Genomic DNA, 115,343 nt, shown 5'->3' on the forward strand with positions numbered 1-115,343 from the left:
GGGCACCTCCTGGTCGACGGTGAGTCCGACCCCGCCTGGCAGACCCGGGTGAAGGAACACCTCGCCGCGAGCTGCGCCCCGCTCGCGGAGATCAGGCGACACCTCCTCGCCGCCGCCGACCCCGCGTGGCTGCTCAAGGAGCGCATCGCCGAGGACCTGTTCGCCTACCTGGTGGTCGACCGCGCGCTGCTGCCCGACGGCTGGGTGAAGGAGCTCTCCGAGTGGGCGGACGGCCGTGGCTGGACGGTCTCCCTCCAGGGCCGAAAGATCTACGCCGTACCGCGTCCGCTGACCAAGTCCGCAGCGATGCGCGAGGTCGCCCGCCGCACCGGCGCGGCCCTGACCCTCGCGGCCGGCGACTCCCTCCTCGACGCGGACCTGCTGCTCTCCGCGGACCACGGCTGGCGTCCTGGCCACGGCGAGCTGGCGGACACCGGCTGGAACGCCCCGCACGTGGAGACGCTGACGGAGACGGGGGTGGCGGCGGGGGAGGAGATCCTGCGGCGGCTCACTCGCGCCGCTTCTCGTTTCGGGACCTGATCAGCCGTCTGATCACGAAAGCCACGAGCGCGAGCGCGACGACGCCCAGGACCAGCTTCGAATACGTGGCGACATGGCCGCTCACCTCTTTCCAGTTCTCGCCGAGCGCGTAACCGGCCATGATGAACGCGGTGTTCCAGATCGCGCTGCCGAGTGCGGTCAGGCCCACGAAGGTGGGCAGCGGCATTCTCTCCACGCCCGCGGGTACGGAGATGAGGCTGCGGAAGACGGGCACCATCCGGCCGAGGAAGACAGCCTTCCTGCCGTGCCGGCCGAACCAGTCCTCGGCCCTCTCCATGTCCCGCCTCTTCACCAGCGGAACCTTGGACGCGAGAGCGACTGTTCTGTCCCGGCCGAGCCACGCGCCCAGCCAGTACAGGACGAGCGCGCCCACGACCGAGCCCGCCGTCGTCCACAGCACCGCCGCGGCCAGATTCAGCTTTCCGGCGCCGGCCGAGAAGCCCGCCAGCGGCAGGATGACCTCACTGGGCAGCGGAGGGAACACACTCTCCAGGGCGATCGCCATTCCCGCGCCCGGGGCTCCGAGCGTGTCCATCAGGGTGTTGACCCACTGCTCGGGGCTGCTCGCGATCGTCACTCCCACGTCGGACGGCTCCTCGGGCACGCTGATCGAGGCGGCCTCGCCGGGCGGCGGCGGACCGCCTCAGCGCCTGGGCGCGGTTGGAGAGCTACGAGCAGCAGCCGCCACCGCAGCAGCCTCCGCCACCCGCGGAGGGGCCGGGTGCGGCGGCGGCCGGTGAGCCCTTCGCCGAGCCGCCCACCGCGACGGTGGACAGCAGCTTCACCGTGTCCTGGTGGCCGGCGGGGCAGGTGGCCGACGCTGATGACTCGGCCATGGGACGGCTGAGTTCGAACGTGGTGTCGCAAGGGCGGCAGCGGTACTCGTAGCGAGGCATGGGGCCAGGTTAGCCGGATGGCCGGTGCCCGCCCTGCCGGTGGGAAGTCACGGCACGGTGGGCGTGGACCGCGCGCTTCCCTGCGGCGTCCCGGGTGCGACGCTCGTGCTCGGCCTGGGTCGGATGGCGGGCCCGCCAGTAGGGATTGTCGTGCGGCAGGCTGCCGCTGACTCTCCCGAACATGCCGAAGAACATGAGCAGCACGCCCACCACAAAGCTGAACAGCACGTTCTGGATGCGGAAGGCGAGGGGGTTGAATCCGCTGTCGATCAGCGCGAGATTCACGAAGCCGCTGAGGATGAACAGCAAGCCGAGGATCATGTTCAGGGTCGATGCGAAGTTCTTCCCGATCAGCATGCCGACGAAGAGCAGGACGCCGACGCAGATGGACAGGACGCTCAGCGCACCGTTGGTGTTCAGACCGGCGGTGGTGTGGCTGCCGGTGCCGAAGACACCGATCTGGTTGACCAGCCCGAGGATTCCGAACACGAGCAGTACCAGACCGATCAGGCCCGCGCCTATCCGGTAGACCGTGCTCAGGCGGTGGTCGACGGGCAGATGTTCGTCGAGCCTGACCCGCCGTTTCCGCTGCCCTGTGGGCGGGCGGGAAAGGGTCCCGTGACCGGACATGTGCGGCCCCCTTCAGCCATGCGTGCCGGTGTCCCTGTGTATTTCAAGGATCGGCCCGGCGGGACGAGGGGACAAATCGGGCGGTTGTGGGGGTGGTGACTGGGCGGTCCCGCGTAGGAGCGGACCGGCGTGCGTACGACTGGACCGGCGTGCGTACGACCGGACCGGGGCGCCGCTCAGGCCCCCGCGCCCCGCTCGTCCCGGATCTCGCCGACGACACGGGATGCCGTGTTCCGTACCGCTTCCATCTCCGTCAGGAAGTGCCACCAGTCGGGATGCCGCCCCTCCAGCCCGGCCACCGCCCGGTCCAGCCGCACCACGGCGTCGTCCAGCGGGCGCGCGTGCCGGGGATCGGGCGTGTTGCGGCCGGCCATCGCGAGCCGCTGCGCGTCCCGTACGGCGAACCGCGTCCGGTCGATCTCCTGCTGCGGGTCCTTCGATACGGCGTTGAGCCGCTGCAGCCGGTCACCGGCGGCCGACACGGCCTCGTCAGTGGAGTTCAGCAGCGCCCGTACCGTGCTGAGCAGGGCCGTAGCGTCCGGCCACCGCTGCTCCTCGCGGGCCTTGGCGGCCTCCTTCAGCTTCTCCTCCGCCTGGTGCACGGAGGTCCCCGCCTGCTCGGGCACGGACTGGAGGTCCTGCCAGCAGGCGGCGCTGAACCGGCGCCTCAGCTCGCTCAGAACCGGCTCCACCGTGCCCGCGCGCGTCGTCAGGGCCTGTGCGCGCGTACGCAGCGACACCAGCCGCCGGTCGATCTCCGCCGCGCGCTCGGGCAGCTGCTCGGCCTCGGCCCGTACGGCCTCGGCGTCCCGCAGCACCCGGTCGGCGCGCTGAATGGTCTCGGCCACGCCGTGCCGGCCCGCGCCCTGGTTGAGCTTGGTCAGCTCCGGGCCGAGCGTGGCCAGCCGCGCCGCGAGATCGTCGGCGCGCAGACCGGAGCCGCGTACCGCGTCGAGAGCGTTGCTCGCCGCGAGCAGCGTCTGCCGCGCCCGCTCCACGGCGGGCGCCAGCCGCGCGAGCTGTGTCTCCGCCTTGTCGAGCAGCGGGCCGAGCCCGCGCTCGAAGCGGTCGAGTTCGCCCTTGACCCGTACGAGCTCGTCCTTGGCCTTGGTCAGTTCCGTACGGGCCGTCGACGCGACGGACGGTTCCAGGTCGTCCCGGTCCAGGTCGTGCGCGTCGACGGCGCTGATGTAGCCGCTGCTGGCCTCGTCGATCCGCCGTCCCAGCGCCGCGAACTCGTCCGCGACCCGGCGCGCACCCGGCGAGGTGTCCACCGCGGTGATCGTCTCTATCGAGATGCGCAGGTCACGCTGGGCGGTGTCCAGCTCGTAGAAAGCGGCGGCGGCGGCGTCCTTCGCGGCCTGCGCGCCGGCGCGCTGATTCTCGCCGCGCCCGCCGAACCAGCGTCGTGTCCCCCCGCCGGCGAAAGCCCCCGGCAGAGCCGCGACAAGCAGGGGCACCGGCAGCAGCATCAGGGTGAGGACATCACGGACGCCACCCGCCCTCGCTCGTGCGTGCGGCTGCGCCCGTGTCGTCGCCGTCACATCCCTCTCCCGTGCCGATTACGCCCTGCCCAATTCATTCTCCCACCAGGTAGGGACGAACACACGGGTCGGTTAGTTCGCGCTTCGGACTGTGACTTTGCCGTTGTCGCTGCGGGCCTTGACCATGTGGGAGCTGTTGTCGACCGTCGGTACGTCCACGTCGACGCGCCCGTTGTCGCTCTTGGCGCTCACGGCGTACGCGGTGCCGGACCCCGGCAGGTCGATGGTGACGGACCCGTTGTCACTGGAGGTGTCCACGGTGTCCGGTACGGAGGTGAGCTCAAGGCGCACCGCCCCGTTGTCCGACCGGGCGCGTACGGACTTGGACGAGACGCCCTCCGCCGTCACCTTGCCGTTGTCGCTGGACAGATCCAGCGTGCCGCTGGAGTTCCGTACCTCGACCGACCCGTTGTCGGAGCGGAGGTCGAGCTCGGTGCCGAACCCGTCGGCGCGGACCCGGCCGTTGTCGTTCCGCAGTTTCACGGCCATGCCGCGCGGCACCTTCACCGTGTGCCGGGACACGCAGTTGTTCACCACCGCCTCGCACTTCAGCTTGAGCGTGAGCGTGCCGTCCTCCAGCTTCCATACGGAGTCGGGCCCCGAACCGAGAAACACCCACCCGTCGACCTGCCGGGTCACCTCGATGTCCTTCACATCGGCCGGCACCAGATCGATCGACGAGTTGTCCGCCGCGATGGTCAGCGTCTTCCCGCTGTAGGCGAACGACCGCTTCTCGACGGGCGCTTCGTCGGCATCGGCGCTCCCGCACCCACCGACGACCACCACGGCGAGCACGGCGCCCCCGGCGACGACGAAGGTGCGGCCACGGCGGGCGGAGCGGGTACGGCGGGTGTCGGGCGTACGAGATGTGTCCACGGCGATCGGTCCCCCAAGACGTTCCTGCGAATGTCCCTCCACGGTACGAATCCCCCCGCCCCCACTCGATCCGGCCGGCCACCGTCTCGTTGGTGGGGGTATCCCCCCACCCGCGGCGGCCCGGCCTGCGAAGGCGTTGGGAGCGGGAGCGCTGCGCCATGTACGCTGTTGCCTCATCCAGGGTGCGTAGCTCAGGGGTAGAGCGCTGCTCTTACAAAGCAGATGTCGGCGGTTCGAAACCGTCCGCGCCCACCATGGCTGACCTGCACACGAGCCCACCGAGATCGGTGAGGGGCTCTTCAGTGATCATTCAGGAGAACTCGGTGGGCACGCCCGGACCTGACGAACGGGTCCGCGGTTCAGTCCGGTGAGCTCCGTCCGGTATCCAAGGTTCAGCGGGAATTCCTCACAGGCCGATCTTGTGTTGGTGGCCGGCGCCTAGGGCGTGTTTGAGAAGTCCCGTCTGGCCCACGACGCCTGGCACGCGCGCTCGCCGCGTTGTCGGAGTCATCCAAGTACGTCCAGTACGAGGCTGATCCTCCGCCTTGCGATCGCACGCACCAGACGCCGTGGGCCCCGCCCAGTGGGCGGACGACGCTACTTCTAAAACACGCCCTAGCGTCGATCCGCCAATCGCATCGAGGTGAGGGGTTTCTGATGACGGATCCGACGTTTACCCGGCGCCGGTTGCTGGGGGCGAGTGCCGCCGCCGCGGGGGGTTCGGCGCTGGGGCTGATGGCCCCCAACGTCGAGAAGGCGCTGGCGACTTCCAGACCCGGCAAGAAGCCGTCGGTCCGCGACATCGAGCACGTTGTGCTGCTCATGCAGGAGAACCGCAGTTTCGACCAGTACTTCGGAAGCATGTCCGGTGTGGCGGGTTTCTCGGATCCGCACGCCATTCAGCTGCCGACCGGGCGGAACGTATTCCACCAGCCCACCGACATCAACAGCGACGGTTATCTGCTGCCGTGGCACATGGACAGCCGTACGACATCGGCGGCGAGGATACCGAGTCCCGGCGACTACTCGTGGCAGGTCTCGCACGCCGCGTGGAACGGCGGAAAGATCGACTCGTGGATGTCGGCCAATTCCCGGTACGCGCAGACGGGTGCCGACATCTCACTCGTCATGGGTTACTACGAAGAGCAGGACATCCCGTTCCACCGGGCGCTCGCCGACGCGTTCACGATCTGCGACCGCTACCACTGCTCGATGCTCTCCTCGACCACGCCGAACCGCGTCATGTGGGAGAGCGGCACCATCGATCCCAATGGTGAGAACGGGGGTCCCGTTCTCATCAACAACATGAAGGAGAACACCTGGCCCACGTACGCCGAGATGCTCACCGAGGCGGATGTGAGCTGGAAGTTCTACTGGGTCGATGGCGGCATGCGCAGCCAGACCTCGTACTGGAAGGCGTTCCGGGAGGCCCCCACCTCCTCGCCGCTCTACATCAACTCGCAGAAAAGCCAGCTCGGTCAGTTCGAGTACGACGCGCTCCACGACCGGCTGCCGACCGTGAGCTGGCTCTTTCCCGGCCCCGGGCAGGACGAGCACCCCAACTCCAGCAGTCCGGCGGCCGGGGCGCAGTTCATCGCCGGTGCCATCGACGCGATCGCCGCGAACCCCGACGTGTGGGCCAAGACCGTGTTCATCCTGGTCTGGGACGAGCACGGCGGCGGTTTCGACCACGTGGTGCCGCCCGTACCGCCGGCCGGCACCCCCGACGAGTTCGTGACCAGGACATCGCCGGGCGGCGTCAACGGGGGCGGGCTGCCCATCGGCGCCGGGTTCCGTGTGCCCTGCATCATCGTCTCGCCGTGGACGGCGGGCGGCTGGGTGTGCAGTGAACCCTTCGATCACACGTCCAACCTCCGCTTCCTGGAGGCCGTGACCGGCGTCGAGTGCACGAACATCAGCGCCTGGCGCAGGCGGACCTTCGGCGACCTCACCTCGGCCTTCCGCTTCCACCACAGGCCTGCGGAGCCGCCGACGATGCCCGACACGACCGGTGCGTTGAACCTGGCCAAGTACGAGGTGGCGAACCTGCCCGCACCGACGGCACCCACGACGGGTCAGGTTCCGCCGAGGCAAGCCCCGGGCCGACGCCCCGCCACGCCCCGGCGGCCGCACCACTGAGCCCTGTCCGCGCCCGCCCTGTCCGCGCCCGCCCTGTCCGTGCCCGCCCTGCCGGCCGGTCCGCCCGGTCGGCGGTGCGGGCAGCGGATGGCAGGATGATGCGGGAATGGGGCGAGTTGGGCTGAAGTGCCGTGTTGTGCGGAGTTGATCCGCACCGGTGGTCGACCACCGGCCCCGACAGGCGACACGGGGAGTGCCACGCGTGCGGACAGACGTCAGGCCGGTCGTCGCTCATGCTCTTCCCCCGGACCCCGGCGGTGTCCGCGAGCGCGGTGGAGTCGGCGCGGTCTGTGCGGCGTTCGTGGTCGTCGCAGGAGTCCTCGTGCCCCTCGGGCTGCCGCTGGGGTGGGACGAGATCGTCTACGCCAGCAGATTCGGCCCGTACGGCCCCGGCGTCCCGTTCAGCGCGCCGCGTACGCGCGGAGTGCCCCTGCTGCTCGCGCCCGTCGCCTCGTGGACCGATTCCGTCGTCCTTCTACGGCTCTGGATGACCGCGCTCGCGGGCGGGGCGCTCTATCTCGGGTTCCGGCCGTGGGTGGGGGTGATGAGGGCACTGCGGCGGCCGGCGGGGGCAGCGGTGGCCGCGGCGCTGTACGGGAGCCTGTGGTTCGCGCTGTTCTACGCCAACTCCGCGATGCCCAACCACTACACGGCGATGGGCGCCCTCGCCGCCACCGGATGTTTTCTGCGGCGCGACCCCGGCCGTGCCGCGTACGCCGGGCTGGCCGCCGGGCTGGCCGTCGTCACGCTGATGCGGCCCAACGACGGTGCCGCCGTGGCCCTTCCGCTCTTCGCCGCCGCGCTGCTGGTGCCCGCCTGGCGCGGCCGGGGGCGGCTCGTGGCGGTGGCGGCGGGTGTCGCGGCGGGGGCGGTGCCGTGGGTCGTGGAGGCATGGCTGCGGTTCGGCGGTGTGGCGCGGCGGCTCAGCGAGGCCAGTGACACCCAGGGCGGTATGCGCCCCGTCCTCTCGCTGAAGGCCCATCTCACCGCCCTGGACGGCCCGTTGCTCTGCCGGCCCTGTACGGACGACACGATGGCCCCCGGCGCCGCCGCGTGGTGGCTGCTGCTCCCGCTGCTCGTCGCGCTCGGGCTGTGGACCACGCGCCGCGCCGGGCTCGCGACCGCACCGCTCCGGCTCGCGGTCGCGGTGGGGGCGTCGGCCGCGCTGCCGTACCTCTTCCTCGTCCCCTACGCGGCGCCCCGTTTCCTCCTGCCCGGCTACGCCCTGCTGGCGCTGCCGGCGGCCGTCGGTCTGCTCGCCGTCGCCGACCGGGCGCGCGCCTCCCGCCTGGTCAGGGTCGCGCTCGCCGTCGTACTGCTGGGGCACGCCGCCGTACAGATCGCGCAGGTACGCACACACGTGAGCGTCCAGGAACGGGCGCGCGCCGACTGGCAGCGGATCAGCGCCGTACTGCGCGAGGGCGGTGTACGGCCGCCGTGTCTGATCAAGGGGAACAGCCTGGCGATCCCCGTCGCCTACACCGCGGGCTGCGCGTCTGCCGCGATGGCCGACCCCGCTCCCGCCACGGCGGTGATCCTGCGGCGCGCCGATCCGCCGCACTGGGCCAGGGAGTGGCCGCGCCGGCCGGTGCCGGACACGTACAACCCTGGCTGGTCCGTAGCCGTACGGCCCGAAACGGCTGTACGCCGCGATGCCCGGCCCTGAGCGCGCCGCCGCGTGTCCTCGGACCGGTTCCTGCGGCTCCTACACTCGGCGCATGCGGTGGAACGAGATCGGTGAGGTCGACTGTTCGGTCGCGCGCGCCCTGTCGGTGGTGGGGGACCGCTGGACGCTGCTCGTGCTGCGCGACGCGTTCCTCGGCGTACGGCGGTTCGAGGACTTCCGCGCGAACACGGGCGCCTCGCGGCCCCTGCTGACCGAGCGGCTGGCCACGCTGGTGGAGCACGGGGTGCTGCGGCGGGTGCGGTACCAGGAGCGGCCCGAGCGGTACGAGTACCGGCTCACCGAGAAGGGTGTCGGCCTCTACCCCGTGATCGTCTCGCTCCTCGCCTGGGGCGACCGGTGGATGGCGGGCGACGACGGCCCGCCCGTACGGCTCCACCACGAGACGTGCGGCCACCGGATGACGCCCGAACTGGCCTGCCCCGACTGTGGCGGCACGATCGACCCTCGGGACGTACGCCCGACGCTCAGGGCCGAGCTCAACCCCTAAGCGGCTGGGCCTGCTTCGGGGCGCAGGATCATGCAGGTCGTCGTCGCGTGGGCGATCAGCTTGCCGCGTTCGTCCATGACCTTGCCCTCCGCCGTCGCCGTACGCCGGCCCACGTGGATCGTCGTGCCGACGGCCGTGAGCCGTCCCGCGTCCACGGCGACCGTACGGATGTAGTTCACCTTCAGCTCCAGCGTCGTGAAACCGACACCCGCCGGGAGCGTCGTGTGCACGGCGCAGCCCAGGGCCGAGTCGAGCAGCGTCGCCGCGATGCCGCCGTGCACCGTGCCCAGCGGGTTGGCGAAGTCGGGCTTGGTGCTGAGCGACAGGACGACGCGGCCCTCCTCCAGCTCGTCGAAGGTCATACCGAGGAGCCGTCCGATGGAGGGCAGGTCGGTGGGCTGCTTCGACGCCCAGCGGAGCAGTTCGAGGCCGGTCATCGAGGTGAAGTCGACAGTCGTCATGCGGGCGAAGCTATCAGTTCTGATTCTGAACCCACCACGGGCGGCGATCTGTCATACGGATCGGCGACACTGGACTTATGTGCCGCAGTATCAAGACTCTCCGTCCGCCCGTCATCCCCGAAGAGGCCACCGAGGAGGAGATCAGGGCCGCCGCCCTCCAGTACGTACGCAAGGTCTCCGGCTTCCGCGCGCCCGCCGCCCACAACCGCGAGGTGTTCGACCGGGCCGTCGACGAGATCACCGCCTCGACGATGCGGCTGCTCGACGGCATCGAGGTACGAGGCGCGGCGACCCGCAGGTAAGTCCCGTCCCGCAGGCGTCTCTAGGGCGTGTTTGAGAAGTCCCGTCTGGCCCACGACGCCTGGCACGCGCGCTCGCTGCGTTGTCGGAGTCATCCAAGTACGTCCGGTCCATCTACGGGGCTGATCCTCCGCCTTGCGATCGCACGCACCAGACGCCGTGGGCCCCGCCCGATGGGCGGACGACGCTACTTCTCAAACACGCCCTAGACGGCCGACGCCGGGACCCGCGCCCGCGCCGGGCGTCGCACGATGTACGCGGCCACTGTCCCCGCCGCGAACAGCGCCAGTACGGACACCGCGACCCCGAACCAGCTGGAGCCCAGCCACTGGCCGCCGAAGTAGCCGAGGCTCACGCTGTAGCCCGTCCATGCCACGGCCGCCAGCGCCGACCAGGGCAGGAACTCCTTCATCTTGCGGTGCGCGGCGCCCGCGCTCAGCGAGACGACCGAGCGGCCCGCCGGCACGAAGCGCGCGATCACGACGAGGATCCCGCCGCCGGTGAGGGACGCGCCGAGACGCTCCTGCGCGGTGGTCAGCCGGCGTGAGCGCGCGATCGCGCGGGCCAGCCGGTCGCCGCCGCGCCAGGCGAGTCGGTACATGACGAAGTCACCGATCACGGAGGCGACGGCCGCGCACACCATCAGTACGAGCAGTGAAGGCACTTCCTGCGGCACATGCGCCGCGTGCGACACCTTGCCGGCCGCGTCGACGACGGCCGACGAGCCCGCTGCCGCCGTGGCCGTCGTGATCACCAGCACGCCGCTGGGCAGCACGGGCAGGAACACATCCAGGAGCACGGAGAGCGCCACAACGGCGTAGATCCATGGGCTGCCGGTCAGCGCGCCCAGACTCTCCAGCACTTTTACATTCCCCGTTTCCGTAACGAGGCCGACATCTCCCGGACTCGTATTCCCCCTGACCCCCTGACGGCCGATTCCCTTGCGCCTGGGCGAAGTGGGAGTGGCTGTCAGCCGTACAGCGTACGCCTGCGTGGTGGACCACCTTCCCACGGGGCGGGTGTTGTCCACCTCCTGTTTGCCGGTTGACCGAGATCGGGAAATGGCCGAATGTCATGTGTCCGGTCGAGCCTGCCGGAGGCGAGAGCGCCCGGACCCCGTGGAAACGGGATCCGGGCGCCTGCGTCGCTGCCGAGCGGTCGAGCGGGTTGAGCGGTCGAGCTGTGCGGCTGTCGAGCGGTCGGGCCGTCCGTCAGGCCGGCACCGCCGTCCGCTGATCCCGGGGCTCCGGCTCGCGTGTGCCGCGCGTGCCGATGAACCGGTCCAGCGAGAGCGCGCCGGGGCCGACGAAGACGATCAGCAGGAAGGCCCAGCAGAAGATCGCCGCGGCCTCACCGCCGTTCTCCATGGGGAACAGCCCGTCGGGCTGGTGGACGTTGAAGTACGCGTACGCCATGGAACCGGAGGCCACGAACGCGGCGATCCGGGTTCCCAGGCCGAGGAGGACCAGGCTGCCTCCCACGAGCTGGATGACGGCGGCGTACCAGCCGGGCCAGGTGCCGGCGTCGACGGTGTCCTTGCCGAGGACGCCGAAGAGTGTCGCGGCGCCGTGGCAGGCGAAGAGCAGTCCGATCACCATTCGGAAGAGCCCGAGGGCGTACGGCTGCGCATGGTTGAGGCGTGTGGACATGGGGGGTGAAGCTCCTTCGGTTCGGGACGTAACCGACGAGAGCCTTCACGTTAGGCAGCCCTAAGGAATGCTTGCAAGTTCAACATTCGGCCGACGGGTGCATCTCGGCCCCGTGGCCGTTCTCCGTGGCGAATTCCAGTCGTACCCTCTGACCTGCGTCTTTGTGTGACCTTGTCGCGACTGCGACGGAGGTCCCATTAGGTATGGCATGAGCAGACCAATGATCGGTACGGCGGAACCGGGCTCATAGGCGCAGATGCGGGGAAAGGTGAGGAAAGCAGGGCGTAATTACGGCTCCGGGACCAGTTCCCGTTCGTCGACGGTGACGAGCCGCGCCACCGCGTCCGCTCCGTTCTCTCCGCCGTCCCGCGCCTGCGCCTGATCCAGGGTCAGACGCGCCGCGCGTCCCCGCAACGTGAGCGTCATGAGCTGATTACCGAACCAGGGACCGCCGGTCTTCCCCCAGGTGACGGACGGGGCGGCCACCCGGCCGTGCCGGGCGAACGCGCGGCCCAGACGCCGCCCGATCCCGCTCCAGCCGAACCGGAAACCGAGGCGGATCGAGAGCGGGATGGAGTTGTGCACGGGGGAGCAGGTGAGCTGGACGACCCGCGACCGCGGCTGCGACCGCCCCTCGCGCCAGGCCGGTTCGGCGACGTACGCGTGGTGCACGTCGCCCGACAGTACGCAGACGGTCGCCGGGGCCTCGGCGCCGCTGCCCACCTCGGCGATCAGCCGCGCCAGCTTCTCGAACGACGCCGGGAACGCCGCCCAGTGCTCCAGGTCCGCCATCCGCCGCACACTCTCGCCGAAGCGCGCCCACCGCTTTCCGCGCACGCCCCCGGCCAGCGCGGCGTTCCAGCCCTCCGCGTCATGGATCAGGGGCGGCAGGAGCCAGGGCAGGGACGTGCCGATGAGGAGATGGTCGCGGGCGCCGGGGTCGGTCAGTGCCTGGTCGCGCAGCCACTGGGCCTCGTCCACGTCGAGCATCTCCCGGTGTCCCTCCGCCAGGACGCGGGCCGCCCGGGAGTCGACCATCAGCAGCCTCGTACGGCCGAAGTCGCGGCGGTAACTCCAGCGCACACAGGCCGGATCGGCGTCGGCCTGGGCGGCGAACTCCCGTAGCCGGGCGGTGCCGTCGGCCTCCGCGCGTACCTCGGCGTACAGCTTGTCCGTGGCCAGTTCGGCGGGGGAGAGATTGCCGAGGTGCTGATAGACCCAGTACGACATCAGGCCGCTGAGGATGCGCTCCCGCCACCACGGCTTGGTACGCATCTCGGCCACCCACGACGCGCTGGTGTTCCAGTCGTCTATGACGTCGTGGTCGTCGAAGATCATGCAGCTCGGGACGGTGGAGAGCAGCCAGCGGACCTGGGGGTCGCTCCACGACTCGTCGTAGAGGCGGGTGTACTCCTCGTAGTCGGCGACCTCCGCGCCGGGCGGTTCGGCGAGATCGCGGCGCTCGGCGAGCCATCGGCGGGTGGCCTTCGACGTCTCGTCGGCGTACACCTGATCGCCGAGCAGGAGCAGTACGTCGGGGCGTACGGCTCCGGGATCGGCCGTCAGGCTCGCGGCGAGGGTGTGAAGGGCGTCCGGGCCGACGGGGTCCGGCTCACCGACGGGCGCGGAGGCCCAGCGGCAGGAGCCGAAGGAGACGCGGAGCTCGGACGGTCCGGCCGGTGCGGCGGGTCCTTCGGTGGCCGGGGAACGGATCACGCTCGGGGGGAACGTGGAGTTCTCGGGCGGCCACACCCGTACGTCGTCCAGCAGCACCTCGTACGCGACCTCGGTGCCGGGGGTCAGCCCGGTCACGGGGATGAGTGCGTAGTGGTGTCCTGCGATCAGGAACGTACGCGACGAGCCGTACGCGCCGCCGTCGCAGCGGACCTCCGCCGTGCACGGCCGGTCCGTCTCTACCCAGATCGTGGCTGTGCCGGCCGACTCCCCGTCGACATAGCGCAGCAGTGGTCCCAGGCGCAGCCCGGTCATGGTGCCTCCTCCGTCGCCCCGTACGGTACGGAACGTCGGAGGGGGCGGACCAGGTTCCGGCCTGTGAAAGGCGGCACGACCGGTCGCGCGGAGCGGTCGCGCGACCGGTCAGAGGTGGCTGTTCAGCAGCGGTTCGCTGGTCAGCAGCCGTTGAGGACGCTCTGCAGCTTGCTCTTCTCGGCAGAGTCGACGGACAGGCCGTAGGCGTGCTTCACGTCCACCCACATACGGGCGTACATGCAGTGGTACGCGGCGCGCGGCGGCATCCACTCGGCCGGGTCGCGGTCGCTCTTGGACTGGTTGACGTTGTCCGTGACCGCGATCAGCTGCGGATTGCCGAGGTCGTTGGCGAAGGCCTGCCGCTGCGCGGTCGACCAGCTGCTGGCGCCCGAGGTCCACGCCTCGGCGAGCGGCACCATGTGGTCGATGTCCACGTCACTGGCGGCGCTCCAGGTGGCGCCGTCGTACTCGGAGTACCAACTGCCGCTGGTCGCCGCGCAGCTGGAGTTCTGCTGCACGTTCGAACCGTCGCGCTTGAGGACGGTCTCGCGGGTGTCGCACGCGCCGGACTGGGTGATCCAGTGCGGGAACAGGTCACGGCTGTAGCCACTGGTGGAGCCCTCGGCACGGACGGTCAGCTGCCCGAGGTAGGTGCGGGCGGTGGAGGCGGCGATGGGGGTGGGCGGGGATGCCTGGGCGGGCGTGGGCGCGACGAGCAGCGCGGTGGCCGAGACCAGGGCGGCGGATGCGGCGATGACGGCTATTCGGCCGGCGGGACGGCCTTGACGCGCGTAGATACCTGACATGCGAACTCCCTTGTCGTGGGGGGAAACTGACCGCTCGGAACGAACTTGGGGGGTGGACCCGAGCGCCCATGCTGTCGGTGCCGGATTGCTGCGAGGTGGGCACCAGGTAACAGCGTGACGACATGGGCACGTCACATCAAGGGGCGCGGGGTGGCCTGTTGTCGGGGCGGGTGTGGGCGCCAACTCCGCGCGGGCGGGCGGTATCTGACGTACGGGGGGAAATGTCGGGGTCCGGGGGTGGCTTTCCCCCAACCCCACCCCTTCCCGAAACCGGGGGGCCTGCCCCCGGACCCCCTTGACGCCGGAGGGGGTTCCTTGCCGACGGTGCGTTCGGTGTTCAGCTTGCGGGGCGTCAGGAACGCGCGCCGCCGCGTATGTCCGGGGGACGTTGGGTGTGCGGGCGCGCCACCCGGGCCCGGGTGCAACTGGCTGGCCCCGGGCGCCAAGGGGGGCCGGGGGAGCTCCCCCGGTTTCGGGAAGGGGCGGGGTGGGGGAAAGTCAGACGCCCACCCGGATCCGGATCGTCCCGTCCGGCAGCCCCGTCACCCGTACATCCGTCAAGTCCAACGTATGCGCCGTCGGTGACAGCGGCACCGCCCTCGGCCCCACCCCCAGCACCCGCATCCCCGCCGCCCGCGCCGCCGCGATGCCCGCCTCGGAGTCCTCCAGTGCCAGGCAGTCCGCCGGGTCCACGCCCAACTCCGCCGCCGCCTTCAGGAAGCCCTCCGGGTCGGGCTTGCTCGCCGAGACCTGTTCCGCCGTGATCCGGAGCGCGGGCATCGGAAGGCCCGACGCCGTCATACGGGCCGTGGCGAGCGCCTCGTCCGCCGACGTCACCAACGCGTGCGGCAGCCCGGCGATGGCCGCCATGAACGCGGGCGCGCCCGCCACGGGGACCACCCCGTCCAGGTCCGCCGTCTCCTGCGCCAGCAGCACGCGGTTGTCCGCGTAGTTCTGCTCCATCGGCCGGTCCGGCAGCAGTACCGCCATCGTCAGATAGCCCTGGCGGCCGTGGACGACCTTCAGGGCCTCCTCCGGGTCCAGGCCGTGGTCGACCGCCCAGCCGCGCCAGCAGCGTTCCACGACGGCGTCGGAGTTGACGAGGGTCCCGTCCATGTCGAGCAGCAGTGCGCGGGCGGTCAGGACGGATGTCGTCGTGGTCGGGACGTTGGCCGGCATCGGCGGACTCCAGGCAGGGAGAGCGGAGGATGAGCACAGGCAAGAGCGGCTCCCGCCCGCCGGTCAGGGATACGGACGGGAACCGCTTTGTTCAACGACTATACAAAGTAACGGCGGGATCACGCCACCCCCACCTCTCCTGACCGGCCCCGTCACCATCCGTCAGTCCCGCCCCCAGCCCTCTCCCTGGCCCGGCCGACCGCCGCCGCCGCCATCACCGCCACCCTGCTCCCGGCCGTTCCCACTGGTCTCCGCCTCCAGCGCGCGCCGGGTGTTCTCGCCGTACACCCCGCTCGGGTCGCCCTCGATGCTCTTGTACGACTGGTAGATGCGGACCGCCCCCTCCACCCGTTCGCCGAACTGGCCGTCGTACCCGCCGTTGTAGAGCCAGACCTCCGACAGCCTGCGCTGAAGCTCCTCGACCTCCGCCCCGCTGTCCCCGCGCCGCAGAGCCGCCCCGGCACCCGAGTCCTGCGTTCCCGCGCCGCCCTGCTGTGGCGGATTCGCCGGGGCCCGGCCCGTGGCGGCGGGCTTCGTGCTCGGTGCCGGCGGCCCGCCCTCGGCGGACTCCGGCGCGCTCGCCGAAGCCGAAGCCGAGGCGGACGCCGAACCGGACGCCGACGACGACTTCGAAGCGGAGGCGGACGCGGACGCCGAGGCCGGCGCGGACTCCGACTCCGACGGATCCGGCCGCGCACTCGCCGTCGGCAGCCCCGAGTTCAGGTCGGACGTCGCTTCGTCGTTCCCGTCGTCCCCCGTGAAGAGCCCGCCGGCGAACGACGCCGTCCCGATCACCGCCACGGCCGCCGCCGTCAGCGCGACCATCGCGAACGTCCTGCGTCCGCCCTTCCGCTCCGGATCACCCGTCGGACGCGGCCCGGTCGTGCGCAGGCCCGGCAGCACCAGCCGCATCGTCTCGGCCGGGTCGTTGCCCTCCGACCGGTCGCCGAAGTCCGGCGGAGGCGGCGGCGGGATGGACGGTACGGCCCCGTCCGGTTCCCGCAGCGGTACGTACGGCCGTATCCGCAGCGGGTCGAAGTCCTCGGCCGCCGCTATCGCCGCCCGTTCGGAGCAGTCGCAGCCGGCGCCCGGTCGCCCGTACGCGTCCTGCGGCGTACCGCACTCGGGACAGAGCTGTCCGGTCAATGTGGATCCCCTCCCTTGCACTGTGAGCGATTATGCAGCCCGCCCCCGCGCCACCACCGGGCGACCGGCGACCGACCCGCCCGACCACCGCCTCCGTAGGGACATAACAGGCTATAAACGAGCAGAACGATCAGTATGGGCGCAGGTTCAGACCCGAGGAGATGCCGATGGCTCAGGAAGCGAGCACGCCGCCCACGACTCCCCAACCGGGAGAGGGCCAGAGCCGGCGGACCATTTTCGTGTCCATCGGCGCCCTGCTGCTCGGCCTGCTGCTCGCCGCGCTCGACCAGACCATTGTCTCCACCGCGCTGCCCACCATCGCCAGTGACCTCGGCGGCCTCGACCATCTCTCCTGGGTCGTCACCGCGTATCTGCTCGCCTCGACCGCCGCCACCCCCCTGTGGGGCAAGCTCGGTGACCAGTACGGCCGTAAACGGCTCTTCCAGACGGCGATCGTCATCTTCCTCATTGGCTCGGCCCTCTGCGGCGCCTCCCAGGACCTGCTCCAGCTCATCATCTTCCGCGCCCTCCAGGGCCTCGGCGGCGGCGGGCTCATCGTGCTGTCCATGGCGATCGTCGGCGACATCGTCTCGCCGCGTGAGCGAGGCAAGTACCAGGGCCTGTTCGGCGCCGTGTTCGGTGCCACGAGTGTTCTCGGGCCGCTGCTCGGCGGGGTGTTCACCCAGCACCTGAGCTGGCGCTGGGTCTTCTACATCAACCTGCCGATCGGCATCGTCGCGCTGGCCGTCATCGCCACCGTCCTGCACATCCCGGTGCGCTCCACCAAGCACACCATCGACTACCTCGGCACCTTCCTCATCGCCTCCGTCGCCACCTGCCTGGTCCTCGTCGCCTCGCTCGGCGGCACCACCTGGGCCTGGGGCTCGGGCCAGATCATCGGCCTCGCCGTACTCGCCGTGATCCTGCTGGTCTTCTTCATCCGGGTCGAGCGGCGGGCCGCGGAGCCCGTACTGCCCCTGCGTCTGTTCACCATCAGGACCTTCTCGCTCGTCTCCGTCATCAGCTTCGTCGTCGGCTTCGCCATGTTCGGCGCCATGACGTATCTGCCGACGTTCCTCCAGGTCGTGCAGGGCGTGTCCCCCACCCTGTCCGGTGTGCACATGCTGCCGATGGTGTTCGGGCTGCTGATCACCTCCACCGTGTCCGGGCAGATCGTCAGCCGTACGGGCCGCTGGCGGGTCTTCCCGATCGCCGGCACCGGCGTCACCGCGGTCGGACTGCTCCTGCTCCACCAGCTCGAAGTGAACAGCGGCACCTGGGAGATGAGCGCGTACTTCTTCGTCTTCGGCGCGGGTCTCGGCCTCGTCATGCAGGTGCTCGTGCTGGTCGTGCAGAACTCCGTCGGATACGAGGACCTGGGCGTCGCCACCTCCGGCGCGACCTTCTTCCGCTCCATCGGCGCGTCGTTCGGTGTCGCCATCTTCGGCACGATCTTCACCAACCTGCTGAACAACAAGCTCACCGACGCCCTCGCCGGACAGCGGCTCCCGCCCGGCGTGAGCCCGGGGGAACTCGCCGCCGACCCGCGCTCCGTGGGTACGCTGCCGCCCGCGATCCGCTCCGGGGTGCTCGACTCGTACTCGACGTCCATCACCGATGTCTTCCTCTTCGCCGTGCCCGTCGTCCTCCTGGCCTTCGTCGTGTCGTGGTTCCTGAAGGAGGACAAGCTGCGTGGCTCGGTGACCGCCCCCGAGGCCACCCAGACCCTGGCCTCCAACCCGGTCGAGCGCTCCTCGCACGAGGAGGTCGCCCGCGCGCTGTCGGTGCTCGGCAGCCGCGACGGGCGACGGCGGATCTACGAGGAGATCACCGAGCGGGCGGGTTACGACCTGCTCCCGGCGGCCAGTTGGATGGTGCTGCGGATTCGGCGGCACGGAGTGGTCGAGCCCGCGCGTCTCGCCGAGGCCACGCCCGTACCGCTGACGGTCATCAACGACGCGTCCCGGCAGATCGAGGAGCGCGGGCTGGCCCGCCGCGACGGCCCGGGGCTTGTGCTCACCGAGCACGGCGCGGAGGTGGCGGAGGTGCTGGCGAAGTCCCGGGAGGAGTCGCTGGCCAGGATGCTGGGCGACTGGTGGGGGCCGGACCGGCCGACCGATCTGGTGCAGCTGGTACGGGAGTTGAGCGACGAGTTGTGCGGATCGAGGTCGGAGCGGCCCAAGAGCCCGGAGCGGCGCGGGGATCACTCGGTCTGAGCGGCCGCGCTCGCCGAACGGCGCCGCACCCGCGTCGTACGCTCGGCGCATGGGACAGCCGACAGGACTGACGACATTTGCCGGGCCGATGCAGGCACTCGCCGAGCGGTGGCTGCGGGTACGGGGCGAGGGTGAACACGGGGGCGTGGACGGCGACTTCGTCTGTTCGCCCGCCGGGCTGTGGCTGGCGCTCGGTGCGGTGACCGCCGGGGCGCGGGGGCAGACGGCCGATGAGCTGGAGACGCTGCTGGGGCTCGGTGGTACGGGATCCGGCACGGCAGGGGCCGTGACCGACACCGCCCGCGCACTCGCCAGGACCGAGCAACTCGGCGTCGCCACCCGGGTCTGGAGCCGCGTCCCGGTCTACCGCGCGTACCGCGATGCGCTGCCCGACATCGGCTTCGGGCACATGGATCCCGCCGAGATCGACGCCTGGGTACGGGAGGCGACCGGCGGGCTGATCGAGAAGCTGCCGGCGGAAGTCAGTGAGAAGACGCTGCTCGCGCTCGTCAACGTCCTCGCGCTGAAGGCGCGTTGGCAGATGCCGTTCGAGGCGAGGGACACCGCGGACCTGCCCTTCACGGACGCCGCGGGGACGGTCCACGCCGTACCGACCATGCGGCAGCAGCTCGGAGCGGGCTCCGGGTGGACCGTGGACGGCACGCACGTGGTCGAACTGCGCTGCGAGGGCGGCGAGTCCGCGCTGCGGGTGCGGTTCGTACTCGGCGCGGAGGGGGCGAGGGCGGCGGACGTCCTGCCCGCCGCGTGGGCGCCCGAGTCGCGCCGCGCCCGGATCGACACCGAGCGGATCAACCTCTTCCTGCCACGGCTCGAACTCCGTACGACACTGGAGATCACACCCCAACTGCCCGCGCTCGGAGTGACGTACGCGACGACCGACCTCGCCGACTTCTCCGGGCTCTCGCCGGAACCCCTCAAGATCGAGAAGGTGGTGCAGGAAGCGGTGGTGAAGGTCGCCGAACTGGGCGTCGAGGCGGCGGCGGTAACGGCGATCATGATGCGAGCCGCGGGCATGGCCCGCCCGCCACGCGTGGTACCGATCGCCTTCGACCGCCCCTTCGGCGTGGTGGTCCTGGACGCCACGGCCGAGGTCCCGCTGTTCACCGGCTGGCAGGCAAGTGCCCCTCGGGGGCCGGAAGTCGGGGCCGGCGCCAGGCAGTAGGGGGAGAGGACCGCCCCGTTCACACCACCCGGCGGCGTACCCGGAGCACGGCCGCGCCCACCACCAGCAGTATCAGCACCACGAACAACGCGCCCACCGTCGCCAGCCACGCCGGGACGCCCGCGAACATGCGCAGTTCGTCGTCGTAGCGCACCTCCTGGTACGTCGCGTCCGACGCCGTCGCGCGCAACTCATGGTCCGCGTCTATGCGTTCGGGCTGGGGGAAATACTGGTCGATCGCCGTCAGGAACAGTGGCCTCTCGTCCGGCTCTCCGTCCGTCAGTTCCCCCAGCGCTGGTGCGTCCGCCGACGAGACCCGGCCCGCGAAGCGCACCTCCGGCGCGTCCCCGCCGATCGCGTCGCGTGGTTCCATGCGGTGGTCCGCCAGCACGTACAGGCCCAGCGACTGCGGCTCGTCCGCCAGCCGGGAGAGGCGCATCGGGTAGATCAGCCGGTCGCTCTCGAAGCTCAGCCGCAGCGGGTCGAGCGTCCCGCCCAGGGCCGCGCCCTTCTCCTCCGGGGCCAGCCGCACCGCGACGTACTCCCACTCCTGGTCCACGTACGGCTGGAGCCCCGACGCGAGGTCGGCCGGCAGATCGAAGCCGTTCGTGTCGAGCCAGTCCCGCAGCGCGTCCGGGTCCGTCGCCGTCAGGCGGGCCACGTCGAAGTCGCCGAGCCGCTCGCGGCCCACGACACCCACCTCGGGCGCACCGTCGACCGGGGGCGGCGCGCCGGCCGAGGCCCCCTCGCCACCCGAGGCGAACGGCCAGTCGCCGTCGCGGGGCCAGAAGTAGTACCGCGTACGTTCCACCGGCGCCGTGAGATCGTCCAGTTCGCCGAAGAGGTCCGGATCGCCCAGCTCCACATCCGCGCGGCTCGGCACCGGCATGATCCACGCGGCCTCCGGCGCGTCGCCGTTGACCGTGAAACGCATCACGATCTGTTCCGTGGTGCCGTCCCAACGGACCACCGACGTCTCCCTGTCGACGCCCATCGTGGACTGCCGGGCCGGCACCATCGCGCCGCAGCCGCAGGCGTACGCCGGTGCGATCAGCGACCCGAGCTGCGTCAGCAGCAGCGCGCACACGACGAGCAACACCCGTCGCGCCCGCCTGGGCTCCCGCCCCACCTGTATCCCCCGTATCGCACGCATCCCCCGTACCCCCGCCTCGTCGCGCCGTCCTCAGACCAGACGGCCCGGCCGCCCGTCCGGTTCCTGGCGGCCTCCTCCGGGCCTCTCCCGGGGCGTCTCCCCGGCGGTTCCGGCATTGCGATCGCCGACAGCGGCGTCATCAGTGCTTTCATCGGCATTTGGACAAAACAGGGATGACACTCAGGCGAAGAGGGGGTTGCCTGAGTCTCCACAGTGGGGGAATGCGAGGCTCATGACCCAGGGTCGAGGGTTGGAAACGGAGGGTCGGCGCGGCGTGGCGAATGCGGAGCAGGGTGTGCGAGGCAGTACGGCGGCAGGCAATGGATTCGGGACCGCGCGAGCGGTGCTGTGGGCACTCGCGGCCGGTCTCGCGGTACGGCAGACGGTGGCCGTCCTGCGACTGCCCCCCGGCGAGCGGCTGCTCGATCTGGAGACCTGGACCGGGGAGAACGGCGTACTGCATGTGTCGGGCTCGCTGTACGAGAGCGGGAAGTTCACCGGCACACCCTTCGCCGGACTGGTGCTCAAGCCACTCGGCCGCGCCGCCGAACAGGCCCTCGGTGTCGCCTGGACGCTCGGCACCCTGCTGCTCGTCGTGGCCCTCGGCCTCGTCGCGGCGCGCGCCCTGCCCGGCACCGTGTCGCGTCGTACGCGACTGCTCGCCGCGCCCGTCGCGATCAGCCTGCTCATGCTGTCCCTGCCCGTCCGCAACAGCTTCCATCTCGGCCAGACAAGCATAATCCCGGTCCTTCTGGTGCTGGTGGCCTTCTTCGTCGTACGAGGCGAACGGGGCGAACCCGGCCCCGGCATCCTCATCGGTCTCGGCGCCGCGCTCCAGCCCGCCGTGCTGCTGTTCGCCCCGCTGCTCTGGCTGACCGGCCGCAGACGCCAGGCGCTCACCACCGTCGGTACGTTCGCGGTCTGTACGGCACTGGCGTGGGCCGCGCTGCCGAGCGACACCTGGACGTATGCCACGCGCCATCTCGCGGGCGCGGGCCTCGGGGAGAACGCGGACAGCATCGCCAACCAGTCCCTGCACGGCGCGTTGCTGCGGCTCGGTCTCGAAGGGCCCCTGGAGATCGCGCTGTTCGTGGTGCTCGCCGCGGCCGTCTGCTTCTTCGGTCTGCGCCGCGCGGCACGTTACGCCCTGGACGGGCAACTGCTGCTGGCCGTCGCGATCACCGGCTGCGTCGTCATCGCCGTCTCGCCCACCGCCTGGCAGCACCAACTGCTCTGGCTGCTGCTCGCCCTCGTCGGCCGGGTCGGCCGGCGGGCGAGCGACCGGCCCGTGTGGGCGGCGGTCGTGGTGATAGTGATGACGCTGCCGGGCAAGATGATGCTGCCCAACATGACGGTCCTGCACCCCGTACGGGACAACGTGCTGCTGATCGCGGCCGTGGCCGCCGCCTGCTTCGTGCCCTTCCTCAGCCGTACGTCGCCGTACTTCGACCGGCCGATCCAGACCGTGTACGCGAGACCCGTCGCGGCGCGGTGGAGCCGAATCCCGCTCGCGCCGTTCTGGCGCCGGCTCGTCAGCCGGCCCAACCTGCTGCTCGAACTGCTCGCCATCCGCGTCGGCTACTCCGGCTACCAGCAGATCCGCGCCGCCGCCGACGGCGGGCGCCAGGCCGCCGAGTCGCACGCGGACCAGATCCTCTCCATCGAGCGGGCACTCGGCATCGACATCGAACGGTGGGCCAACCATGCCGTGGTGAAGGTGAGTTGGGCGGAGGACTTCCTCAACTTCTACTACACGTCCTTCCACTTCCTCGTACCGCTCAGCATCCTCGCCGTCCTGTACGTGCGCCGGCCCGCCGACTACCGCTGGGCGCGCGCCTCGCTCGCCTTCGCCACGCTCCTCGCGCTGCTGGGCTTCTGGTTCTACCCGCTGGCGCCGCCACGGCTCATGCCGGGCCTCGACTTCATCGACACGGTGCACGGCCCGCAGGACTTCGCGAATCCGGACTACGGCGCGCTGACGAGCGTCACCAATCAGTACGCCGCGATGCCGTCGCTGCACTTCGGCTGGTCGCTGTGGTGCGGGGTCGTGATCGTGATGCTCGCGCCCAAGATGTGGATGAAACTCCTGGGCCTGGTGCACCCGCTGATCACGGTCTCCGCGATCGTCGCCACGGCCAACCACTGGGTGCTGGACGCGGCGGGCGGGGCGCTGGTCGTGGGCACCGGCTTCGGGCTGACGTACGTCCTGTCGGGGCCGCGCCGGCTGCGCAGGGCGGACTCGATGCTGGAGCTGACCCCGGGGGTCGAGGTGGGGCGGAAACCGGTGGACACGAAGGGCTCGGGCGCCATGACCGCACCGGATGTGCGGGACGGGAACCCGAAGTCGGCCGCGCGGTAATTCACTTGATCCGGATTTCTATCGTTTTCGTATGACGACGACGCTCCGTCTGGAGAAGATCACGCCCGGCAATTTCGACGCCGCGATCGGTGTGCGGGTCCGCCCCGACCAGGAGCGCCTCGTCGCCCCGGTGGTGAAGTCCCTTGCCGAGGCATACGTCCACCCGGACACGGCCTGGCCCCGTCTCATCCTCGACGGGGACCGGGCCGTGGGCTTTCTGATGGCCTTCTTCGACGCCGACTTCGCGGATGACGGCAAGGGCGAGGACATCCGCTCGGGGCTGTGGCGCCTCAACATCGCGGCCGGTGAACAGGGGCGTGGTTACGGCCGCTTCGCGGTCCACGCCGTCGCGGCCGAGATCCGCCGCCGTGGCGGCACCCGTCTGACCGCCACCTGGCACCCCGGCGATGACGGGCCCGAACGCTTCTATCTCGGGCTCGGGTTCAGGCTGACGGGGGAGACGAGCGGGGACGAGACGGTGGGGGAACTGGAGTTGGCTCCTGGAAGGTGACGTCCGGGTCGAACGTGACATGGGGGTCGAACGTGACATCCGCGTCGAACGCGGCCCGCCGTGTCGCCCGGCGCAGCGCCTTGAGGACCGTGGCGCCGATCGTCAGTGTCAGTACGACGGTGAGCACCGCCCGTCCCAGGTCCCAGCCGAAGGACGTCGCCGCGCAGTACGCGAGGAAGCGCACCAGATTCTCGTGGACGGGGTCGCCCGGCCGGAACGAGATCCCGGACGAGAGCCCGCCGATGTACGTCCAGCCCTGGAGGTTCATGATCGTGCCGTACGCGAAGGCGGCGACGGCCCCGTACCCGGCGAGCATCAGCGACTCCCCGCGCCCGCGCAGCCGGTCCGGGCCCGGCAGCAGCCCCGCGCCCATCGTGAACCAGCCCATCGACAGCATCTGGAACGGCATCCACGGCCCGACGCCGCCGGTCAGCAGCGCGGACGCGAACATCGTGACCGAGCCCAGTACGAAGCCGAAGCCGGGCCCCAGCACCCGGCCGCTCAGCACCATCAGGAAGAACATCGGCTCCAGACCGGCCGTCCCCGCGCCCAGCGGACGCAGCGCGGCGCCGACGGCGGCGAGCACGCCGAGCATCGCGACCGCCTTGGCGTCGAGACCGGAGTCGGCGATCGTGGCGACGACGACGGCGACCAGGAGCGGGAGCAGAACGGCGAAGAGCCAGGGCGCGTCCTGGGAGTGGGCGAGCCCGGAGGCGGAGTCGGCGAGCAGCGGCCAGCCGAAGGCGATCACACCGATCGCGCTGACAAGGGTGAGGGCGGCGACGGAACGGGGGCCGAGGCGGACGGCACGGGCCTGGGGGGTGGGCCGGGTATCGGGCGGTGTGCCGCTCATGCCGGCTCCTCCGCCGCACCCGTCGCCAACGCGTGTCGGACCTGAGTGACCGTCAGCCACTCCTGGGGGGCCATGATCTTCGCGACCTGCGGCGCGAACGCCGGTGAGGAGACGACCACTTGGGGCGTCGGCCCGTCCGCGACGATCTCGCCGTCGGCCAGGATCACGACCCGGCGGGCGAGTTCGGCGGCGAGTTCCACGTCGTGGGTGGCCAGCACGATCGCGTGCCCCTCGGCGGCGAGCGCGCGCAGCACGTCCACGAGACGTGCCTTCGCCGCGTAGTCCAGACCGCGCGTCGGCTCGTCCAGGAGCAGCAGGGGCGGCCGGCCCGTCAGCACGATCGCCAGCGCCAGGGCCAGCCGCTGCCCTTCCGACAGGTCCCGCGGGTGCGTCGCGTCGGGCACGTGCGGGAGCAGCTCGTCCACCAGCGCGCGGCAACTGCCGGGCGCGGCGCCCGCGTCGTCGTCCGCCGCCACGCACTCGGCGGCGACCGTGTCCGCGTACAGCAGGTCGCGCGGCTCCTGCGGGACGAGCCCGACCTGGCGGATCAGCTCGCGCGGATGCGTGCGGTGCGGGGTGCGCCCGCCGACGGTGACGGAACCGGACGAGGGCTCGACCATGCCGACGAGGGCGGCCAGCAGGGTGGACTTGCCCGCGCCGTTACGGCCCATGAGCGCGATGGTCTCGCCGGATGTGACGGCGAGGTCGATACCGCGCAGTGCCTCGATCCGTCCGCGAAGGACGGACAGGTGGGTGACGGCCGTGACGTCGGTGGCCGGCGTGGGTTGTGGGCGGCGGTGCAGCAGGCGGGCGAGCGCGGTACGGGGAGTGGCGGGCCGGGGGGTCGGCGCGGCGGCTCGGGGCGCCGGGGCGTCGGCCAACGGGGGCACCGTTGTCGCGAGTTGGGCGCGCAGGTCGCTCGCGCGGCGGCGGGCGTCGCGTACGGACAGCGGCAGCGGGTCCCAGCCGGCGAGCCTGCCGAGCGCCACCACGGGCGGGAAGACGGGGGAGACGGCCATGATCCGTTCAGGCTCGCCGACGACGGGCCTCTCGCCCGGCCCGGGGAGGAGGACGACCTGGTCCGCGTAGTGCACGACCCGCTCCAGCCGGTGCTCGGCCATCAGCACCGTCGTGCCCAGGTCGTGCACGAGCCGTTGCAGTACGGCCAGCACCTCGTCGGCCGCCGCCGGGTCGAGCGCGGACGTCGGCTCGTCCAGGACCAGCACCTTGGGGTGGGGCGTGAGCACCGAACCGATCGCGACACGCTGCCGCTGGCCGCCGGAGAGGGTGGCGAGCGGGCGGTCGCGCAGCTCGGCCAGGCCGAGCAGGTCCAGGACCTCTTCGACGCGGCGCCGCATCACGTCGGATGGCAGGCCCAACGACTCCATTCCGTAGGCCAGTTCGTCCTCGACCGTGTCGGTGACGAAGTGGGCGAGGGGGTCCTGGCCCACCGTGCCGACGAGATCGGCGAGTTCGCGGGGCTTGTGGGTGCGGGTGTCGCGGCCGTCCACGGTGACCCGGCCGCGCAGTGTGCCGCCGGTGAAGTGCGGGACGAGCCCGGACACCGCGCCGAGGAGGGTGGACTTGCCGACCCCGGAGGGGCCGACGAGCAGCACCAACTCGCCCTCGGGGAAGGTGAGATCGACCCCCTGGAGAGCGGGGGCAGGGGCGTCGGCGTAGGTCACCGACACCTGCTCGAACCGGATCACCGGGTCTTCTCCTTGTCCGTGAGGGCCGGCCGGGGTGCGACGAAGGCGGGCAGTAGGCCGAGCAGGATGCCCGCGGCGGGCCAGAGCGGCAGACCGGGTGCCACGAGCGGTACGACGCCGGGGTGCAGGCCCTCCGGGTCGTACGCGCCCGCCCGGATCATCAGCAGGGCGACGGCCGCGCCGGACCCCGCGACCAGCCAGGCCCGGATGCCCCACAGGTCGGGGCGGTAGCGCGTACGGACCGAACGGCGCCCGCCGAGCCGCAGACCGGCGACTGCGGCGGCGACCCCGATGCCGAGGAGGGGGAGGCCGTAGGTGGCGCCTTCGGCGGCGAGGAGCCCGTACGTGCCGGCGCAGACGCCGAGCAGCCCGCCGAGGGTCAGGACGGTGGTGGTGTGGCGAACAGCCGGGGGTACGGCGGCCGTTCGGCCGTACCCCCGCGCGTCCATCGACGCGGCGACGGCGACGGACCGCTCCAACGCGCCCTCCAGGACGGGCAGTCCGATCTGGAGGACGGCCTTCACGCCGCCGGTTGACCGGCCGCGCAGTCTGCGGGCGGTACGCAGCCGCAGAACGTCGCCGACCATGTTCGGCGCGAAGGTCATGGCGACGACGACGGCGACACCAGCCTCGTACAGGGCGCCGGGGAGGGACTTGAGCAGTCTGGCCGGATTGGCGAGCGCGTTCGCCGCGCCGACGCAGATCAGGAGCGTGGCGAGCTTGGCACCGTCGTACAGCGCGAACACCAGCTGCTCGGCCGTCACCCGGCCACCGATCCGGATGCCCTTCGCCCAGCCGGGCAGGGGCAGTTCGGGCAGGGTGACGATCAGGTGCGAGCCGGGGACCGGCGAGCCGAGGAAGGCGGAGAAGGCGAGCCGGACGAGGATGACGGCGAGCCCGAGCTTGACGAAGGCCCCGTACGACCGCGCCCACGGCGCATCGGTCCGCCGCGCGGCGACGACGTACCCGGCGACCCCGACGAGCAGCCCGAGCAACAACGGATTACTGGTCCGCGAAGCCCCCACCCCCAGCCCCAGCGCCCATACCCACCACGCCCCGGCATGCAGGGCGTTGCTACGGCTGGCCTGTGGCGCGCGAAGGGTCGAGGCCGTACGGAACGGTGCCGCGCGCCCGCCCGCCCCGCCGCCTGCACGGTCGCCCCTGTCGCGGCCGGTGCGGTCGGTGTCCGCGCGTGTGCGGTCGGGGACGTCCCGCCCTGCGTTGGTCGAGTCGCCGCCCGTGCGGTCCTCCCCGGCTCGACGCGCGCCAGCAGGCGCCCCGCCCGCGAGGTTCGGGTCCCCGCTCGCACCGCCGTCCCCGCCCCGTCCCGCGCCGCACGGCGCCCCGCCTCCGGCGGGCGGGACGTCAGGCGCGGCGACGGTGGGCCTGCCAGGTGGCGGCTGCCGCTAGGGCGAGGACCGCTGCCGCTCCGGCCAGGATGCCGAGCGTCGGGGTGGGCTCGTCGGTGGCCTCCTTGGGGGAAGCCGTCGGGGTCGGGGATTTCGCCGCCGAAATCTGGTCGCCGCAGCCCGACTTGGGGTAGCCGGTGATTCCGCACAGCAGCGCCGCGCTGTTGTAGCGCAGCGGCTTCGCCACCGCCGCCAGCGCGTCCGCGCTCGTCGCGTCCTCGTCCACCCGCGCGCACTCGGCCAGCGGCGCCGGCGGCTTCTCGCCGTTCGGGGCGTCCGCCTCCGTGCCCGGGTCGACCACCACCGCGACGCGCTTGCCGCCGGGCTTCGCGGGCGCGGACCCGCACACCGCCGCGAAGTCCGGGGCCTCGCGGGGCCTCGCCGCGTCCTGGCTGTCCGCGCTGACCGCGAAGCGGAAACCGTTCACCGTGCCGTCCGCAGGGCGGGCCGTCGCCGGGCCCTGCGTGGCGTACGTCCACGCCGCGCCGTCGTTCTCCCAGAAGGACCAGTAGCGGTAACCCGCCGCGTGCGCCGTCCCCGTACCCGGCACCGCCAGCAGGACGGCGGCGAGCAAGAGGCCCCGTATCACGGGCGAGGCGGCACCTCTCATGACCGGCGCCGCTTCGCCCGTACGACGAACACCGCCCAGATCGCCAGCGCGGCGACCAGCCCGACGGCGATCGTCCACAGGTTCCCGGACATGCTGCTTCTCTCTTCCTTCTGGTCCGCCAGGACCTTCTGCTGCTCGGCCGTCGTCAACGGCTTGGGCCCGATCCACTTGGGCGCGGGCCCCGTCGCGTTGAGGGCCTTGACCAGGTCGGTGCCGCCGAACTCGCGCGGGTCGGTGCTCGTCGTATGCGCGGCGAAGATCAACTGGGCGTACGCGGCGGGGCCGTTCTCCTTCGCCCACGCCGCCGAGTTCTTCTCCAGCCACTTCATCGCGCCCGCTGCCTGCTTGCCGTACCCGGCGGTCGTCAGCGCGACGACGGCGTCCGCCGTGTTGCCGTGGTCCGGCAGCGGCGCCGAGTCCGCGGCGCCGGGCATCGGCGGCTGGTCCAGGTGCCCCGTCCTGGCGAGCGCTTTCGCCAGATACGCCGCGCCGTTGCGCGCCGCACGCTCCGGCGTGCGCGGGTGCAGGTCCTGGCAGACCGGCGCGGCCCCCGGCTCGACGCCCGTCGTGACCATCCGCTTCCCGACCCCGCCGAGCAGAGCGGCGGCGGTGGCATCGGCGTTGGGGAGAAGTGCGCCGGACTTGTCCGGCTGGTACGCGAACGCGCCCGCGCCCTCCTTCGCGTCGCAGGGGATCGCGAAGCTCAGCAGCGCCTGGTACGGGGACCTGCCCTCCGTCGACAGCCTCTTGCCCACCGGGGCGCCGCCCGCGGCCAGCGCTCCTATCACCAGCGCCGTGGAGTTGGCGTCGCTGGGGGCGCCCGCGCTGTAGCCCCAGCCGCCGTCCTTGTTCTGCGCCGAGGCGAGCCAGCTGATGCCGTTGTTCATCGCGTCCGGGTGCGTGGTGAGCGCGGCCAGCATCTGCACGGCGGCGGCGGTCGAGTTGGTGTCGACGACCGTCGTCGCGTCGCACGGCTTCGTGGGATCGGGGCGGTACGCCGGGAACGCGCCGCTGTCGCACTGCTGGCCGAGCAGCCAGCTGACGGCGGAGTCGGCGGGCATGACGTTCACGGCGCGCTGCGCCAGCATGGCGAGCGACTGCCGCCAGACGCCGTCGTACGTCGGGTCTCCCGTGCCGTACATCCCGGTGGGGAGCTTCACCGGCGGCGCGGCGGGCGCCCGCCCGCCGGCGGCCGAGGCGTCGTCGGCCGGGGCGCCGAAGGCCGTGGAGGGGACGGCGGCCACGCACAGGACGGCGGCTGCGGCGAACGCTGCCGCGCTGCGCGCCGCGCGGCGGCGAACGGTGTTCATGGCGGGTGGGGCCTCTCCTGCGGGAACGCGGATACACGGGTACGCGGGGTACGCGAGAACCGGGCAGGCGCACAGAGGCACCAGGCTCCGGCTCCGTATGCCTCGACGGTGCCGGCCACCGGGGGTTTCCGGTGGCACGAGCCGGTCACGACCGCGTCCGGGGTGTTCCGACTCGCCGCCGGTGAGGGCGGCTCACGGTTGCGGGTCAGCGCCGGATTCACACCGGCTTCCCCCCGTACGGGCATGATGACGACCCGCTCACTCTACCGGCCACCTTTCCGGACGGCCCGGACCCCGTCGCCGCCCCTCCCGCCCCGCCGGGGACTCTCCCGCCACCGCCCCGTCGCCGTTTTCGTCCCCAAATCGCCGTACGGGCCGGACGAATCCGCCCGACGACCGGTCCACGGAAGTCATCTGACGGACCGTCAGTGACTGGCTCGCCTTAGCCCGCCCCGGCCGCCCCACCCGCCCCGGTCGTGGTACGAATCACCCCTGGACGCCCCTCTTCACGGCGCCGCCTGCCGGTAGATTCGAGGCTCGCGATGCCCTTCCGTCCACCCGACGGGAACTTGTTCCGGATTGACGCGAGCGGTTACGCTCCGGCGAAAGTGAAGTGAGAAGTGAGGGCCGAGAGTGACCGCTGAGGCCGTAGAGGCGGGTGCCCCCGCAGGGCCCGCGGGCACCTCCGGCGCGGCGGACGGGGACCGGCCGCTGCGCATAGCGCTCCTCACCTACAAGGGCAACCCCTTCTGCGGCGGCCAGGGCGTCTACGTACGACACCTCTCACGCGAGCTGGCCCGTCTCGGTCACCATGTCGAGGTCATCGGCGCCCAGCCCTACCCCGTACTCGACGAGGGCGTCCCGCTCACCGAACTCGGCAGTCTCGACCTCTACCGGCAGCCCGACCCGTTCCGGACACCGGGGCGCGGCGAGTACCGCGACTGGATCGACGCCATCGAAGTCGCCACCATGTGGACAGGCGGCTTTCCCGAGCCGCTGACCTTCTCGCTGCGGGCCCGCCGCCATCTGGCCGCCCGCCGGGGCGAGTTCGACGTTGTGCACGACAACCAGACCCTCGGCTACGGGCTCCTCGGCGACCTCGGCGCACCCCTGGTCACCACCATCCACCACCCCATCACCGTCGACCGGCAGTTGGAGATCGACGCCGCCGCCGGGCGGCTCGCCCGCGCCTCCGTACGCCGCTGGTACGCCTTCACCCGCATGCAGAAGCGCGTCGCGCGCCGGCTGCCGTCGGTCGTCACCGTCTCCGGGAGCTCGAAGCAGGAGATCACCGACCATCTCGGGGTACGGCACGACCGGATCAAGGTCGTGCACATAGGCGCCGACACGCGCCTGTTCTCGCCGGACCCCGCCGTTCCCGAGATCCCGGGCCGGATCGTCACCACCTCCAGCGCCGACGTACCGCTCAAGGGCCTCGTCCATCTTGTCGAGGCGCTGGCCAAGCTCCGTACGGGGAATCCCGGGGCGCATCTCGTGGTCGTCGGCAAGCGCGCCGAGGACGGGCCCGTCCACCGGGCCATCGAGACACACGGGCTCGGCGACGCCGTCCAGTTCGTCAAGGGCATCTCCGACGCCGAGCTGGTCGACCTCGTACGCGGCGCGCAGATCGCCTGCGTGCCGTCCCTGTACGAGGGTTTCTCCCTGCCCGCCGCGGAGGCCATGGCCACCGGCACCCCGCTGGTCGCCACCACCGGCGGCGCGATCCCCGAGGTCTCGGGGGCCGACGGCGAGACCTGTCTGGCGGTGCCGCCCGGCGACGCGGACGCGCTCGCAGGCGCGCTCAACAGGCTGCTGAACGACCGGGAGTTGCGCGAGCGGCTCGGCGCCGCGGGGCGCGAGCGGGTGCTGCGCCGGTTCACCTGGGCGCGCGCCGCCGAGGGCACCGCCGAGCTGTACCGTGCGGCCGTCGCCGCCCGCGCTGGGGCAGCCCGCTGATCCCGCAACTCCCTCCACCCCCCATCCCCGACCCGCGAAAGCAGGAACTCGTGCTGACCGTGGACTTCTCCCGTTTCCCGCTCGCCGCCGGCGACCGGGTGCTCGATCTGGGGTGCGGCGCGGGCCGGCACGCCTTCGAGTGCTACCGGCGCGGCGCCCAGGTCGTGGCCCTCGACCGGAACGGTGCGGAGATCCGCGAGGTCGCCACCTGGTTCGCCGCGATGAAGGAGACCGGGGAGGCGCCGCCCGGCGCCACCGCCACCGCGATGGAGGGGGACGCGCTCAACCTCCCCTTCCCCGACGAGTCCTTCGACGTCGTGATCATCTCCGAGGTCATGGAGCACATCCCCGACGACAAGGGTGTGCTCGCCGAGATGGTCCGCGTTCTGCGGCCCGGCGGCCGGATCGCCGTGACCGTGCCGCGTTACGGCCCCGAGAAGGTCTGCTGGACGCTCTCCGACGCGTACCACGAGGTCGAGGGCGGCCATATCCGGATCTACAAGGCCGACGAACTCCTCGGCCGGATGCGGGAGGCCGGGCTCCGGCCGTACGGCACCCATCACGCGCACGCCCTGCACTCGCCCTACTGGTGGCTCAAATGCGCCTTCGGCGTGGACAACGACCAGGTGCTGCCCGTGCGCGCGTATCACAAGCTGCTCGTCTGGGACATCATGAAGAAGCCGTTCGCGACGCGCTTCGCCGAGCAACTGCTCAACCCGGTCGTCGGCAAGAGCTTCGTCGCCTACGCCACCAAGCCGCACCTGCCGACGGCGGCGGGCAAGTGACCTTGCCCGGTCGCGGCCCCGACAGCACCGAACACCTCGTCCTGCCGGGTGTCCTGACGGCGGATCAGGCGGCGGAGACCGTCGCCGGCATCCTCGCCGTCCAGCGCCCCGACGGTGCCATCCCATGGTTTCGCGGCCACCATCTCGACCCGTGGGACCACACCGAGGCCGCCATGGCGCTCGACGCGTCCGGCGAACACGAGGCGGCGGCGCGCGCGTACGAGTGGCTGGCCCGGCATCAGAACGAGGACGGGTCCTGGTACGCCGCCTACCACGACGGCGACTGGGCCCGGCCGACCGATTCGAGCCGCGAGACCAACTTCTGCGCCTATCCCGCCGTCGGGGTCTGGCACCACTATCTGGCCACCGGCGACGAAACGTTCCTCGACCGGATGTGGCCCGTGGTGCACTCCGCCGTCGAGTTCGTCCTCGAACTCCAGCGGCCCGGCGGGCAGATCGGCTGGAAGCGCGAGGCCGACGGCACCGCCGTCGACGACGCGCTGCTCACCGGCAGTTCGTCCGTGCACCAGGCGCTGCGGTGCGCGCTCGCCATCGCCGAGGAGCGTGAAGAGGCTCAGCCCGACTGGGAGTTGGCGGCCGGATCGCTCGCGCACGCGATCCGTGAGCACCCCGAAAGGTTCCTGGACAAGAGCCGCTACTCGATGGACTGGTACTACCCGGTCCTCGGTGGCGCGATGACCGGGACACAGGCGAAGGCCCGTATCGAGGAAGGCTGGGACCAGTTCGTCGTCCCCGGACTCGGGGTGCGCTGCGTGCTGCCCAACCCGTGGGTCACCGGCGGCGAGAGCTGTGAACTCGCCATGGCGCTCTGGGTGGTGGGCGAGTCCGACCGCGCGCTCGACGTACTCCAGTCCATCAGGCATCTGCGTGCGGACGACGGAATGTACTGGACGGGGTATGTCTTCGAGGGCAAGAAGGCTTTCTGGCCGGAGGAGTTGACCAGCTGGACGGCGGCATCACTGCTGCTGGCCGTGGCCGCGCTCGGGGGAGACGAGGCGACCACGGCGGTCTTCAGCGGTGAGAGGCTGCCGTCCGGGCTGGAGCCGGACTGCTGCGAACGGGTGGGCTGAGTCGGCCTTCTGACGCTGTGTCAGGGTGCGGACCGGCGTCAGATACGGCGCAGCCGGCCGGCCAGCCCGTGGCCGATGAGCAGGTACACCACGGCCGCGAGACCGTAACCGGACACCACCCGCGCCCATGCCTCGTCGAAGGTGAACAGGTCGTAGGACCAGCCGGCGAGCCAGCGCGCCGCGTCCTGGACGAAGTTCACCAGGTCGTTGGCGCGGTTGGCGTCCAGCAGGTACATCAGAATCCACAGGCCCAGGATGAAGGCCATGACATCCGCGATCACGATGAGGACCGTGGCTGCCGCACTGCTTCCACTGCGTTGACGTGTAGCCATGACGACCGTGTTGCCGCTCCGGGGCGGGTGAAACCTCGGAACAGCCGGTCCAAGGTATCTGCCACGGCAAGCCCGAGCAGATCACGCAGGCGTACCGCGAGGGCCGGGAGGACCAGCTCGGCGAGTCGGTGCGGCAGACAGAGCGTCGGCCCCGGGCCGGCCCGCGCATTCTCGCGACGTTCCTCCGCGATGAGTGTCGGGCACCCCCACCGCTCGGTCGACCGCCGCCTTCAGGGCGGAGCGGGCGATCGAATCGGCCTGACGGAACATCTCGGCGTTGGCACGTGCCCGTGCTCCGATCGCCGTGTTCCACTGGACACCCTCCACCGGGATGCCGAACGCGAACAGGTGCGGATGCGGTTGTCCCGTGGCGCTGCGCACCCGCAGATCAGATCCGGCCACATCAAGAGATCCCGTCGCCGTCGACGAGTCTCCCGAGCCCGCCATGTGCGGGCGGGCCAGGCCCGAGGCGACCAGTCCGCGCAGCAACGGGTCGGCGGTCAGGGCCAGATCGGATCCCGGCAGCCAGGCGTCCAGCAGGGCACGCGCCCGCGCCGGAGGGCCGTCCGTGGTCGGGGAGGTGGCCACGAAGAGGCCCGCCGCCGTGTCGACGGTGACGGTCGGCCGCGCCCCCACGAACTCGACGACGCCGGCCTCGTGCAGGGCGATCAGCTCGGCGATCCTGCCGGCGGGCGGGCCGCTGGAGACATGTGCCCCGAAGGACCGGAACCAGGACAGTTCGCGGTACGAGGGACCGGTCAGTACCCCCGCGGCGACGACCCGCCGTACCTGCCCCTTCACCGCCGCGACCGCCGCGGCGGCAGCTTTGAGCGGGCTGTGCCGCGGATCCCGGGCCGCTGCCAGGTCCTCGCGCAGCCGCTCCGCCAGCCACGCTCCGAACGCCGTCCGGTCGGTGAACCGCAGGTCGGCCAGCGGCCGGTCGAGGTCCAGCAGGTCGAAACGGTCGGCGGGATCGTACAGGCTCTCCGAGAGCAGTTCCGCCCACGCGTCGGATCCGTGGCCGACTGCCGCGTACCGCTCCAGGAAGACCTCGGCTGTCAGCCGCGTGGCATCGGGGCGGCTCTCCAGGAGCGTCCCGTACCAGGCCGCTCCCGCCTCCTTCGCGATCAGCGGCCACACCTCGGCCATGAAACCCACCGTGCCCGGCTCCCGCGCGGTCAGCCGCTGGACCGCCGTGTTGTCGAAGAAGCGGAGGCTGTGGCCCGTCGGCATACGGCCCGGCACGTGGTTTCGTGCCAGGTACGGAACGCCCCGGCCCGAGCCGGCGAGGAACAGAGGCTCGCGGCCGGACGGCCGATAGCGCAGCCGGCCGTCCGGGCCGTTCTGTTCGAAGCTGCCGCCGCGCCCGGAGGTGAGAACTGTCAACTGGTCGAAGAAGTTCAGCGCCAGGCCCCGAACGAGAACCGGTTCCTTCGGCGCCAGCAGGTCGAGCCGGGTTTCATGGGGGTGGCCGGGGGTGAGGTGCAGTAGCCCGAACCGCCGTGCGGCCGTGGTGAGTTCGCGCCCCTCGGGTGACGGCCGCTGATCGGTGTGACCGGTGGCGAGCACCACCGCGTCGACGAGCAGGACGGTACCGTCGTCGAGCCGCAGCCGCAGCCGGCCTCCCGAAACCTCGTCGAGTCCCACCGCGCGCGTCGCATGAGGGACGAACCGCACGGCTGGGGCCGCGGCCCGGGTGATCCGTTCATGGGACCAGGCCAGATAGCGGCCCATGAGCGCTCGGCTGGGATGCTCCCACTCCGCGAGGCCGCGCGCGTGGTCGCGCGCCCACTCCATGAGGGTGGGCCCGGTCGTCGCGGGGCCCTCCATCCGTACGGTGTCGTCGGGGAAGGCGGTGGCGTGCCCGGCGACGGTGTTCATCAGCAGCTGCTCAGGCTGTCCGGGATCCCAGACCCGGCCGGCGCCGGGCGTGAACGGTTCCACGACGTGCAGTTCTGCCGGAGTGCCCGCCCAGGGCCCTGTGGGACCGAGGTTCGCCGTGAGGCGTTCCAGTACGGCTGTGCCGCGCGGCCCGGCTCCGACGACCGCGACGCTCACCGGGTGCGGTGTCACGCTCGCGTGTCCCAGATTACCGAGAGGACCCGGTGCATATTGCCGCCGAGAACCTTGGTGATGTCCTGCGGGCTGTAGCCGCGGCCGACAAGAAGCTCGGTGATGAGGGGAAGGTCGGCAGGTGTACCGAGCCCCTCGGGGTGGATGCGGTCGAGGTCGAGGTCCTCGCCGACGATCGGGATCTCCGGGTAGAGCCGGCGGACGCGCGCCATGCCCTCGCGGGAGTACTTGCGCTCGTCGCCGACGTCCGTGCCGACGATGACATGGTCGATGCCCACCAACTCGACCAGATAGTCGATGTTGTCGGCGAACACCTCGGCGCCCGGACGCCGCGTCAGACCGTCGGGAGTGAGGAACCCGGACTTCGCCGCCAGGCCGAACACACCGCCGCGCGCGGCCAGTTCACGAACCACGACATCGCTCTTGTTGCGCGGGCTGTCGACGAAGTGCGTCAGGCCCGCGTGGGTGACGAGGACGGGCTTCTCGGAGACCTCGATCGTCTCAAGCGTGGAGCGCTCGCCGGTGTGCGACAGGTCGAGGGCGACGCCGAGGCGGTTGCTCTCCTTGACGAGGGCGCGGCCGAAGCGGCTCAGTCCGCCGTTGGCGCTCTCGCCGCTCCCGTCACCCGCGAAGTTCCGGTTCTGGTACGTCAGTCCCATGAAGCGCAGCCCCAACTGGTACAGCGCTTCCAGCCGCCACAGGTCCTCGCCGACCGGCTTGCTGTCCTCGAACCCGGCGAACCACGCGACACCGCCCGCGGCCTTGGCGCGGGCGACGTCATCGAGGCCGAAGGCCTGGAAGACCCGCCCGTCGGTCTCCGTCAGTCGCCGCTGCCAGCCGACGATGGCCGAGGCCGCCGCGTCGTAGCCCTGGGAGATGGAGACCGCGTGGTTGATCGCCGTGACCCCGGAGACGGCGAGCTTGCCGAGGTACGTCTCGTCCGCCCAGGAGAGCGGAGTGCAGTCGAGCGCGTTGAAGACGACGCTGTCTCGGTGCAGTGCGGTGGGGTCGAGGGGCTGCGCCGGAGTGACGGACACGGTGGATCTCCTTGGAACGGGGTGGGGCGGGTCGGACCGCTTGAAGGACCGGCCCTCTCAGCCGGACTAGCCGGATCGCAGTGTGCGGCGCAGGCCGAGGCCGCGCTCCACGAGGACGACGACAACGACGGAGAGCAGCACCAGAAGGACGGAGAGCGAGGCCACCGACGGGTCGCTGCGGTACTCGACGTACTGCAGGACGGCCACCGGCAGCGGGACGGTGTTCTGCCCGGAGACGAAGAGCGAGATGACGGTCTCGTCGAAGGACAGCAGGAAGGCGATGATGCCGCCGGAGAAGAGGCCGGGCCGGATGGTCGGCAGGGTGATCCGCCAGAAGGTCATGAGCCCGCTCGCGCCGAGCGTACGGGCGGCTTCCTCGGCGCTCGGGTCCGCGGACACCAAGGAGGCGGAGACCGTACGTACGACATAGGGCACGGTCACACCCAGATGCGCCAGGATCAGCCCCCAGTAGGTGTCGGTGAGCGGGATCGGCGCCAGGATCAGCAGCAGCGCGAGCCCGAGCACGATATGCGGCACCAGCAGCGGCGAGAGGAAGACCGCTTCGATGGCGCTCCGGCCCCGGAAGCGCAGTCTGGTCAGCGCGAGCGCCGCCGGAACACCCGTCACCATGGCCAGCAGCGCGGTCGCCGCGGCCGTGACGCCGCTGACCTGGAAGCCCGCGCGGAAGGATTCGTTGGCGAATACCTGCCGGTAGGCGTCGAGGCCGAAGCCCTCCGGCGGGAACCGCAGATAGGACGAGGTGTCGAAGGACTCCACGAGCACGATGAGGATGGGTGCGAGAAGGAACAGATACAGGCCGGTGAGGACGACGGCCCACACGGCCCGGGTCGGGGTCAGGCGGCGCGAGTTCATGAACGTGCCTCCTGCGGCCCGGTGAATCGGGCTTCGAGGACTCTCTGTGCCCACAGATAGAGCGTGATGACCACACCGAACACGGCGAGCAGCAGCACCGAGAGCACCGCGGCCACCGGCCAGTTGAGGCTGGTGATGGCCTGGTCGTAGATCTCGGTGGCCAGGACGAAGACGCGTCCGCCGCCGATGAGCCGGGGCGTGACATAGCCGCTGAGACTGAGGACGAACACCAGCAGCGCGGCGGTGAGTACGCCCGGCAGAGTCAACGGCAGCACGATCCGGCGGAACACCGTACGACGGGGCGCGCCCAGTGAGGCGGCGGCGTGCTCCAGCGCCGGATCGAGCCGCCCGAAGCCGCTGATCATCGCCAGGATGGCGAACGGCATGTAGATCTCTGTCGAGGCGATGACCACACCGGTGAGGTTGTTGGCCAGATGCAGTGGGCTGTCGATCAGTCCGAGACCGTTCAGGGTCTTGTTGATGACGCCTTGGCTGCCGAGGATCGCCATCCAGCCGAAAGTGCGCGCCACCGAGGAGATCAGCAGCGGTGTGACCGCGAGCGCGACGAGCAGGCTCCGCCACCGGCTGGTGGTACGGGCCAGAAACAGCGCCACCGGATAGGAGACGACGAGGGTGAAGAAGGTGACGAGGACACCGAGTTCGACCGTCTGCCCGATGACGTTCCAGTAGTGGCCGCTGCCGAGTACGTCGGCGAACGTGGCGAGGGAGACGGTCTGCAGGATGAGTCCACCTTCTCCCGCCTCGTTGAGCGACATGCGCAGCACCCACACCAGCGGTAGCGCGTACGTCAGCAGCAGGGCCAGCAGCCCCGGCAACAGCAGGGCCAGTGCCAGGCGTGCGGGACCGCGCCGGCGTGTGGGGGTCTTCCCGGATTCCGGGGGTGCCGGGGGCGCCTTCGCGGGTACGGAGTCCGCCGTCATGACCGGCGCTCCCCGCTTTCCTCTACCGCGGAGATCAGCCGTGGGGCCTCCGGGTCCCAGGAGAGCTCCACCTCGGCGCCGGGACCGAACGACTCCAGCGTCCCAGTGGGTCGTTCGACGTCCAGCACGGGGCCGTCAACGCCCACGCGCACCCGGTAGGCCACCGTCTCGCCGGCGTATCCCGCGGACAGCACCGTGCCACGGGCTCCGCCGCTGCCGGGAGCGGCGGAGCTGAGGGCGATCCGGTGCGGGCGCAGCATCACCGTGGCCGTGCGACCCCTGTCCACGCCGGCGCCCGCCGCGGAAACCCTTCCGAGGCCAGGCAGTTCGACCAGGGCCCGGTCCCCGTCCTGGTCGCCGACCGGGCCGTCGAGCAGGTTGGCACGGCCCACGAACCCCGCCACGAACGGGCGCGAGGGCCGTTCGTAGATGTCCTCAGGGGTGCCCACCTGCTCGATCAGGCCGTGGTTCATGACGGCGACACGGTCGGCCATGGACAGGGCTTCCTGCTGGTCGTGCGTGACGAAGACGGTGGTGACGCCGGTCTCGCGCTGGATCCGGCAGATCTCGTCGCGCATCGCGGAGCGCAGCTGGGCGTCCAGATTCGACAGAGGTTCGTCGAGGAGGAGTACGGCGGGTTCCACGACCAGCGCGCGGGCCAGCGCGACGCGCTGCTGCTGTCCGCCGGAGAGCTGCGAGATACGCCGGCCGGCGAGATGACCGAGCCGCACCAGACTCAGAGCGTCGTCCACGCGGCGCTTCACGTCCACCTTGGAAATCTTCCGCATCTCCAGGCCGAAGGCGATGTTGCGGGCCACGTCCAGGTGCGGGAAGAGCGCGTACGACTGGAAGACCACGCCCATGTCGCGGCGGTGCACCGGGGCGACCGTGATGTCGCGGCCGTCGACCCGTACGGTCCCCGCGGTGGGCGGGACCAGGCCGGCGATCATGCGTAGTGTGGTCGACTTCCCGCAGCCCGAGGGACCGAGGACGGCGAGCATCCGGCCGCGCTCCACGGAGAGGTCGATGCCGCGCACGGCGGCGCCGTCCTTGCCGGGATAGGTCTTGGCCAGACCTTCGAGCACCAGGTGCCCGGCGCCGCCGTCGTGGGACTTCGTGTCACCCACCGATGACCTCCTGCTTGATGCGGTCGACCCAGCCGGTGTAGCGGGTGGTGAGCCAGTTCCAGTCGACGGGGATCTGGTTCTTCTGCTGCTCGGGGGAGGCCTGGGTGCGGTTCTCGGTGTCGGCGGCGAGCTTGACGTCCTTGTTCACGGGTGCGTAGAAGGCCTCGTCGTCGAACGCTTTCTGCGCCTCGGCGCCGATCGCGTAGTTGATGAACTTCTGTGCCGCCGCGGTGTTCTGGGACTTGTTGACCAGGTTGATGGTGTTGACCTGGGTGACCGTGCCCTCCTTGGGGAGGACCGGCTGTACGACTCCGCCGGACGAGTCCTTGTAGTACTGGCCGCGCGCGTTCCAGCCGACGGCGATGTCCGCGTCGCCCGACTGGATCGCGGTGTAGACATCGGGCGAGGGCTGCCAGGTCTGGACGCCGGGGGACAACTGCTTGAGCTTGTCGATCGCCGGATCGATGTCCTGCTTGTAGTCGGCCTGCAGGATCTTCTCCAAAGCGACGATCAGGGCCACTCCCCGGGTGTCCGCGATGGGCATCGCCAGCTTGCCCTTGTACTCGGCGTTCCAGAGGTCGTTCCAGCTGGTCGGCGCCTTCTTGACGTTCTTGGTGTTGAAGAGGACGGAGAGGCTGTCGAACGTGACGGCCGGCCCGTGGCCGTCCTTGCTCTTCGCGGCGTCGACGAGCTGGGCGAGGTTGGGCACCTTCGACGTGTCGAGTGGGGCGAACAGCTTCTCCTTGTTGGCCGTCGGCGCCACGGAGCTGTCCATGAGGGCGACGTCGGCGACCGGGCGCGCGGTGCTCGCGCGCAGCTTGGCCAGCACCTCGGTGGAGTTCTGAATCGGTACGTACTTGACCGTGATGTTCGGGTTGGCCTTCTCGAAGGGCTTGATCACGGTCTTGGTGAAGGCGTCCTGGAACGTGCCGTAGAAGCCCATGAAGGTGACGGTCTGCTTGCCGCCGGAGTCGCCGGAGCCACCGGACGGCGAGGTGGCGGAGGACGAGCAGGCCGTCGCCAGCAGCGCGGTGCTGGTCAGTACGGCGGCGGTGAGCGCGGGACGCAGGGAAGTGCGCGAGGAAGTGCGGAGGGAAGGCATGACGGTCTCCGGTCGGACGGGGATCGGAAGGGAGCGGACCACGAGCGCGGGGCGACGCCGGGCCGGAGCCCACGGGGGGACGGCTATGCGTCGCCTGCCCGTGAGGCCCGGCCCGACGTCTGGCTACAGGACTCCCGTGCGTCGTTGCGCGGGATGCCGCTGCGCGGAATGTCAGAGTCCGGCTGCCGCACGGGGTGTGCGTCGCCGAGGACCAGCATCAGACGGTTGGCCCAGCCGAAGAGCGCTACGGCGTGCACCAGGTCCGTGAGTTCGGCCTCGTCCAGCCCGGCCGCCCGGAGCGCGTGCACATCCTCGGCGCTGCCACGGGGCGGTGTGCGGGTCTGGGCTTCCGCGAAGCGGGCGATGGCCCGGCCGCGGGCGTCGTCGGCGGCGAGCCCGTCGCCTCCGCCGCTGAGGACGCGCTGGGCGGCGGCCTGGTCGCGGGACAGTTGCGCGTACTTGCGGCCGTGTACGGAGGCGCAGTACACGCAGCCGTTGGCCCGGGACACCAGCAGGGTCGCCAGCTCGCGTTCGGCCCGCGGCAGACCGCCGCGGCCGTACATGACGGCGTTGTAGACATGGGTCCGGTGGTCGAGCGCGGCCGGGTCGTGGAGCAGCGTCCGGTAGTACGGCGAGGTGACCGACAGGGTGGTGTGCGCGTCGATCACGGCTTGCTGCTCGGCGGTGAGCGCAGCGGCGTCGACCGAGGATATTCGCGGGCGCCAGGTCAGCTCGTCCAGGGTGAGGCGCTCCGCCCCGGGCGCGTGCGGCGCAGCCGGAGGCGGAGCGGGTATGTAGGTGGTCTCGGCCGCCGGGTGTCCGGCCAGCACGGCGAGGCCGGAGACGACGCGGGCCTCGTACGAGACGAAGGCGCAGATCTGCGCGAGTGCGACGACGGCCGGTGCGTCCAGCCCCTGTTCGGTCAGGCCACGCAGGACGTCGGGACCGGCCAGGCCCGGTGCGAGAGTGACGCGGTCGGTGAAGTCGTGGACGGCCGCCGTCAGGGAGGGGGCCGGGTCCGGGGCGACGCGCGGTGCCGCGGGTGCCATGGCCCGGTACTCCGCGGCGAGCCGGGGCTGTCCCGCCAGTTCGGCGGCGCGGGCGGCGGCCGAGATCCGCAGCCGGGGCGTGAGGATCTCCACGGCCCCCGGGGATCGCGGAGTGAGCAGGACGCGACGGGAGGCGGCCGTGTGCTCGCTCAGCCCGGCGCGGTGCCGCGTGCCGTCGCTCATGGTCGTCCTCCTCACCATCGCGTGCCTGTCCAACGCGTGTCTGTCCACGGCCGCGTCCGGCTGGTAAGACGCGCCTGCCGGACAGAAGGTGAAAGTTAGCTCCGCACAGGGCCCTGTGCAAAGCCCCTGCCGCCTGGAACAGGGCTGCTCAGAGGGTCCGCGCGGCTCCATCGGCGGCCTGTGGGCGCCGGGCACTTGATGCAACAGGTCCCGCTTGGGCGTGGCACACTGCGTGGGAAAGTGGATTATCGGCCTCACCTGATGCACCAAGTACTCGGTGAGCCTTCCGGAAGATCCGTTTCGGGTGCTCTCCGGTGGGTCTGACCCCAGGGAAAACCTCTCACATATTGAGACGCGGCCCGGAAAGTGAGACACGATGGCCGTCGCCGCTTATCAGGTGGTCGCGGAAGACCTTCGGCGCCGTATCGAGGAGGGCGAGTTCACGCCCGGCGACCCGCTCCCGTCGCGCGCCGATCTCTCCCGCGCCTACGGCGTCGGCTCGAACGTCGCGGCTGCCGCGGTACGCGTCCTCGTCGCGGAGGGCCTGGTCAAAGGGCGTGCGGGGCTCGGCGTGTTCGTACGGGAGCAGCCCTCCTCCAGGACGATGGCCAGGTCGTGGACCCATGAACGCCTGCAGGGCAGGCTCGCGGTCACGGGGTACGGGCGCGATGTCACGGACGACGACGGCCGTTCGGTCCGTGGCACCCCTCGCTCCACCACGGGTGAGGCCCCGCGGGAGATCGCCCGGCGCCTCGGCGTCCCCGCCGCCGAAGCGGTGATCCGCAGCGAGTACCTGATCACCCGGGACGGCAGACCGGCCATGTTCTGCGTCAGCTGGGAGCCCCTCGGCATCACCGGGGGCACAGCCGTCTCCCTCCCCGGAGCGGGCCCCATGGCGGGCAGCAGCGTCGTGGCCCGTATGTCGTACATCGGCCTCCAGATCACACGCTCGACCGAGACCGTGACGGCCCGCACCGCCACCCGCGGGGAGGCGGACGTACTCGATCTGACTCCCGGCGCACCCGTCGCCGCCATCGAGCGCACGTACTACGCGGGGGAGCGCCCTCTGGAGACCGCGGACCTCGTCGTACCGGGCGAACGTTTCCGGCTCGCGTACGAGATCCCCGCCGAGCCCGCCGACGGCTGAGGAAGACCGGGCCTCAGGGCGGGGCGCGCCCCGGACGTACCATCTGCTTCTCCGATTCCGAGAGAGAAGCGAGCCCGGCGTGAGCGACCTGCCCTCAGCCCCGATATCCGCCGCCCCCCGGGACTTCCTCGAACTGTGCGCGGACACCGGCGGACACCGGCTCCTCCTCGGCGTCAGGCGATTCGGCGAGCCCTTCCTGCTGACCGCCGCCCTGTCCCACGGAGTGGGCTCCAGCGCTCTCGGACTCGACCGGGGCAAGGCGGGGAAGGTGAAGGTCGCGGAGTTCCGGCGGATCGCCGGCCGGGTCCTGCTGATCCTGCGCAACAAACACCATCTGGCCACCGGCGACACCGCGGCCGTCCGCGCGGGCGAGGAATCCTTCGCAGGCTCGGTGGTGTGGAGCGCCCCGGTGCTGCGCGAGCGGGACGGCGCCGTGATCGTCGATGGCACGGGACTGGCACTCACCGACTTCCACGGTGTCGCGGACGATCTGCGGGAGCGGGAGCAGGGCGCGTACGAGATCGACCCGACCGCGAGCTTCGCGCTCGTGGAAGAGGCACGGACCGGTCCAGGCGGCACCAGGCTGCCCGCTCTGCTCACGCTCCGGGCGCCGGCACCCGGCCCGGCCCTGCGGGCCGTGGTTCCCTCGCCGCGCTCCCTCACCGTGGTCCAGCAGCTCCATCTCGTCCCGCTGCCCGACCCGCCGCTGCCCGCCCGCCGGTACCACCCGGCCTCCGGCGGATACGGCATCGGCCACCACGACTACGGCGCCGCCACGAGGGCGGGCACCGGGACGAAGTTCCAGCCCCGCCACCGGCTCGAACCCGTCGATCCCACCTCCCCGGCCGGACCTGTGCGCGACCCGATCGTCTTCTACGTCGACCCCGCTGTCCCCGAACCCGTACGCACCGCCGTCGTCGAGGGCGGCAACTGGTGGCGGGACGCCTTCGAACGGGCCGGATTCCACGACGCCTACCGTGTCGAGGTGGCGTCCGAGCGGCTCGACGACAACGACCTCGGTGTCAACTCCGTCCGCTGGGTGCACCGGGACGGCCGCGGCTGGTCACACGGTCAGGGGCTCACCGACCCACGCACCGGGGAGATCATCTGCGGCCGGGTACGGCTCGGTTCCCAGCGCGTCGAGCAGATCACAGCGATCGCCGAGGCCCTGTACGCCCCTTACGGCAGGGCGGACGAGCGGGAGCGACTGGCCGCCGTCGAGCATCTGGTGCTGAGCAGGATGCGGCAGCTGGCGGCTCATGAGATCGGTCATGCCCTCGGCTTCATGCACAACTTCGCCAGTACGCACCATCCCCGCCCTTCGGTGATGGACTATCCGCACCCCCGTGTCACCGTCACGCCGGACGGCGGCCTCGACTCGTCGAACGCCTATGCCCAAGGGCTGGGCCCCTGGGACCACTTCCTGGTCGCCCACGCCTACGGACGCTTTCCCGGCGAGGACGAGGAGACCGCCCTGGCGCGACTGCGGCAGACTGCCGCCGACGAGGGGCTCGTGTACATCGCCGACGAGGACGCGCGCGGATCGGAGGCGGCGCACGCCGACGCGGTCGTCTGGGTCTCCCCGGTCCCGGACGCCTTCGCCGCACTGGACGAGGCGCTGGCCGTACGGCGAGTCGCGTTGGAGGGGTTCTCGCGCGCGGCGCTTCCGCCCGGACGGCAGACCGGGGAACTGGAGGAGCGTGCGGTCCTCCTCCAGCTCTACCACCGCTCCCAGCTCTCGGCCGTCGCCCGGTTGATCGGCGGCACGAGATACGGGTACGGGCTTGCCGGGGAGGAAGGCGCCGGCACCGTACCGGTCGCGGCGGACGTCCAGCGGCAGGCGCTTGCCCGGCTGGCGGACCTGCTGCGCGCCGAGCATCTCGCCCTGCCCGCACATGTCCTGGACGCGCTCACCCCACCGGCCATCCGCCACGGGCGGACCTCCGAGTACTTCGACACCCGGGCCGGTCGCGTCTTCGACCCCTTCAGCGCGGTGGAGGCGACAGCGGCGCTCGTCACCGAAGCGCTGCTGGATCCGGCACGCCTCAACCGGCTCGGCTGGCAGCACGCCGCCGATCCCGCCGTGCCCGGCCCCGGAGACGTCGTGGACACGCTGCTGGACACCGTCTGGCGTCGGCACGACCCTGTCCCCGCGGACCTCGTCGCCGGAGAGGCCGTCCAGGAGACCGCAGGCTGGGTGGTGCTTCGCGCGGTACTCGGCGTACTGAAGAGCGACCTTCCGCACGGCACCGTACGGGCCCGGATCAGCGGTCGGCTCAGGCGGCTCGCCGAAGAGCTGCGCGAAGGCGGCGACACGGAGCGCGAGGCGGCCGGGACCATCACCGCCTTCCTGGCCGGCGAGGACGCGGCGCTTCTCGGCCCCGTACCCCGTGTCCCACCGGGTGCCCCCATCTAAAGCGTGTTGCAGAACCGCGATCACGCTCAGATCCAGCCACCCGCGGCAAGATCGACTGCCATGCCGAAGGCTTCACCCAAGCGCTCAGCTCGGCCGCCGAACTGGGGCTGGTAGACGACCCGTACGCCGCCCGCGCGCCGCCGACCGCTTCCACGAGGCTTACCGGCCGAGCCCGGACGCCACCACCCCACGCCGCGCCCGCGGTTGGGCCGTGCTGCGCGCCCTCAGCCGCATCAGCAGCGGTCCACCAGTGACCAGGCATCCCGGCGGGAGGTGAAGAAACAAGCTCCCACCTGAGCCACATGCCGTGTCCGGTGGACGCTGACGGCCCCTCACCTGGAAGGGGGAGGGGCCGTCGGTGGTGCGGTGGTGCGTCGAAACGGGGTGCGCGGCGCTCAGCCGCGCTGGATGCCGGTCGTGTCCTGGAGCAGACCGCGACGCCCGTCCTGCGTCTGGGCGATCAGACCGGGACCGCGCTGCTCGACGGCCAAGTACCAGGTACCGGGCGCGAGTTCGGCGATCGGGGACGGCGAGCCGTCCTCGCCGTACAGGGGACGGGCCACCGGCACGGCGAACCAGAACGGCTCGAAGTTACCGGCGGGCGCGCCGCCCTGCTTCGGGCCCGGGGCCCCCGGCTGCCCGCCCTGCGAGGGCTGACCCGGACCGGGCTGCCCCGGCTGGGCACCGCCGAACGCGGGCTGCGGCTGACCCGGCTGGCCACCGTACGGCTGCTGCTGGGCGCCCGGGTAGCCGTAACCCTGGTTGGGCTGGCCCGGCTGGCCCGGCTGGCCCGGCTGGCCGTACGGCGACGCGACCTGCGGCGGCCTCGGGGCTCCGACGAGGGGCCCCTTGAGTGCGGGGACGAGCGGGGTGGCGACCGCGCCCGCGGCGAGCACGATCGTGGAGAGCAGGCCCAGGATCATGCCGGCGCCCGCGTTGTCCGCGTCGATGATGTTCCAGAACGCGGTCCACAGGGCGAAGACGGTAAGGGCTACACCGAACTGGCCGAGGTCCAGACCGGCCACCTTGCGGCCCGGCATGGCGCGTCCGACGACGATGAGAGCAGCGCCGATGATGCCGGCGATGAACATGCTCATCAGAAGGCCGAGTGCGTCCCAGGCGTTCGCACTGTCGAAGCCCGAACAGTCGATACCTTGCGGGCAGTCGATGCTGGACAGGTCGAGGAACGAGGCGATGAACAGCACCACCGCTGCTCCGATCACCACGCCATCGCCTCGTGTGAGGGAGCGGATGTTCACGTGAAAAGTCCTTCGTAGATCGTCTCGTCGGGGCGGTCGCCACCGGCGCGAGGGCGACGGTGCGGAGTGCGAAGCTCGGGGGCGGCTCCCTATCGTACGGATGAATCTATCGTCTGCCCGAGCGGGTCGTCTTCTTGGTTCCGGGCCACCTCATGAGGGGACCACAACAGGCCCTCCAACGGTTGCGGGAGAGCGCGGCGAAGAATGGACAGCGGTCTTTTCGTTGTGAATCCGTTGCCGTTTCCGGCTGTTCGGGCTGCGTTCCCCGACCTGTGACGCCTACTGTTCCTGGCGTACGGCTATCGCTTGAGGAAAGAGCTGATGCCGTCGGCCATTCCCTGCGCGGCCTTCTGGCGCCAGTTGGCGCTCGTCAGCAGGGCGATGTCCTTGGAGTCGCGCATGTTGCCGCACTCGATGAACACCTTCGGCACGGTGGAGAGATTCAGTCCGCCGAGGTCGTCGCGGACATCAAGTCCCGTGTCGTCACCGAGGTAATTGGAGGGGGCGCTTCCGGTCGTGCGTACGAAATTGCCCGCGACGCGTTCGCCGAGATCGCGCGAGGGGGCCACGATCTTTGTGGTGTCGGCTCCGCCCGACTTCACCAGTGCGGGGAGGATGACATGGAAGCCCCGGTTGCCGACGGCCGAGCCGTCCGCGTGGATGGAGATGACGGCATCGGCCTTGGCCTTGTTGCCGATTTCCGCGCGCTCGTCCACACACGGTCCCCACGGGCGGTCGTTGTCGTGAGTGAGTTTCACCGTCGCGCCCTCTTTACGGAGGAGAGTGCGGAGGCGCTGTGAAACATCGGCGGTGAATTCGGCTTCCGTGTAACCGGAGTTGCCCGAGGTGCCCGTGGTGTCGCATTCCTTGCGGTTGGTTCCGATGTCCACCAGCTTGTTGATCTCGGTGGTGTGCTTGAAGTTGCCCGGGTTGTGCCCGGGGTCGATGACGACGACGCGCCCCGCGAGCGGGCCCTCGCCGGGAGCGGGCCTGGCGTCGCCCGGAGCCCCGTCGTCGCCCCGCGCCGGCTTCGACGGCGCGGACGATCCCGGCGACTCGGAGAGGCCCGGCCTCGGCTCGGAGCCGGGCGAACCGGGGCTGTCGCCCGTGCCGTCGGCGGGGGACGAGGCGCTCGCGCTCCGCGCCGGACCCCCCTCGTCGGACCCGCCCGTGGCCTGCCAGATCAGCCACCCGGCGAAGGCGCCGGGCACCAGGGCCGCGAGCGCGACGGTCAGCGTGGTCCGCGAGGTCCGGCGGCGGGGGGCGGGGGAGTGGCTTTCGTCGTACGACACGCGGCGATGCTAGTGCGTGGAGGACGGAGCGTCAGGTTCCGGCGCCGGTACGTCGCAGAACGCGCAGCGAGTCGTACGTCCGGACCTCGGTGAAGGCGCCGGACGCCAGCGCCCGCAGCCAGACCCGGTACGGGGCCTGGCCGCCGTCCGCCGGGTCCGGGAACACATCGTGGACGACCAGCAGCCCGCCATCGGCCAGATGGGGCGCCCAGCCCTCGTAGTCGCCGTTCGCGTGCTCGTCGGTGTGACCGCCGTCGATGAACACCAGGCCCAGCGGGCCGCCCCAGACGGCGGCAACCTGCGGTGAACGGCCCACGATCGCCACGACATGCTCTTCGAGACCGGCCGCGTGGAGCGTGCGGCGGAACGACGGCAGGGTGTCCATCCGGCCGACCTCGGGGTCGACGACCGCCGGGTCGTGGTACTCCCAGCCGGGCTGCTGCTCCTCGCTGCCGCGGTGGTGGTCGACGGTGAGGGCCGTGACACCGGCGGCGCGGGCGGCGTCGGCGAGCAGGATCGTGGAACGGCCGCAGTACGTGCCGACCTCCAGCAGCGGCAGCCCGAGGGCGGCGGCCTCGATGGCGGCGGCGTACAGCGCGAGCCCCTCACCGGTCGGCATGAAGCCCTTGGCGCCCTCGAAGGCCGCGAGGACGCCGGGGGAGGGGGCGGGGGCTGGGACAGAGGCCGGGACACGGGCCGGGGTCGGGTCGTACGGGGCGGTCCCGGCGGTCATTGGTGTTCCTCCTGCGTTCTGTACGGACTGCGGTCGCCCATGCTGCCGTACGCCCTCCCGTACGCGCACACGCGCCCTGTGACCGGACACGAGCCCGGTGACCCGACGCGCGTTACGACCGGACCGCCGCCCGGGGCGCCAGGACCAGGTCGACATCCACCGGAAGCGCGCGGCCGTGATACGTCGCCGGGTGGGCGTGGGACGCGTACCCCGTCGCCGAACCCGCCAGCACGTACCGCCCGGCGGCCGGGGCCGCGAGCGCGTACCTGCCCTCGTCGTCCGCCGTGGTCAGGCCCGCCTGGCGGCCACGGGGGTCGATCAGCGTGACGTTCGCCCGTGCGACGGGCGCCCCGTCGGCGTCGAGCACCCGGCCGCGGAAGCCCGCGGCGGCGGGGGAACCACCGGCCGTCTCGGCGTCACCCTCGCTGCTGGCCCGCAACTCCGTGCGGGCCGAGGCCTTGTGGGACGGCAGGAGCATCGCCAGGGCCAGACCGACGAGCACGGCGGCGGTGGCGATCACGAACGAGATGCGGAAGCCGTGCAGGCTGGGTACCGCCGTGGGACCTGTACCGATCGCCGTACGCGCCAGGACCATGCCGATCACGGCGCTGGAGACGGACGTACCGATCGAACGCGCCAGCGTGTTCAGCCCGTTGGCCGCGCCGGTCTCCGACGGGTCGACGGCCCCCACGATCAGGGCGGGCAGCGACGAGTACGCGAGGCCGATGCCCGCGCCGAGGACCATCGAGATGACGACGGTCTGCCAGGCGGCGCTCATCATGAGCAGCCCGGCGCCGTAGCCGATCGCGATGACGGCCATGCCGGTCATCAGCGAGACCTTCGGACCGCGCCGCGCCGAGAGCCGGGCGTAGACCGGGGCCACGAGCATCATCGTCAGTCCGAGCGGGGCGACGCACAGGCCCGCGACGACCATGGACTGGCCGAGTCCGTAGCCGGTGGACGTCGGGAGCTGGAGCAGCTGCGGGAGGATCAGCGACACCGCGTAGAACGCGACGCCGACCATCACCGAGACGAGGTTGGTGACCAGCACCTCACGGCGCGCGCTGGTGCGGAGGTCGACGAGCGGGGCCTTGAGCCGCAGCTCCATGTAGCCCCACAGCCCGAGGACCACGACGGCGATGCCGAAGAGCCCGAGCGTCGTGCCCGAGGTCCAGCCCCAGGTACTGCCCTTGGTGACCGGCAGCAGCAGGGCGACGAGGCCCGCGGAGAGCCCGAGCGCGCCGAACCAGTCGAACGTGCCGCCGGCCCGCACGGAGCTTTCCGGGACGGTGAGGACGGTCAGCAGCATCGACAGCACGCCGAGGCCGGCCGCGCCGAAGAAGAGGGTGTGCCAGTCGGCGTGCTGGGCGACGAACGCGGCGCCGGGCAGGGCGAGACCGCCGCCCACCCCGATCGACGAACTCATCAGGGCCATCGCCGAGGGAAGCTTCTCGCGGGGCAGTTCGTCACGCATGATGCCGATGCCCAGGGGGATCGCGCCCATCGCGAAGCCCTGGAGGGCGCGGCCGACGATCATGACCGTCAGATCGTCGGTGAACGCGCAGATCAGCGAGCCGACGACCATGACGGCCAGACTCGCGAGCAGCATCCGGCGCTTGCCGTACAGATCGCCCAGCCGCCCCATGATCGGGGTGGACACGGCACCGGCGAGGAGGGTCGCGGTGATGACCCACGTCGCGTTGTCGGGCGAGGTACGGAGCAGGGTCGGCAGGTCCTTGATGATCGGGACGAGCAGGGTCTGCATGACGGCGACGGTGATGCCCGCGAAGGCGAGTACGGGGACGACGCCGCCGGTCCCGCGCTTACGCGAAGCGGCCCCGGGGAGGGGGCCGGAACCGGTGTGGTGGTCGGGCGTCGCTTGTGGCATAGGTGGAGCCTCCGGGCAGGCGAAGAGTGGATAAGGCCAGCAAAAAGGATGCTTGAGGCCACTAAGTGGCTGGAGGTTGAACGCTTCCCGGCCGCCCCCGTATTCCTGGCGCCGCCCTCGTATTCCTGGCCCCGACAGGATCCTCGCCGTGGCGGACAGGCCCTAGGGCCGGACGGCTGGGCCTTCCGCGCCTTCGAGTTCCTGTCGAGTCGGCCCATTTACAAGATCGAGGACGAGGCCGATGCCGGTGGCGTTCCCGGCGATCGAGGTGCCGCGGTCGGCCTCCTTCCGGGGCTCTGCACTCCCTGCGGCGCCTTGCCGAGAAGCACCGCGACCCTCGGGGCAGGTACATCAGCGCCGCCTACGTGGCGGCCGCCCCCGTCGGCACCACGGCCAAGGGCGGAGACCAGTAGCGCACCGGTTTCTCCGGGACCAGCACGATATCGACCGCCACGGCTGCCGGCTACGAGAAGGTCGGTACCTACTGCGTCGGTCAGCGGACGCAGCACGAACTCCAGCCGCCGCAGGCGCTCGAAGCTCATCGGACGCTCCCGCTGGTCTCACGGACCGAGTCCGCGATCGGGGACCTTCGAGGTCGAGGACCGTGACGGGGAACGCGCCGTCGGTGCCGGCATTGACACCGGGAGCAGCGGGGCGACGTACTCGTTGATGCCGAATTCGATTTCTAACCCGGCCGAGACGAGGCCGAAGATCGGGCCGAGCCTGGTCGTTCATGCGGTCGGACAATCGGATCCCGGGTCATTCAGCGGGTGCGTAGATCACGATCCAGTGGTCCCGTTCGGCGTCGTGGAGCATCTCGCTCTGGAAGGCCAGCTGTCCTCGGGTCGGGTGGCGCAGGTGTTTCACGGCGGACCGCCCTGCCATGACCTCGCCTTGCGCCCAGTGGCTTCGGAAGGTGGCGCTGGTGGCTGAGAGTTCCGTGAACAGGGACCGGAGGTACTGGTCGTTCGGGTATCGGCCCATCGCCGAGCGGAGCTCCGCCGTGGCCCACCGGGCGTACTGGTGGGCTCCCTCGTCTCCGAGGATGTGGCGGGCCGTGGCCGTGAAGCCCTGGTGCACGATGTTGCGCCGGTACCGACCCGCGCTGGACAGCGGCCCGAGGAGCTCGGCGGCGGCGGCGTTGCGCGCCATCACGTCCAGGCGCCCGTCGTGGACGGTGACGGGGACGGTGTCGTCGAGGCCACGCAGCAGTCGGAGTAGCCCTGGTCGGATTTCGCTGTCAGGGGCGAGCGGCTCGGGGGGCAGCTCGCCGGCGAGTCGGAACAGGTGATCCCGCTCGGCGGCCGTGAGGCCGAGGGTCCGTGCCAGCGCGGTGAGGATCTCCCGCGACGGACGCGGCGCCCGCCCCTGCTCGAGGCGGGTGTAGTACTCGACGGAGATCCCGGCGGCCTCGGCCAGCTCCTGTCGTCGCAGCCCCGGGACCCGTCGCCGTGGCGCCGGCCAGTCGGTTGGCTGCTTGGGAGGCGCCATCATGGCGCGCTGATGACGCAGGTACCTCCCGAAGTCCGCCCTGCTCGTCGTCGGCATGAACACCATTCTGCCACCGGCCATCCGTTGACTGGCCCTCCCAGTACCAGGCTTGAGGGGGTCTCCCGCGTCTGCCGGAGGTTCCGCATGGTTGTCGTAGAGCGCGACGTGTGCCGGGTGGCGCGAGCGCTCCTCCACCGCACCCGCATCAGACAAAGGAGGGTCCTCGTGCCCACGAACCGCATCGCTCTCGTCACCGGAGCCAACCAGGGCATGGGCAAGCAGGTCGCGAAAGAGCTGGCCTCCGACGGCGTCACCGTGTTCGTCGGGTCCCGCGACCTCGCCCGCGGCGAGGCGGCGGCCGCCGAGATCGGCGACGGCGCCACCGCGCTCCAGCTCGACGTGACCGACGCGGCGTCGATCGCCTCGGCCGCCGAGCGGATCCGTGAGGAGGCCGGCCGGCTCGACCTACTCGTCAACAACGCAGCCATCTCCACCACCCGCGCCGACATCCGCGACATGGCCGAGCTCCGCGCCATGTCGGAGACGAGCATCGTCCCGCTCGACGAGGTGCGGGCCGTCTGGGAGGTGAACGTCTTCGGCGCCCTGGCGGTGTACCAGGCCATGCTGCCACTGCTTCGCAAGTCGTCGGATGCGCGAATCGTGAACGTCACGAGCGCACTGGGTTCGCTGACGACGGCTGCCGACCCGACCTTCGCGTACCGCTCGACCTTCGAGCCGGTCTACTCCGCGTCGAAGACGGCGCTCAACGCCGTGACGCTGTCCATGATGATCGAGCTGGAAGCGACCGACATCAAGGTCAACCTCGTCTCGCCGGGGTTCGCGAACACCTCACTGGTCAACTTCGAGGGGACGGAGACGGTCGAGGACGCCGCCCGCGAGGTGGTGCGCGTCGCCCGCCTCGGGCCGAGCGGGCCGACCGGCACCTTCACCATGTGGGAGGGCGTGGACGTCCCGTGGTGACCGCTCCCGACAGAAGGTCAGCGCCTGGATGAACTGAGGTTCCCCCGTTGATCTGGACAGCTTGATGCTGGGACGGATGTGTCCCGGAGGAAGTAGTCCAGGTTGAGTGGCAAGAGCATGAGCAAGCGGTACACGGCGGAGTTCAAGCGGGATGCGGTGGCACTGGGCGGGTCGTGCGGCCGTAATCGCCAAGCACACCAAGCGGCTGGCATCGGTTCCCTCCGAGGTCGCCGGCTCGTGCCCTCGGCCATCACGCCTTGGCAGGAACGGTTGCGGCTTCAGGTTCGTGTTCGGAGCGAGCGCGGTCCAGTCCGCGGAGTCCGTGGAATGAGTCGGGCAGGAACACCAAGCAGGTGCAGCTCAGTATGGCCACTCCGAGTACGACGGCCGCAGCCCACCACACGCTTCCGGTGACCTCCGCAATCCGGTCGGCGGTGATCGGCGCCAGTGCGCCACCGATCAGGCCGCCCGCATTGGTCGTGAACGCGAGTGCGCTGAAGCGGACTTCGGACGGATAGATGTCGGCCAGGTAGGCCGCCTGCGGGGCGGCGTGCATGGCGAACAGAATCATGGCGACGCTGAAGCCGATGACGATCCACACCGGCTGCTCACTGCGCACCAGCATCAGCAGCGGGAACATCCACACCCCGCCGAGCAGGGCGCCGAGTATTACCAGGCCCCGGCGCGCCACCCGGTCCGAGAGTCAGCACCAGGCCAGGTTCGCTATCGCCTGCAGCAGCGCCGCGATCGTGGTGGCGGCGAGCATGGTGCTGCGCGAGACGCCGAGAGCGGTCCCGTGCGCGACTACGAAGGTCTGCACCGTGTAGTAGAAGACGTTGCCGAAGACCATCGCGCCCACCATGAGGAGCGTGGGCCGCGGCACGCGGCGGACGATCGTCCACAGTGGAACCCGCGAGGGCCGGCCCGCCGACTGGTAGACGGGGGTCTCCGGAACACTCAGGCGTACCCAGAGACCGAAGAGGACCAATACCGCACTGGCCAGGAAGGGCACCCGCCAGCCCCAGCTCATGAACTGCTCGTCGCTCAGAGAACTACTCAACGCGAAGAAGGTGCCGTTCGCCAGCAGAATGCCGATCGCCGAACCGGTGCCGGTGAAGCCCGAGAAGAGCCCACTGCGGCCCGCGGGGGCGTGCTCGATCGCCAGCAGCGACGATCCCGCGTTCTCCCCGGCAACAGCGAGTCCCTGCACCAACCGCAGGACGACCAGCAGGATCGGGGCCAGGGACCATGTGCTGTGTCCGGGCAACAGACCGATGAGGGTAGTCGCCGTCCCCATCATCACCAGGGAGAGGAGAAGCATCGGGCGTCTGCCGTAGCGGTCGCCGAAGTGTCCGAAAGCCAGCGCCCCGAAGGGCCGGGCGAGGAAGGCCACTCCGGTGGAAGCGAGGGACAGCAGCATCGCCGTGGCGGGCAGGAAGTCCGGGAACATGAGATCGGGAAACACTAGGACAGAGGCCACCGTGTAACTGAAAAACTCGAAGTACTCGAGCGTTGTCCCGACCAGGCTCGCCACGGCGACGCGGTTGGCTTGCACCTTGTCCGTCATCCCTGTCCCCTCACGCCCATGCGAGGCCGGGGACGCCCGCCTTCGGCGGTTCGGATGCTTCTACGACGGTCGGCGGGGCGGCCAGCACCTCGTGCATCTGCGGCACTAAGACCATGGTTGTGGCCTCGATTTCGGCCTTCGAGGGGTAGAGGCACGGTCCCCCGGCCCGGGCCAGGCAGTACCGGCAAACGTCGGAGTGCCACTCGATCAGTTCCTGTTGCAGCACCTGTGCCTCGTCCTTGCCCGTGACACAGAACGGGGCCACCGTTTCGAAGAGTAGGTTTGCGTAAAGCCGAATGGTCCGGAAGGTGGTGGCCACGCAGGTGTCCTGGTATCGAAGCCCGATGCGGTCCTGTAAGCGGCTCCAGGTGTTCCTTCTTCATCAGGTACCTCCTGCTCTTGTCGAGTGCGTTGACGTAGTCTTTGTCCACGAAGGTCAACCGACGGACGCCGCATTCGCGATAGTGCGCTGGCCACTTTGGTTGTTCGGCGATCGCCAGGTACGGCAGCAGATAGCAGAACGAGCAGCACGCGATGCCACAGCCCCGGCTGGTGTAATTGGGCACGCCGTGGCCGTACTTGTTGACCGGGGCCAGCTCGACATGGCGGTACGGCGCAGCCTCCCCTCCACGAGTGGCCCGGGCATCCACCACCGGATCCACCAGTAAGACGGCCGGGTTCCGCGAGGCGATTTCCTCGAACTGGTCGGCCCTGAGCCCGCGGTGTCGCAGGTCCTCGTACACAACCGCTCCTTTGTTACGAAAAAGTCCGATGTACAGGCAGTGCGTCAAGGCTTACGAGCAGTCGAGCAGGTAGTGCTTCAGGAAGCCGAAACGCTTGGGGCCGGTCGGCTAACAGGACGACCTCCTGGCGGGTTACCGGAAGGTCCCCACCGCACTGGTCAAAGCCATTGGGGCGTGTTTTTTGGTGTTGGCCGTTTACGCGGGCCCTCGCCGGAGACCGTGGCGAGGCGGGGGAGGCTGGGGGAGTGTTCGCCGGTTGCCGGCCGCGTCGGCTTGGCGTTCCTCCGGAAGGTCGGGGCAAGCGCTCCCGAGAAGATGACGGTGGCGAAACTGGTTCGTGTGTTTCCGCGCATGAGTCTTCCCATCGGTTCTCGTGCCTGGTCCTCGCGCCGTTAATGCTGTCCGCGCGGGTTCCCGATCCAGTCCCGCCCCCTTACCTCCGTCCTCCGGGCGTGTCACCGCGCACACCCCGCGTCCTCTGCCGCCGGGTCGACCGCGCCCGGACCTGAGCGGACGAGGGCTGTGTCCTGTGGTGAGCGGTATCGAAACCGGACGGGATCGGGAAGTCGCGCGGACACCATTGACGGCGCGGGGACAAGCCCCTGAACCGATGGGATGACTCATGCGCGCAAGCAAACGGAACAACTGGTCTCCGTCGTCACCCGGGCGTTGGTCGTAGAGCGGACCAGCAGCGGGTCGGCACCGGTCATGCGAGAAGAAGGCGCGGTGAAGCGTGTCGGCTGGCGGTTCCGCGTGCTCGCGTCCGCCCACGCCGCCTCCGCCTATGGCAACTACCTGAACCTGATCGCCCTGAGCCTGTTCTCCTACGAGGTCACCGGCACGGCGTTCGGTGTCGGCGCGGTGATGGCGCTGCGGCTGTTCTCCGGTTTTGTGGCGGGTCTCATGGCGGATACGCTGACGACCCGAATCACCGGAAAAGCCGTCATGATTTGCGCCGACATATCTCAGGGCGCCGTCATGGCCGTTCTGGCGGTCTGCACCGAGGGCAGACCGCTGTTGCTGCTCGCCGCGGCGGCGATGGCGCTGGGCGCGGGAAACACGCTCTTCACCGTGGCTCTGCGCAGCGCGGTTCCGGTCATGGTCGGCCAGGACGCCCGTGCCCAGGGGAACGGGCTGCTGGTCGTGGCACGGTCGCTGGCGATGCTGCTCGGATTCGCGTCGGCGGCTCCCCTCATCGGTCTCGGCGGGTACGCGCTCGCGTTCGCCGTCAACGCGGCGAGTTTCGTCGTGTCCGGCGCGGCTCTGCTGGCGCTCAACCTGCCGACGGAGGACGGGGTCGGGGCACGTACGCCCGACGATTCGGGTGAGGTCCACTCGGCGGGCACCAAAGGCGGGCGGCGGGCCGTGCCTACGCGCGACGGACGTCCGTGGCGTGTTGCACGGGCCCTCCCCTCCCTGTTGCTCGGCATGGTCCTGCTCAGAGCGGTGGACGCATTGGCCTCCTCCTCGCACAACGTCGCCCTGCCGGTGGTCGCACACGCCACCAGCGCGGCTCAACCCGAGGCGTACATGGCCCGGTTCTGGGCCGCGTGGGCGGCAGGCGCCGTCCTCGCCCATCTGGTGCTCGGCCGACGGCGAGGCGAAGGGGCCTGGAACGAGCGAGCGTTCGCCCTCGGTACCTGCGCCATGGCGCTCTCGTTCGTGGCGGCGTTTCTGGGACTGCCCGCGTTGGGGCTGGTCGCGGCGACCGCGGCGGCGGGGTTCGCGGACGGCTGGACCGAGATCGTCTACACATCACGCCTGCAGGCTGCCCAAGGCCCGCAGCGCGGACGGCTGTTCGGGCTGTCCGCCGCAGCGGAGCAGATCGGGTTCGCGCTGGGCACGGTGGCCGCCTCGGCCGCGCTCGAGACACTGCCCGCTCTGGCCGTCGTGGGTGCTTTCCACGGCGTGGCCTTGTGCGGGGCCCTGGCGTTCTTGCTGTTCACCTCCGGCCGGCGCGGCGCAGCGCGGCAGCGGCCGTCCACGAGTAGAAGAGAGGAAGAGGGCTCAAATGGAACCACAACTGGAGAAAGCGCTCTGTCGGGGCCCTGAGCCGGAGCGCACCGAGAGCGATCCACGCGACGCCGTGGAGGCGCTCCTGAGAGCCGCGCGGTCCGCTTCCGGTGGGGCTGTCGTGAGCGTCGCCGCGGATGGCACGTCAACTTCGCAGTCGTATGCCGAACTACTGGACAGCGCACGGAGGTTGCTCACCGGATTTCGGGCACATGGACTGCGCCCCGGCGACCCGGTGCTGCTGTGCGGGCTGCCTCTGGCTGAGTTCTTCCCGGCCTTCTGGGCCTGTGTGCTCGGCGGAGCGTGGCCGGCGGCCATCGGGGAGTCCCCGGTGCCGGGCTCACCGGCCCTCGAACGCCTATTGCACGCCCGCCAGTTGCTGGAGCGGCCCCTGGTGGTCAGCGACGCGGCCGGCGCGGCGGCGCTCGCCCAAGCCGCCCCCGATGTCCGCCTCGTGGTCGCCCGAGACTGCCTGGACGCGGAGCCGGCCGAAGACCTCGTCGAGGCGCGGGAGTCCGACACAGCCCTGCTGATGCTGTCCTCCGGCAGCACCGGTGTGCCCAAGGCCGCGCGGTTGACGCACGAGGGCCTGGCGGATTTCGCGGCGAGTTCCCGGCGCATCCTGGACGTGTGTCCTGAGGACACCACGGTCAACTGGCTGCCCCTCGACCACAGCGGTGCCTTTCTGCTGTTCCATCTGCTCGGAGTCTTCACCGGGGGTACCAACGTCCATATTCCGACCGAGGTGGTCCTGGCCGACCCCCTACGGTGGCTCGACCTTCTCCACGAGCACCAAGCGCGGTTCGGGTGGGCCCCGACCTTCGGGTACCAGCTCGTCGCGGATGCGCTCGCGGAGTCGGCGGACCCGGACCGGCTGTGGGACCTCGGGGGGCTGAAGGCTCTGCTCTGCGGAGGCGAGCGGGTAGCGCTGCCGACGCTGCGCCGTTTTCTCGACGCGACGGCTCCGTACGGTATCCGTGAGGGGCACATCGTCCCGGCGTGGGGTATGGCGGAGACCGTCACCGCCGTTGCTTACGGTCGGCTCGACCGGCCGGGCACCGTGCACCGTCTGCTCAAGAGCAGCCTGAGCGGCGAGTTGACACCGGCCGACGAGCAGACTCCGGACGATCGCTGCGTCACCTTCGTCGCCTCCGGCTCGCCCGCGCACGGTGTCACCCTGCGTGTCTTGGACGACAGCGGTGAAGTCGCGTCCGACGGCAGAATCGGCCGGCTCCAGGTTCACTCGCCCCCGCGCTTGACCCCCGGCTACGTCAACGACCCGGAGGCGGACGCCGCGGCATTCCCCGTCGGCCGGGAGTGGCTGGACACGGGCGATCTTGCGTTCCTCGACGGCGGACAGGTCGTCATCACCGGTCGCCGCAAGGACGTGCTCATTCTCAACGGGCACAACGTCTACTGTCACGAGGTCGAGGAGGCCGCCACCGCCGTACCCGGTGTGCGAGCGGGAGAGGTTGCCGCCTGTGGTGTCCCGCACCCGGACCGGGCCACAGAGGAACTGGCCGTGTTCTTCGTCAGCCGGGGCGCGGCCGAGGACGTACGGATCGCGCGAGAGGTGCGGGCCGCGCTGTTCAAGCGGCTCAGACTCACCGCCGCCCATGTCCTGCCTGTCGCTCACGAGCGGTTCCCGAGGACACCCGCGGGGAAGGTGCGCCGCGCCGAGCTGCGGGACCGTCTGACCGGCGCTCACCTCGACGCGGCCCCGGAGCCGGTTCCTGTCTCCGCCCCAGGTCCGGCTCCAGGCGCGCAGGTGGACCCTGACGCGGTGGCACGAGTGGTGCGGGAGGAACTCGACGCCGTACTGGGGCGCCCGGTGGACGCGGATTCCCCGTTTTATGAACTGGGCCTGACGTCCGTGCTGATCGTGCGACTGCGGGCCCGCCTGGAGAAGCGGCTCGGGGTCCGGATCGCCGGGAGCACGCTCTTCGAGTACCCGACGGCCACCGCGCTCGCCGCGCACTTGTCCGACGGCGCGACAGCGCCACCCGAACCGGAACCCGCTGACACCGTCCCGGTGGACAGAGCCGATCAACGCGTCGCGGTCATCGGACTGGCACTGCGCTTCCCGGGCGCCGACTCGGCGGACGGTTTCTGGGCCAATCTGCGCGACGGCGTGGACAGTCTCCGGGTCTTCGGCGAGGAGGAACTCGCGGACGCGGGTCTCACACCTCAGCAGCGACGTGCCTCCGATCTCGTACCCGTTGCCGGAGTCCTCAGCGGCGTCGAGGAGTTCGACGCGAACTTCTTCGGCATGAGCCCCAAAGAGGCCGAACTGACCCACCCCGCGCACCGGCTGTTCCTGGAATGCTGTCACCAGGCCCTGGAGGAGGGTGGGTACGCGGCCACCGCGGAGAACACCAGGATCGGGGTGTTCGCGGGGTCGGGCATGAATCTTTACGGCCACCAGCAGCCGTCGGTGACGGGGGTACCGTACGGGACGGACTCGGCGACCGGCATGCAGACGGCCATCGGCCGGCAGCCGGACTTCCTCGCCAGTCGGGTCGCCTACAAGCTGGGTCTCACGGGACCCGCCATCGGTGTGCAGACGGCCTGCTCCACCTCGCTGGTGGCCGTGCACCTCGCGGTCCAAGCGCTGCTCAGCGGCGAGACGGACCTGGCACTCGCGGGCGCCGCGGCCGTACACCTGCCTCAGCAGACCGGCTACCGCAGCCAACCCGGGTCGATCCTGTCGCCCACCGGACGTTGTCGCGCCTTCGACGCCGAGGCTGATGGCACCGTCGGGGGCAACGGAGTGGCCGCCGTCCTGCTCAAGCGGCTCGACCGGGCTCTGGCCGACGGCGACACCGTGCACGCGACCATCCTGGGCTCCGCGGTGAACAACGACGGTGCCGCCAAGGTGGGCTTCGGCGCCCCCGGGGTTCAGGGACAGGTCGACGTCGTACGCCAGGCCCTGCGCAGAGCGGATGTCCCCACGGAAACGGTCTCGTACGTGGAGGCGCACGGCACCGGCACTCCGCTCGGCGACCCGGTGGAACTGGAGGCGCTCGGCAGGGCGCTCGGTGAGGGCACCCGGCGCACCGGGTTCTGCGCGGTCGGTTCCGTGAAACCGAGCATCGGCCACCTCGACAGCTGTGCCGGCATGGCCGGGATGATCAAGGTGATCCTGATGCTGCGCCACCGAACCCTGGTGCCGACCGTGCACCTGACCCGTCCCAACCCGGAACTGCGCCTGGAAGGCGGTCCGCTGACACTCGCTACCGACCTGCGGCCGTGGACGGTGCCGAACGACCTGCCTCGCCGGGCCGGCGTCAGCGCGCTGGGCGTCGGCGGGACCAACGCCCACATCCTGCTTCAGGAAGCGCCGCCCGTGGTCCCCAAAGCCGACGGCGAACTTCCCGTTCTCGTACCGGTGTCGGCCCGCGATCCGCAGGCCCTGGACGAATTCGGCGCTCAGCTCGGCGCCCGGCTGCGGGACGCGCCGGACCTCTCAGCCGCGGATGTGGCCGCCACCCTGGCCCTCGGCAGGCCGCACCACACGGCACGCACAGCGGTGATCGGCCGCACCACCGAGGATCTCGCCCGTGCGCTGGACAACCCGCCGCCCGGACCGTCCGTTCCTCTCGGGCCGCTCGCCTTCGCCTTCCCCGGACAGGGAACCGCGCGCCGGGGCATGGCGAGCGGTCTGTACGCCGCCTCTTCCGCCGCCCGGCGCGTCCTCGACCGGTGCGAGGAGATCTACGCGGGTGAACTCGGTGACCGCTTGCTTCCGTTGCTGCTGGAGGGCGCCGACGCCGAGGACGAGGTCTGGCCCACCGAGACAGCCCAGGCGGCGCTGTTCGCCCATCAGGCCGCGCTCACGGAGGTGTGGCGCGCCGCCGGGGTCAGCCCCGCGCTTCTGCTGGGTCACAGCGTCGGCGAGTACGCGGCGCTGTACGCCGCCGGTGCGCTCACACTGGATGACGGACTGCGGCTCGCCGCATGGCGCGGGCGCCTCATGTTCACGGCCTGCCCGCCCGGCGGAATGCTGGCCGTCCGCGCCGACGTGGAGACCGTGCGGCGTATCGCCCGGAGCGCCGGTGCCGAAGTCGCCGCGGTCAACGGCCCGAGTTCCCAAGTGATCTCCGGGTCACCGGAGGCCATGGCGGAGGCGGGGCGGTCGCTCGACCAGAAGGGGCTGCGGTGGCGGGCGTTGCCTGTCGACCGTGCCTTCCACTCGGCGGCGGTCGAACCGGCGGTGCGTGAGTTCCGTGCCCTGGCGGAGAGGGTGTCCTACCGGCCGCTGCACACTCCGTTGGTCACGGCGGTCGACGGCGAAGTGCGCGGCGCCGGCTGGAGGATCGACGCGGACTACCTCTGCCGTCAGGCGCGGCAACCGGTCCGTTTCGACCTGGCCATGGGCGCCGCCGTCACGCAGGGGTGCGAGGACTTCGTGGAGATCGGTGCCGGGGGCACCCTCTCGGGCCTTGGCCGGCACTGCGTACCGGCGAGCCACTGGTTGGCCGGGCAGGGAACTGGCGGCGCGCCGGACACCCAGGTGCACGGGCTGCTCACCGCCCTGGGAACGCTGTATCGCAGGGGAGCCGACCTGGACTGGGGCGCGCTCACCCGTGGCGGCGGCCGGGTGTCGCTTCCGGGCCATCCCCTGCGGCGGCAGCGGGTGGCGTTCCCCGTCACACGAGTGCCCGAGCGGGCGGAGCACGGGCTCACCGCTACCGAGGACTCTGCCGCGCCCGGGGAACTGCTCGCGGCTGTACGAGAGTTGACAGCCGACAAGCTGGGCACGGAGGCGGAGCGGGTCGAACCCGACAGCTCGTTCTTCGAGCTGGGTGCGGACTCGCTCTCCCTGATGGGCATGACGACGGATCTGGAGCGGCGCTTCGGGGTCCGTGTTCCGGTCCGAGAACTCTTCGACTCGGCCGACACCCCGCGCAGGCTGGCCGAACGGCTGGCGCTGCTGCGGGGTGACTCGCCGACCGCAACGGAAACGCCGGAGGCCCCGGAAGCGGAGGAGACCCCCACGCCCGGGGCACCGATGACGCAACCGACTCGCCGAACGACCGCGGTTTCCCCCGATCTCCATGCCCTGTTCGGTCAGCAGCTCGGCCTCATGGGCCAACTGGCCGAACGGGTCGACGAGGTGATCACCAATCAGTTGCGGCTTCTCGGGTCCACCACCACCGAACCGCCGCACGCGGCCACCACGCCCGCGTCGCCGCCGGCAACCCTCCCCGTGCCGGCGCCGCCCCTCGCCCGCGCCTCCGTACACACATCGCTCGCACCCTCCACGAGCTGCGACTTCAGCCTGTACTTCTTCGGCGATTACCCCGACGACGCCGACCACGACAAGTACGCGCTGATCACAGAGGCGTCGGAGTTCGCCGACCGAAACGGGTTCCACGCCCTGTGGTTCCCCGAGCGCCACTTCAACTCCTTCGGCGCGCTCTTCCCCAACCCCTCTGTTCTCGCCGCCGCGCTCGCGGCGCGGACGAGCCGGATCCGGCTGCACGCGGGCTCCGTCGTCCTGCCGTTGCACCATCCGGTCCGAGTCGCCGAGGAGTGGTCTGTCGTCGACAACATCTCCCGCGGCCGGGCGGGCCTGTGCTTCGCGAGCGGCTGGCACGCCACCGACTTCGCACTCGCCCCGCAGCACTACGGCAGGCACCAGGAGGTGATGTACGAGCACCTGGCGACCGTGCGGCAGCTCTGGTCGGGCCGCCCGCTGGCCACGACGGCGGGCAACGGTGAACCCGTCGAGGTACGGCTGCATCCCAGCCCCGTACAACCTCAACTCCCCATGTACGTGGCCATTGTCAGCAACCCGGACAGCTATCGCCGGGCCGCCGCCGAGGACCTGGGGGTGGTCACCAACCTGATGACGCAGACCGTCGAGCAACTGGCGGAGAACATTGCGCTGTACCGGCGAACCCGCGCCGAGCACGGCCTCGATCCCGCGGCGGGGCGCGTCGTGGTGCTCGTGCACACCTACCTCGGCGAGGACGCGGAGCAGGCGCGGGCCGAGGCATTTCGGCCGTTCGTGTCCTACCTGCGCTCCTCGCTCTCCCTCTTCAACCAGGTCACCAACAGCCTCGGCTTCGAAGTAGATCTGGAGAACACCCCGGAGGAGGACGTCGAATTCCTCCTCGGGCGCGCCTACGAGCGCTACTGCGCCTCGCGCGCCTTGATCGGGGACGAGTACACGGCCGACGAGACGGTGCAGCGGCTCAAGGACGCGGGAGCGGACGAAATCGCCTGTTTCGTAGACTTCGGTGTGCCGAAGGAGAAGGTCCTGGCCGCGCTGCCGACGCTCGACCGGCTCCGGCGCCGTGGCCGGTCGCAGGAGGGGGAGGAAGCAGGGGGCAAGGTGTCGCTCGTACCTCAGCGGCTGCCGCTGACACCGGCACAGCGCCGCATCTGGTTCCTGGAGCAGCTGCATCCGGGTACCACCATGTACCACGAGCCCAAGGCCATTCGCCTTGACGGCCCTCTCGACGTGGGCGCGCTCCAGTGGGCGTTGCAGCGGGTCACCGACCGGCATCCGGCCCTGCGTACCGTGTTCGGCGACCTGGAGGGAGTGCCGTACCAGGTCGTACAGGAGCACGTACGACTCGACTGCCCGGTCGAGGACCACAGCACTGCCACGGAGGAAGAGGCCCTGCGTGCGGTGCTCGATGCTCACGAGCACCAGGTCCTCGACCTGACCGCCGGGCCGCTGGTCACGGCGAGGCTGCTCCGCCTGTCCGCGGAACAGCACCTGGTCTTCCTGCTGGCCCACCACATCGTTTTCGACTCGGCCTCCACAGCGGTGCTGGCCCGAGACCTCGCGGCCTACTATCGCGCCCGCACCCGTGCACCCGGCACCGCCGCCCTGCCGCCCCTGCCCGAACTGCCGCCGGCCCAGCGGCCGGACGACACGGAGCGCGCCGTCTCGGTCGACTTCTGGCGGCGGCAGCTGAAGGGCGCCCCCGACCTGATGCTGCCGACCGACCGGCCCCGCCCACCGGTCAGGTCCGGTGCGGGCGCGAGCCTCACCCACTCCCTGGACGCCGAACTCATCGACAGACTCAAGGCGTTCGCCACCAGCCACCGCGCCACTCTCTTCATGACACTGACCAGCGCCATCGGCGCGGTGCTCGGCCGGTTCAGTGGACAGCCGGACGTGGTGATCGGCACCGCGGTCGCCGCCCGCCCCGCCGGCGCCGAACACCATGTCGGCCTGTTCCTGGACACCGTGCCACTGCGCCTGGACCTCACCGGTGACCCGGACTTCCCCACGCTGCTACGCCGCGTACGCGACGGCAGCATGTCCGCGTACGAGCACCGCGGCGTCCCCTTCGACGAACTGGTCGGCGCACTGAACCCGCGGCGCGACCCGGGCCGGGGCCCGCTGTTCCAGGTGATGGTGGAGTACGAGAACGAGGGCGGAGTCGATTTCGATCCGCCACGGCTGACGGCCACCCTGCTCGATGTGCCCAGCGAGCGTGCCCCGTTCGACCTCGGCTTCTACCTGACGCACCACCCGGACGGCCTGCGGTTCATGGTCGAGTACGACACGGCACTCTTCGACGCGAGCAGCGTGCGTCGCCTTGTCGACTACGTCGATCGGGTGCTTCGCCGCGTCCTCGACGCCCCCGGCGCGCCACTCACCGAACTGACCGAGGTCACCGCCGCCGACCGGGCGGCCCTCACCCGGCTGGGCCACCTGGACGAGCCGCCGCCCGCCACCGGCGAGACCCTGCACGGTCTGTTCGAGGAGCAGGTGCGGCGGGCACCGGACGCCATCGCACTGATCGGGGCTGATCAGGAGATCTCCTACGGAGAACTGGACACGCGCGCCAACCGGCTCGCCCGGCGGCTGCGCGCGCAAGGCGCGGAGCGCGGCACACGCGTGGCGGTCCTGCTGCCGCGCGGCCCGCAACTGATCACCGCGCTGCTGGGCGTGCTCAAGAGCGGAGCCGCGTACCTGCCCATCGACCCCTCGGCGCCCACCGGCCAGCTCTCCGCGCTCCTCAATGACGGCACACCCGTCTTGCTGCTGACCTCCGGGACCGCCCTGGCGCGGCACCCGGAACTCACGTCACGTCCGCCCCTGCACCTGATGGACCAAGAGGCGGACGACACGCTGCCGCCGGAGCCCCTGGAGAACCGAGCCGGGCCCGAGGACCCCGCGTACTGCATTCATACCTCCGGTTCGACCGGTCGGCCCAAGGGTGTCGTCCTGCCGCACCGCGGCCCGGCCAACCTCGTTCGCCAACACCTCCAACGGCACGCCCCGCTGCGGACCCTGCAGTGGACCTCGCCCTCCTTCGACGTCAGCGTGCAGGAGATCTTCACCACGCTGGCTTCCGGTGCCGCGCTCGTCCTCATCGACGACGCGGTGCGGCACGACCCCGCGGCCGTGGCCGAGGCGGTGCGCCGCCACGAAGTGCAGCGGATGTTCATTCCCTGTACGCCGCTGAAGTACCTGATCGGGGCCGGCCCCCGACTGCCGTCCCTGCGCGAGGTGTTCTCGGCCGGCGAGGCGCTCCAGCTCACCGCTGCCTTCCGCCGCTTCCTCACCGCGCACCCGCACTGTGAGCTGTACAACCAGTACGGCCCCACAGAGACCTCGATCATCGTCACCTCCCACCGTGTCGAGCCGGACCGTGAAGAGTGGCCGCCAATCGGCACACCCGTGCCGGGAGCACACATCGTGCTGCGAGACGGCGCGGGAGAGGAAGTCCCGGTCGGGGCCGTCGGTGAGATCCACGTTGGCGGCGTCCCGGTCGCGTACGGCTACCACGACAGGCCCAAGGAGACCGCCGCCGCCTTCCTCGACGACGGTGCGGGCGGGCTGTCGTACCGGACGGGTGACCTCGGGCGCTGGCGCACCGACGGCACCCTCCAGTACTGCGGCCGGGTCGACGACCAGGTCAAGATTCGCGGCCACCGGGTCGAACCGGGCGAGACCCAGGCGGCGTTGACCGCCGTGGCCGGGGTACGGGACGCGGCCGTCGTGCCCCGCCGCGACCGGCACGGCGAGATGGAACTCGTCGCCTACGTGGTCCCCGCAGCACCGGCCGCGGACTTTCGCGAGCTGCGTACCGCGCTCTCCGCCCGGGTCCCCGACCACCTGATACCGCGTCGCTGGGTGCGCCTGGAGCAGCTCCCGGTGAACGCCTCCGGCAAGCTGGACCGGGGGGCCCTGCCGGCTCCCGCGCCCGACGACCAGTCCTCGGAGCGCGGCGCCGGGCCCATCACGCCCCTGGAGAAGGCGCTGCACGAGCTGTGGTGCGAGGAACTCTCACTGAGCCGGACCGAGGTGACCCGCTCCTTCTTCGAGCTGGGCGGCCACTCCCTGAGCGCGATCCGGCTGGTGAACCGCATGGCCGTGGAGCTTGACCTGGCCCTGCCCATGGCCGACTTCTTCCGCACTCCCTCGATTCGCGGCATCGCGGCACGGTTCGAACAGCCCGGCACGGCCCCGCTCCCGAGGACAGGCGGGGACGACGAGGTGCAGGACACCGTTCCCATGACATCCGTACTGCGCAGACTGTGGCGCCGCCACCACGAACGCGCCGACTCCAGCGTCTACAACGTCGCCCACCGAATCGACCTGCACGGCGACCTCGACCCCAGCGACCTCCAACACGCCCTGACAGACTTGGTGACACGTCATGAAGCACTGCGCAGCAGGGCGGTTCACCGCGGCCGCGAGTACCTCGTCGAGGTGCTCGCCCACGTGCCCGTGGATCTGCCGCTCAGCGACCTGTCCGAACACGGCGGGAACGAGGCCCAGCTGGCGGACTGGTGCCTGGAGCACACCTCCCGTCCGTTCGAGATGGACCGCGCACCCTTGTTCCGCTTCCGCCTGGCACGACTCGGCCCGGACCGCTGGACGTTGCTCACCGTCCTGCACCATGCGATCTGCGACGGCTGGTCGATGGGAATCGTCTGGCGCGAGCTCCAGGAGCTCTACAACAACCGGCGCGACGGCACCGGCAGCCCGCTCCCGCCGCCCACCGCGCAATTCACCGGCTGCGCTCGCGGGGAACACGGGCTCGACGACGGACGCCGCGCGGAGCTGGAGCGGTTCTGGCGCTCCGAACTCGAAGGAGTCCCGCTCACTTTGGACCTGCCCCACGACCACTCGCGGCCTCCCGCACTGTCCGGCCGAGGTGCCCTGCACACATGGTCCGTCGACCGCTCCCTGACCGACCCGGTCCACCAGACGGCCGGCCGACTGGGCGTGACGCCGTACGCCGTGCTCGCCGCGGGGTTCGCCGTCTGGGCCGCCCGGCGCCGCGGTCGGCTCGACGACCTCGTGCTGGCCGCTTCCAGCGCCAACCGGCTGCGAGCCGAACGCGCGGACGTGGTCGGGCTGCTGGGTGACGCCGTCCTGCTGCGGGCCAGGCTCCGCGAGGCCGACACCTTCGCCGACCTGGCGCGACAGCTCGGCGCCACGCTGTTCACAGCGCTCGACCACCAGGAGCTGCCGCTGACCGATGTCGCCGACCTGGTGGCACCCGGAACCTCGGACGGGCTGTTCCCCAACGTGCTCTTCACCGTGGTCACTACTCCGCCCCCCACCCTGGACCTGCACGCGGTGTCGGCCACGGTGCGCGGCCTGCCGACCGTGGGCGTCGCACGCAACGAGCTGTATGTCGTCCTCTCCCCTCACGACGAAGGCATGACGATGACCTTCGAGTACTCGACAGACCTGTTCGAGCGCACCACCGTCGAACGTTGGGCCGGAGAGTTCACCAAGGTGCTGGAAGAGGCCGTACGAGACCCGCTGCGCCCGCTCTCCGACGCTGTGCCTGTGAGCGGCGCCGGCCCGGTCCCGCTGTCAGACACGCCGTAGGCGGGTTCGCTCAGCGCGCGACTGAGACGGCGGCAGGCGCCCGCCCCGTGGTCTGCGTTCGCCGCCGAGCGCGTCGGCGGCGAACGCAGGTACGTGTTTCCGTAGTTTCCGGCGCTCGCCGAAACCGTAGCCTCAATTCTGTCCAGGGGCGGCCGTCCATCGAAGGCCGGATCCCTCGTCGGCCTCGGGAAGAACCAGGCCGGTCGATTTGGAACAGACCATGGATTACAGCGTGTCAGAACGCCTGGGAATCCCTACTACATGTGGAATCCGAATGACCCAGTTGATCGAGAGTTACGACGGGCTGCCGGGCCACCACCTGCTCACCGATTCGGGGATGGGCCATGTTCGGGCCGGAACCGAGGCGGTGGGCAGGGTCCTGGACTCCGCCGCCGTCAAGCGAGTGCACCTGCCCGACATCGTCGCCTCCCAAGCACTGGCCGACGCCCGCCCGTTGCTGAGCCCGGACGCCCGCATCATCCCCGTCACGACCGCGTTCTCGGAGCAGGCGTGTGGCGCGCTACCCATCGCGGGCATCTGCTTGCAGGCGCTGCCCGTACTGCGCGGCAGGCAGTGGAGCCACCGTGACCTGCCCAGAGGCTGCTACACGGTCGGCCCGGCCTCACCGCCGGTTTCTGCCGGCCAGGAGGAGGACGTCGTCTGCGTCAGCGGCGTACTCCTTACCGAGACGCCGAAGGCGGCGAACGCCTTCATGGACGACGCCTTGGGAAGGCTGTTGCCCGGACTGGGACATGAGGACGGGCACTGGGGGCTCACCGCTCCCGCGCGGATCTGGTCACGGTCCGGCCGGGTGCTTGCTGTGGCACAGGGCGCCGACCAGTCCGCGCTGCCGTCCCGCCTGCGGATCCGCTATGCCACCAGAGACTCCTCGCACGGCACGGCCACCGTGACCTTCTTCTACTTCTCCGAGCTGGCACTGCTGGACCTCGGAGGCGAACGATGAGAGTCGAGAGCCGGAACGTGTGGAGCGACCTGCGCGACCAGCTGGAGCGTGCGAGCATCCTCGACACGCGGTATCCGATGTACGGAGCGAGTTCCTGGCAGGCGCACGGCACCGAGCTGTGCCTGCTGCTCATCGACCACTTCCTCGACGAGTTCCGTGCGGCCGGCTACCGGGAGATAGGTCTGCCGTCCGTGGTGCCCCGAGACCTGCTGCGCCGACAGGCGCAGTCCATCAAGGACTTCGACAGCAGGCTCTACTTCTCCCGGAGCGACCAGGTCGTCGCCTCGACCATCGAAGCCCAGATCTGTCCCGTCTTCGCCCGGTGGCTGGACGCTGGAGAGGAGCCCCCACTCCGTGTGATGACCATGCGCAGTGTCGCGCGCCACGAGACCAGCTCGCTGCGTCCGCTGTGGAAGGAGCGGGTGGTGTGGCCGTTCTTCGAGGCGCAGACGGCGTACGTGGGCGACGGCACGAGCGAGATCGACTTCCTGGTCACCGCTCCGCGGAGGATCTGCGCGGAGCTCGGGCTCCCCGTGATGGCCGTCGAGCGGCTGCGGCTGGACCGGGGCGCCACCCAGTACGCCGACCGGCGCCTGGAACTGGTGGTGCTGATGCCCAACGGGCAGATCACCATCCTCACGTCGGTGTACGACCTTGGAGTCCGGTTCAGCGAACTGCTCGGCGTCCAGTACCGCGGCGCGCCGGTGCGGATGCTCAACTTCGCGTTCTCGGCACGCCTGATCCTGGCCGTGCTGGCCCACTCGCTGCGACCTGACCGGCAGATGTACCACCCCCGACTGGCGCCGACCCAGGTGGCCGTCGTGCCGGAGCGTAAGAACCTGGCTGACGCCGACCTGGACCCGATGCTGGCCACGCTTCGTGACCAGGGCCTGCGCGCGAGCGCTGTGACGGACGGGCGAGGCGTCACCGACCGGCTCGCCAGGGCCAGGGACCTCGGGGCACCGGTCGCGGTGCGCCTGTCTCCCGGTGGAACCGGCAGCGTCGTCCGGCCGGGCGCCGACGGGGGTGAGCCCTTCGCGAATCCGCGGGACGCCGCCGGGATCGCCGCGCGGTATCTGAAGCGCGCGGAGGAGGACTGGACACAGGATGCGAGCCGACTGCTGTCGGAGGCGCTTGCCACCGGCGTGGTGGCGAAGTTGCCGGTCTGTGAGGCGACGCCGTGCCGGGCGGACCTTGTCGAAAGAGCGCGGCCACACGACATCGCCGGGATCTGTTATGGCGAGCCGCACGACGAACAGCCGTGTGAGGGATGCGGAGTGCCGACCACCGGCCGGGCCCTGCGCGGAGTCAAGTACCAGGGCGACAAGTAGGAGGTAGTGAATGTACGCGGACCTGAGCACCAGGGACCTTGTCGAAGACCTGAAAGTGACGATCACGTCCTGGAGCCCCGAAGTCCTTCTGATCAACCCGGTCGAGGGTGCGCCGGGCACGCGGGGCAAGGAGTCGGCGCCGGCTCGGTACGTCGACACCATTCCGCCGTCGTTCCTTTACGGGCTCTTCCACCACACCTTCCCGGCCGAGCCGACGTACTACACGATGCTGGCGGGGCAGACTCGGGCCGCCGGCCTGACCACCGAGCTGGTGGACGGGTACTGCCACCGGCTCGACGAGAATGAGCTCACCCGTGTCGTGCAGATGTTTGACACGCCCATCTACTGCTTCGCGATCTTCCACAACACCATCGAACAGGCGCTCCGCATCGCCAAGGTGCTCAAGGAGCGCGATCCGGAAACCGTCATCGTCTTCGGTGGTGCGTACGCGTCCCCGCTGTGGAAGACACTGATAGCCCACGAACAGGTGGACTATGTCGTCGTCGGCGACGGCGAGATCTCCCTCGTTGAGTTGTGCAAGTCCATCCTGCGCGGCGAGGGCGATCCGAAGAAGGTGCGTGGCATCGCGTCGGACGACGGTAAGAGCGGACGGCTGACGCCTCCCGTGCCGATCATGGACCTCGACTCGCTGGCCTTCCCGGTGCGCGACCTGCTCCCCCTGATCCGCGAGTACGGCCACGGAGTCTCGATGTACTCCAGCCGAGGCTGCGGTTTCGCCAAGTGCTCCTTCTGCTACCTGCTGCCGTACCAGTCCGTGTCGCTTCAGCCGAAGTGGCGGGCACGCAGCGCGGAGAACGTCGTGGACGAGATGGAGTACCTGTACCGCGAGCACGGCGTGACCCGAGTGACCTTCGTCGACGAGGACTACTTCGGGGACAACGGGGAGAGCGGCGTTGGCCGGGCGTTGCGCATCGCCGAACTGCTCATCGAGCGCGGCATCAAGATGAACTACTACGTCAACTCCCTGGTGAAGAGCCTGGTTTTCCTCGCAAAGAAGCAGGAGCCACTGGACCTGCTGGCGCGGTCGGGCCTGGACACGGTCTTCGCGGGCTTCGAGTCCACGTCCACGAACCGGCTGAAGAGCTACACCAAGCCGCAGCGGCCGGAGCAGTACGGGCTGGTCATCAGCGAACTGGCCAAGCGGAACATCCGGATCAACCTCGGCATGATCACTTTCGATCCGACGATGTCCGTCGACGAGCTCAAGGCGAACGTCGAACTGGCCGAGGAAATGCGCTACTACGACCTCTACTTCTTCACCAGGACACTGGTGGACTTCGAGCAGACACCGCTTGGCGCGAGCAACATGAGCCGTGAAGGCTACGACGACCTGCTCCAGATCTTCACCCGGCCCAGCTCGGAGCCTTCGGACACGCTTCCGATGGCCGCCTCTCACGGCAGCATCAACTGGTACCAGGAAGTCGCCTCGCAGCATGAGTTCGTCGGAAAGCGCTACGAAGACGCCCACGTCGCGACCACGTTCCAGGCCATGCGGCTCTACGCGAGTCTGTTGTTCGACGTAGTGGCACCGCTGTGTGCCTCTGAGCGGGAGACCGTCCTCGCGCACCGTGACGCGATCATCGAGAACCACTTCGACGCGTTCTGGCGGTGCGTCACATGGGCCGAGCAACTCGAAGGATTCCCCAGCCAGTTCGACATCGAGACATGGGTGCTCGGCCAGCTTCCGCGGGTGCGCGCGATTCTCGACGGCAAGGCCGAGTCGCTGGACTGGTTCAAGAAGCCGAAGGAGCTCGTCCCGGGGATGGGCTGGGCGTAGGGCCGGGCGCCAATCGGAGACAGCGGGTCCAGGGGACGAGAACGAGGAGCATGGTGAATTTGTGTCAGGACGACGGGGGGCCGGGAATGGCGTTCTACCTCCCTCCACCTCGTCCTGCTCCCGGTGCGGCCGTCGCTCTGCTCTCCGCGAGCAGCGCCGCGTTCGGCCGCTTCCCGCGGCGCACCGCACGCGCCGAGGGCGCCTTGCGGGAGGAACTCGGCAGACCGGTCAGGCTCGTTTCCGAAGCCGAGTTCCCCGGCATCGTCGCCGGCTCGCCCAAGGCGCGGTCGGACGCGCTGCGCCACCTGATGGAGGACCCCGAGGTGGGCCTGGTCATGTTCAGTGTCGGCGGGTTCAACTCGAACGACATGCTTGAGCACATGGCCTCGTGGGCGGCACAGGCCCCCCGTAAGCCACTGGTCGGGTACAGCGACAGCACCGCCGTGCTCCTCGGCTACCAGGCGATGACGCAATCGGTTGTCTTCTACGGTGCCGCTGCCCTGCCGCAGTTCGGCGAATGGCCGCGGCCCCATCAGGAGTCCGTCGACAGCCTCGTCACGACCGTCCTGGACGGTCGCCCGGGCGAGTGGGAGCTGCCGGGCTGGTACACCCAGCAGGACACAGACTGGGCGGCGGGGGACGAGTTCGTCCGTGCCTCCTACGGGCCGGCGAAGCCACTGGTGGTGCGAGAGGGGACCGGTGGCGGCGTCGTGTTCGGAGGGAACGTCCCGACGATGAATCTGCTGGCAGGGACGGCGTGGTGGCAGCCGCCCGAGGGGCCGATCGTGCTCGCCGTCGAGGCGACGGCGACGAGCGGTCAGCCGGAGGCCATGCGCAGATGGCTGCGCCACATCAGACATCTCGGCCTCCTCGACCAGGTCACAGCCGTGCTGATCGGTCGTGTGCCCACCACCCCCTCGCTGCCTCGTCGGACGGAGGACCTTGCTGCTCTGGTGCTCGACCTGTTGCCCCCTGGCGTTCCCGTGGTGGCAGACATGCCCTTCGGCCACACCGACCCGATGCTCACGCTGCCGATCGGAAGCCCGGTCGCGGTCACCGCGGACAACACCGGCGTGTCCGTGCGGACCCTGGCGGAAACCGTCCTCGACGCATCACCGGCGGAGAAGCCCGATGAACGATGAACTCCCCGCCGCCTTGGCCGCGGAAGGCGGACTCGTCCTGCGCCCCTGGCGGGCGACGGACGTCACCCGGCTCCACGAGGCATGCCAGGACGAGGAGATACAGCGCTGGACCACCGTGCCGGTCCCGTACACCCGGGAGTCGGCGGTGGCGTTCGTCGGTATCGCGGACGCCGGGTGGAAGCAGAGGAGCAGCGCGCTGTTCTGCGTCACCGACGCGAACGGCGACCTGCTGGGCGCCACCGGCCTGGTGGAGCTCGACCTGGCACAGGCTACCGGTGAGGTCGGCTACTGGACGGCCCAGTGGGCCCGCGGGCGTGGGGTGGCGGCATCGTCCACCCGGGCCCTGGCCCGCTGGGCGTTCGACGAGTTGGGGCTGCTGCGCATCGTGTGGGCGGCCGAGTTGGGCAACGAACGTTCGCGGAGAGTGGCGCTGGGGGTGGGGTTCGGCTTTGAGGGCGTCGCCCCCGACCGGCTCCCCATGCGGGACGGCTCCCGGACCGACGCGTGGGTGGGCACCTTGCTCCCGCGTGACCTCATTCGACTGAAAGAGAATCCATGAAAAGCCTGATCACGTTCGACTGGATGTTCTTCGGCGTGGCCCGCCTCGCGGAGGCAGCCGAGCGACGCGGGGCGGTGCTGCACCTGCTCGCGGAGAACCCCGACGTGTTCTCGTGGGATGTCCAGCGGTCGGGTTCGAGCGGTCCAGTGATGCACAAGGCCGACATCGACGACCCCGAGGACGTCGAGCGGGTCCTCGCCGAAATCGGCCCGGTGGACGGGGTGATCCACCCGGTCGAGGAGGGCGTGACCGCCGCGCTACGAGTGGCCGGCGAGCGTGGGCTGGCCCGGCAGAACGCCGAGGCGGTGCGGCTCGTCCGCGACAAGATGAAGCTCAGGCAGCACCTTTTCAGCGCCGGCCTGTCCGCAGGAAGCAGTGTGCCGCTCGACCCGGACAACGCGGACTGGGACGACACGGCCCGGCTGGTGGGAACGCCGTTCATCGTCAAGGACCGGGCAGGAAGTGGCAGCCACGACGTGTGGCTGGTCCGCGGCCGCGACGACCTCGACGCCATCCGCCGGGAGCGGCCGCGGGGCCGGCTTCTCGCCGAGCCGTACTTCATCGGCCCGCTCTACAGCGCGGAGACCATTTCCTGGAACGGCGAGACGCGGCTACTCGGGGTCTCCGGCCGCGTGCTGTCCGCGGAGCCCCACTTCCGGGAGGAGGTGTTCACCTTCCCGGTCCAGCTCCCGCTGGAGCGGACGCGGCGGCTGGACGAGTGGATCAAGAGTGTGCTGGGGTCCATCTCCTACACGTCGGGGTTCGCCCACACCGAGTTCATCATCACCGACACCGGCTTCGAAGTGGTCGAGATCAACCCACGTATTCCGGGCGGACCCTGCGGTGAGAACTTCTCGGAGGTCCTGGGATCGGACCTGTACGAGGCGTTTGCCGACATGGCGCTGGGTATTCGGCCGCACCTGCTCGACGAACCTCTGGAGGCGCGTGGGGGAATCGCCAACGCCGTTCTGTACCCGCCGCGGGCCGGTGTGTTCGAGCGGATCGACGGCACGGAAACTCTGGACAGGCACGAAGGGTCGATCGTGCTGCACCGGACCCGCGAGACAGGGGCGCGCATGGGCTCCGTCCACGACCTGTGGGGTGCGGTCGCGATCCTCTCGGCGCGGGGTGAGACCGCCGAGATCGCCATGCTCAACGCCTTGTCAGCCATGCGTGGGCTGAGCGTTCGGACAAGGGACGAACAGCACTGACTCCGAAACGCTCGCGGCAGGAGGAAACAATGACACAACAGCCCAGGTTCGACCATGGAGGTTGGCGTCCCGACGCCGACAGGTTCATCCGCATACTGGATGATCCGTTCTACCGCCTGCTGATCGGGCTGCAGGATCTCGCGACGCGGGTGACGACCAGGTTCTGGACGGAGCGCGGCTCCAAATGCATGCACCTGCCGATCACGACGGACTCGGTGTCGAGCCCGATGGGGCTCGGCAGCGACAGCGTGCCGGTGTCCGTGGAGATGTTCGACCGGAAGACGTATCTCGCGGACTCGATGCAGTTCATGCTGGAGTACGGCTGCCGCTTCAACGAGGACGGCGTGTGGTACCTCATGCCGAGCTTCCGGGGTGAGGACGCCGACGCCACCCACCTCAACCAGTTCTTCCACAGCGAGGCGGAGATCAGCGGCGGCCTCGATGACGTCATGCGTACGAGCGAGGAGTACCTCCGTGAACTCGCCCGGGCGGTGCTGACCGAGTATGCGGACGAACTCGCCCTGGTGGCCGGCTCCGTACGGCACGTCGAGAAGATGGCCACGAGCGATGCGTTCGAACGCATGACGTTCTCCGAGGCGGCAGCCCGCCTGTCCGACGACGCGGACGCGGTACGGACGTTGGGCGAGGGGATACGCACCCTGACCCGACACGGTGAGCTGCGGCTGCTGAAGGAGGTCGGTCCCTTCGTCTGGGTCACCCACTACGACCATCTGTCCGTTCCCTTTTACCAGGCGTACGAGGACGACAGCATGCGGTCGGCCCGCAACGCGGACCTCTTGTTCGGCCCTGGAGAGATCGTCGGCTGCGGCGAACGGCACACCGACGGCAAGGCATTGGTCGGGGCGCTGAATCACCACGATGTCCCGGTCGAGTCCTACGACTGGTACGTCCGCATGAAGACCGAGGCGCCCTTGCTCACGTCCGGGTTCGGGATGGGGATGGAACGGTGGCTCATGTGGCTGCTGGACCAGTACGACATCAGGGAACTCCAACTCGTTCCACGCCTCAACGGCGTCTCACTACGGCCTTGAGGAGGGCGGATGACCTACTGGAGTGCGGAGCTGGCGGACTTCCGGTCGTATCTGTCGGCCCATCCGGGGCACGACTACCGCGACTGGCAGCCGACGAAGTGGCAGTCCCTGCTGACGGTGTGCGACCTGCTGACGGGACTGGACGGCGTCGGCTCCGCCCTGGAACTGGGCTGCGGCTCGGCCACCTTGCTCACGCAGCTCCAGGCGGCCGGCGTCGACTGTGTCGGAGTGGACCGGGACCCGGTGGCCCTGGAGCTCGCCGAGCAGGCTGCGGCGACTCTTGGGACGCCGGCACCGAGACTGGTATCGGCAGACTTCGACGACGACGCGGTGACAGCCGGGCTCGCCCCCGCCGACCTCGTCTTTCACATCGGGGTGATCGAACACTTCGAACCTGAACGGCAGCGCGCCTTCCTGGAGCTGAGCGCCGCCAAGTCGAAGCGGTGGGTGTTGGTCGCGGTACCCAACGAACACGGTGCGGTATTCCGCTCGTTCCTGCGCACAGTGACGGTCGAGGGGCGTGTCTACGAGGACTCCCACGAGGAGATCTCGGTGCCTGATCTCGCGTCCGCCGCCGGTCTGCGCCTGGTCGCGGAGGACGGTGCCCACCTGTTCTTCGGACGTGCCAAGTACTACAACGCAGGGGACCGGGAACTGGACGCGCTCTATGAAACCCTCGCCGACCGGCTGAGGAAGGCAGACAGCGAACGGTACGGCGACTTTCCGCGTCGTGACTTCACCGCGGCCGACATCGAGACGCTGCGCGCGGCCGAGGAGTTCGTGTCCCGCGAGACGCGCCTGCGCTGCGGGTTCCTGCGGTACTACCTGCTGGAGAAGCAGGCGGGCGATGTCGACTGAGGTGGCTAATCTGCCACAGATCAGAAGCTTGCCCCGGCCCGTCTGGGTCCTGCTGGGTGCCAGCGGTGTCAACTCCCTGGGCACCGGGCTGGTGTATCCGCTGCTGATCGTCTATCTCACCCGGGTCCAGGAGTTCAGTGTCTCGGTCGCCACAGGTGCCGTGTCACTGACCTCGCTCGGCGCTTTCGTGTGCGGTCCCGTCGCCGGATGGGCCTCGGACCGCTTCGGCCGCACGCGGACCGTGTTCGGCGCGATGCTGGTGTCGGCTGCGGGGATGGTCGTCTACGCCGTGGCCACGACGGTGTGGCAGACGATGCTGGCCGCGCTGATCGTCGGTCTCGGCATCGGGGCGAACTCCGTCTGGTACGCGCTCCTGGCGGAAGCGGTGACCGAGAAGGACCGTCCCACCGTGTTCGCTCTGAACTTCACGATGATGAATCTCGCGGTGGGGGTGGGCGGCCTGATCGCCAGTCTGGCGACGGCGGGCGGCCAGCCGTGGGTGTTCCACCTGCTGTTCCTGACCAACGCCGCGTCCTTCGTTGTCGTGGGCGTGGTCGTGCTGCGCGGGTACCGGCAGAGCCCCGCACCGGCCCCAGCCCCCGGTGAGGAGCCCGGTACCACCGCCTCGGTCTCGTACCGGGCGCTGTTGGCCGACCGTCGGATCCTGGCGATCTTCGGCGTGACCTGCCTGTTCTACATGGCCGGTTACTCGCAGTTGGAATCCGGGTTCTCCGCCGTGCTGGTCGAGACACGGGGCATGGGCCCCCGCGAGCTGGCCATCCTGTTCGCAGTGAACACCACCGTTGTGGTGGTGGCCCAGCTGTTCCTGCTTCCGGTCTTCCGCAGTTTCCCTCCGAAGCGGGCACTGGGTGTGGTGGCCGTCTCCTGGGCCTCCTGCTGGGGTCTGATCCTGCTCGTGGTGGCGATGTCGGACTTCACCACCGCGGTGCTGGTGAGCTGTGTCGCCATCGCCGTGTTCGCGGTGGGCGAATGCTTCTTTTCCGTCGCGATGCCGACCGTGGTCAACGCGGTCGCCACGGACGGGAACCGGGGCCGGATCAACGGAATCTACGGTGCGGCGACCTCAGCCGGATTCGTGCTGGGCCCCCTGCTGGCAGGGGGACTGCTCGACCAGAACATGCCGAACACCTTCATCCTGGGCGCCCTGGTCACCTGCTTGCTGACCTGGCTGCTGAGCTTCTGCTTCCTCCCCGCGCTCGGTCCGAGCGCCCGAAAACGAGTCACCGATCAAAGGAAAGTCCCGTGTTGACAATGCAGGACGCGCTGCTCGCGTTGCAGAAGTACTGGACCGACCAGGGGTGCATGGTCGCGCAGCCGTTCAACACCGAGGTCGGAGCCGGCACCGCGAATCCCGCGACCGCGCTGCGTGTCCTCGGCCCCGAACCCTGGCGCGTCGGCTACGTGGAGCCCAGCGTGCGCCCCGATGACGCCCGCTACGGCGAAAACCCCAACCGCCTGCAGACTCACACCCAGTTCCAGGTCATTCTCAAGCCGGACCCGGGCAATCCGCAGGAGCTTTATCTGAGCAGCCTGGAGGCTCTGGGCATCGACGTCCGCGCCCACGACGTCCGCTTCGTGGAGGACAACTGGGCCTCGCCCGCGCTCGGCGCGTGGGGACTGGGCTGGGAGGTGTGGCTGGACGGCTTGGAGATCAGCCAGTTCACCTACTTCCAGCAGGCCGGCGGTATGACGCTCGACCCGGTGTCGGTGGAGATCACGTACGGTGTCGAGCGCATCATGATGGCGCTCCAGGGCGTGAGCCACTTCAAGGAGATCACCTACGCGCCGGGTATTTCCTACGGCGAGCTCTTCGGACAGTCGGAATACGAGATGAGCCGCTACTACCTCGACGACGCCGATATCGACGTCAATCGGCGGCTCTTCGAGAACTACGCCGCCGAGTCGGCACGGATGATCGCCGCACGGCTGCCGTTGCCGGCGTATCAGTACGTCCTCAAGTGCAGCCACGTGTTCAACGTGCTCGACGCCCGCGGCGCGATCAGCACCACCGAGCGGGCCAGGACATTCGCCACGATGCGCACCTTGACCAGGCAGGCAGCCCGGCTGTGGGCCGAGCGGCGCGCGGAGCAGGGCCACCCGCTCGGCGTCGTGACGCCGCCGCCGCCCGCACGACTGCCCGCCGAGCTGCCGGGTGTCGACGAGACCGCAACGTTGTTGTTCGAGATCGGAGTCGAAGAGCTGCCGCACGGCGAGGTCACGCGGGGCGCGCAGGCGGTTGGCGAGTCGCTCGCCCAGAAGCTCGGGGCCACCCGGCTGGGCCACGGCGGGATGACCGTGCATGCCACACCACGCCGGATCGTGCTCATCGTGGACTCGGTGCGGTCCGCCGAGCCCGACACCGAGGGGACGGTGCGCGGCCCCCGGGCCGGGGCGGCCTTCGACGCCCAGGGACGGCCGACGAAGGCGGCCCAGGGATTCGCCCGTAGCCAGGGCGTCGCCGTCGACGACCTGGTGCGCGTCGAAAAGGACGGGGCTGAGTACGTGGCGGCCGTCCGGACCGAGCTGGGCCGGCCGGCGGTCACCGTCCTCGCGGAGGTGCTCGGCGCGGTGGTCTCGGAGATGCGCGCGGACAAGAACATGCGCTGGCGTGACGCACACCTCTCCTACTCCCGGCCGGTGCGCTGGCTGGTGGCGCTGCTCGGCGAGACGGTGGTCCCTGTGGCGGTCTCGTCGCTGACCTCGGGGAAGCGCACCCGTGTGATCCGGACGGCACCGGAGCCGGAGGTCGACGTCGCCTCGGCCGACGGCTACCCGGCGCTCCTTGCCTCGTACGGCATCGTGCTGGACGCGGCGGCACGGCGGCGCGCCATCGTCGACGACGCGACGGCACTCGTCGCTGGCGTGGGCGGGACTCTCGATGTGCGGGGCGAGTCGGCGCTGCTGGACGAGGTGGCCAACCTCGTCGAACGGCCCCAAGTCATCCTCGGGTCGTTCGACGAGCGGTACCTCGACCTGCCCGAGCAGGTTCTGACCACGGTGATGCGCAAGCACCAGCGCTATCTGCCGGTCCGCGGGGACAACGGGCTCCTTCCGCACTTCGTTGTCGTGGCCAACGGTCCCTGCGACACCGATCTGGTACGGGCCGGCAACGAGTCGGTGCTGCGGGCCCGTTACGAGGACGCCGCGTTCTTCTGGCGGGCCGATCAAAAGTCCGCGCCGGAGGAGCACAGGGCCCGCCTGGAGAAGCTGACCTTCGAGGAGCGGCTCGGCTCGATGGCCGACCGGGCGGACCGGATCGCCGGGGCAGCCACCGAGCTGGCCGACGTGGCCGGCCTCGGCGGAGTCGGCCGGGCCACGCTCAACAGGGCCGGGCGGCTCGCCAAGTTCGACCTGGCGACCAGTATGGTCATCGAGCTGTCGAGCCTGACCGGCACGATGGCCCGCGAGTACGCGCTCCGCGCCGGCGAGATGCCCGAAGTCGCGCAGGCACTCGCCGAAATGGAACAGCCATACGGTACGGGGGACTGCCTGCCGGAAAGCGTCCCCGGCGCCCTGCTGGCCCTGACCGACCGGTTCGACCTGCTTGTCGGGCTGTTCTCGGTCGGCGCGTCACCGACCGGCAGCTCCGACCCGTTCGGACTGCGCAGGGCGGGGGGCGGCGTCGTGCGTATCCTTCGCGCGTTCCCGGAGCTTTCCGCTGTCCGGCTGGACACCGGCCTCGCCGCCGCCGCCCGCCAAGTGCGGGCGCACGGTGTGGAAGTGCCGGAGACGGCGCTGGCGGACGCCCTGGAGTTCACGGTGCACCGCTACGAGCGGCAACTGCTGGACGCCGGTCACGAGCACCGGCTGGTGCGTGCGGTGCTGCCGCTGGCCAAGGCGCCGGCGGCGGCGGATGCCGCGCTGGCCGAGTTGGAGCGACGGAGCGGTGACGAGGAGTTCATCGCACTGGTCGCCGCGTTGCAGCGGGTCCGCCGGATCGTGGAGCCGGGCACGGAGGCCCACTACGACCCCGACGTGCCGGCGGGCACCTCTGAGCTCGCGCTACGCGAAGCGGTCCGGGAAGCGGCCGAACGGCTCAAGGCGGGTAGGCGCACCGACCTGGCCGAGTTCATCGATGCCGCCCGGCCGCTCACCGGCGCCGTCAACGTCTTTTTCGACGAAGTGACCGTGATGGCCGACGACCCGAAGCTGCGCGACGCCCGTCTCGGGCTCCTGGCCACGATCAATGAACTCGCGAACGGCGTGCTCGACTGGCGCGCGCTCTGATCGCGTCCTGCTATAGACGGGGCGACTACCTAAGGAGGCACCATGTCCGTGACTGAGAAGTCGGGGTTGCGACGGATCGGTGTGTACGACACAACGCTGCGTGATGGGGAACAGGCGCCAGGGAACGCTATGGCCCCCGCGCAGAAGCTGGAGATCGCGCTCGCTCTCGAAGCGCTCGGTGTGGACATCATCGAGGCAGGGTTCCCGAACTCCTCACCCAGCGACTTCGAGGCGACCCGGATGATCGCCGAGGCACTGACCACCGCTCGGGTCGCCACGCTGAGCCGAACGGTCAGCGCCGACGTGCTGAGAGCGGTGGAAGCGGCTGGGGTCGAAAACCACCAGGTGGAGTTCGTAGCCACCGCCAGCGAACTCCACCTGGAGCGCAAGCGCGGCATAACCCGTCAGGAGAACCTGCGTGAGGTGGTCGACGCGATCCGCTTCACCCGCTCGCTGGGGGTTGAGGACGTCTCGCTCGGGCTGGAGGATGCCAGCCGCGGCTCGATCGGTCTGCTCCGGGATCTGACCGAGGCGGGCATGGAGGCCGGTGCGGCCACGGTCGTGGTGGCCGACACGACCGGATATGCCACCCCTGAGCAGTTCGGAGACCTTATCGCCACCGTGCGTGAGTGGGTACCGGACTCGCACGTGCTCTCGGTTCACTGCCATCAGGATCTCGGGCTCGCGCTGGCCAACGCGCTTGCGGGGGTACGTTCGGGAGCCGATGAGGTGCAGGTCACTGTCGCGGGTATCGGCGAGCGCGCGGGCAACACCGCCTTGGAGGAGTTGGCCGCGGTACTGGCCTACAAGGGCGAGCAGTACGGTGCGACCACCGCCATCAGGACGGAGCGTCTGTACGAGGTCTTCGAACTCGTCGCCAGGACGGTGGGCTTGGAGTCCCCGCGCAACAAGGCCATCGTCGGCATGAACGCCTTCGCTCACGAGGCCGGCATCCATCAGGCAGGAGTGCTGCGGGAGCCGGCGACGTACGAGTACGTCGAGCCCGCCCGATTCGGCCGCACCCGCTCCCTGATCGTCGGCCGGCACTCCGGGCGCACCCTGATCCGGCATCTCCTCGGCGAACTCGGTGCCGCACTGGACGAGGCACTGATCGATCGCGTCTACCGGACGCACGTGGAGCGCGGGCAGGATGACGACCCGATCGATCTGGCGGCGCTGAGGAGTCTGCTGGTAGCAGAGATCGCCCCGGCGAAGGCGAGCGTGTGATGCCCGGCGGTCTCACACTCTTCGAGAAGGTCTGGCGTAGCCATGTCGTGGAGCACACCCCGGACCATCAGGACCTGCTGTACATCGACCTCCACCTGGTGCACGAGGCCAGCTCCGCCCAGGCGTTCGACGGGCTGCGCCTGGCTGGCAGACCGGTGCGGCGGCCCGCGCAGACTCTCGCGGTGGAGGACCACAACGTCCCTACCGACTCGCTGGTCATCGAGGACACGATGAGCAGGCTCCAGGTCGAGGCACTGCGCAGGAACTGCGCCGAAGCCGGTATCGACCTCCTCAGGCTCGGCGACAGACGTCAAGGTATCGTGCACGTCGTCGCGCCCGAGGGCGGGTACGTCCTGCCCGGAATGACGGTGATCTGCGGCGACAGTCATACCTCGACCCACGGAGCTTTCGGTGCGCTGGCGTTCGGGGTCGGTACCAGCGACGTCGAACACGCACTGGCGACGCAGACTCTCACCCTGGCGCGGCCCAGGACGATGGCGGTGGACTTCGTCGGGCAGTTGCCGTCCGACGTCACGGCCAAGGACGTCATTCTGGCGGTCATCGCGCGGATCGGCGCGAACGGGGCACACGGCCACGTGATCGAATACCGCGGTGAGGCGATAAGCGGGCTGTCGCTGAGCGGCCGGATGACGGTGTGCAACATGAGTGTCGAGGCCGGTGCCGTCGCTGGGATGGTGGCACCCGACGACACGACCTTCGCCTACGTGGAGAGCCGTCCGAACCGGCCGCGGGGCGCGATGTGGGAGCAGGCTCTTGCCTACTGGAGAACACTGCGCACCGACGAGGACGCGACGTTCGACCGCGTCATCACCATCGACGCGTCCAAACTGAGGCCGTTCGTCACCTGGGGCACCAACCCGGGGCAGGCCGTCCCTCTGGGGGAGCCCGTACCAGCACCCGAGTCCTTCCCCGATCCTGCTGTCCGAGCCGCCGCCCGTCGGGCACTGGACTACATGGGGCTGCGGCCCGGCACACCCACGGACGAGATCGCTGTCGACACGGTCTTTCTCGGCTCGTGCACCAACGCGCGGTTGGAGGACCTGAAAGAGGCCGCTGACGTGCTTCGCGGGCGCACGCTCGCACCAGGGCTGCGCATGCTGGTCGTGCCGGGCTCGATGCGGGTACGCCGGGCGGCCGAGGAGGAGGGACTGCACGAGGTATTCGAGCAGGCGGGAGCGGAGTGGCGACTGTCGGGCTGCTCCATCTGTCTCGGTATGAACTCCGACCGGCTGGCCGGCGGCGAGCGTGTCGCTTCCACCTCCAACCGCAACTACGAGGGCAGGCAGGGGCCCGGCACCCGCACTCACCTGGTGTCCCCCGCGGTGGCCGCGGCGACCGCGGTGACCGGACGTCTGACCACCCCGACCGGCCTTTCGGAGGAGGAACCCAATGGAACCGCTGACTCGGTACACCGGCCGCGGGGTCGCACTGCGCCGCAGTGACGTTGACACCGACCAGATCATCCCGGCCGAGTTCTGCAAGCGGCTGGGGAAGTCCGGCTACGCCGACGTACTTTTCGCCGGCTGGCGGCGATCCGCGGAGTTCGTGCTCAACGACCCGGACGCGGCGTCGGCCACCGTGCTGGTGGCGGGCCACAACTTCGGTACGGGAAGCTCACGGGAACACGCGGTATGGGCGCTGCGCGACTGGGGTTTCCGTGTCGTCGTCGCGAGCAGCTTCGGCGACATCTTCCGGCGCAACGCACTGTGCAACGGGCTGCTGCCCGTCGAACTCCCGGAGCACGTCGTGGCAGCGCTGGCCGACCTGGTGGAGACGGACAGGGCGAGCAGGATCACGGTCGACTTGCAGAGCCTCGAAGTCCGCGCGGGTGACATCGTGGCGAGCTTCGACGTGGACCAGCGGGCCCGACGGCTGTTGCTGCGTGGTTTGGACGACATCGACGTCACTCTGGAACGGCTGCGTGTCATCGAGGATTTCGAGGCATCGCGGTCGGCATGGCTGCCCGGCACGGCACCAGGTCCCGGCCGATGACCGATACGTCGGTCCGCCGTCGCGCCGCGTTCGCCCGGCGGACCGCGCAGCTCACCGGCAGCCGACTGATCGAACTCCTGCGTCTGGGCCACGAACTCGGTGCGGTCGACCTCGCCGTGGGCACGCCCGAGTTCCCCGCCACACCCAGGCCGCTGGCCGACGCGGCGGTGTCAGCCATTCTGGCCGGGCGGAACCAGTACGCCGACCCGGTCGGCGATCCGGGCACCCGCCGGAGGATCGCCGCGTCGTTCGCCACCCCGGCCGATCCGGAGTCCGAGATCACCGTCACGGTCGGCGCCACCGAGGCGCTGTGCGTCGCGCTCCTGGCCCTGGTGGACCCGGGCGACGAGGTGATCGTCTTCGAGCCCTACTACGAGTGTTTCGTCAACGCGATCGCCCTGGCCGGAGGCGTGCCGCGCTTCGTCCGCCTGCGCCGGCCCGACTGGCGGTTCGACCCCGCGGAACTGCGCCGGGCGTTCGGCCCCCGGACCCGGGTTCTGCTCGCCAACACACCTGGCAATCCGGTGGGCACGGTGGTGACCTCGGCCGAGTGGGTGGAGATCGCCGAGCTGAGCGCGCGCTGGGACGTCACCGTCGTCTCCGACGAGGTGTACGCGCCATATGTGTTCGACGGCCGGGCGCACGTCTCCGCCGCCGACGTTCCGGGCCTGGAGAACCGGAGTGTTGTTGTCGGGTCGTTGTCCAAGTCGCATGCGGTCAGTGGCTGGCGGCTGGGATTCCTGCGCAGCGATTCACGGCGGAGCGCGGTGTTCAGAAAGGTGCACGAGGTGACGACGAACGGCACTGGTGCTCCCCTCCAGGCGGCTGTGGCCATCGGATCGTTCGACGGCGACCAGCGCCTGCCGGCGCCGGGGATGCAGGCGCGGCGCGACCAGGCGCTGCGGATTTTCACTTCCCTCGGGCTGGACTGCCGTCCGCCCGAGGGAGGCTGCTACCTCTTCGCCTCCATCGACCACCAGACAGACCTCGCCGCGGATGACTACGCCATGTGGATGCTTGAGGAGAAGCGGGTGCTCGTCGTGCCCGGTACGGCCTTCACCGCCGATCGGAAGTACGGGGAGGGCTTCGTCCGGATTGCGTTCAACAGATCGATGGAGACCCTGCTCCGAGCGGAGCAGAACCTGCTCCTTGCAGGACAGGAGAGCGCATGTCAGTCATAACTGTGATTCCGGGTGACGGCATAGGCCCGGAGGTCATCGAACAGGCATTGGAAACCCTCGACGTACTCGGGCTCGACGTCGACATCGACGTGCTCGATCACATCAACGCCGGCACCTATTTGCGCGACGGCGCGGCGATGACCGACCGCGACCTGGAGAGGATCCGAAGGAGTCGCGCGACGCTGCTCGGTGCGGTGGGCGACCCGCGGCTCTCGTCGCCGGAGTACGCGCGCGGGGTGTTGCTGCGACTGCGCTTCGAGCTCGACCTGTACGTCAACTACCGCCCGGTGACACTGTGGCATCCCCGTCTCAGCCCGCTGCGCGATTCGGCGGGTGGGGGACTCAACTGCCTCATTATCAGAGAGAACAGTGAGGGTCTCTACGCGGGGGTCGGCGGTCGACTGCGTGCCGACACCGAGCACGAGGTCGCCATCGACGCGGAAATCAGCACCTGGCACGGAGTGTCCCGGGTGATCGACTTCGCCTTCTCGGTCGCCCGGACAAAAGTATGTATGGTCGACAAGTCGAACGCCGTACCGCACGGCGGCCGGTTGTGGCAGCGGTGCTGGCGACATCAAGTCGGGGAACACCCCGGCATTGCGGCCTCACACCTGTACGTGGACACCGCCGCCATGGCACTGGTTGCCGACCCGGCGGCGTTCGATGTGATCGTCACCAACAACTCGTACGGCGACATCCTCAGTGATCTCGCGGCGGAACTGGCCGGTGGGGTGGGCACGGCGGCTTCGGTGAACCTCAACGCGGAGACGGGCTATGGGGTGTACGAGCCAGTGCACGGCAGCGCCCCGGACATCGCCGGCCAAGGTCTGGCCAATCCGGTCGGGGCCGTGCTCTCCACCGCGCTCATGGTTGAGCGCCTCGGCCACCGGGCCGAGGCCGATGCGATGCGCCGCGCGGTGGGCGCGGCGATCACCGCGCGGCGTTGCACCCCGGATCTCGGAGGCTCGCTGACCACGAAGGACGCCGGGGCGGCGATACGCGCCGAGCTGGAGTAGTCAGACTGACGCGGAGTGCCCCTGCAGTGCCACGGCAAGCTGAGCGCGACGACCGATGTCAAGTTTGCGATAGATACGGGTGATGTGCTGTTCCACGGCTCGCTGGGTGACCTGTAGCTGGTCTGCTATCTGCCGGTTGGTGAGTCCGTCGAGTATCATCCGCGCCAACCGCTGTTCATGGGCGCTCAGTTCGCTGCGATCGCCCGGTCGGCATTCGACGCGGGAGGTGCCGGGGCGATGCGCGGAAGCGAAAGCCCCCGGCCGGGGGATGACGTCGCCGAGCTCCCTGGTTGTGGTCTCGATGACGATCCGCTCCCTGACATAGGGATCCCCTGCCAGCACATGCCGCATCCCGGTGAGGTTGGCGACTTGGAGTAGCAAGGTGTCTCCGTCGCCCTGGGCCCACATGCCGCCGTACAGGAGGATTTCGGCATGGGCCATCCGTCCCCAATATGACTGGTACTCGGATGTCGTGCGGACGAGGGCACTCCCCCTGCGATGCCGACGCTCTATCAAGAACTGCATTGTCGCTCCAGTGGTCAGGACAGTTCCGGCGAGATCCGAACACCTGCTGGCCCATCCCGCGCCACCGTCCTGCATGGCGCTCCCCATCGCTTCCTGTTCTGTTACCGAACCACGAGCGGGGTTTCCTCTGACAGCAAGTTCCCGACGCCAGCGTGGGGAACAAGTCTGTCGTTCCAGTTTCCAGGCACGCTCAGCCGGTCCCACCGCCTCGCCGTACTTGCCGAAGTTGCGGTGCGCCTTGGCGGACAGGGCGAAGATCCGGGCCCATATCTCCCAGCGAGCCCGACTCGTAACTCAGCTCCAAGGCCTGATCCAGGGAGTTACGTGCGGCTTCGTCCTCGCCGAGCCCAAGGTGAGCGAGGGCCAGATCGGCGAGGGAGACAATCTCGTTGTCCGGGGCGCCGATCACCCGGTTGAGTTCGACTGCGCGATGCGCCGCTTCGGCAGCTTCCTCGTATCTGCCTCAGCGCTCGAAGAGCGAGCTGAGATTGGTCAGGGACTCGGCTTCTGCACGCCGGGCGCCCAACTCCTGCTTGATCTCAATGGACTGTCAGGTGAGAGAGTGCCTTGTCGAAATGGCCAAGCGTGGCCGGCAACAGACCCATCACCCCCGTGCCTTTCGCCTCCCCCCTCGCGGTCTCCCAACCGCACGGACAGCTCACAGCTCTCCTGCGCCGCCCACAGCCCGTCCGCGGTGCGTCCGAGCTTCCAGTTGACGACCGCGAGATCAGACAGGCTGTGCGCCAGTGCCGACTGGTCATCCAATTCCCGAGCGGCCTCGACCGCGGCGGCGGCCACCTGCTGGAATTCTTCGAAGCGTCCTCGCCTGTCAAGGCCGAAGACGACGTTGCGGGCCAGTTCGTGGGTGTGCCGACGCAGGCCTTTGCGGTCCGCGAGGGAGACGGCTGCCAACAGGTTGTCTTCCTCCCGTTCCAGCCACCTTTGGGCGTGCTTCTGGGAACCCAGATACGGCAACACAGCGTCGGAGCCCAAAGGAGATTCCGAGGCTGTACGGCCCAGCGGTGCCCGTCCGGGGAACAACACGTCGCATGCCGCGTTGGTGGCCCCGACGTAGTAGCCGAGGAGCCGTTCCAGCGCGCTGGTGTGGGCTCGGGCGCGCTCCTCATTGGTCTGCCTTCCCAGCGACTGCGCGAAGTAGCGCACGAGGCGGTGGAAGGCGTAGCGGCCGGTCTCGTACTGCTGCATCAGGTGCACGTCCAGCAATAGCTCCAGCACCTGTTCGGCGTTTTCCGGATCCATGCCGAGCAGTGCTCCGGCCGAGTACGGGTCGATCTCCGCCCCCGGGTGACCGGCCAGCATTTCGAACGCGGAACGGTGGGCGGGTTCCAGCGCCTCGTACGAAAGAGCCAGTGTCGCGCTGACGCTCCGTATCCCGGTGTGCAGTTCCCCGAGCAGGCTGCTCTCGTCGCTCAGCCTCTGCACCAGGTAGCGCACGGTCCAGCGCGGTCGGTTGCACAGCCTGGTCGCGGCGATGCGCACAGCGAGCGGCAAATGGCCGCAGAGCTCCACCAGTTCGGCCACGGCCTCCGGCTCGGACGCGAGGCATCTCTCGCCGAGGATCCTGGACACCAACGCGGTGCTGTCCTTCTCGTGCATTACCCCGAGGGACATCCAGTGCACACCGTCCAGCTCGACCAGCCGGGGTCGGCTGGTGATCAGCACAAGGCTGTTGGAGGGGCCCGGCAGCAACGGGCGAACCTGCTCACCGCTGACAGCATTGTCAAGGACCAGGATGAGCCGGAGCTGCGCCGCTGTCGCCCGCCAGAGTGCGAAACGGCTCCCCGCGTCGGCCGGAATGCGCTCAGCGGGAACGTCTAGCAGGCGTAGGAGGGTCTCGGCCACGGCATAGGGTTGCAGAGGCTCCTCGCCGGGTGAGAAACCTCGCAGGTCGACGTAGAGGTGGGCGTCCGAGTAGTGGTCGGCCAGCCGGTGGGCAGCCCGAATGACCAGGGAGGTTTTGCCACTGCCACCCATACCGTCGACGGCGGCCATGCGGAAGCCCGCGCCAGATAGGCGGTCGGCGCTGCCGGATTGTTTGACGTACCGCAGCAATTGCCCGAGTTCCCGGTCGCGTCCGGTGAAGTCCGGCAGGTCACACGGGAGGGTGCAGCGGTGAGGGCCGGTCGGCTTGACGAGCGCGGAGTCCTGCGGGCGGGGAGCGGGGGTGGACGAGCGAGCAGGTGTGGGGTGTTGGGGGGCAGCGAGTTCGGGGGCCTGGCGCAGTATTTTCTCGTACAGGGCAGTAAGTCGGCTACTCGGGTCGACGCCGAGTTCCCCGGCGAGGAGTTTGCACACCTGGTAGTACTCGCTCAGCGCGTCCGCCTGCCGTCCGGAACGGTAGAGGGCGAGCATGAGTAGAGCGCGCAGGTTCTCCATGAACGGGTAGTTACTTACGTAAGTACGCAGTTCGCCGATAAGTTCGCTGGTTTCTCCCAGCGACATCCTCAGCTCGAAGTACTGCTCGATCGCAGCGAGCCTGCGCTCCTCCAGGCCGGCGGAGGCGACATCGATCAGGCTCCCGCCGGCTCCGGCAAGTACGGGGCCGCGCCACAGGGTGAGGGCATCGCGCAGAGTGGCGACCGCTTCTGCGGTGTGGCCTGCGGCCACTTCCAGCGGGGCTCGGCGTAACCCGTCGGAGAACTTGAGCAGGTCGAGCTGCTCCCGGCTGACCACCGTCTGATAACCGGGCCTCTCGGTGACTATCAGCTCCCGTCCGCCCGGTATGCAGTGACGCAGGGCGCCGACAGCCTTGCGCACCTGGTGGGAGGCGGTGCTGGGTGGTTCTGTTTCCCAGACCGCTTCGACCAACCGGCCAACCGAAACAACGCGGTTCGGTGAGAGGAGCAGGGAGGCGAGTACACGCTCCGTGACCGGCCCGCCGAGTGGCAGCAGCCTTCTGTCTCTAGTTCGACACTCAAGCGGTCCCAGGATATTGAAGCGAACCGGCATACGGTCATCGTCACTCAAAAGAACTCCCGAAACTTTTTGCATACTTGCATATAGTTAAAACTGGAAATGGATAAGTTGGGCCTGGTCAAGCTGCTTGCCAACTGTCGGCCGTGGATGGGCGGCGGTGCGTGAATGTGAACACCACGGCGAACTCCCGCCCTTCGACGCGCCACCGCCAACCATGCACGAGCTCGTTAACCTCCGGGAGCGCGTCACCGAGGCCCAGGGATTTCGCGGCGGTGTCGATGATGCGGGCGTTCGCCTGGTGGGGCACGAAGGCAGCGAGGTCGGCGATGTCGAGGCCGGCCTGAAGACATAGGCCGTGTCGTCGGGTTGTTTCTCGCTGCGCTGCCGCAGCGCGTCGGGAAGAGTGGTCACGTCCACGCGCGGATCGAGTCCGGTGGCGGTCATGTTGTCAGGTCTCCTTGTCGGTCCTGGCGCCTGTCTCGGGCGGATACGAGGTGGCTGCGGGGGAGGCGGGGCGAGCGGAGATCGGCATCAGCACTGCCAGCAGCAGCTTCTGGCAGCCGGGGATCTGACGCACGTCTGTAGCGGAGACCGGCCCGGTCCTGTGCATTGGAACGGTCCTTGCCTGATCGTCCATGGAGTTTTCCTTCGCTGTCGTTTGTCTTCTGCGGGAGCGGCCATGACGCGGCAATCGCCTGCTCCGGGAGAGGGAAGAGTCTTGGCGCACAGGGGAGTCGGGCTGGTGCACAGCCCGATCTGGGCCAGGCCCTGGTCCGCGAAGCAGTGGGATTTCACGAATGACAGGCGGCCGTTGGCCTCGCCCAGGTTCAGCAGGCGTTCCTCGGGCAGGATGCGGGCGTGCGCCGGTGGTTTGACCTCGTCCTTGACGATGCCGGGGATCTCAGAGAGGCGGACTCGGTCGATCTCGTTGTCGAGGTGACCGATGCTGCGCACGATCAACCGATGCTTGATCCTGGCGCAGATCGCGTCGGGCTCGGTGACGATGACGCGGGCTCCCTGCCCGCGAAGGGACGCCGCGCATCGGGACGTCGGTCGTGATCTTCTCTCACGCGGTCTCCGAGGCCAAGCTGAGTCCAGGCCAGAGGCTGTGAACCAACAGGCCGTGTACGACGGTGAGTTCCTCGTTGTCCGCAGCCCTCGCGGGACGGCCGGGTAGCGAGGGCGGCCCGGGATGGTTCTCGTAACACGGTCAGTCTCCTTGGACCGTAGAGGTCTTCTCGGCGGCTGGCTCCGGTGCGGAGACCCGGTGTGACGTGGCGGAGTGCGCTGTTGGGTGCGTTGCTGACTCCGTTGCGGGAGCACCGATCACTCATGCTGTTTCCAGCATCAGGGGTCGGAAGCGGGTCGGCGAAGCTGTCGGGGCAGGACCCTGCCGACTGAGCCGATCGCAAGGGATCCGGCGGGGCCCAATTCATTTCTACTGGCTGCGGGCCGAGGTAGCCACGGACTGCCGATCCCCCCTTCCCGAGCGGAACTGTGACCGGCGAGCCCCGGATCGGGATGCTTTGAATGCCGGCTCCACGGCCGGGGACGGACCACGGCGACGGGTAAGGGAGGAGACCCGGGCAGCTCCCCGATCGCCTCGCCGCAGGCGGACAGGATCCGGTCGCGCTGCCCGGCGTTGAGAGAATCGACGCCGGTCACAGGTTCGTCGGCCGACGCGCTCGTAACGGCTCCGCGGCAGCTGGTGAACCTGCGGGGCGAGGTGGGACTGACACTGTGTCGCCCACACGGAGTGGCCAGCAGCACCCGCGGTCAGGGGTTCACTGGATGTGTGATCCGAGCCCCTGGCTTCCGCCCGGCATGAACGTGGATACGGCTCAGCTCAGACGCCCGACACCATCTTGGGGTTCGCGACAACGGGGAACGTGTGGAAGTAGAGCTGCTCCACGCGACGGTAGGAGATCCTCCAGCCGGCGGGCGTACGGACCCAGTCGTCGTGCCAGTAGCCCACGGCGAACGTGTTGCTGGACCCGTCCCGGTTGGCGTGAGTGTGCATGTGCGGAGCGATCGAGTGGGCGGTGTCGCCGTCAATCGTCACCGTCGCGTGTCCTTCGATGTGCTGCCACGCGTTGAAGGAGAAGCCCAGCCCCTCGGTGCCGCCGACGAGGTCCTCGCCACGCATCAGCTCGGTGTACTCACCGAGTCCGAAGACTTTGGCCCCGGCGTCGGTGGCGTCGATCTTGGCGTCGGGGGTGAAGAGCTCGCCCCACTGAGCGAGCACGTTGCCGTCCCCGCTGTCCGCCTGATGCAGGTCCTGGCCCAGTCCATAGAGGGCGACCTTGTCCTGAATCTCGATCCGGTCGAGCAGGTACTGGATGCGGTCCTTGTCAGCCATGGTGAAGCCTTCCTCTAATGTTCCGAGTTTCCAAGTGCTTGGAAATAGGAATGCTACGCTAGCATGGGTCGCATGACGCGCAAACCTCGGACATCGACCCCCATGCCGATCCCCAGCCTGGCCAAGGTGTTCGAAGCGCTTAGCGACGAGAGCCGACTCGCCATCGTGCAGTTGCTGCTCGATGGCGAGTCGCGCACAGCCGGTCAGATCGCGGAATCGGTCTCGCTACCGGCGTCAACCTGCTCGTATCACCTCTCAAAGTTGCTGAACGCAGGCATAACGGTGTGCAGGGTTGAGGGGACGCATCGCTTCCCCGTGCTGCGCCGCGCGGAGCTCGACGACCACTTTCCCGGACTCCTTGACCTCATCCGGCAGGGCGCACCCGTGCGCGCCTGAGTGGGGTCGGGGGCTGGAAACGGGGCCCTCTACGCCGAGCAGGCGACAGCCGAACCAACGAACCTGAAACCCCGTCAACCCGCCCTGACCAGCTGATCAGCACCTCCCGCGCAACGTGCGCCCGTCGCCGGCTCCTGCTGGCGATCGAGGTTCAGGACACACGACAGCGTGGACACCGAGATCAAACTCCTCAGGGGCAACCCGCCAAGACGTGGGTCGGGTCCTCCGTTCGGTGGCAGCCAGGACCAGACCATCCGCCCCCTCGGCGGATGGGCCCGGGGCCGGGAGCGGAGCGTCATGGCAGTGCCGGGGCGCCGAGTGCGGACAGTCTCTGCAGCTTTTCGTGGCTTTCGCTGCCGGGAGTGGCGGTGTAGACGAGCAGCACGTGCGAGTGGCTCGGGTCGAGCAGCCGCTGGCAGTTCAGCTCGAGGAGGCCCATGTCGGGATGGACCAAGCGCTCGTTGTCGCGAGGGTGGACGCCGATCTCATGGTTGTTCCACTGGCGCCGGAACTCCTCGCTCCGCGCGAGGAGGAGATTGGCCAGATGCGTCGCCCGGGATCCCGGCCCGCGGAGGGTGACGAGCCGACGCAGGGCCGAGGTGTGCATCCGGGAGAGGAACGCATGCTCCTCGGCCGCGCGCAGCGCGCGGGTGGTGGGGTCGGTGAACCACCGGTAGCCGAGGCTGCGGGCCGGGCCGCTGTAGTGGGTCGTGTCCCCGGTGAGGGCGACGCTCATCGGGCTCTGTCGCAGCGTCTCACCGAGTTCGGTGACGATCTCTGCGGGGGTGCCAACGAGGTGGTCGAGCACCCGCAGCAAGCCGGGGGGAATGTGTTCGCTGTTGGTACTCCGAGCGGATGGGCGGTGGCCGGCGAGGCGGAACAGATGGTCGCGTTCGTCGAGTGAGAGGTGCAGGCCCTGGGCGATCGAGGCGATCATCTGCTCGGACGGCCGGGGGCCGCGTTCGCGTTCGAGTCGTGCGTAGTAGTCGGTCGACATGTGGCACAGGTGCGCGACTTCCTCGCGCCGCAGCCCGCTGGTCCGGCGTCGTTGCCCCCGTATGAGGCCGACGTCCTCGGGTTGCAGGGACTCCCGGCGGTGGCGCAGGAACTCGGCCAGTCCGGTTCTATCGATCAACGTTGCCTTCCTCGGATCCAAGGCACGACTCGTCCTCCCGGCCTTGGCGGGCGGACGAAGTGAGCAGCTCGTGGTCGCGTGTTCGGCCCGGCCGGCACGAACAGGTTCGGGAACCCGGCGATCGTCGTCCCGAGGAATCCGTCCACGCCGGTGCGCCGGTTGCCGGTGAGCGCCGGTGTGGTGTCCGGCTCAGAGGTCGGCGACATCAGGCATGCAGTGGCGACGCGCAGCGCGCCAGATGGGACCGCACGTGGTGCAGCCACTCGGCGGGGCGCTCGAAATGGAGGCCGCGGCTTGCGCCGGGCCCCTCGACGACGAGCTGAGCGTTCGGGATCGCGTCGGCGACCACACGGGCCTGCCGCGGCGGAGTGAAGACGTCCTGCTCACCGACCAGGACGGTCGTCGGTCGTTCGATCCCTGGCAGCCGGTCGAGGGCCTCGTGGGCCGGGTTCGCCGCCCACTGGTGGGCGACCGCTCGGATCTGCGCGGCGATCTGCGGGAACAGCGGTAGGACCGATACGGCGAGTGAGGCCATTGACACCGGCTCGGTGTGCGGCGGGGAGGCGCCGATGCCGCGGTGGTCGTAGGTGATGATCTGACGGTCTGCCGCGAGGCTGTCGATGATCGTGGGCGCCCAGTGTTCGACCGAGGTGCTGGTACCGGTCACGAGCAGGACCGGTTCCCCACCGCTGTGGGCACGGCCGTGGACGTCGTAATGGAGGTTGACGGCGTCGTCGATGCGGAGGGAGGGCACGTCGTCGTTCGCCTTTCTCGGCGGGGCTGAACTGCAGGATGCCGACCCACCAGACGCTAGTGACGGCCCAGGGGCCGCCCCAGGACATCCCATGCCGAGGTATTGTCATTTTCAGCCACCAGGCCCGGTGGCAGTAGGTGGGGAGCGGGCATGCAGATCGATCTCCCGATCAGCGCGACCAGTGTTCGGCTGCTGACCGAGCTCGGCGCGGAGTACGGGCTGCCGCTCGCCGACTGCCTGGCCGGCACCGGCGTCGATCCGGCCGAGCTGCTGGACCCGGAGGCCGAGGTCACCATCGGCCAGGAGTTCGCGGTGGTCCGCAACCTCCAGAGTCGTCTAGGGGCTGAGCAGCCGGGGCTCGCGATGGTGGCCGGAAGCCGTTACCACGTCGCGATGCACGGTGCATGGGGCCTGGCCATCGCGACCAGCCGTACCGTGCGGGAGGCCGTCGACGTCGGAGTACGCTACGGCGAGCTGGGCTGGGTGTTCGTCAAGTTCTCCTTCGCCGAGGTCGACGGCGAGGCCGTGCTCAGCATCGACGGCGAGCACATTCCCGCCGATGTGCGGACGTTCCATATCGAACGCAACAGCGCTGCGACCAAGGCCTTCATCCGCGACGTCATGGGCACCGCCCTGCCGTTGACCGCAGTGCGGTTCCGGAACCCGGCACCTGCGGACATCACCCGATACACCGACCTGTTCGGAATCACGCCGACCTTCGACGCCCCGGACAACTCGCTCAGCTTCGACGCCTCCTACCTCGACCGACCGCTTCCGCAAGCCAACGAGTGGGCCTGGCGCAACTACGAGAAGGTCTGTCGTGAGCTGCTCGACCGTCGACGGGCCCGCGCGGGTGTCGCGGGTGCGGTGCGGGACGCGCTGCTGCGCAGGTCCGGGGTGCTGTTGTCCCTCCCGGAGGTGGCGAGTGAGCTGGGGATGAGCCCGCGGACGTTGGCCCGCAGACTCGATGCGGAGCAGACCTCGTTTCGGGCGCTCACCGACGAGGTCAGGCAGACCCTGGCGGAGGAGCTGCTCGGGACCGACATGACGACCCAGCAGGTCGCCCAACGCCTCGGCTACACCGAACCGTCGAGCTTCGTTCGAGCGTTCCGGCGCTGGACCGGCCGTGCCCCGCAGGCCGACCGCAGGGAACGGCCGGCCCGCCGGCCGTGATCCACACCGGTTCGCGGCTCACCGACGACGCGATCAGGAAGTCGCGACTCGATCGCCATTGCATGACTGCGTCGGCGAGGTCGTCCGCGGGATCGGAACGAGACGGCGAGACGGCGAGCGACGGAGGTGGCCGTGTCTCAGTTCTGGGCCGGAAGGACATCGGTAAGAAGAACCACCACGCGGTGGTGATCGACGCGGACGGCAAACGGCTTCTGTCGCGGCTGCCTCGACCTGCCGCGTGTTCCCGCCGCGCCGCCGCGTGCCGCGCCGCCGGCTTCCACAGCGACACCAAGTGAGGGGAGGGGATCGCGTAATCGGTCCCGTCGGATTGCGCCGGCCAGTCATCTTCCCCACCCGCAGTCGGCCGGGGCAAGCACAGAGCTGATTCGGCAGGAGTCTTCCTCTTCCTCTGCCGTCCGCTTTCCCGCTTCGCGGCGGGGTGGATGTTGACGTTGCCGTTTCGCTGCCTCACCAGACCGCCTTGGACGCCTTCGACGGCTGGCTCTCAGCAGCCCACCAGTAACCCCAACAACCGTGGTAACACCGTTCGTTCGACTGAACCGGGGCCTGGCTCCCCCCTCTGGCTCGCTGGTCAGCGCTTCCCGAATACTGGGATGCCGACGAGAGCCATCGTCAGTCGAGGAGTTTGTCGAGTGTGATGGGCAGTTCACGGATTCTGATGCCTGTGGCGTTGTACACGGCGTTGCCGACGGCGGCTGCCGAGCCCACGGTGCCGAGTTCGCCGACCCCTCGGGCCCCTTGGGGGGTGTAGATGGTGTCGGGGTGGTTGAGCCAGTGGACGTCGAGGTCGGGGATGTCGGCGTTGACGGGGACGAGGTAGTCGCCGAGGTTGCTGGAGGCCAGTCGTCCGGTGGCTTCGATGGGGTTGGTTTCGAGCAGGGCGTGGCCGATGCCGAAGATGACGCCGCCGATGATCTGGCTGCGGGTGGTCTTGGCATTCACTACTTGGCCGACGTCGACGACGGTGGTGAAGCGGTTGATGCGTGGTTCGCCGGTGTAGCGGTTGACGCGTACTTCGCAGAAGTGGGCGCCGAAGCCGTGGTAGGCGTACGAGCCGTCGTCGGTGCGTGCTTCTGAGCTTCCGACGGCCTCGACCCCGGATGTCCGTGTGACCTTGAGGAGGGTGGAGAAGCTGATGGCGTCGTTGCTGTGCGTGCTGAGGAAGCCGTTGCGGTAGCGGACTTCGTCCGGTTCCTTGCCGTGGAACGGTGAGTCCGGATGGGTGGTCGCTGTATCGACCAGAGCCTTGATCGCCGCCTGCGCCGCGGAATGGATGGCTGGAGTCGTGCTTCCGGTGGCGGACGAACCGGCCGCCGCGGCGCCAGGGGGCAGGTCGGTGTCGCCCAGAAGGGGTGTGATCCGGCGGACCGGGATCCCGAGCTCGTCGGCGGTGAGTACGGCGAGTGCGGTGGTGGAGCCGGTGCCCAGGTCGGAGGTGGCGGAGGCGACGGTGACGGTGCCGTCGTCGTGGAAGCGGATGCGTGCGCTTGCGGGCCCGCGGCCGGCCGGGTAGATGGCGGTGGCCATTCCTGTGCCGATCAGCCACTGGCCTTCGGTCCGGCTCCGGGGGCGTGCCCGCCGCTTTGACCAGCCGAATCTCTTGGCGCCGACTTCGTAACACTCCCGTAGATGCTTGCTCGACCAGGGGTGCGTGGTGCCGGGCACGACCGTGGCGTAGTTCCGTAGACGCAGTTCCAGGGGGTCGATGTTCAAGGCGACGGCCAACTCGTCCATGGCCGTTTCGACGGCGAACGCGCCAGGTGCTTCATTGGGGGCGCGCATGGCCCAGGTCGGAGATATGTCCAGGGGGACCACGCGCTGGTCGATGGCGAGGTTGGGCGTCTTGTAGAGGACTGCCGAGATGTCATCGGCCGGCCTTGTGGGCCACCCGCCAACAACCGGCATGGCGGCGTCGGTTTCGTGGCTGACGGCGTTCAGGGTGCCGTCGGCGAGAGCGCCGAGCCGGACGGTCTGGGTGAGCGCACCGCGGTGGCCCACGACCGTGAACACCTGCTCCCGGGTGAGCACGAGCTTGACGGGGCGCTCCAACTCGCGAGCGGCCGCGGCGGCCAGTGTCGCATCACTCCAGCAGATAACACGGCTGCCGAACCCGCCGCCGACATAAGGGCAGATGACACGCACCCGGTCGGCCGCGACACCGAGTTGCGTGGCGAGGGACAGCGCATGCCTGGCCGGAAACTGTGATCCGGTGTAAGCCGTCAAATGACCATCCCGCCATACGGCGACGGTGGCGTGCGGTTCCATCGCGACGTGGTGCTGAGCGGCTTGCGGGAAGGTGGCCTCCACGGTCACCGTGCTGGCGGCCAGGGCCTCGTCCAGGGACTTCACACCCGGCGCGAGCAGCGTCGAGCGTGCGGGCGGTGCGCCCGGTCGCCCAGGGGCACTGATGCCCGGACTGCCCGCGGCGAGCGAGACGTTGGGGTCCTCGCTGTCGTAGCGGGTGACCACGAGGGCGGCAGCGTCACGGGCCTGTTCGAAGCTGTCGGCCATGACCAGGGCGATGACTTGTCCGCGGTAGCGGACGGTACGGTCCTGCAGGGGCGAGAAGTTCTCAGGGTAGCCGGGCAGCGGCGCGTACAGCTTGAAGGTGCTGAACGGTGTGTAGACGGCTACGACGCCCGGGGCCCGCAGAGCGGCCTCGGTGTCCATCTCCCGGATACGGCCGCGGCCGATGGTGCTGAGGACGACGTAGCCGTACGCCATGCCCGGCATGTTGTGGTCGGAGGCGTACTGGGCTCGGCCGGTGACTTTCGCCGGTCCGTCGACCCGGTCCGTCTCGCCTCCGAGGATTCCGCTGGTCATCGGGCGCCTCCCACAGTGATCAGAGCACGCACCAGGGTGCGCCGCAGCAGTTCGACTTTGAACTCGTTGTGAGCCAAGGGACGTGCTTCCTCAGTGGATTGGGCCGCGGCCGCCTCATACGTGGCTTCGGAGGCCGGCTTGCCGATCAGCGCGCTTTCCACCGCGGGCAGTCGCCACGGTCGTGTTCCTACGCCTCCGACGGCTATCCGCGCCTCGTGGATGGTGTTGCCCTGTATCCGGAGCGCCACGGCGGCGGAGGTGAGAGCGAACTCGTAGGACTGCCGGTCGCGGATCTTGAGGTAGCCGGAGCGTGTGGCCTTCGCCAGTGGTGGGACGGTGATCGCGGTGATCAGCTCCCGGGGCCGCAGGCGATTCTCGAGATGCGGGGTGTCGCCGGGCAGGCGGTAGAAGTCCTGTAGTGCGGTGGTGCGTTGGCCGCCTGGACCGTACACGTGGAGTTGGGCGTCGAGGGCCACGAGGGCCACCGCCACATCACTGGGATGGGTGGCCGCACAGGACGTGCTGGTGCCGAGGATCGCGTGCCCACGGTTCTCACCGTCGAGCGCGGGGCAGCCGCTGCCGGGTTCTCGTTTGTTGCAGGGCATCGTGGTGTCGCGGAAGTAGCCGCACCGGGTTCGCTGCAGGAGGTTTCCACCCATGCTCGCCATGTTCCGCAGCTGCGGGGAGGCGCTGAGCTCCAATGCCTGGGAGATGACGCGGTAGCTGCCACGCAGCAGGGGATGGGCTGCGACGTCGCTCATGCGCTCCAGTGCACCCAGGAACAGACCGTCCCGGTCGTATCTGATGCCCTTGAGCGGGAGCCGGTTGATGTCCAGGACCTGCTCGGGTGCCATCACTTCGAGCTTCATCAGGTCGACCAGGGTGGTGCCACCGGCCAGGTACCGGGTGTTCTCGGTGGCTCGGTCCACGGCGGTGCGCAGACTGCGGGGGGTGTCGAAGACGAAGGCACGCATCAGCGCATCTCCTTCCGGGCGTCGGTGATGGCTGCTCTGATGCCGGGATAGGCGCTGCACCGGCAGATGTTGCCGGACATGTGTTCACGGATGTCGTCGTCGCTGTCGGCATGTCCTTCTTCGACGCAGGCGACGGCGGACATGATCTGCCCCGGTGTGCAGAAACCGCACTGGAAGCCGTCATGGGCCACGAACGCCTTCTGCATGGGATGGAGTTCACCATCGCTGGCGAGGCCCTCGATCGTGGTGACCTTCTTGCCGTCCAGCGTGGCGGTCAGCGTCAGACAGGACACGACTCGGCGTCCATCGACGTGCACGGTGCAGGCACCACACTGCCCGCGGTCACAGCCCTTCTTCGTCCCGGTCAGGTCCAACTCTTCGCGCAGGGTGTCCAGAAGCGTGGCGCGCGGATCCACCTCCAGCTGCTGCGTACGGCCGTTGATGCTCGCGCGCACCGTCACCAAGCCTTCCGACCTCGCCGGCGCAGCGGATGCCGACTCGCCGGCCACTACGGTTCCAGCGACCACGGCTCCGGTTCCGCCGATGAAGGTGCGGCGAGAAAATCCACGGGGCCGACGCTTCTTCCGGGACTGTGATGCCACATTCTCCTCCAGTATTTCTCCGCACTCCCGCCGTGTAGCGGCAGGAGTGGCGATGCGGAAATTTGTCAGCTGCGGTGCCCGACGTCGTGGATGAACGGCGGGGGCCAGGGGCGAAGCCGATGGTTATGAAGACCACCGGAAGCGTTCTCCTCGCAGGCCGTACCGAGGCGATCAGCAGTGTGAGCCGCCCCGGCGAGTCTGAATCAGATGCTGCACTCGAGCGCTCCGCTTAACCAGGGTCTGACGATCCACCTGTGACTGGGCACTATCCGGGACGCGCCGTTTCCATCCGAGCGCCGCTACGGCGATGGCCCCAGCAGACTCGTGACCGACGTAAGGAAATCGCCGGTCTCGATCAGGCCGGCGATCACTGGGGACGTTCATTCGTACGCGGGTGGGGAGCTGAGGTCGTACGCCGACAGGGCCGCACCTGGCGGCAGTTGCCGCCGGTGTTCGGACCGGCCTGGCCCACGGTCTACCGGCGGTTCGCGCAGTGGTCGGAGGCGCGGGTGTGGGCCCGGCTCCACCGCGTCGTCCTCGGCGAACTCGGTGCTCGGGGCGAGCTGGACTGGTCGCGGTGCGCGATTGATTCCGTCAGTGTCCGGGCGGCAGAAGGGGGCCTTGACGGGACCGAATCCGACCGACCTCGGCAAGTTGGGATCGAAGATCCACCTGATCACCGATCGCGGCGGCCTGCCGCTGTCTCTGGGGATCTCCGGCGCGAACACGCACGACAGCTAGGGCCTCGTACCGCTCGTGCGCGGTATCCCACCCATCCCGCCCCGCCGCGGCCCCCGCCGGCGGCGGCCGGCCAAGCTGCACGGCGACAAGGGCTACGACTCGACCACTTGCGCCGATGGCTCCGTCAGCGTGGCGTAAACCCACCGCATCGCCCGCAAGGGCCGTCGAGTCCTCGTAACGACTGGCCGCCACCGATGGGTTGTCGAACGAACTGTCTCGTGGCTGGCTGCCGTCGCCTCCACCGCCGCTACGAACGCGAGGCCGAGCACTTCCTCGCCTTCGTCGGCATCGCAGCCACACTCATCTGTCACCGCCGACTCACCAGATGAGACGACGTCTTAGCCGTTCGGGATCGAGACCTGTGTCAGCTGTTCGGAGATGCGCCAGATGCGGTGGGCCTGTTCGGTGCTGTGAAGGCGGGAGTAGAGCTGCTGTTCTCCGGGAGGGCCGCCCAAGTGCCCGAGTCCGCCCGGCCCGTAGAACCCGCCGCGCTTGGCGTCGGGAGAGGTGGCGGCGTAAAGGGCAGGGAGCTGTGCGGTATCGACGGTTCCGACGAGGATGCCGAGGGCGGACATGGCCCGGATCATGCGTACGTTCAGGGTGTCTTTGTCGCGGCCGGCTTCGGGCTGTGCGGCGAGGAGGTTTGTGGGGGCGATTCCGGGGTGGGAGAGATTGCTCGTGATGCCCCAGCCCTCCCTCTGGCTGCGACGGTCGAGTTCGAGGCCGAAGAGCCCGAACGCGATTTTCGACTGGCTGTAGGCCTTCATGGCGTCGTAAGAGCGCGACCAGTCCAGGTCGTCCCAGTTGATGGAGTTGCTGTTGGCCGCGACGCTGATCTGCGAGGTCACACGGGCGTGGCCGACGCGCAGCAGCGGCAGCAGGTGGGCCACCAGGGCGAAGTGGCCCAGGTGGTTGGTGCCGAACTGGAGCTCGAATCCGTCGGTGGTTGTCTGCCGGTCGGGCGGGGTCATCACGCCGGCGTTGTTGATGAGGATGTGGATCGGCCGCCCCTCATCGAGCAGCGTCCTGCCGAGGGCGGCGACGGACGCGAGAGACGACAGGTCGAGCTCACGGAGCGACACGTCCGGGTCGGGACTCGCCCGCCGGATCGAGGCGAGTGCCGCCTCGCCCTTACGCGGATTTCGCACAGGCAGCAGCACTTCGGCCCCCGCCGCGGCAAGTCTCGTAGCGATCCCAAGACCAATCCCGTCACTTGCCCCGGTTATCACAGCACGCTTCCCGGACAGGTCGGGCACGGCGATATCAATATGCTTGCGTGACAATGTCCACTCCAGATAGTTGTGTCGTTGCCCCCACTGTGGTGGAAGACGTCGGCGTTATTCAGGGCTGCCCGATCCACTGATGCGGGAGTCCAGGTTCCACCAGGTCCGCAGCTGGAAAGGAACGACCGCCGATCCTTCGGCGAGGCCGAAGGTCGGTCTGTGGCGTCGGTGAAACTTTCTGGTGCCACAGTGGACTCTGCTGTTTGTGAAGATATCCGCCGGTTTGCAATCAAGCCTCAGGCGGCGCTGCGGCCGCGTCAATACGCGAATGGGGGGATCAACAGTCCGTGGATGCCGAGATCTGCGGAGGGTACAAATGATCTTTGAAGAAGGCACACTGGTGAAAGAGGTACACATAGTGATCGACCGGACCGGTCTGGCGGAGTTCCTCCGGCTCCGCCGGGAGTCGCTGCAACCCGAAGACGTCGGTCTGCCGCGCGGACGCCGCCGTCGCACCAATGGGCTACGACGAGAGGAAGTGGCCGTCCTCTGCCACATGTCGACCGACTACTACGCGCGGCTGGAACGAGGGCGCGGCCCTCAGCCGTCCGAGCAGATGATCGCCTCCATCGCCCAGGGACTCCACCTTTCCCTCGACGAGCGCGATCACCTGTTCCGGCTCGCCGGACACACCCCACCCACGCGGGGCGCAGACAATGAGCACATCAGCCCCGGCCTGCTGCGTATCCTCGACCGTCTGCAGGACACTCCCGCGGAGATCGTCTCCGAGCTCGGCGAGACGCTGCGGCAGAGCCCGCTGGCAGTCGCGCTCACTGGCGACCTGACGGTCTTCAGCGGCCCGGCTCGCAGCCTCGGCTACCGATGGTTCACCGACCCCGCCACGCGACAGCTCTACGCCCCTGATGACCAGCCATTCCTCACCCGCATGTTCGCCTCGGGCCTGCGAGGGGTGGTCACGCTGCGGGGCCCAGGTTCTCGCGCGGCCCACTACGTCGACCTGCTGCTCGCTGAAAGCGACGAGTTCCGGGAGGTGTGGAACGACCACGAGGTCGGCATCCGCCCCGACGAGGTGAAGCGCTTCGTCCACCCCGATGTCGGCGCACTGGAGCTGACCTGCCAAACACTCTGCGCCCCCAATCAGTCGCATTTCCTCATCGTCTACACCGCCATTCCCGGCAGTGAGAGCTACGAGAAGCTCCAGCTCCTGTCGGTCATAGGGCCGCAGGCGCTTCGCTGAGGCGCTCAGTCCCCATGGGACAACATGACCAACCTGACAGCACCGTGTCGCCTGTCACCACCTGCGCGTACCACCGATCGTTGCCGAAGTTCCCTGCTGGAACAGAAGCCTGAGGGCTGCGGCTATTCGAAGCACCGGAAGTGGATAGTGGACATTCAGAAAGCATGCGAGATGATCGGCCTTGCCGGACCGTTCAGCCCGAGCGCTGTGGCGCCGGCACTCGCTGGTCGGACGCCGGCCGAACGGAGCCACTCCGGTGCGCAGTTCGCCGAGGTCGCCTTCCTCACGGACTGCCACGACGCGTTCCACGCCGATGACGTGTCCCAAATGCCGTGTGGCATGCGACAGGTCCGCGGCATCGGCAGCTGCCGGTCCATCCGGTCCCGGTCTCGGCGAGGGGAGTCCTCAAGTGCTTGACATCGCCTCGCAGTTGACCGAATGGCTGGCCGACGGCCGGGCCTTCGCCGTTGCCACGGTCGTTGGCGCGAGCGGCAGCGCACCGCGTGGCCCGGGCGCCGCACTCGCCGTGGACGCCGACGGCACGGTCATCGGCTCGGTCTCCGGCGGGTGCGTCGAGGGCGCAGTGTACGAACTGTGTGCGCAGTCGCTCGCGGACGGCGAGCCGATACTCGAACGGTTCGGGTACAGCGATACGGACGCCTTCGCCGTGGGGCTCACCTGCGGTGGGGTGATCGACATCCTGGTCACTCCGGTCGGCGCCGACGCGCGGGAACGGTCCTTGTTCGCCAAGGCTGTTCAGGCGGCCGCCCGGGATGAGGGTGTGACCCTCGCCCGGGTGCTGCGCGGGCCGCGCGAGTTGGTCGGCCGCGCCGTGGTGGTGCGCGCGGAGGGCGCGTACGAGGGGACGTTGGGCGGTTCGGATGGGAACGCTCTTCCGCGCGACGGCGGCCTTGCACGCACCGTGGCCGACGAGGCCAGGGCGCTCCTCGACGCCGGCCGCACCGGTACCGTCGAGCTGTCCGAGGACGGTTCGCGCTGCCCTGGCGGGCTCACCGTGTTTGTGGAGTCGAGCCTGGCGGCGCCACGGATGATCGTGTTCGGCTCCATCGACTTCGCGGCCGCGCTGGTGCGGGCGGGCAAGTTCCTCGGCTATCACGTGACCGTGTGCGACGCGCGGAAGGTGTTCACGACGCGGGCCCGCTTCCCCGAGGCGGACGAGATCGTGGTCGACTGGCCGCACCGGTATCTGGCCCGGACCGCGGTCGACGGGCGCACCGTGCTGTGCGTGCTCACCCACGACTCCAAATTCGATGTGCCGCTCCTCGAGCTGGCGCTGTGGCTGCCGGTTGCCTATATCGGCGCGATGGGGTCGCGGCGCACGCATGAGGACCGCAATCGGCGGCTGCGGGAAGCGGGCGTCGGGGAGGCGGAGTTGGCGCGGCTGCGGTCGCCGATCGGGCTCGATATCGGGGGACGTACGCCCGAGGAGGTCGCGGTCTCGATCGTCGCGGAGCTGGTCGCCGTGCGGTACGGACGCGGTGGGGGGCCGCTTAGTTCGGCGGCGGACGTTTCGGTGCCTCGCTTACCGGCGCCGGCCTCGCCCCGCCACCTGTCAGCCGTCGACCAGCGCCAGGTCGACCGACGAGTCGACGGCGGCGTCGGCTTCTGAGTATCCCCGAAGGTCCGCCGAACAGGGCCTGGTCAGGTAGGTCGAAGAGCTGGCCGTCAGGGCCTAGGTGTATTGATCACGGGCGGTGTTGAAGCTTGTCGGGTTTTGAACATGGCGAAGACCTCCGGTGTGGTGGGAGCTGTCTAGGGTCTCCCGGGCCACCCGCCCACAAGTGGATGCGGCGGTGGCGGGCCGAAGGCCCGGCCGGGCTCGCCACGGCATGAACCGGCTGTCCTGGCTCGACCGTCCCGCCGACGAGCCGATCAGACGCTATGAACGCGCCCGGCCGGGCGAGCTGGTCCACGTCGACATCAAAAAGCTCGGCAACATCCCGGACGGCGGCGGACACCGGATCACCGGCCGACAGCAGGGAGCCGCGAACGAACAGGCCACCACCCCCCTGCGCAGGAACTGCCATCCCGTGATCGGCTACAGCTGCATCCACTCCGCCGTCGACGACCACTCCCGCCTGGCCTACAGCGAGATCCTGCCCAACGAGCGCACGGAGACCGCCGCAGCCTTCTGGCAGCGGGCCCACACGCTCTTCGCGGACCACAACATCACCGTCGAGCGGGTGCTGACCGACAACGGCGCCTGCTACAAAGCCTTCCTCTGGCGCGAGGTAACCGCATAGCCGCTGGGCACGCCCGTCGCGCGGCATGTGCGCCAGTGCGTCGAGGTGTGTCGAGCGTGGATGGTGATTGGTGACCATCATCACCTCAGCCGTCGCGATCGCCGGAGAACCGGTGTACACCATCACCTGTTGGACCGGCGAGGCGTCCTGCGTGGAAGGAGCGAAGGGACCGCTGATGAGTGGCGTCGGCCGGATCGGTATGGCCGGCGACACCGCCCGCCCTGACTGGACCTCTGCGGCACCTCTGGCTTGGGCCTCTTCGGTGATCAGGTTGAGCGTGCCTCGTTCATCATCGTCACCCCAGCGGCCCCAGTTGTTCGGATCCATGCAGTTTGTAACTGGTCTGTACGCGCCCGACAGTTGGGGCGGGTGTGCCGACTGCCGAGCGGTCGGCCGACGGCCCTCGCCAGCCGGAGAGTTCTCAAGCCTCTGGCACCAGCGCCGCTTCGGCGTGAAGCGGCTGTGCACCATCCTCGGCATCGCCCGATCGAGCTTCTACTGCTGGCGCAACACCGCAGCCGCGAGGGCGGCCCGTCAGGCAGCCGACGCCCAACTCGCCGGGCCGGTACCCACCGACCACTCTCAGTATGTCGGTTCGACGATTTCCTGGGTGCCGATGACCGCAAGCAGGTCGAGTAGGTCGGCGCTGCCCGTACCGACCGCGGGAGTGAACCAGAGCAGCCGCTGCCTGCCGTCCTCACTGAACAGGTTGAGGCAGTTGACCTCGATCAGTCCGAGCGCAGGGTGGTTGAGGCGTTTGCGGTCATCTCGCCGGAACGCAACGTCGTGCTCGGCCCACACGGCAGCGAATTCGGGGGAGACGTCGAGCAGCGCGCTGATCATCGAAGTGGCTTCGACATCCTTGTCAGCGCGCCTAGCGGCGGCTGCACGAAGGTCGGCGACGAAGGTGCGGGACTGACTTTCGTGGTCGGCTTCTGGATACAGGTGCCGGGCGCCCGGGTCGGTGAACCACCGGTAGAGAAGACTGGCCCGGGTGCCGCGAAAGTCGGAGTGGTCTCCGATCAGCGCCACCGCGAGCGGGTTCTGCACGAGGGTTACGTGCAAGTCGGTGATGAGTTGTGCAGGTGTCGAGGTCAGGCGACTGAGGAGATCGAGCATCCCGGGGTGAATGTGTGAGGCGGCTCCGCCGTGCACGGGCACCGGGCGGTCCGCGAGGCGGTACAGATAGTCGCGTTCGTCAGCGGTCAGGCGCAGGGCCCTCGCCAGCGCGGCGATCATTTGCTCGGACGGCTGAGACCCGGCTCCGCGTTCGAGTTCGTTGTAGTAGTCCACTGATGCTCCGGCGAGCTGGGCGACCTCTTCGCGGCGCAGCCCGGGCACCCGGCGCCGAGGCCCTGAAGGAAGTCCCACGTCGGTCGGACGGATGCGTTCACGCCGCGAACGCAGAAAGGCACCCAGCTCAGCGTATTTTGCAGAACCCATACCACCATTTTGCACTTGCTGAGGGCAGGAACCCAGGGGATGACATCCCCTGGTTGCGTTGGTGGGCGCCGTGCATCGTGGAGGACATGACGACGAACGAGCAAGCTCGTGAACCTCCGGCCGCGCGGGTTGCCATCGTCACCGGCGGATCACGGAGCAGGAATTCGGCGGCGTGGATGTCGTCGTGAACTCCGCCGGCCGATTGGTTTTGTCACCCATCGCCGACCTCGACCTCGCTGTGCTCGACGCTGTGCACCGCACCGATATCCGCGGTGCTTTCGTCGTTGCCCAGCAGGCGGCCCGCCGACTGCGAACAGGTGGCTCCCTCGTGGTGCTTACGACCTCGGTGGTCGGCACTCAGTTCCCCCTCTACGGCGCGTACGTAGCGAGCAAGAGCGCCGTCGAGTCGATCACGCTGATCCTTGCCCGCGAGCTGCGCGGACGGGACATCACCGTGAACACGGTCGCCCCCGTCCCACGGCCACAGGGCTGTTCCTCGACGAAGTCGTCGACGCCGGCTGCGGTGTTGCCAGCAACGTGGTGACCGCCGCCATGCTCAACAGCGACGCCTGACACCACCACTCTCAGTGGCTCCTACGCCCCGACCATGGACCACGACAGGCATTCTGCCGACCGCACCACTCACTCAATCACCCGAGTCATCACGGCTACCGATATCCAGTACCTATCAAGGGAGTTGTCTTGAAGAACTGGCCGTCCCTCCTCCTCGGAGTGACCCTCGTCGTCGCTCCGATCTCGCAAGCTCACGCACATCAGGGCCAGCATGAATCTCCTACGCCGACCGCGCAGGCAACGGTGCCACCACAAGTTTCCTACGGGAAGGGCTGGCGACCGCTGGCAACGATCGCCGGCGGACCACGGCAGGAGCACGGCCTGGCCGCCGTCGGCAGCAAGGTCTACGTCATCGGCGGCATAACTCCTGACGGTACCGGCGCTGTCAGTACCACGAGACACGTGGAGGTTTACGACACAGAACGCGGTACCTGGGCGAGCGCCGCCCCCCTGCCGGTCGCGATGAACCACCCGAACGTTGCTACGGTTGGCGGAAAGATCTACGTCATCGGCGCACTGTCCGGCGGCGCCAGTTGGCAGGCGTTGCGTGACAGCTTCGTCTATGACCCCCGAACGAACGAGTGGACGCGGCTGCCGTCCGTGCCCGTGGGCCTTGAGCGGGGGAGCGCCGCGGTAGGCGTGCACGGCGGCAAGATCTACCTTGCTGGAGGCATGCGGACTCTCACGCCGGGGCCGGGAGGGCTTCAGGACACCGTGGACACGGTGTCGTCATACGACGTGCGCACCGGCCGGTGGCAGAGGCTGCCGAGCCTGCCAGAAGCCCGTGACCACGTCGGCGGGGCCATTGTCGGCACCAAACTCTACGTGGTCGGTGGCCGTGACCGGGGGCAGGTGAACGTGCGCGACACCGTCTACATCTACGACCTCCGCTCGGGCCGCTGGTCCGAGGGGGCGCCCATGCCGACAGCCCGAGGCGGCCTGGCCTCCGCTGTCGTCGGCACGAAGATCTACACCTTCGGAGGCGAGGGCAAGCACGACGGCCACAATCCCAACACCGTATTCGACGAGACCGAGGCGTACGACACGGTCCGGAACAAGTGGCAGCGACTCGCCCCGATGCCTGTCCCGCGCCACGGAACGGCGGCCGTCGCCGTAGGCAGCACTATTTTCATCCCAGGCGGGGGCATCGCAGCCGGAGGCAGCCCCGTGGACGTCAACGACGCCTACGCTGTTCTTGATCTAACGGCCCCGAACGGTGTCTCGAACTGAGTCGCTCACCTGGGGATTCGCCGGACGCAGGGGCGGCCTTCGTCTGATCATGTGCTCCGACCAAGGTGCACTGACCAAGACGAAGGCCGTGAGAGTGAGTCCGGATCCGGTGGCGCTGACCGAGGGCTATGCGCTGGCTTTCCGGACCGGCACGGGGCTGCTGCTCGTCGCGGCGGTGCTGATGGCCTTCTGGCTGCCGCGCCACTCGGACACGTAACGACCACCGGACACGAACGGCCACTCGGACACGTAACGACGCGTCATGCGGCGGGAGTTGGCTCGGACGCTCAGAGCCAGCCCTGCCGGCGCGCCGCGCGTACGGCCTCCATGCGGTTACGGGTGTGGGTCTTGCCGATCGCCGACGAGAGGTAGTTCCGTACCGTCGACTCGGACAGCCGCAGCTTCTCGGCGATGTCGGCGACGGTCGCCCCGTCCACGGAGGCGTTCAGCGCGTCCCGCTCGCGCGCGGTGAGCGGGCTCGGCCCCGCGCTCAGCGCGGCGGCGGCCAGCGCCGGATCGACCACGGTCTCACCCGCGAGCACCCGCCGGATCGCCTCGGCCAGTTCCTCCACGGGCCCGTCCTTCACCAGGAACCCGGCGGCCCCCGCCTCCATGGCCCGGCGCAGATAACCGGGCCTGCCGAAGGTGGTGAGGATCAGCACCCGGCAGTCGGGGACCTCGTCGCGCAGATCAACGGCGGCGTCGAGTCCGCTGCGGCCGGGGAGTTCGATGTCGAGCAGCGCCACGTCGGGGCGCGCGGTGAGCGCGGTGCTGACGATGGTGTCCCCGGTGGACACCTGGGCGACCACTTCCATGTCCTTCTCCATGCCGAGCAGCAGTGCGAGGGCGCCGCGCATCATGCCCTGGTCCTCGGCGAGAAGGACTCTGATCATGCCGGTTGCCCCGATTCCGTCGGTGAGACTGCCAGTGACGCAGGGGCTGAGGATGATGCTTCCGCCGCGGGATCCACCGGAAGCAGCGCTGTGACCCGGAAGCCTCGCCCCGCCGGACCCGCGGGCCCCGCTTCGAGCGAACCGCCCGCCGCCGCCAGCCGCTCGGTGAGCCCCTTCAGGCCCGTCCCCCGGCCACGCCTGCCGCTGGCGTCCGCGCCGTCGTTCACGTCCTCGGCCGGTCCAGAGCGTACGCCGCGACCGTTGTCCGTGATCACCAGCCGTACCTGTTCCGGCGCGCCGTCCACCGTGATCTCGCACCGGCTCGCCCCGCTGTGCCGTACGGCGTTGGTGACCGCCTCCCGTACCACCCAGCCCAGCAGCGCCTCCGTACGCGGCCCCAGCGGCGGCCCCGACTGCCGTACGACGGGCTCGATCCCGGCGGCGGTCAGCCCGGAGCGCGCCCGGTCCAGCTCGATCGAGAGGCTGCTGTCGCGGTAGCCGGTGACGGCCTCGCGGATCTCGGTCAGCGCCTGCCGGCCGACGGACTCGATGTCGGTGATCTGCGCCAGCGCCCCGTCCATGTCGCGCGGCGCGAGCCGGCGCGCGGCCTCCGACTTCACCACGATCACGGACAGCGTGTGGCCGAGCAGGTCGTGCAGGTCACGCGAGAACCGCAGCCGCTCCTCCTCGACCGCCGAGCGCGCCAGCTCCTGCCGGGTGGCGCGCAGCTCCGTGATCGTCTCGGTCAGGGCCAGGATCGCCGCCGTGACCAGCATCGACATGATCGTGGCGTACGCGATGGCGATCGCGCCCCAGCCGTCGTGAACCGCCGCGACGACCGCCACCACCAGCGTCAGCGGCACACCGGCCAGGGCGAGGGCCCGGCCGCGCAGCACGGTGCCGCAGGCGAGTCCGAACAGCGGGAAGAACAGCAGCCAGCTGCCGCCGTACGCGCCGCCGAGGCCGAACGTCATCACAGCCATGCCCCCGAGCGCCCACCAGGTGTCGGGACCGCGCCGCCGTACCGGGTCGAACGCCCGGAACACCACCTGGATGTAGAGGGTGTTGAAGACCAGCAGACCGGCGCCGCCGAGCCAGGGGCTCGGGGTGTCGCCCTGGACCAGATTGGAGAGGGAGCCGAGGCCCAGCAGCAGCCACGGCAGCATGGCGAAGCCGGAGGCCCGTCCCGGGCGGCGGTGCCCGCAACGTGTCTTCTTCGGATGCACGCTTATCTTCATGCTCATGCCGTCCTCGCGGATTCGCGGTAGAACATCACAGCGTACGAACCGAACGCCGTCAGCCATCCGAGAAGTACGGTGACTGTCGCCGTCGCGGGGGCGTGTCCGTCGGTGGTGGCCGAGTCGAGTTCGGCGAAGCCGTGGGCGGGCCCGGTCTCGCGCTCGGGATCCGCCGGCGGTGCCGGTGCCGGTGCCGGTGCCGTGGGCTGAGTCATGCCGACGACGCTACGGAGAGGGGGCGGTCCTCCGGCAGATGCGCATGTACGGATTCCGCCGGTACGAATGTCCTGCCCTTGGCGGAGGTTTTCCGCAGTCGCCGGACGAACGCCGGACGAACGCCGAACGGGCCGCCCGGCAGCGGGCGGCCCGTTCGGCGTTCGAAGCGGGTGCTACGACGTGTGGCCGCTCTGCCCGTTGTCCCCCGGGCGGCGGTGGCGGCCGTGGACCGACGACTGCGAGTCGTCCGTCGCGGCGGCCCCGCCCCGGTGTTTTCCGTGGCTGGTTTCGTCCCGGTCGCCGACCGCCTGCTGCGGACGGTTCTGGGCCGTGTCTGTTCGGCTTTCAGACATGTGGGAAGTCACCCCGTTGGATCGCTGATGGCGCTGATGTCGCCGCTTGCGTGGCACACGGGGGCCGGCCGTCCCCGTACCGACCGACCGGACCCGCGGCGAAATTCTAACCAGCCCTACCCGGCGGCCGTTCGCCCGGTGAGGGGTGCCTGCTGCAAGGGAACCGGCTTGCGGGCCAGGCGAGTTGGACGGGGCGCGGACCCATTTTCGCCCGTGGCTTCCGCTTGTGCGGGTTCCGTGATCGATTCGGGCTCTTCGTCCCCCGCCGTGGCATGCCAGGTGTCCATCGGTACGTCCCTGGGCACGTCGCGCGGCGCCTCCACCCGTGCCACGCCGCACGGCATCGTGCCTGTGGCGTACGGCAGTTGGAGCACCCCGTCCGGCGACCACAGCCCCGTCCCGGCCAACCAGCCATCCGGCGCCGCCTGTTGGTGCAGCCGCCGGCCCGACGGCCGCCATGTCCCCACCCACGTGCCGGCCGGCCCGTCGATCCGCAGCGCGACCGCGCAGCTCTCCGGCATCAGAACCTGCCCCGGCTGTACGGCGAACGGGGTGACCGTACGGCCGGCCGGCCGCAGACACTCCGGGAAGCGCACCGGCCGCGCGCTGCCCAGCACGCCCCAGCCCAGCCGGTCGTGCCCCGGCGCGTCGGAGCGGATCAGCAGCAGACCGCTGTCGGCGTCGGCCAGCAGCAGCCGGTCGTTGCTGTCCTCCGTGATCTGGAGCAACGGGCTGACCTCGCCGCCCCGTTCCAGATCGACGGCGACGGTCTTGACCAAACCGTCCAGTTCGCGGTCGAGGGCCAGCAGCCGCCCCGTACGGTCGAGCCAGACACCGCCCGTGCAGCGTCCCCGCACGGTCGTGACCGGTTCCGGGCCGAACGCGCCGCCCGCCACCAGCCAGAGTGTGGTGCCGTGTTCGCCGGGGGCCAGGGCATAGGCGCGTCTGCCGTCGGGCGACGGCGGCAGCAGCGTCAGCCGGGCGCATTCGACGGCGCCCAGGGGCAGTTCACCCGTGCCGGGGCCGGTCGGATAAAGCAGCGAGAACGCCTGCCGGTCCGCGACCTGACGGTGAATCAGCACCCGTCCGTCGGTCAGCGGCAGCACCTCGGCGTCGGGCTCCTCGGGCTGGTCGAGCGGGAGCGGTACGGCGTACGGCTCGGGCCCGTCCAGCGTCCACCGCTCCGGGAACCACGCCGCACCGGCGCCGTCTCCCCCCTCGCCCTCGTTCGGAGAAGGGCCGGCGCCCGCCTCCGTACCGAGGGTCAGCCGCGCCGCGTAGGAACCGTCCGCCGCGATCACGAATCCCGCGCGCGGGGCGGCCCGGTCCGGCACGGCGCTCTCCACGCTCTCCATCACACAGGCTGTCATCGCTCAGTCACCTCCGGCGACGACGCTAGGTTCGCACTCGCTGCCGAACAACACGGGACAACCCGCTTCACACATAAGGGTGGCCGGTCGAGGGTTCGGCTGAGAGGGAGGGGGTGGGTGTGCTGAGGGGAGAGGGCACCCTCGGCGTACGGCCCGGCCCCGGCGGTGGGACCCGCCTGACCGTCGGCCCCGATCCGTCTCAGTGGCGCGCGGGAAGAGTGATGCCGTAAGCCCTCATCTTCCGGTAGATCGTCGTACGGGAGATGCCGAGCCGCTGCGCCGCCAGTAGTTTGTTGCCGTCCACCTCCAGCAATGCCTGGACCAGGGTGTCGCGCTCGGACGCTTCCCAGGCGCTCAGGGACCGGCTGCCCGGACTGTGCAGAGACGGCGGCAGGTCGCGGAGCTCGATCCGGTACGTGCGGCGGCCCGCGGCGGCCTCGCACAGGGCGAGACTCAATTGGCGGATGTTGCCCGGCCAGTCGTGCCGGCGCAGCAGAGGCAGCACCTCCGGTGCGCACTCGACGCCCGCGCCCATGCGTCGCAGCAGACAGTCGACCAGGGCCGGGAGGTCCGCGAGACGGTGCCGCAGGGCGGGTACCGTCGCCGCTTCGACGAAACAGCGTCTCAAGGGCTCCGGTACGCCAGGTGCGCCGTGGAGCGTGCCCACGATCCATGTGCCCTGTGCCGCCGCCGCTTCCAGCGCCCGGGCGACGGCGGGCCCCTGCTCGGGGGTCACGGCGTCGACGTTCCGCAGGACCAGGGCGCGTCCCGGCCCTGTCGGCGCCGCGCGCAGGGCGGCCGGCAGGTCGGTCTCGGCGTCGGTGGCCCGAGGGTCCATGGCATCCACGATCACGGGCGCGGAGGCCGCCCCGGTAAGCGCGTGCGTGGCCCCGACCAGCGCGGATTTCCCTGTTCCGCTCTCGCCGTGGAGCAGGAGCGGCGTTCCTTCGCGGGCGCAGCGGGACACCGTACGGGAGACGGTGTTCCATGCCGGGTCCGTCCCGGCCAGGCCCGGCAGCGGCCACGGCCGGGTCGCGACCTGCTCCTGACGGGAGCCGGAGCCGTTACGGGGGTGGCCCTGGTCGGAGGGGCGGTCCGCGAAGGCCAGTTCCAGCAGGTACCCGGCCGCGCCCGCGGAACTGTCGACCTGGCGGCACCGCATCAGCACCGTCTCTCCGCCGGTCAGCTGCACCTGCTTGCGGGTGCGCGGCGCGTGCCCCAGTTCGGCGGCGGCCTCGTGCAGCAGCCGGTGGTCGTCGCCGGTGAGTCTCGCCGATGCGGCGGAGTTGGCGAGCACGAGATCCTGGCCGAGGCAGAGCACCGGCCGGTCGCCGTAGTGGGTCACCTGCTGGAACGCTTCCAGCAGGGCGCGCTGGTGCGAGGTGCTGAACTCGTACATCATGCGCTCGATGTCGCTGACGGCCTCCTGCACCAGGGCTGTCATGAGAGTGCGCGCCGGGCCGTTCCAGCACGTCAGGTTCATGGCTCCCTCGACTCGTCCGGTGACCGAGTTACGGATCGGGGCAGCCGCGCAGGAGACGTTCTGCAGGCGTTCGTTGAAGTGCTCGGTGCCGAGGACCACGTTGGGCCTGCGCTCCTCCAGCGCGACCCCGATGCCGTTCGTGCCGACGAACTGTTCGGCGTAGTTGAAGCCGGGCGCCAGGTGGACCCGGTCCAGGTG

The 115,343-nt window shown here is 69.8% G+C and carries 91 protein-coding genes, 1 tRNA gene, 6 pseudogenes and 1 riboswitch (2 of these 99 cut by a window edge); of the genes and pseudogenes, 44 read left to right on the plus strand and 54 right to left on the minus strand.

From position 1 onward, the window contains the following. Positions 1-540, plus strand: the 3' portion of a protein-coding gene (locus OIE74_RS27550) for an HAD family hydrolase (protein ID WP_329388252.1). The gene continues 294 nt to the left of window position 1, outside the view; 540 of the gene's 834 nt are visible here — the last part of the coding sequence; its start codon lies off the left edge, out of view; its stop codon occupies positions 538-540. On the opposite strand, the gene OIE74_RS27555 is transcribed toward OIE74_RS27550, so the two are convergent. From OIE74_RS27555 to OIE74_RS27575, 5 genes are all read right to left on the minus strand, one after another. Then, a complete protein-coding gene (locus tag OIE74_RS27555; protein ID WP_329392461.1) occupies positions 509-1,096 on the minus strand; it encodes a DedA family protein in 588 nt (195 codons plus the stop codon). The genes OIE74_RS27550 and OIE74_RS27555 overlap by 32 nt on opposite strands. A 133-nt stretch (positions 1,097-1,229) precedes the next feature. After that, a complete protein-coding gene (locus tag OIE74_RS27560) occupies positions 1,230-1,457 on the minus strand; it encodes an FmdB family zinc ribbon protein (protein ID WP_329388254.1) in 228 nt (75 codons plus the stop codon). Positions 1,458-1,466: 9 nt separating this feature from the next. Next, positions 1,467-2,087, minus strand: a complete 621-nt coding sequence (locus tag OIE74_RS27565) for a DUF4383 domain-containing protein (RefSeq protein ID WP_329388256.1) — start codon at positions 2,085-2,087, stop codon at positions 1,467-1,469. 176 nt (positions 2,088-2,263) lie between these two features. Then, on the minus strand, positions 2,264-3,631 hold the full coding sequence (locus OIE74_RS27570) for a hypothetical protein (protein WP_329388258.1): 1,368 nt from the start codon (positions 3,629-3,631) through the stop codon (positions 2,264-2,266). Between the two features lie 72 nt (positions 3,632-3,703). Next, positions 3,704-4,507 carry a DUF4097 family beta strand repeat-containing protein gene (locus OIE74_RS27575; RefSeq protein ID WP_443076244.1) on the minus strand — a complete coding sequence of 268 codons (804 nt, stop codon included), beginning with the start codon at positions 4,505-4,507 and terminating at the stop codon, positions 3,704-3,706. 180 nt (positions 4,508-4,687) lie between these two features. Between OIE74_RS27575 and OIE74_RS27580 the strand changes: the two genes are divergently transcribed. The 4 genes from OIE74_RS27580 to OIE74_RS27595 all read left to right on the plus strand — a co-directional run bounded on the left by OIE74_RS27580 (position 4,688) and on the right by OIE74_RS27595 (position 8,820). Next, positions 4,688-4,762 (plus strand) — tRNA-Val (locus OIE74_RS27580). 402 nt (positions 4,763-5,164) lie between these two features. Continuing rightward, positions 5,165-6,646, plus strand: a complete 1,482-nt coding sequence (locus tag OIE74_RS27585; protein ID WP_329388260.1) for an alkaline phosphatase family protein — start codon at positions 5,165-5,167, stop codon at positions 6,644-6,646. Between the two features lie 202 nt (positions 6,647-6,848). After that, the gene (locus OIE74_RS27590) at positions 6,849-8,312 is read left to right on the plus strand and encodes a hypothetical protein (protein WP_329388262.1); all 1,464 of its coding nucleotides are present in this window, start codon (positions 6,849-6,851) and stop codon (positions 8,310-8,312) included. A gap of 52 nt (positions 8,313-8,364) precedes the next feature. Beyond that, complete coding sequence (locus OIE74_RS27595) at positions 8,365-8,820, plus strand: winged helix-turn-helix transcriptional regulator (protein ID WP_329388264.1); 456 nt, start codon at positions 8,365-8,367, stop codon at positions 8,818-8,820. Here OIE74_RS27595 and OIE74_RS27600 read toward each other — a convergent pair. Continuing rightward, the gene (locus OIE74_RS27600) at positions 8,817-9,281 is read right to left on the minus strand and encodes a PaaI family thioesterase (protein ID WP_329388266.1); all 465 of its coding nucleotides are present in this window, start codon (positions 9,279-9,281) and stop codon (positions 8,817-8,819) included. The two genes, OIE74_RS27595 and OIE74_RS27600, sit on opposite strands and share 4 nt — an antisense overlap. A gap of 77 nt (positions 9,282-9,358) precedes the next feature. On the opposite strand from OIE74_RS27600, the gene OIE74_RS27605 reads away from it, so the two are divergent. Beyond that, positions 9,359-9,583 (plus strand): DUF2277 domain-containing protein, encoded by a 225-nt coding sequence (locus OIE74_RS27605; RefSeq protein WP_329388268.1) that lies wholly within the window; start codon positions 9,359-9,361, stop codon positions 9,581-9,583. 203 nt (positions 9,584-9,786) lie between these two features. Here OIE74_RS27605 and OIE74_RS27610 read toward each other — a convergent pair whose 3' ends face one another. The 6 genes from OIE74_RS27610 to OIE74_RS27635 all read right to left on the minus strand — a co-directional run bounded on the left by OIE74_RS27610 (position 9,787) and on the right by OIE74_RS27635 (position 16,350). Further along, positions 9,787-10,443 carry a DedA family protein gene (locus tag OIE74_RS27610; protein ID WP_329388270.1) on the minus strand — a complete coding sequence of 219 codons (657 nt, stop codon included), beginning with the start codon at positions 10,441-10,443 and terminating at the stop codon, positions 9,787-9,789. 349 nt (positions 10,444-10,792) lie between these two features. After that, positions 10,793-11,230: a DoxX family protein gene (locus tag OIE74_RS27615; protein ID WP_329388271.1), complete on the minus strand. Its 438-nt coding sequence runs from the start codon at positions 11,228-11,230 to the stop codon at positions 10,793-10,795. A 288-nt stretch (positions 11,231-11,518) separates the two neighbouring features. After that, positions 11,519-13,219, minus strand: a complete 1,701-nt coding sequence (locus tag OIE74_RS27620; protein ID WP_329388273.1) for an alkaline phosphatase D family protein — start codon at positions 13,217-13,219, stop codon at positions 11,519-11,521. 140 nt (positions 13,220-13,359) lie between these two features. Next, the gene (locus OIE74_RS27625) at positions 13,360-14,025 is read right to left on the minus strand and encodes an HNH endonuclease family protein (protein WP_329388275.1); all 666 of its coding nucleotides are present in this window, start codon (positions 14,023-14,025) and stop codon (positions 13,360-13,362) included. A 498-nt stretch (positions 14,026-14,523) separates the two neighbouring features. Continuing rightward, entirely contained in the window at positions 14,524-15,204 is a 681-nt protein-coding gene (locus OIE74_RS27630) for an HAD-IA family hydrolase (protein ID WP_329388277.1), read from the minus strand. Positions 15,205-15,366: 162 nt separating this feature from the next. Next, positions 15,367-16,350, minus strand: coding sequence for a peptidoglycan-binding domain-containing protein (locus OIE74_RS27635; protein WP_329388279.1), 984 nt, complete (start codon positions 16,348-16,350; stop codon positions 15,367-15,369). 167 nt (positions 16,351-16,517) lie between these two features. On the opposite strand from OIE74_RS27635, the gene OIE74_RS27640 reads away from it, so the two are divergent. Continuing rightward, positions 16,518-18,566 (plus strand): MDR family MFS transporter, encoded by a 2,049-nt coding sequence (locus OIE74_RS27640; protein WP_329388282.1) that lies wholly within the window; start codon positions 16,518-16,520, stop codon positions 18,564-18,566. A 49-nt stretch (positions 18,567-18,615) separates the two neighbouring features. Further along, positions 18,616-19,749 (plus strand): serpin family protein, encoded by a 1,134-nt coding sequence (locus OIE74_RS27645; protein ID WP_329388284.1) that lies wholly within the window; start codon positions 18,616-18,618, stop codon positions 19,747-19,749. A gap of 19 nt (positions 19,750-19,768) precedes the next feature. Here the strand turns inward: OIE74_RS27645 and OIE74_RS27650 are convergent, their stop codons facing one another. Next, positions 19,769-20,848: a DUF2330 domain-containing protein gene (locus tag OIE74_RS27650; protein ID WP_443076245.1), complete on the minus strand. Its 1,080-nt coding sequence runs from the start codon at positions 20,846-20,848 to the stop codon at positions 19,769-19,771. A gap of 286 nt (positions 20,849-21,134) precedes the next feature. Here OIE74_RS27650 and OIE74_RS27655 point away from each other — a divergent pair, with 286 nt between their 5' ends. Further along, the gene (locus tag OIE74_RS27655; RefSeq protein ID WP_329388288.1) at positions 21,135-23,261 is read left to right on the plus strand and encodes a bifunctional glycosyltransferase 87/phosphatase PAP2 family protein; all 2,127 of its coding nucleotides are present in this window, start codon (positions 21,135-21,137) and stop codon (positions 23,259-23,261) included. 31 nt (positions 23,262-23,292) lie between these two features. Beyond that, positions 23,293-23,772, plus strand: a complete 480-nt coding sequence (locus OIE74_RS27660) for a GNAT family N-acetyltransferase (RefSeq protein ID WP_329388291.1) — start codon at positions 23,293-23,295, stop codon at positions 23,770-23,772. Here the strand turns inward: OIE74_RS27660 and OIE74_RS27665 are convergent. The 5 genes from OIE74_RS27665 to OIE74_RS27685 form a co-directional block, all read right to left on the minus strand. Then, positions 23,705-24,625 (minus strand): ECF transporter S component, encoded by a 921-nt coding sequence (locus OIE74_RS27665; protein ID WP_329388293.1) that lies wholly within the window; start codon positions 24,623-24,625, stop codon positions 23,705-23,707. The two genes, OIE74_RS27660 and OIE74_RS27665, sit on opposite strands and share 68 nt — an antisense overlap. Then, positions 24,622-26,334, minus strand: a complete 1,713-nt coding sequence (locus OIE74_RS27670) for an ABC transporter ATP-binding protein (protein ID WP_329388296.1) — start codon at positions 26,332-26,334, stop codon at positions 24,622-24,624. The genes OIE74_RS27665 and OIE74_RS27670 overlap by 4 nt, the downstream gene beginning before the upstream one ends. After that, positions 26,331-27,401 (minus strand): energy-coupling factor transporter transmembrane protein EcfT, encoded by a 1,071-nt coding sequence (locus tag OIE74_RS27675; protein ID WP_329392463.1) that lies wholly within the window; start codon positions 27,399-27,401, stop codon positions 26,331-26,333. Before OIE74_RS27675 ends, OIE74_RS27670 begins: the two co-directional genes overlap by 4 nt. A 298-nt stretch (positions 27,402-27,699) precedes the next feature. Next, a complete protein-coding gene (locus OIE74_RS27680) occupies positions 27,700-28,353 on the minus strand; it encodes an SCO2322 family protein (protein ID WP_329388298.1) in 654 nt (217 codons plus the stop codon). After that, positions 28,350-29,663, minus strand: a complete 1,314-nt coding sequence (locus tag OIE74_RS27685) for a prenyltransferase/squalene oxidase repeat-containing protein (RefSeq protein ID WP_329388301.1) — start codon at positions 29,661-29,663, stop codon at positions 28,350-28,352. Before OIE74_RS27685 ends, OIE74_RS27680 begins: the two co-directional genes overlap by 4 nt. A gap of 160 nt (positions 29,664-29,823) precedes the next feature. Beyond that, a riboswitch (cobalamin riboswitch) is annotated at positions 29,824-29,896 on the minus strand. Between the two features lie 400 nt (positions 29,897-30,296). Here OIE74_RS27685 and OIE74_RS27690 point away from each other — a divergent pair. The 3 genes from OIE74_RS27690 to OIE74_RS27700 are packed head-to-tail and all read left to right on the plus strand — an operon-like array spanning position 30,297 to position 33,495. Next, positions 30,297-31,619 carry a glycosyltransferase family 4 protein gene (locus OIE74_RS27690; protein ID WP_329388303.1) on the plus strand — a complete coding sequence of 441 codons (1,323 nt, stop codon included), beginning with the start codon at positions 30,297-30,299 and terminating at the stop codon, positions 31,617-31,619. 50 nt (positions 31,620-31,669) lie between these two features. After that, positions 31,670-32,404 (plus strand): class I SAM-dependent methyltransferase, encoded by a 735-nt coding sequence (locus tag OIE74_RS27695; RefSeq protein WP_329388305.1) that lies wholly within the window; start codon positions 31,670-31,672, stop codon positions 32,402-32,404. Continuing rightward, on the plus strand, positions 32,401-33,495 hold the full coding sequence (locus OIE74_RS27700) for a prenyltransferase/squalene oxidase repeat-containing protein (protein ID WP_329388307.1): 1,095 nt from the start codon (positions 32,401-32,403) through the stop codon (positions 33,493-33,495). The genes OIE74_RS27695 and OIE74_RS27700 overlap by 4 nt, the downstream gene beginning before the upstream one ends. Positions 33,496-33,533: 38 nt before the next feature. On the opposite strand, the gene OIE74_RS27705 is transcribed toward OIE74_RS27700, so the two are convergent. The 8 genes from OIE74_RS27705 to OIE74_RS27740 form a co-directional block, all read right to left on the minus strand. Further along, complete coding sequence (locus tag OIE74_RS27705; RefSeq protein ID WP_329388309.1) at positions 33,534-33,827, minus strand: hypothetical protein; 294 nt, start codon at positions 33,825-33,827, stop codon at positions 33,534-33,536. Between the two features lie 81 nt (positions 33,828-33,908). Further along, positions 33,909-35,885: an FAD/NAD(P)-binding protein gene (locus OIE74_RS27710; protein ID WP_329388311.1), complete on the minus strand. Its 1,977-nt coding sequence runs from the start codon at positions 35,883-35,885 to the stop codon at positions 33,909-33,911. Between the two features lie 11 nt (positions 35,886-35,896). Then, positions 35,897-36,937 carry a dipeptidase gene (locus OIE74_RS27715; protein ID WP_329388313.1) on the minus strand — a complete coding sequence of 347 codons (1,041 nt, stop codon included), beginning with the start codon at positions 36,935-36,937 and terminating at the stop codon, positions 35,897-35,899. Between the two features lie 66 nt (positions 36,938-37,003). Continuing rightward, positions 37,004-37,810 carry an ABC transporter permease gene (locus OIE74_RS27720; RefSeq protein ID WP_329388315.1) on the minus strand — a complete coding sequence of 269 codons (807 nt, stop codon included), beginning with the start codon at positions 37,808-37,810 and terminating at the stop codon, positions 37,004-37,006. Beyond that, positions 37,807-38,751, minus strand: a complete 945-nt coding sequence (locus OIE74_RS27725) for an ABC transporter permease (RefSeq protein WP_329388317.1) — start codon at positions 38,749-38,751, stop codon at positions 37,807-37,809. The genes OIE74_RS27720 and OIE74_RS27725 overlap by 4 nt, the downstream gene beginning before the upstream one ends. Further along, complete coding sequence (locus OIE74_RS27730; RefSeq protein ID WP_329388320.1) at positions 38,748-39,878, minus strand: ABC transporter ATP-binding protein; 1,131 nt, start codon at positions 39,876-39,878, stop codon at positions 38,748-38,750. The genes OIE74_RS27725 and OIE74_RS27730 overlap by 4 nt, the downstream gene beginning before the upstream one ends. After that, positions 39,871-40,980 (minus strand): ABC transporter substrate-binding protein, encoded by a 1,110-nt coding sequence (locus tag OIE74_RS27735; protein ID WP_329388322.1) that lies wholly within the window; start codon positions 40,978-40,980, stop codon positions 39,871-39,873. Before OIE74_RS27735 ends, OIE74_RS27730 begins: the two co-directional genes overlap by 8 nt. Before the next feature lie 83 nt (positions 40,981-41,063). Further along, positions 41,064-42,212: a peroxidase-related enzyme gene (locus OIE74_RS27740; protein ID WP_329388324.1), complete on the minus strand. Its 1,149-nt coding sequence runs from the start codon at positions 42,210-42,212 to the stop codon at positions 41,064-41,066. A gap of 376 nt (positions 42,213-42,588) precedes the next feature. On the opposite strand from OIE74_RS27740, the gene OIE74_RS27745 reads away from it, so the two are divergent. The 3 genes and pseudogenes from OIE74_RS27745 to OIE74_RS27755 all read left to right on the plus strand — a co-directional run. Then, a complete protein-coding gene (locus tag OIE74_RS27745; protein ID WP_329388326.1) occupies positions 42,589-43,359 on the plus strand; it encodes a GntR family transcriptional regulator in 771 nt (256 codons plus the stop codon). Positions 43,360-43,438: 79 nt separating this feature from the next. After that, complete coding sequence (locus OIE74_RS27750; RefSeq protein ID WP_329388329.1) at positions 43,439-45,775, plus strand: zinc-dependent metalloprotease; 2,337 nt, start codon at positions 43,439-43,441, stop codon at positions 45,773-45,775. A 136-nt stretch (positions 45,776-45,911) separates the two neighbouring features. Beyond that, a pseudogene (locus OIE74_RS27755) lies at positions 45,912-46,052 on the plus strand (phosphotransferase); the annotation flags it as partial. 118 nt (positions 46,053-46,170) lie between these two features. Here OIE74_RS27755 and OIE74_RS27760 read toward each other — a convergent pair. The 5 genes from OIE74_RS27760 to OIE74_RS27780 all read right to left on the minus strand — a co-directional run bounded on the left by OIE74_RS27760 (position 46,171) and on the right by OIE74_RS27780 (position 52,495). After that, on the minus strand, positions 46,171-47,034 hold the full coding sequence (locus OIE74_RS27760; protein ID WP_329388331.1) for a hypothetical protein: 864 nt from the start codon (positions 47,032-47,034) through the stop codon (positions 46,171-46,173). 299 nt (positions 47,035-47,333) lie between these two features. Beyond that, positions 47,334-48,326 (minus strand): N-acetylmuramoyl-L-alanine amidase, encoded by a 993-nt coding sequence (locus tag OIE74_RS27765; RefSeq protein ID WP_329388333.1) that lies wholly within the window; start codon positions 48,324-48,326, stop codon positions 47,334-47,336. Between the two features lie 31 nt (positions 48,327-48,357). Next, positions 48,358-48,945: a class I SAM-dependent methyltransferase gene (locus tag OIE74_RS27770; protein ID WP_329392464.1), complete on the minus strand. Its 588-nt coding sequence runs from the start codon at positions 48,943-48,945 to the stop codon at positions 48,358-48,360. A 226-nt stretch (positions 48,946-49,171) separates the two neighbouring features. Next, positions 49,172-50,947: an MFS transporter gene (locus OIE74_RS27775; RefSeq protein ID WP_329388335.1), complete on the minus strand. Its 1,776-nt coding sequence runs from the start codon at positions 50,945-50,947 to the stop codon at positions 49,172-49,174. A 759-nt stretch (positions 50,948-51,706) separates the two neighbouring features. Beyond that, entirely contained in the window at positions 51,707-52,495 is a 789-nt protein-coding gene (locus OIE74_RS27780; protein ID WP_329388337.1) for a helix-turn-helix transcriptional regulator, read from the minus strand. Between the two features lie 168 nt (positions 52,496-52,663). On the opposite strand from OIE74_RS27780, the gene OIE74_RS27785 reads away from it, so the two are divergent. After that, positions 52,664-53,419 carry an SDR family NAD(P)-dependent oxidoreductase gene (locus OIE74_RS27785; RefSeq protein ID WP_329388339.1) on the plus strand — a complete coding sequence of 252 codons (756 nt, stop codon included), beginning with the start codon at positions 52,664-52,666 and terminating at the stop codon, positions 53,417-53,419. 250 nt (positions 53,420-53,669) lie between these two features. On the opposite strand, the gene OIE74_RS27790 is transcribed toward OIE74_RS27785, so the two are convergent. Genes OIE74_RS27790 through OIE74_RS27800 form a run of 3 tightly spaced genes read right to left on the minus strand, consistent with a single transcriptional unit; the run spans position 53,670 to position 55,305 of the window. Continuing rightward, the gene (locus tag OIE74_RS27790; protein ID WP_329388341.1) at positions 53,670-54,110 is read right to left on the minus strand and encodes an MFS transporter; all 441 of its coding nucleotides are present in this window, start codon (positions 54,108-54,110) and stop codon (positions 53,670-53,672) included. A 12-nt stretch (positions 54,111-54,122) separates the two neighbouring features. Further along, entirely contained in the window at positions 54,123-54,986 is an 864-nt protein-coding gene (locus OIE74_RS27795; RefSeq protein ID WP_329388343.1) for an MFS transporter, read from the minus strand. A 10-nt stretch (positions 54,987-54,996) separates the two neighbouring features. Then, positions 54,997-55,305 (minus strand): hypothetical protein, encoded by a 309-nt coding sequence (locus OIE74_RS27800; protein ID WP_329388345.1) that lies wholly within the window; start codon positions 55,303-55,305, stop codon positions 54,997-54,999. A gap of 1,150 nt (positions 55,306-56,455) precedes the next feature. Between OIE74_RS27800 and OIE74_RS27805 the strand changes: the two genes are divergently transcribed. From OIE74_RS27805 to OIE74_RS27885, 17 genes are all read left to right on the plus strand, one after another. Continuing rightward, positions 56,456-57,781 carry an MFS transporter gene (locus OIE74_RS27805; protein ID WP_329388347.1) on the plus strand — a complete coding sequence of 442 codons (1,326 nt, stop codon included), beginning with the start codon at positions 56,456-56,458 and terminating at the stop codon, positions 57,779-57,781. Further along, positions 57,741-68,561, plus strand: coding sequence for a non-ribosomal peptide synthetase/type I polyketide synthase (locus OIE74_RS27810; RefSeq protein WP_329388349.1), 10,821 nt, complete (start codon positions 57,741-57,743; stop codon positions 68,559-68,561). The genes OIE74_RS27805 and OIE74_RS27810 overlap by 41 nt, the downstream gene beginning before the upstream one ends. A 274-nt stretch (positions 68,562-68,835) precedes the next feature. Further along, entirely contained in the window at positions 68,836-69,525 is a 690-nt protein-coding gene (locus OIE74_RS27815) for a hypothetical protein (RefSeq protein ID WP_329388351.1), read from the plus strand. Further along, positions 69,522-70,856 (plus strand): hypothetical protein, encoded by a 1,335-nt coding sequence (locus tag OIE74_RS27820; RefSeq protein WP_329388353.1) that lies wholly within the window; start codon positions 69,522-69,524, stop codon positions 70,854-70,856. Before OIE74_RS27815 ends, OIE74_RS27820 begins: the two co-directional genes overlap by 4 nt. A 10-nt stretch (positions 70,857-70,866) precedes the next feature. Beyond that, positions 70,867-72,654, plus strand: a complete 1,788-nt coding sequence (locus OIE74_RS27825; protein WP_329388355.1) for a B12-binding domain-containing radical SAM protein — start codon at positions 70,867-70,869, stop codon at positions 72,652-72,654. An 86-nt stretch (positions 72,655-72,740) separates the two neighbouring features. After that, the gene (locus OIE74_RS27830; RefSeq protein WP_329388357.1) at positions 72,741-73,796 is read left to right on the plus strand and encodes an LD-carboxypeptidase; all 1,056 of its coding nucleotides are present in this window, start codon (positions 72,741-72,743) and stop codon (positions 73,794-73,796) included. Continuing rightward, positions 73,786-74,355 carry a GNAT family N-acetyltransferase gene (locus OIE74_RS27835; RefSeq protein ID WP_329388359.1) on the plus strand — a complete coding sequence of 190 codons (570 nt, stop codon included), beginning with the start codon at positions 73,786-73,788 and terminating at the stop codon, positions 74,353-74,355. The genes OIE74_RS27830 and OIE74_RS27835 overlap by 11 nt, the downstream gene beginning before the upstream one ends. Beyond that, entirely contained in the window at positions 74,352-75,566 is a 1,215-nt protein-coding gene (locus tag OIE74_RS27840) for an ATP-grasp domain-containing protein (protein ID WP_329388361.1), read from the plus strand. The genes OIE74_RS27835 and OIE74_RS27840 overlap by 4 nt, the downstream gene beginning before the upstream one ends. A 29-nt stretch (positions 75,567-75,595) precedes the next feature. Beyond that, a complete protein-coding gene (locus OIE74_RS27845) occupies positions 75,596-76,618 on the plus strand; it encodes an amino acid--tRNA ligase-related protein (protein WP_329388364.1) in 1,023 nt (340 codons plus the stop codon). 9 nt (positions 76,619-76,627) lie between these two features. Further along, positions 76,628-77,476, plus strand: coding sequence for a class I SAM-dependent methyltransferase (locus OIE74_RS27850; protein WP_329388366.1), 849 nt, complete (start codon positions 76,628-76,630; stop codon positions 77,474-77,476). After that, a complete protein-coding gene (locus OIE74_RS27855; RefSeq protein ID WP_329388368.1) occupies positions 77,466-78,746 on the plus strand; it encodes an MFS transporter in 1,281 nt (426 codons plus the stop codon). The genes OIE74_RS27850 and OIE74_RS27855 overlap by 11 nt, the downstream gene beginning before the upstream one ends. Before the next feature lie 2 nt (positions 78,747-78,748). Continuing rightward, positions 78,749-81,724, plus strand: a complete 2,976-nt coding sequence (locus tag OIE74_RS27860) for a glycine--tRNA ligase (protein ID WP_329392465.1) — start codon at positions 78,749-78,751, stop codon at positions 81,722-81,724. Between the two features lie 42 nt (positions 81,725-81,766). Then, positions 81,767-82,951 (plus strand): LeuA family protein, encoded by a 1,185-nt coding sequence (locus OIE74_RS27865; protein ID WP_329388370.1) that lies wholly within the window; start codon positions 81,767-81,769, stop codon positions 82,949-82,951. Then, positions 82,951-84,414, plus strand: coding sequence for a 3-isopropylmalate dehydratase large subunit (leuC, locus tag OIE74_RS27870; protein WP_329388372.1), 1,464 nt, complete (start codon positions 82,951-82,953; stop codon positions 84,412-84,414). Before OIE74_RS27865 ends, leuC begins: the two co-directional genes overlap by 1 nt. Further along, positions 84,362-84,964 (plus strand): 3-isopropylmalate dehydratase small subunit, encoded by a 603-nt coding sequence (gene leuD / locus OIE74_RS27875; protein ID WP_329388374.1) that lies wholly within the window; start codon positions 84,362-84,364, stop codon positions 84,962-84,964. The genes leuC and leuD overlap by 53 nt, the downstream gene beginning before the upstream one ends. Further along, positions 84,961-86,145 (plus strand): pyridoxal phosphate-dependent aminotransferase, encoded by a 1,185-nt coding sequence (locus tag OIE74_RS27880; protein ID WP_329388377.1) that lies wholly within the window; start codon positions 84,961-84,963, stop codon positions 86,143-86,145. Before leuD ends, OIE74_RS27880 begins: the two co-directional genes overlap by 4 nt. After that, positions 86,133-87,161: an isocitrate/isopropylmalate dehydrogenase family protein gene (locus tag OIE74_RS27885; RefSeq protein WP_329388379.1), complete on the plus strand. Its 1,029-nt coding sequence runs from the start codon at positions 86,133-86,135 to the stop codon at positions 87,159-87,161. The genes OIE74_RS27880 and OIE74_RS27885 overlap by 13 nt, the downstream gene beginning before the upstream one ends. Here the strand turns inward: OIE74_RS27885 and OIE74_RS27890 are convergent, their stop codons facing one another. The 7 genes and pseudogenes from OIE74_RS27890 to OIE74_RS27915 all read right to left on the minus strand — a co-directional run bounded on the left by OIE74_RS27890 (position 87,162) and on the right by OIE74_RS27915 (position 92,982). Continuing rightward, entirely contained in the window at positions 87,162-87,602 is a 441-nt protein-coding gene (locus OIE74_RS27890; protein ID WP_329388381.1) for a helix-turn-helix transcriptional regulator, read from the minus strand. It lies immediately after the preceding gene. 274 nt (positions 87,603-87,876) lie between these two features. Beyond that, positions 87,877-88,137 (minus strand): annotated as a pseudogene (locus tag OIE74_RS38675) (hypothetical protein); the annotation flags it as partial. 41 nt (positions 88,138-88,178) lie between these two features. Next, positions 88,179-90,656, minus strand: a complete 2,478-nt coding sequence (locus OIE74_RS27895) for an AfsR/SARP family transcriptional regulator (protein WP_329388382.1) — start codon at positions 90,654-90,656, stop codon at positions 88,179-88,181. 85 nt (positions 90,657-90,741) lie between these two features. Next, the gene (locus OIE74_RS38680) at positions 90,742-90,930 is read right to left on the minus strand and encodes a hypothetical protein (protein WP_443076247.1); all 189 of its coding nucleotides are present in this window, start codon (positions 90,928-90,930) and stop codon (positions 90,742-90,744) included. A 141-nt stretch (positions 90,931-91,071) separates the two neighbouring features. Next, complete coding sequence (locus tag OIE74_RS27905; protein ID WP_329392592.1) at positions 91,072-91,200, minus strand: hypothetical protein; 129 nt, start codon at positions 91,198-91,200, stop codon at positions 91,072-91,074. A 158-nt stretch (positions 91,201-91,358) separates the two neighbouring features. Beyond that, a pseudogene (locus OIE74_RS27910) lies at positions 91,359-91,664 on the minus strand (adenosylhomocysteinase); the annotation flags it as partial. A gap of 805 nt (positions 91,665-92,469) precedes the next feature. Further along, positions 92,470-92,982 (minus strand): nuclear transport factor 2 family protein, encoded by a 513-nt coding sequence (locus OIE74_RS27915; protein ID WP_329388386.1) that lies wholly within the window; start codon positions 92,980-92,982, stop codon positions 92,470-92,472. A gap of 72 nt (positions 92,983-93,054) precedes the next feature. Between OIE74_RS27915 and OIE74_RS27920 the strand changes: the two genes are divergently transcribed. Next, on the plus strand, positions 93,055-93,378 hold the full coding sequence (locus OIE74_RS27920; protein ID WP_329388388.1) for an ArsR/SmtB family transcription factor: 324 nt from the start codon (positions 93,055-93,057) through the stop codon (positions 93,376-93,378). A 295-nt stretch (positions 93,379-93,673) separates the two neighbouring features. Here the strand turns inward: OIE74_RS27920 and OIE74_RS27925 are convergent, their stop codons facing one another. Further along, positions 93,674-94,513, minus strand: a complete 840-nt coding sequence (locus OIE74_RS27925) for a helix-turn-helix transcriptional regulator (RefSeq protein ID WP_329388390.1) — start codon at positions 94,511-94,513, stop codon at positions 93,674-93,676. A gap of 205 nt (positions 94,514-94,718) precedes the next feature. Next, positions 94,719-95,267, minus strand: a complete 549-nt coding sequence (locus tag OIE74_RS27930; RefSeq protein WP_329388392.1) for an alpha/beta fold hydrolase — start codon at positions 95,265-95,267, stop codon at positions 94,719-94,721. Between the two features lie 150 nt (positions 95,268-95,417). Here OIE74_RS27930 and OIE74_RS27935 point away from each other — a divergent pair, with 150 nt between their 5' ends. Then, complete coding sequence (locus tag OIE74_RS27935) at positions 95,418-96,440, plus strand: AraC family transcriptional regulator (RefSeq protein WP_329388394.1); 1,023 nt, start codon at positions 95,418-95,420, stop codon at positions 96,438-96,440. A gap of 62 nt (positions 96,441-96,502) precedes the next feature. Next, entirely contained in the window at positions 96,503-96,736 is a 234-nt protein-coding gene (locus OIE74_RS27940; protein WP_329388396.1) for a hypothetical protein, read from the plus strand. Positions 96,737-97,073: 337 nt separating this feature from the next. Here OIE74_RS27940 and OIE74_RS27945 read toward each other — a convergent pair whose 3' ends face one another. The 3 genes from OIE74_RS27945 to OIE74_RS27955 are packed head-to-tail and all read right to left on the minus strand — an operon-like array spanning position 97,074 to position 100,767. Continuing rightward, positions 97,074-99,284 carry a xanthine dehydrogenase family protein molybdopterin-binding subunit gene (locus OIE74_RS27945; RefSeq protein ID WP_329388398.1) on the minus strand — a complete coding sequence of 737 codons (2,211 nt, stop codon included), beginning with the start codon at positions 99,282-99,284 and terminating at the stop codon, positions 97,074-97,076. After that, complete coding sequence (locus tag OIE74_RS27950) at positions 99,281-100,258, minus strand: FAD binding domain-containing protein (protein WP_329388400.1); 978 nt, start codon at positions 100,256-100,258, stop codon at positions 99,281-99,283. Before OIE74_RS27950 ends, OIE74_RS27945 begins: the two co-directional genes overlap by 4 nt. Next, positions 100,258-100,767 (minus strand): (2Fe-2S)-binding protein, encoded by a 510-nt coding sequence (locus OIE74_RS27955; RefSeq protein ID WP_329388402.1) that lies wholly within the window; start codon positions 100,765-100,767, stop codon positions 100,258-100,260. Before OIE74_RS27955 ends, OIE74_RS27950 begins: the two co-directional genes overlap by 1 nt. Before the next feature lie 503 nt (positions 100,768-101,270). On the opposite strand from OIE74_RS27955, the pseudogene OIE74_RS27960 reads away from it, so the two are divergent. Continuing rightward, positions 101,271-101,930, plus strand: a pseudogene (locus tag OIE74_RS27960) (IS5 family transposase); the annotation flags it as partial. A 9-nt stretch (positions 101,931-101,939) separates the two neighbouring features. Here OIE74_RS27960 and OIE74_RS27965 read toward each other — a convergent pair. Next, positions 101,940-102,884 (minus strand): SDR family oxidoreductase, encoded by a 945-nt coding sequence (locus OIE74_RS27965; protein WP_329388404.1) that lies wholly within the window; start codon positions 102,882-102,884, stop codon positions 101,940-101,942. A gap of 316 nt (positions 102,885-103,200) precedes the next feature. On the opposite strand from OIE74_RS27965, the gene OIE74_RS27970 reads away from it, so the two are divergent. The 3 genes and pseudogenes from OIE74_RS27970 to OIE74_RS27980 form a co-directional block, all read left to right on the plus strand. Next, entirely contained in the window at positions 103,201-104,082 is an 882-nt protein-coding gene (locus tag OIE74_RS27970; protein ID WP_329388405.1) for a helix-turn-helix transcriptional regulator, read from the plus strand. A 409-nt stretch (positions 104,083-104,491) separates the two neighbouring features. Beyond that, the gene (locus OIE74_RS27975) at positions 104,492-105,712 is read left to right on the plus strand and encodes an XdhC/CoxI family protein (protein ID WP_329388407.1); all 1,221 of its coding nucleotides are present in this window, start codon (positions 104,492-104,494) and stop codon (positions 105,710-105,712) included. A 214-nt stretch (positions 105,713-105,926) separates the two neighbouring features. Then, positions 105,927-106,328: pseudogene (locus tag OIE74_RS27980) on the plus strand (IS481 family transposase); the annotation flags it as partial. A 600-nt stretch (positions 106,329-106,928) separates the two neighbouring features. Here OIE74_RS27980 and OIE74_RS27985 read toward each other — a convergent pair. Continuing rightward, complete coding sequence (locus OIE74_RS27985) at positions 106,929-107,789, minus strand: helix-turn-helix transcriptional regulator (RefSeq protein WP_329388409.1); 861 nt, start codon at positions 107,787-107,789, stop codon at positions 106,929-106,931. Positions 107,790-107,943: 154 nt separating this feature from the next. Here OIE74_RS27985 and OIE74_RS27990 point away from each other — a divergent pair. The 3 genes and pseudogenes from OIE74_RS27990 to OIE74_RS28000 all read left to right on the plus strand — a co-directional run. Next, positions 107,944-108,290, plus strand: a pseudogene (locus OIE74_RS27990) (SDR family oxidoreductase); the annotation flags it as partial. Positions 108,291-108,491: 201 nt separating this feature from the next. Beyond that, complete coding sequence (locus OIE74_RS27995) at positions 108,492-109,592, plus strand: Kelch repeat-containing protein (protein ID WP_329388413.1); 1,101 nt, start codon at positions 108,492-108,494, stop codon at positions 109,590-109,592. Between the two features lie 94 nt (positions 109,593-109,686). Beyond that, positions 109,687-109,809, plus strand: coding sequence for a hypothetical protein (locus OIE74_RS28000; RefSeq protein ID WP_329392593.1), 123 nt, complete (start codon positions 109,687-109,689; stop codon positions 109,807-109,809). A gap of 70 nt (positions 109,810-109,879) precedes the next feature. Here the strand turns inward: OIE74_RS28000 and OIE74_RS28005 are convergent, their stop codons facing one another. The 6 genes from OIE74_RS28005 to OIE74_RS28030 form a co-directional block, all read right to left on the minus strand. Then, positions 109,880-110,485, minus strand: a complete 606-nt coding sequence (locus OIE74_RS28005; RefSeq protein WP_329388415.1) for a response regulator transcription factor — start codon at positions 110,483-110,485, stop codon at positions 109,880-109,882. Next, the gene (locus tag OIE74_RS28010) at positions 110,482-111,723 is read right to left on the minus strand and encodes a sensor histidine kinase (protein WP_329392466.1); all 1,242 of its coding nucleotides are present in this window, start codon (positions 111,721-111,723) and stop codon (positions 110,482-110,484) included. Before OIE74_RS28010 ends, OIE74_RS28005 begins: the two co-directional genes overlap by 4 nt. Before the next feature lie 2 nt (positions 111,724-111,725). Beyond that, entirely contained in the window at positions 111,726-111,938 is a 213-nt protein-coding gene (locus OIE74_RS28015) for a hypothetical protein (protein WP_329388417.1), read from the minus strand. A gap of 174 nt (positions 111,939-112,112) precedes the next feature. Further along, on the minus strand, positions 112,113-112,292 hold the full coding sequence (locus OIE74_RS28020; RefSeq protein ID WP_329388419.1) for a hypothetical protein: 180 nt from the start codon (positions 112,290-112,292) through the stop codon (positions 112,113-112,115). A gap of 116 nt (positions 112,293-112,408) precedes the next feature. Next, positions 112,409-113,662 carry a hypothetical protein gene (locus tag OIE74_RS28025; RefSeq protein ID WP_329388421.1) on the minus strand — a complete coding sequence of 418 codons (1,254 nt, stop codon included), beginning with the start codon at positions 113,660-113,662 and terminating at the stop codon, positions 112,409-112,411. A gap of 199 nt (positions 113,663-113,861) precedes the next feature. Beyond that, positions 113,862-115,343: the 3' portion of a sigma-54-dependent Fis family transcriptional regulator gene (locus OIE74_RS28030; RefSeq protein WP_329388423.1), read on the minus strand. Its footprint extends 324 nt past the window's final position; the window shows 1,482 of its 1,806 coding nt (coding positions 325-1,806); its start codon lies beyond the right edge, outside the window; it ends in the stop codon at positions 113,862-113,864.

This window comes from Streptomyces sp. NBC_01716, from assembly GCF_036248275.1.
Taxonomy (GTDB): domain Bacteria; phylum Actinomycetota; class Actinomycetes; order Streptomycetales; family Streptomycetaceae; genus Streptomyces.

What these genes read in the sequence shown, in the direction of transcription:
- OIE74_RS27565 (WP_329388256.1), bottom strand. Translation starts at nt 2,087, where the DNA reads ATGTCCGGTCACGGGACCCTTTCCCGCCCGCCCACAGGGCAGCGGAAA.
- OIE74_RS27940 (WP_329388396.1), top strand. Translation starts at nt 96,503, where the DNA reads ATGACTGCGTCGGCGAGGTCGTCCGCGGGATCGGAACGAGACGGCGAG.
- OIE74_RS27815 (WP_329388351.1), top strand. Translation starts at nt 68,836, where the DNA reads ATGACCCAGTTGATCGAGAGTTACGACGGGCTGCCGGGCCACCACCTG.
- OIE74_RS28010 (WP_329392466.1), bottom strand. Translation starts at nt 111,723, where the DNA reads ATGAAGATAAGCGTGCATCCGAAGAAGACACGTTGCGGGCACCGCCGC.
- OIE74_RS27630 (WP_329388277.1), bottom strand. Translation starts at nt 15,204, where the DNA reads ATGCCGGCCAACGTCCCGACCACGACGACATCCGTCCTGACCGCCCGC.
- OIE74_RS27585 (WP_329388260.1), top strand. Translation starts at nt 5,165, where the DNA reads ATGACGGATCCGACGTTTACCCGGCGCCGGTTGCTGGGGGCGAGTGCC.
- OIE74_RS27860 (WP_329392465.1), top strand. Translation starts at nt 78,749, where the DNA reads ATGCAGGACGCGCTGCTCGCGTTGCAGAAGTACTGGACCGACCAGGGG.
- OIE74_RS27920 (WP_329388388.1), top strand. Translation starts at nt 93,055, where the DNA reads ATGACGCGCAAACCTCGGACATCGACCCCCATGCCGATCCCCAGCCTG.
- OIE74_RS27935 (WP_329388394.1), top strand. Translation starts at nt 95,418, where the DNA reads ATGCAGATCGATCTCCCGATCAGCGCGACCAGTGTTCGGCTGCTGACC.
- leuD (WP_329388374.1), top strand. Translation starts at nt 84,362, where the DNA reads ATGGAACCGCTGACTCGGTACACCGGCCGCGGGGTCGCACTGCGCCGC.
- OIE74_RS27615 (WP_329388271.1), bottom strand. Translation starts at nt 11,230, where the DNA reads ATGTCCACACGCCTCAACCATGCGCAGCCGTACGCCCTCGGGCTCTTC.
- OIE74_RS27740 (WP_329388324.1), bottom strand. Translation starts at nt 42,212, where the DNA reads ATGAGCGACGGCACGCGGCACCGCGCCGGGCTGAGCGAGCACACGGCC.
- OIE74_RS27665 (WP_329388293.1), bottom strand. Translation starts at nt 24,625, where the DNA reads ATGAGCGGCACACCGCCCGATACCCGGCCCACCCCCCAGGCCCGTGCC.
- OIE74_RS27560 (WP_329388254.1), bottom strand. Translation starts at nt 1,457, where the DNA reads ATGCCTCGCTACGAGTACCGCTGCCGCCCTTGCGACACCACGTTCGAA.
- OIE74_RS27680 (WP_329388298.1), bottom strand. Translation starts at nt 28,353, where the DNA reads ATGAGAGGTGCCGCCTCGCCCGTGATACGGGGCCTCTTGCTCGCCGCC.
- OIE74_RS27810 (WP_329388349.1), top strand. Translation starts at nt 57,741, where the DNA reads ATGGAACCACAACTGGAGAAAGCGCTCTGTCGGGGCCCTGAGCCGGAG.
- OIE74_RS27970 (WP_329388405.1), top strand. Translation starts at nt 103,201, where the DNA reads ATGATCTTTGAAGAAGGCACACTGGTGAAAGAGGTACACATAGTGATC.
- OIE74_RS27655 (WP_329388288.1), top strand. Translation starts at nt 21,135, where the DNA reads ATGACCCAGGGTCGAGGGTTGGAAACGGAGGGTCGGCGCGGCGTGGCG.
- OIE74_RS27840 (WP_329388361.1), top strand. Translation starts at nt 74,352, where the DNA reads ATGAAAAGCCTGATCACGTTCGACTGGATGTTCTTCGGCGTGGCCCGC.
- OIE74_RS27660 (WP_329388291.1), top strand. Translation starts at nt 23,293, where the DNA reads ATGACGACGACGCTCCGTCTGGAGAAGATCACGCCCGGCAATTTCGAC.
- OIE74_RS27890 (WP_329388381.1), bottom strand. Translation starts at nt 87,602, where the DNA reads ATGGCCCATGCCGAAATCCTCCTGTACGGCGGCATGTGGGCCCAGGGC.
- OIE74_RS28025 (WP_329388421.1), bottom strand. Translation starts at nt 113,662, where the DNA reads ATGACAGCCTGTGTGATGGAGAGCGTGGAGAGCGCCGTGCCGGACCGG.
- OIE74_RS28020 (WP_329388419.1), bottom strand. Translation starts at nt 112,292, where the DNA reads ATGTCTGAAAGCCGAACAGACACGGCCCAGAACCGTCCGCAGCAGGCG.
- OIE74_RS27605 (WP_329388268.1), top strand. Translation starts at nt 9,359, where the DNA reads ATGTGCCGCAGTATCAAGACTCTCCGTCCGCCCGTCATCCCCGAAGAG.
- OIE74_RS28005 (WP_329388415.1), bottom strand. Translation starts at nt 110,485, where the DNA reads ATGATCAGAGTCCTTCTCGCCGAGGACCAGGGCATGATGCGCGGCGCC.
- OIE74_RS27880 (WP_329388377.1), top strand. Translation starts at nt 84,961, where the DNA reads ATGACCGATACGTCGGTCCGCCGTCGCGCCGCGTTCGCCCGGCGGACC.
- OIE74_RS27625 (WP_329388275.1), bottom strand. Translation starts at nt 14,025, where the DNA reads ATGTCAGGTATCTACGCGCGTCAAGGCCGTCCCGCCGGCCGAATAGCC.
- OIE74_RS27950 (WP_329388400.1), bottom strand. Translation starts at nt 100,258, where the DNA reads ATGCGTGCCTTCGTCTTCGACACCCCCCGCAGTCTGCGCACCGCCGTG.
- OIE74_RS27595 (WP_329388264.1), top strand. Translation starts at nt 8,365, where the DNA reads ATGCGGTGGAACGAGATCGGTGAGGTCGACTGTTCGGTCGCGCGCGCC.
- OIE74_RS27620 (WP_329388273.1), bottom strand. Translation starts at nt 13,219, where the DNA reads ATGACCGGGCTGCGCCTGGGACCACTGCTGCGCTATGTCGACGGGGAG.
- OIE74_RS27735 (WP_329388322.1), bottom strand. Translation starts at nt 40,980, where the DNA reads ATGCCTTCCCTCCGCACTTCCTCGCGCACTTCCCTGCGTCCCGCGCTC.
- OIE74_RS27775 (WP_329388335.1), bottom strand. Translation starts at nt 50,947, where the DNA reads ATGCCACAAGCGACGCCCGACCACCACACCGGTTCCGGCCCCCTCCCC.
- OIE74_RS27985 (WP_329388409.1), bottom strand. Translation starts at nt 107,789, where the DNA reads ATGGGTTCTGCAAAATACGCTGAGCTGGGTGCCTTTCTGCGTTCGCGG.
- OIE74_RS27725 (WP_329388317.1), bottom strand. Translation starts at nt 38,751, where the DNA reads ATGACGGCGGACTCCGTACCCGCGAAGGCGCCCCCGGCACCCCCGGAA.
- OIE74_RS27830 (WP_329388357.1), top strand. Translation starts at nt 72,741, where the DNA reads ATGGCGTTCTACCTCCCTCCACCTCGTCCTGCTCCCGGTGCGGCCGTC.
- OIE74_RS27820 (WP_329388353.1), top strand. Translation starts at nt 69,522, where the DNA reads ATGAGAGTCGAGAGCCGGAACGTGTGGAGCGACCTGCGCGACCAGCTG.
- OIE74_RS27855 (WP_329388368.1), top strand. Translation starts at nt 77,466, where the DNA reads ATGTCGACTGAGGTGGCTAATCTGCCACAGATCAGAAGCTTGCCCCGG.
- OIE74_RS27835 (WP_329388359.1), top strand. Translation starts at nt 73,786, where the DNA reads ATGAACGATGAACTCCCCGCCGCCTTGGCCGCGGAAGGCGGACTCGTC.
- OIE74_RS27720 (WP_329388315.1), bottom strand. Translation starts at nt 37,810, where the DNA reads ATGAACTCGCGCCGCCTGACCCCGACCCGGGCCGTGTGGGCCGTCGTC.
- OIE74_RS27845 (WP_329388364.1), top strand. Translation starts at nt 75,596, where the DNA reads ATGACACAACAGCCCAGGTTCGACCATGGAGGTTGGCGTCCCGACGCC.
- leuC (WP_329388372.1), top strand. Translation starts at nt 82,951, where the DNA reads ATGCCCGGCGGTCTCACACTCTTCGAGAAGGTCTGGCGTAGCCATGTC.
- OIE74_RS27770 (WP_329392464.1), bottom strand. Translation starts at nt 48,945, where the DNA reads ATGCCGACCGGTGAGGGGCTCGCGCTGTACGCCGCCGCCATCGAGGCC.
- OIE74_RS27915 (WP_329388386.1), bottom strand. Translation starts at nt 92,982, where the DNA reads ATGGCTGACAAGGACCGCATCCAGTACCTGCTCGACCGGATCGAGATT.
- OIE74_RS27780 (WP_329388337.1), bottom strand. Translation starts at nt 52,495, where the DNA reads ATGCCGACGACGAGCAGGGCGGACTTCGGGAGGTACCTGCGTCATCAG.
- OIE74_RS27895 (WP_329388382.1), bottom strand. Translation starts at nt 90,656, where the DNA reads ATGCCGGTTCGCTTCAATATCCTGGGACCGCTTGAGTGTCGAACTAGA.
- OIE74_RS27555 (WP_329392461.1), bottom strand. Translation starts at nt 1,096, where the DNA reads ATGGACACGCTCGGAGCCCCGGGCGCGGGAATGGCGATCGCCCTGGAG.
- OIE74_RS28015 (WP_329388417.1), bottom strand. Translation starts at nt 111,938, where the DNA reads ATGACTCAGCCCACGGCACCGGCACCGGCACCGGCACCGCCGGCGGAT.
- OIE74_RS27600 (WP_329388266.1), bottom strand. Translation starts at nt 9,281, where the DNA reads ATGACGACTGTCGACTTCACCTCGATGACCGGCCTCGAACTGCTCCGC.
- OIE74_RS27825 (WP_329388355.1), top strand. Translation starts at nt 70,867, where the DNA reads ATGTACGCGGACCTGAGCACCAGGGACCTTGTCGAAGACCTGAAAGTG.
- OIE74_RS27705 (WP_329388309.1), bottom strand. Translation starts at nt 33,827, where the DNA reads ATGGCTACACGTCAACGCAGTGGAAGCAGTGCGGCAGCCACGGTCCTC.
- OIE74_RS27685 (WP_329388301.1), bottom strand. Translation starts at nt 29,663, where the DNA reads ATGAACACCGTTCGCCGCCGCGCGGCGCGCAGCGCGGCAGCGTTCGCC.
- OIE74_RS27945 (WP_329388398.1), bottom strand. Translation starts at nt 99,284, where the DNA reads ATGACCAGCGGAATCCTCGGAGGCGAGACGGACCGGGTCGACGGACCG.
- OIE74_RS27850 (WP_329388366.1), top strand. Translation starts at nt 76,628, where the DNA reads ATGACCTACTGGAGTGCGGAGCTGGCGGACTTCCGGTCGTATCTGTCG.
- OIE74_RS27745 (WP_329388326.1), top strand. Translation starts at nt 42,589, where the DNA reads ATGGCCGTCGCCGCTTATCAGGTGGTCGCGGAAGACCTTCGGCGCCGT.
- OIE74_RS27865 (WP_329388370.1), top strand. Translation starts at nt 81,767, where the DNA reads ATGTCCGTGACTGAGAAGTCGGGGTTGCGACGGATCGGTGTGTACGAC.
- OIE74_RS27640 (WP_329388282.1), top strand. Translation starts at nt 16,518, where the DNA reads ATGGCTCAGGAAGCGAGCACGCCGCCCACGACTCCCCAACCGGGAGAG.
- OIE74_RS27885 (WP_329388379.1), top strand. Translation starts at nt 86,133, where the DNA reads ATGTCAGTCATAACTGTGATTCCGGGTGACGGCATAGGCCCGGAGGTC.
- OIE74_RS27795 (WP_329388343.1), bottom strand. Translation starts at nt 54,986, where the DNA reads ATGACGGACAAGGTGCAAGCCAACCGCGTCGCCGTGGCGAGCCTGGTC.
- OIE74_RS27645 (WP_329388284.1), top strand. Translation starts at nt 18,616, where the DNA reads ATGGGACAGCCGACAGGACTGACGACATTTGCCGGGCCGATGCAGGCA.